The organism is Streptomyces sp. AHA2, from assembly GCF_036857595.1.
Taxonomy (GTDB): domain Bacteria; phylum Actinomycetota; class Actinomycetes; order Streptomycetales; family Streptomycetaceae; genus Streptomyces.
On sequence record NZ_JAUQWJ010000021.1, the window covers coordinates 1 to 108,697 of the forward strand.

Here is a 108,697-nt window from a genome sequence, read left to right on the forward strand (position 1 = left end):
CCATCGCTGCCACACCGCACTCGGCGGCCAGCCACCGATCAGCCGTGTGAACAACCCTGCGGGTCAATACACCTAGGGGGTGGCGCGGTGGACGGGGCCGGCCGGCCGGGAGACGGTGATGGCACCGACCGGGCAGGCGCGGGCGGCCTCCCGCACCAGAGGGCTGCCGCCGCCGTCCTCCCGTCCGGGCAGCAGCGTGCCGTAGCCCTCGTCGTCCTGGGTGAACACCTCCGGCGCGGTCAGGGCGCACTGGCCGGCGCCGATGCAGCGGTCCAGGTCGATGTCGATGTCGGTGTGCATGGGCGCGGCCCCCTACCAGGTCACGGGGAGCTCCAGCATCCCCTGGATCGTGTCGCCGGGCTTGAAGGGGATCTCCTCGGGCGGGGCGGCCAGGCGCAGGGAAGGAAGCCGCTCGAAGAGACTGCGCAGGGCGATCTCCAGCTCCGCGCGGGCGAGGTTCTGGCCGAGGCACTGGTGGACGCCGAAGCCGAAGGCGACGTGGTGCCGGGCGGAGCGGTTCCAGTCGAGGGTGTCCGGGTCGGGGTAGACGGACTCGTCACGGTTGATGACCGAGGTCGCGAAGACCACGCCGTCACCGCGGCGGATCGCCGTCCCGGCCACCTCGATGTCCTCGACGGCCACGCGCAGCATGCCGTCCGCGATCGACAGCATCCGCATCAGCTCCTCGACGGCGTCCGGCAGCAGCCCCGGGTCGGCGCGCAGTTCGGCGAGCCGCTCGGGGTGCCGGAGCAGGGTGAAGGTGCCGAGCGAGATCATGTTCGCGGTCGTCTCGTGGCCCGCGACCAGCAGGATCAGGGCCATGGCGATCAGGCCCTCGCGGTCCAGGGCGCCGTCGTGCAGTTGCCGCCGGACCAGGTCGTCGAGCAGGCCGGTGCCCGGCTCGCGCTGCTTGCGCTCGATCAGCTCGCCGAAGTAGGTCTCCAGCCGGTCGCGGGCGTCCAGCACGTCGGCGGTCTCGGGGCCGCGCAGCAGCCGGCGGGACTGGGTCTCGAAGAAGTCGTGGTCGGCGTACGGGACGCCGAGCAGGGCGCAGATCACCATGGACGGCACGGGCAGCGCGAAGGCGCCGACCAGGTCGGCGGGCGGGCCCTGGGCGATCATCGCGTCGAGCCGCTCGTCGACGATCTGCTGGATGCGCGGCCGCAGTTCCACGGCCTTCCTGTGGGTGAAGTCCCCGACGACCATGCGCCGCTGGGTGCGGTGCTCGGGGTCGTCGACGCCCACCAGTGCCGTGCGGCGGTCGCGGATCCCCGCGAAGCGCCGGGTGGTGGCGGGAAAGCCGGGGCGGTCGCGGTCAGAGGACAACCGGGGGTCGGCCAGCAGCGCGCGGGCGGTCGCGTGCCCGGTGACGACCCAGGCCTCGCGGCCGTCGTAGAGGGTGATCCGGGTCAGCGGCCGTTCGGCGCGCAGCGCGTCGTAGGCGGCGGGCGGGTGGTAGGGGCAGGTCCGGTTCTGGGGGAAGGCGACGGGTGCGGTCGTGTCCGTCATGAAGACCTCGCAGACGAGTAGTGCGTCGTGCCGCGTCTCATTAGATGCCTCAGGCACCTATGAGGCGACGGGAAGTTCGGCCAGATGACCGACGGCGGCAACATGGCCGGACATGGCCGTCCTTCCGTTCGAGTGCCCGGTGCGTGTGCGGTCGTGCGGGGTGTGTGCCGTGGTGTCCCGCGGGTGCGGTGGGGGCGTGCCGGGGTTCCCGCGCCCGGTGCGGGCCAGCACCGGGGCGAAAACCGGTTGTCGCGGGGGCGGGTCGGGGCCCAGGATCCAGCCATGTCTCCGTACGTTCCTGCGCTGACCCTGTCCGACGCCGCCCGTGCCGCGCGCCGACAGCAGCAGCCCGGCCACCGTGGAGGGCCGACCCCGCCGCGCTCGTGACCGCCGCGCTCGTCGCGGGGCTGCTCGCCGGATACGGCATCGCCGTCCCCGTGGGCGCCGTCGGGACCTACCTCGTCTCCCTCACCGCGCGGACGACCCTGCGCACCGGGGTGTGCGCCGCTCTCGGCGTCGCCACCGCCGACGGGCTGTACGCGCTCGTCGCCACGCTCGGGGGCACGGCCCTGGCCGCCGCGCTGCGGCCGGTGCTCGGTCCGCTGCGCTGGGTCTGCGTCCTGGTGCTGCTGGCACTGGCCGTGTGGGGCGCGGCCACCGCGCTGCGCGCGTACCGCGGTCACCGGCTCGCCACCCGGTCCGCTCCTCCTCCCCCCGGCCCGGCCCGTGCCTATTTCGGGCTGCTCGGCATCACCCTGCTCAACCCCACCACCGTCGTCTACTTCGCCGCCCTGGTGCTCGGCACCCGGTCCACCGGACCGGCCGGCCCGGTGGAGCAGGGCGTGTTCGTGCTGGCCGCGTTCGCCGCCTCGGCGAGCTGGCAGGTGACGCTGGCGGGCGGCGGCGCGTTGCTGGGGCGGGTGCTGACGGGCCGTCGGGGGCGGCTGGTGACGGCACTGGCGGCGAGCGGCGTGATGACGGCCCTGGCCCTGCGGATGGCCCTCGCGCCGGGGTGAGTGGCCCGGAGCGGGACACGCCCCCGTGGTTGCGGATGATTCGCGTCCGCGGTGGTGTTGTCTTCAGGAGCAACGACCCGGCACGCGACGATGGGACTCCATGCCATGCCTCTTGAGGGAGAGTACGAACCCAGTCCGACGGAGTGGGTGCGCAAGCAGGTGGAGCTGTACGAGAGCTCCGGCGGCACCGAGGGCACGACCCTGCAGGGGATGCCGGTCGTGGTCCTGACCACCCGGGGGGCCAGGAGCGGCAAGCTGCGCAAGACGCCCGTGATGCGCGTGGAGCACGAAGGGCGCTACGCCGCGGTCGCCTCCCTCGGCGGCGCTCCCAAGCACCCGGTCTGGTACTTCAACCTCAGGTCGGACCCGCACGTGGAGGTGCAGGACGGGCCGAGGAAGCAGGACATGACCGCCCGTGAGGTCACCGGGGCCGAGAAGGCCGAGTGGTGGGAGCGCGCCGTCGCGGCGTACCCCGCCTACGCCGACTACCAGAGGAAGACGGACCGGGAGATCCCGGTGTTCGTCCTGGAACCGGCCGACGCGGGCTGAGCCGCGGCCGGCCGAGGGCCGGCGCGCTCGACGGCTGAGAGCCCGTACGGGAAGTGACCGCGGCCCCGTACGCGCGGTCGTCGCGGGCCGGCACCAGGCGGCCGGCCGCGCCGTGCCGCACCGGCACGTCGGGGCTCATCGGCCTGACCCTCGCCTCGCGCGCCCGGTTCGAGGACGTTGCGCACCGGGGGCGTGAACCCTCGGCGGCGGGGCATGCGTCCGTCAGGCCCCGCCGCGCTCCCCCGTCGCGGCGGGGCTTTCCGCTGCCTCGCGAGCCGGCCGGTCGGTGACGTCCAGAAAGATCTGGTGGGCCTCGGGCACCGTGTTCGCGATCGAGCGTTTGATGCGCACGGCGACCTCTTCGACCCGCTCGCTGTCCAGGCCCGGCACCAGGTCGACGCGGGCGGCCACCAGCGCCGTGTCCAGTCCGGTCTTCATGGTGAACAGCGCCTCGACGCTGTCGATCTCCGGCTGGGCCTCGAGCAGCACCCGGATCCGCCCGCTGGCCTCCGGGTCGGCCGCCTCGCCGATCAGCTGGTCACGGGCCTCCCGGCCCAGCCGGTAGGCGACGTACACCAGCAGCGCGCCGATCGCCAGGGACGCGGACGCCTCCCAGATCACCTCGCCGGTGACCATGTGCAGGGCCATGCCGGCGATGGCCAGCGTCACGCCCAGCACCGCGGTGCCGTCCTCGGCGACGACCGTGCGCAGCGCCGGGTCGCGCATCCCGGCGGACGCCCCGCCCTGGCGGCGCACCTGGTACAGCGCCCGCAGCAGCGAACCGCCCTCCGCGAGCAGGGCGACGCCCAGCACGACCAAGCCCGCCACATACCCGCCGAGGTCCTCGTCCCCTTCGTTCAGCAGAGCCTCGATGCCCTGGAAGAAGGAGAAGCAGCCCCCCATCACGAAGATGCCGACGGCCGCCAGCAGCGACCAGAAGAACCGCTCCTTGCCGTAGCCGAAGGGATGGCGGCGGTCGGCGGGCCGGCGGCTGCGGCGCAATGCCGCCAGCAGGAAGACCTCGTTGAGGCTGTCGGCGACGGAGTGCGCCGCCTCCGACAGCAGTGCGGGTGAACCCGCGGCGAGGCCGCCGACGGCCTTGGCGGCCGCGATCACCAAGTTGGCCGCGAGCGCCACCAGCACGGTGACGCGTGTCCTGCGATCAGCTCCTTCTTCAGTCACCTCCGCCGATTGCCCCGGTCGGCGGTGCTCATACCGTGCCGTCCGCGGAAAACGGGGAACGCGTTCACCAGGATCCACACACGGCGAAGGAGGTCATCCCCATGAGCCGCGACGACGGCGACGACGGCAACAGTGCCTACGGGAGGAAGGCGTTCAAGCGGTCCAAGGCGCATTTCGCCGACCGGATCACGGCCGACGGCCGGGACGGCTGGCCGGTGGAGGCCGGTCGCTACCGTCTGGTCGTCAGCCTGGCCTGCCCGTGGGCGAGCCGGTCGCTGGTCTCGCGACGGCTGCTCGGCCTGGAGGACGCGCTGTCCCTCGCCGTGGCCGATCCGATCCAGGACGACCGCAGCTGGCGGTTCACCCTGGACGAGGGCGGCCGTGACCCGGTGCTCGGCATCCGCTACCTGAGTGAGGCCTACGACGCCCGCGAGACCGGCTTTCCGGGTGGTGTCAGCGTGCCCGCGATCGTGGACGTGCCCAGCGGCAAGCTGGTCACCAACGACTACCAGCAGCTCACGCTCGACCTCGCGACCGAGTGGACGGCCCTGCACCGGGAAGGCGCTCCGGATCTGTACCCGGACGCCCTGCGCGACGAGATCGACGCGGTGATGGCGGAGGTCTACGACGACGTCAACAACGGTGTCTACCGCGCCGGGTTCGCGCACACCCAGGAGGACTACGAGGCCGCCTGCGCGAGCGTGTTCCGGTGTCTGGAGCGGCTGGCCGAGCGGCTGCAACGGCAGCGGTACCTCGTCGGTGACACGATCACCGAGGCGGACATCCGGCTGTTCACCACGCTGGTCCGGTTCGACGCGGTGTACCACGGTCACTTCAAGTGCAACCGCTGGAAGCTGACGGAGAACCAGGTGCTCTGGGCGTACGCACGCGACCTCTACCAGACGCCCGGGTTCGGCGACACCGTCGACTTCGACCACATCAAGCGCCACTACTACCAGGTCCACACGGGCATCAACCCGACCCGCGTGGTACCGCTCGGGCCGGATCTGGCGGGGTGGCTGGCCCCGCATCACCGCGAGGAGCTCGGCGGCCGTCCCTTCGGCGACGGCACCGCGCCCGGGCCCGTCCGCGCCGAGGAGCGCGTCCCGGCGGCGCACACCCCCTGAACCGACTGTCCCCCATCCCCTTCATCGAACGACCAAGGAGACTGCATCATGGCCAAGAAGAAGAAGAAGCTGTCCCTCGCCTACCAGCCCCTGGGTTTCGTGCTCGGCTGGTCGGGCGGCTGGCTGGCCGGCCTCGCCTTCCGCAAGACCTGGATGGCGATCCGCCACGAGGAGGACGCGCCCGACGCGCTGGACAAGGACCGCGGCTGGGGCGAGGTCCTGCTGGCCGCCGCGATCCAGGGCGCCATCTTCGCCGTGGTGCGCAGCGCGGTGGACCGTGCGGGCGCGAAGGCGATCGAGCGCTCGACCGGCACCTGGCCGGTCGGTGAGAAGGGCGGCCGGGACTGAGGGCAGCTCGGCCCCGCCGGGCCTGACAGCGCCTCGGCCCCGCCCGGTACGGAACCGGGCGGGGCCGAGGTGTGTGCCGGGGGGCGGCGCCGGCCGGGGGCAGCCCCCGCCCGCCTGGTGGGACGGGCGCCGGCCGGCCGGAGTCAGCCCTGCTTGGGCGCGGTCGGCGGGGTGCGGCGCAGGATGAAGGAGTGGCCTGCCGGGTCGGAGTAGCCCCGCTCCTCCAGGGGCCCCGAGGCGTCCTTGGCCTCCAGGGGGCGCCCGCCGAGGCTGACGACGCGGCGCTCCACCGCGTCGAGGTCGTCCACGACGAACTCCAGGTGCGCCTGCAGGGAGTTCTCGGGGCGCGGCCAGCTGGGCGGGGTGGCGTTGACGTCCCGGCGCAGCGCGATCCGGAAACCGTCGGCCGTCTTGATCTCCACCCGGTTCGCCGTCGCGTCCGACTCCTCCCCTTCCAGCAGTTCCTTGTAGAACACGGCGAGCTTCTCGGGCTCGGCGCAGTCGAGCACGAGGACCCCCGCTTTCACCAGTGCCATGTCTCCTCCGCAGGATCCCGGCCGCGGAACGGTCGTGTTCCCGGCTCCTCCTGTGCGGATATCCCGGCCCGGCCGAATCAGTCGGTTCTCAACCGGCCTTAGGCGCAGGCGGGTTGCGGGTGCGCCCCGCACCCGCACCGGTCCGCCGCCCGGGTGGCGCGTGAGGTGGCCGGTACGGCGGCCCGGCCGTGCACGCCACCCGGACGGCCCGGCCGGACGGCTCAGCGGGCGGCTCAGCGGGCGGCGGTCTGGAACGTGCGCCGGTACGCCTGCGGGGACACGCCGATCGCCGCGTGCAGATGCTGGCGCAGCGACGCCCCGGTCGCGAAGCCGACCCGCCCGGCGATCTGGTCCACCGTGAGGTCGCTGGACTCCAGCAGGTGCCGGGCCCGGGACACGCGCTGCTGGATCAGCCAGCGGCCGGGGCTGAGGCCCACCTCGTCGTGGAAGCGGCGGGCGAAGGTGCGCAGGCTCATCCGGGCGTGGCCGGCGAGGTCGGCCAGGGTGAGCGGGTCGCCCAGCCGCTCCAGGGCCCAGGCGCGGGTGGCCGCGGTGCTCGCGGCGCCCTCCTCGGGGACGGGCTGCTCGATGTACTGGGCCTGGCCGCCGTCCCGGAACGGCGGGACGACGCAGCGCCGGGCGACCCTGTTGGCCAGTTCGCTGCCGTGGTCCTTGCGGACCAGATGCAGGCAGACGTCCACGCCGGAGGCGGCTCCGGCCGAGGTGAGGAACGGGTGGTCGTCGACGAACAGCACGTCCGGGTCGAGGTCGACGCGGGGGAAGGTGCGCCGGAAGTGGTCGGCGACCTGCCAGTGCGTGGTCGCCCGCCGGCCGTCGAGGAAACCGGCGGCGGCGAGGACGAAGGCACCCGTGCAGATGGAGACGATGCGCGTGCCCGGGCGGATGAGGGCGAGCGCGGCCAGGACGTCCGCGGGGACCTCGTCGCTCAGCCGGTCGGGGGTGACGGGCGCGATCACCACCGTGTCGGCGGTGGCCAGGGCCCGCGGGCCGTGCTCCACGGTCACCCCGAAGTCCGCGTTGGTGCGCACCGGCCCCCCGTCGACCGAGCAGGTCACGACCTCGTAGTGCCCGTCGGCCGCACCCAGGATCCGGCTGGGGATGCCCAGCTCGAAGGGATAGACCCCGTCCAGGGCCAGGACCACCACTCGCTCACGTCGCATGGCACGATTCTATCGAAGGTTGGCAATCTTGCCATTGGCGGACCGCGCGCGGACCGGCACGCTTGATCACCATGAGCACACAGAACACGATGCGAGCCATCAGCCAGGACGTCCTCGGCGGTCCCGAGGTCCTGAAGGAAGTGGAGATCGAGCGCCCGGCGCCCGGGCCGAACGAGGTACTGGTCCGGGTGCGGGCCGCCGGGGTCAACCCGACCGACTGGAAGCACCGCGCCACCGGCGGCTTCCTGGGCGAGCCGCCCTTCGTCCTCGGCTGGGACGTCTCCGGCGTGGTGGAGGCCGTCGGCATCGGCGTGGCGGCGTTCGTGCCCGGGGACGAGGTGTTCGGCATGCTGCCCTACCCGTTCGGGCACGGTTCGCACGCGGAGTACGCCATCGCCCCGGTGCGCGCTCTGACCCGCAAGCCGGCCGGCGTCGACCACGTCGAGGCGGGCGCGCTCCCGCTGGTGTCGCTGACCGCGTGGCAGGCACTGACCGAGCACGCCGGCCTCCAGCCGGGCCAGCGGGTGCTGATCCACGCCGCGGCGGGCGGGGTCGGGCACGTGGCGGTGCAGATCGCCAAGGCGCAGGGCGCGTACGTCATCGGTACGGCGAGCGCCGGCAAGCACGACTTCCTGCGCGAGATCGGCGTGGACGAGGCGGTGGACTACCGCGAGACGGACGTCACCGAGGTCGTGAAGGACGTCGACGTCGTCCTGGACACGATCGGCGGCGACAACGCCCTGCGCTCCCTGCGCGTGCTGCGCCCCGGCGGTGTCCTGGTGTCGATCCTCCCGGGCGGCTCGGACGAGCTGTACGAGGAGGCCGGGCGGCTCGGGGTGCGGGCCCTGCGCATGCTGGTGGACGCCGACCGCAGCGGCATGGAGGCGATCGCCGACCTGCTCCGGACGGGGAAGCTGCGCGCCACGATCGCCGGTACGTTCCCGCTGTCCGCGGCGGCGCAGGCGCACGAGCGGGGTGACACCGGCCGGACCACCGGGAAGCTGGTGCTGGTGAACGACTGAGCACGGCGGCGGGACGCGCACCGGCCGGGCGGATCAGCCCGGCCGGTGGCGTTTTCGGCCAGAGGCCGTTCGGGCGGCCATCGGAGACCGGGCGGGTCGCCGACCCGCGGTGCGGGCTGCCGGAGGGCCGTTGCGTACCGGGCGGCGATGGCCTCTGCGCTCAACCGCCACGCCCGCGTCCCCCGGTCCCTCCGGCCCCCGGCCCCTCCGGCTCTCTGGCCTGTCCGGCTCCGTGCACCTCTCCCCCACGTGTGCGCCCCTCCGCCCGCGCCCGCGCTCGCGCCCGCGTGCGTGCCGGTGTGAACTTCCGCCAACACGGCCTGAATTCAATGACATATGTCAATCGAACATGCTCAGATTCACTCGTTCGGGGGTAACTTGCAGGGCGGGGACCGGAAGTGATGCCGTAGCCCCCTCCCACGCACGGAGCAGGCTGGAGGCGATCTCGTCGTGCGGCAGGAACCTGCACCGCTCACCCGTCACTTGCGCGTCCGCCGGGAGCGGGGGCACACGGTGCTGGAGTTCTGCGGCGAGATCGACCTCGCCGCGGCCGCGGAGATCGCCCCGCATCTGGACCGGGAGACCGGCCGCCCCGGCGCCCGGGTCGTCGTCGACCTGAGCCGGATCGCGTTCTTCGACTGCTCGGGCCTGCGGCTGCTGTACCGGGCCCGTACCCGGGTCCTGGACCGGGACGGGTACCTGCTCCTGGTCTGCTCGCACCCGCTGACCCTGCGCATCCTGCGGATCACCGGCCTGTCCCGGCTGCTGCCGCCGCAGCCGACGCTGGACGCGGCCCTGGAACTGCCTGAAGCCACTTCGGGCCCGGTGTGAGCCGCCCCCTCCACCGGCACACGCCCGTCCCCAAGTCGGCGGTCTGACAAGGATCGTGGCGGGCATCAGGACCGTAGGAAGGAGGGCCGTCGCATGACGACTCCCGTCAAGCGCCCCGACAGGCGCATGCCCGGCTGGGCGAAAGTGGTGACCGCGCTCGTGCTGGTGCTCGTCGTGTTCTTCGCCGGGCTGCGGCTGAGCGTGCTGCCGGGACTGAAGGACCTGTTCGGCAGCGAGACCCACGACCGGTCCGGCCCCGCGCTGCTGAAGTCGATCCAGGACATCAGCCGCTACGACGCCGCCTCCGGCAACTTCCAGGTCGTCGTGGACCTGGAGAAGGACGCGAAGTTGCTGCCCGACGCGATCCGCGGCACCCGCACCCTGTACGTCGGGGCCGGCAGCGTCGACGCCTACGTCGACCTGGGCAAGGTCGGCGAGAACGACGTGCGGGTCGACGAGGACCGCACGTCCGCCACGCTCCGGCTGCCGCACGCGCAACTGGGCAAGCCGGCGCTCGACCCGGACCGGTCCTACGCCGTCTCCAAACAGCGCGGCCTCTTCGACCGGCTCGGTGATCTCTTCTCGGACAATCCCAACGGCGAGCAGGCCGTGCAGAAGCTCGCGGTGCGGCACATCGGCGACGCGGCGAAGGAGAGCGAGCTGACCGCACGCGCCGAGTCGAACACCACCGGCATGCTCGAGGGCCTGCTGCGCTCCCTGGGCTTCAAGGACGTACGCGTCACCTACGGGGACTGACCGCTTCCGCCGGGACCCGGGGGCCCGTCCGGTACGACCCGCGTGCCGGACGGCCCCCGCGCGTGCTCGCGCGGGCCCCACCGCCGGGCGGCCGGACGCGGAGTTCCTGGTGCAGCGGGCCTGCGGTCGGCCCGACGCGCGCGGGAGTGCCCGGCGCGAGGCGGGGCAACCGAGGGTGAGGACGGCCGCCGTTGGGCATCCCCCGCGTTTCCGTGGGTAACCGCCGTGCGACACAAGGAAGTTGACGACTGGAGGACGACCTCATGGCCGGTACCGCCTCACGCCCCCGGACCGCCGGGTCCGGGGCCGAGCGACGCCCGCTCCCCCTGCCCGTCCGGCTGCTGGCGATGCTGTGCGCCTTCGCGTTCATGGTGGCCTTCGCCGTGGTGCTTGCCCGGCTGACCCTCCAGCCCTCGCCCGCCTCGGAGGCCCTGACCCACACCAATCTCCGGCCGGGCGACTCCCTGAAGGCCTACCTGAACCAGCCCGAACTGCGGGACGCCGTCCGGCAGGTCGGCGGCAACATCCTGCTGGGCGTGCCCTTCGGCGTACTCGTCCCCGTCGTCGCCCCGCGCACCCGCGGCATCCTGCGCGTCCTGCTCCTGACCGCCGTCGTGATGCTCCTGGTGGAGTTCGCGCAGGGCGCCCTGGTCACCGGGCGGGCCTTCGACGTCGACGACGTCATCCTCAACACCACGGGCGCGCTGATCGGTTACCTGCTCCTGGGACGACGGCTCAGTCGCGCGGTCCACGCACGCAAGCCGCGCGGGGCCGCGGCGCGGAAGAAGGAAGCGGCCGAGAAGGTCTAGGACCGGCCGCCCGCGACCGGCCCCAGGGTCTGTCTGACGATTCCCGCCGTCGCCCGCAGGAGGGAATCGTCAGACAGGCCCTAGTGCAGGGTCCAGGTGAACTTGTCGCCGCCGACCCAGCGGACCACGTCCGGGTCGTCCAGGTCGTGGACCGTGATGCCGAACGCGGCGGCGGCCATCAGGACGTCGGTGACGGCCTTCGCCTCCCCGACGACCTGGCCGTCGATCTCCACGATCCGGAACGGCGGCGTGCCCGGCTGTACCCCGAGCACCATGATCCGGGGGTTCGCCATGTGCGGGCTCGAGATTTCGGTCATGCATCGAGCGTAGAGCGGAACCGGCTCCGGCGCGGTTCCGGATCAGCGGTCGAGCAGTTCCAGGACCGCACGCTCCACCGCTCCCTGGGTGGCGGGGCGCCCGAAGTCGCCGTGCTCGCCCAGCCGGGTGAGCGCGGGCGCGATGGTCTCCCCCTGTTCGTACAGCTCGAAGACGCGCGGGTCGATGTAGGAGGCGCGGCAGACGGCCGGGGTGTTGCCCAGATAGTGGCTGACCTCGCGCACCACCCGCGCCGTCTGCCGGCGGCGGGCCGCGGCCGTCTGCCGGACGGCCTCGGTGGTGACGGCCAGCGCGACGGCGGCGAGCACGGTGGCGTGCCAGGTCCGGAAGTCCTTGGCGGTGATGTCCACCCCGGACAGCCGGCGCAGCGCCTCGTTCAGATCGCTGCTGTGCAGCTCGTGCCAGGCGCGTCCCTCCCAGTACGCCAGCAGCCGCTCCCCGTCCCGCCGGCGGCGCAGCAGCGACCGCACGACGGCGTGGGCGTCGTCGTCGACGAGGGCCCTGACGAGGTCGATGCCGCCCTTGGCGGGGTAGCTGAAGGCGATCTCGCCGCGTCCGCACCTGACGTGCTCGCGCAGCATGGTCGTCAGGCCGTAGGTGCCGTTGCGGCGGGTGTGCCGGTCGCTGCCGATACGGAAGAAGCCCAGGTCCAGCAGGCGCACGGCGCAGGCCGTGACCCGGGCCCGGCTCAGCCCGCGCCCGGCGAGGTCCTCGGCCACCCGGGCGCGCAGGTCGGGCAGGGTGCGCGCGACCTGGCGGACGTGCTCGTGCTTGGCCTGCTCCTGCTGGGCGCGGAAACCCTCGTGGTAGAGGTACTGGCGGCGCCCGGCGTCGTCGGTGCCGACGGCCTGGAGGTGGCCGTTGGCACGCCGGCAGATCCACACGTCGCGCCAGGCGGGCGGGATGACCAGGGCCTTGATCCGGGCGAGCTGCTCGGCGTCGGTGAGCGGCTGACCCTCGGCGTCCAGGTAGCGGAAGCCGCGCCCGTGGCGCACGCGGCGGAACCCGGGCTCGTCGCAGGAGGTGGTGCGCAGTCTCACGGCGGCCCGCTCAGGGACGTCGCCAGTCGTGGCCCGGCAGGTGCGAGCCGGCCTGCGGGCCCATGCGGAGCATGCCGCCGTCCACGCTCCAGGAGGCGCCGGTGACGTACGACGCGTCGGGGCCGGCGAGGAAGGCGATGACGGCGGCGACCTCGCGGGCGTCACCGGGCCGGCCGAGCGGGATGCCCGGGCGGCTCTCGGTGTGCGGGTCGGTGTCCTCCTGCCCGGTCATGGGCGTGGAGATCTCGCCGGGTGCGACGGCGTTGACGGTGATGCGGTGCTCGGCGAGTTCGAGCGCCATCACCTGGGTGAGCAGTCCCAGCCCGCCCTTGGCGGCGCAGTAGGGGGCCGCACCCACGCGCGGCTGGTGCTCGTGCACGGACGTGACGTTCACGATCCGGCCGCCGTCGCCCTGCCGGATCATGTGCCGGGCGGCCTTCTGCCCGCACAGGAACGGCCCCACGAGGTCGACGTCCAGCACCTCGCGCACGTCGGACAGCTCCAGGTCGAGGAACGGGGTCATGGTGCCGGTGCCCGCGTTGTTGACCAGGACGTCGATGCGGCCCAGCCGCTCGCACAGGTCGTCGACGGCGTCGGCCGCCTCGGGCAGCCGCGTGAGGTCCATCCGGGCGACCTCGGCGCGCCGTCCGTGCGACCGGACCTCCTCGGCCGTCTCCTGCGCGCCCCTGTCGTCGCTGTGAAAGGTGATGCCGATGTCCAGGCCCGCCTGGGCCAGCCGTACGGCCGTCGCGCGGCCGATGCCGGAGTCGGCGCCGGTGATCACGGCGACCTGGGTGGGAGGCGCGGTGGGGGCGGACATGGCAGGTCTCCTGTCGACGCGGTCGTGGCGAGGGGGTTGCAGTACCCGGGGGTGATCGCCGCAAACCGCGGGACCCGTCGTGCGGGCCGCCGGACGCTGGGGAACCCTTGAGGAGGAGGTGACGATGGACCCCGTCGAAGCACTGGAGCGGATCGCCTTCCTGCTGGAGCGGTCCCTGGCACCGACCTACCGCGTGCGCGCCTTCCGCACGGCCGCACGGGTGCTGAAGGATCTGGGCGGGGACGAGGTGGCCCGCCGTGCGGCGGACGGTTCGCTGGAGCGGCTGAAGGGCGTGGGCCCGAAAACGGCGCAGGTGGCCCGGGAGGCACTGGCCGGGCAGGTGCCGGGCTACCTGGAGAAGCTGGAGGGCGAGGCGCACGAGCCGCCCGCCGTGCGGGGCGGGCAGCGGCTGCGGGCCCTGCTGCGCGGGGACTGTCATCTGCACTCGGACTGGTCCGACGGCGGCAGCACCGTCGAGGAGATGGGCCGTGCGGCGGCGGCGCTGGGCCACGAGTGGGCGGCGCTCACCGACCACTCGCCCCGGCTGACCGTCGCGCGTGGGCTGTCGCCGGAGCGGCTGCGCGAGCAACTGGACCTGGTGGCGGAACTGAACGGGCAGTGGGCGCCGTTCCGGCTGCTGACCGGCATCGAGTGCGACATCCTCGAGGACGGCTCCCTCGACCAGGAGCCGGAGCTGCTGGAGCGGCTCGACGTGGTGGTGGTGTCGGTCCACTCCAAGCTGCGCATGGACGCCCGGGCGATGACCCGGCGGATGGTGGCCGCCGTGCGCAATCCCCACGCCGACGTCCTGGGGCACTGCACGGGCCGGCTGGTGACCGGGCGGGGGCGGCCGGAGTCGGAGTTCGACGCGGACGAGGTGTTCGCGGCCCTCGCGGAGACCGGCACGGCCCTGGAGATCAACAGCAGGCCGGAGCGGCTCGACCCGCCCCGGCGGCTGCTGCGCCGGGCCGTGGACGCGGGGGTGCTGTTCTCCATCGACACCGACGCTCACGCGCCCGGGCAGCTGGACTGGCAGATCAACGGATGCGCCCGCGCGGAGGAGTGCGGGGTGCCGCCCGAGCGGGTGGTGACGGCCTGGTCCCTGGACGACCTGCTGGCCTGGACGGGCGAGCGGCGAGTGCCGGCGGCCTGACGTGGTACCCGCGGGGCCACAGAGGAAGGAACCGCATCCATGGAACGCGCTGCTGTGTTCGACGTCGACGGCACCCTGGTCGACACCAATCATCTGCACGTCGTCGCCTGGTGGGAGGCTTTCCGGCAGGCGGGCCACGACGTGCCGATGCACGCCGTCCACCGGGCCGTGGGCCTGCCGTCCACCGATCTCGTCGCCCACCTGCTGGGCGACGACCGGGACGAGGACCAGGACGCGGACATCAGCGCCGGCCACAAGGCGCTCTACGGGCAGTACTTCGACCGGCTGCCCGCGCTGCCCCGGGCCGGGGAGCTGCTGCGGCGTCTGCACCGCGACGGCTGGACGGTGGTGCTGACCACGTCGGCGGGCGGCGCCGAGCTGAGCGCGCTGCGCCGGGCGATCGACGCGGACGACGCCATCGCCGCCACCGCGAGCGCCGACGACGTCCGGGAGGGCAAGCCGGCCCCCGAGCCCGTCGAGCACGCGCTGGAGCTGGCCGGGGTGCCGGCCGAGCGGGCCGTGTTCGTCGGCGACACCGTCTGGGACATGCGCGCGGGCAGCCGCGCCGGGGTCCGCTGCCTGGGTGTCCTGTGCGGCGGCATCCCCCGCGCGGACCTGGAGGAGGCCGGCGCGGACGCCGTCTACGCCGATCCCGCCCATCTGCTGTCCGTCCTCGACGGCAGTCCGCTCGCATGAGCCGGGGTGACACGCGCGGTCGGGCGGATACCCGCAGCGCATGACGCGTGTGAGGAGTGCGCTCAGGCGGACGGCGGGGGCCGTCCGCCTGAGCAGGGGCAACGGAACGGCGGACGGCACGGCACGGGCGGTGGTGCGGGACGGATCGGTGCGCGCCCCGGAGCGCGGCGCGGGTGCCCTGCGGCCGGTGGACGCGGTACGGCGGGAGACCCGCGGCGCCCGGGACGCGGCCCGCGCGGCCTGGCGGGGACCCGGGCGGGAACGGGACTTGGTCGTCCAGTCGCTCAAGGCCGCCCTCGCGGCGGTGATCGCCTGGCTGGTCGGCGGGGTCTGGATGGACGATCCGCTGGCGCTGATGGCGCCGTGGGTGGCGCTGGTGCTCGTGCAGGCCACTGTCTACAGCTCCCTGGTGCAGGGCGCCCGGCAGTTCGGCGCGATCTGCGTGGGCACCGTGCTGGCCTCGGCGGCGCAGGCGGTCACCGGCGACACCACGGCCGCGATCGCCCTGTCCGTCCCGGTGCTGATGCTGCTGGCGAACTGGCCGCGCTTCGGGGACCAGGGCATCTACGCGGCGACGACGGCCCTGTTCACCATCGCCGCGGGCACGGTGAGCCTGGCCGGGGTCGGCCATCGGGTGGGCCAGGCCGCCATCGGCGCCGTCATCGGCGTGGCCGTGAACGCGCTGATCCTGCCGCCGATCCATCTGCGCGACGTACGCGAGAACCTGGCGGCGCTCGCCCGTGAGGTGGGGGACGTGCTGCACACGGTCGCCGCCGATCTGCGCGAGGGCGAGTGGGACGGGCAGACCGCCGCCGGCTGGGTCAGCGCCTCGGCGGGGCTGGACCACCGGCTGCGGACCCTGCACTCCGCGCGCCGCTGGAGCCAGGAGAGCCTGCGCCTGACCTCGGGGCCGCTGCGCGCCCTGCACCGCGTGCCGAACGCCGCCGCGCTGCCGCCGGTCGAGGAGGACGAGCGGCTCGGCCGCATCACCGGGCACGTCACCGCGCTGACCCGGGCGCTGGCCGTCTCCGTGGACGACAACCGGACGCCGGTCCCGCCGCAGGGGGAGGCGCTGCGTTCCTACGCGCGGCTGCTCGAGCTGATCGGGGACGCATGCCGGGCGCAGGCGGACAGGCTGTGCGAGGGCTCTCTGGTGGGCCGCCCGGACGACGACACCGAGAAGGCGATGCGCGAACTGCACGAGGAACTGCAGGACCGGCTGCGCCGGCACGCCGAGGAGGGCGCCGAGCAGACGGCGGTCCTGGGGACCCTGCTGCTGCAGGCGGAGAACCTGTGGGCGGAGACCGTTCCGGTCGCCGAGGAGGCGTGACGCAGCTCACGGGAGGGAGGGCCCGCACGCGGAACACCCGGAGGTGGTTCGCCGTTGAACGACACGTGGGTGCGGATGGGACAGTGTCCCCGGGCCTCACCATTCGCCCACAGGGACGATCGTTCGGCTGAAGCCCTGTGGAGCCTTTCGCCGAGAGGCGACCGCCATCCGTGCCCACCTCCGTACCGCCCCGGCCGTGATTCCCCCGTCGCGGCCGGGGCTTCCTTTCGCCCACGTGCAATCCCGCCCACCCGGGTACTCGGTCGGCTCCCGCGGACCGCGCGGCCGAGAGGAGCCAGAGGTGAGCAGTACAACGGGCATGAGGGTGGTCGTCACGGGTGCCACGGGCAACGTGGGCACGAGCGTGGTGCGTCTTCTCTCCGAGGATCCGGAGGTCGGCTCCGTCCTGGGGCTGGCCCGGCGGCTGCCCGACTGGTCGCCGCCGAAGACGGACTGGGACGCGGTCGACCTGGCCTCCGAGGGGTCCGACCTGGTCGAGCGGTTCCGGGGCGCCGACGCGGTGGTCCATCTGGCCTGGGCGTTCCAGCCCACGCACGATCCGGCCACGACCTGGCGCACCAACGTGCTCGGCAGCATGCGCGTGTTCGAGGCGGTGGCCCGGGCCGGGGTGCCGGCGCTGGTGCACGCCTCGTCGGTGGGCGCCTACTCCCCCGGCCCGAAGGACCGGGCGGTGGACGAGTCCTGGCCGACGCACGGCTGGCCGGACGCCGCGTACTGCCGGGAGAAGGCGTATCTGGAGCGGGCGCTGGACATCTTCGAGCGCGACCACCCCGGCACGCGGGTGGTGCGGATGCGGCCCGCCTTCCTGTTCAAGTGGGAGTCGGCGAGCGAGCAGCGCCGGATCTTCGGCGGCAAGTTCCTGCCCGGGCCGCTGGCCCGCCCGGACCTGCTGCCCTTCCTGCCCGACGTGCCGGGGCTCAGGATGCAGGCCCTGCACACCGACGACGCGGCGCACGCCTACCGGCTGGCCGTGCGTCAGGAGGTCCGGGGCGCCTTCAACCTGGCGGCCGAGCCCGCGGTCGACGCACGGCTGCTGGGCGAGATGCTCGGCGCGCGCCCGGTGCGGCTGCCGCGCACGGCCGCCCGCTCGGCGATCGCCGCCGCCTGGGGCCTGCATCTGCTGCCCGCCTCCCCGCACCTGTTCGACGCGGTACTGCGACTGCCCCTGATGGACTCCGCCCGCGCACGCACGGAACTCGGCTGGGAGCCGCAGCGCACCGCGACGGAGGTCCTGGAGGAGTTCCTGCGCGGGATGCAGCAGGGCGGCGGCGCGAGGACGGAACCGCTGAGGGGACGCAAGGTGGGGTGAGGGTGGTTCCCTCCGGACGGGTGATTCCGGGCGGGGTCTCCGGCCCCGCCCGGCTGCACCGGCGCCGGGAACACGGCCGAGGGCCGCAGCCGACCCCCACAGTCGGCCGCGGCCCTCGGGTTCGCCCTGCGTGGCCTCAGCCGGAGGGCTCGTCGGGCACCGGGTTCTCGGTCTGCTCCGTTCCCGCGCTGGGTGCCCCTTGCCGGCCCGTCCCCGCCTCGTCCGTGTCGGGGAGGTCGCCGGCCGGTTCGCGGGCCTCGTCGGCCGCGCCCTCGTCGTCCGCGTCCTCGTCCGTGTCGGCGTCGGCGTCGGCCGAGAAGCGCGGTGCGACCTCCCAGGGGTCCTCGCCCGCGTCGGCCTGCTGGTCCGGCATGTCCCGCGGAACGGGCTCACCGTTCTCGCCGGGTGCGTCGAGGCGGTGGTCGGTCACGGCGTACTCCCTTCGGTGGTCCGGCGTCACGCGGGTACCCCGCGCCGAGCTGGGCAACCTCGGCGCGGGGTACCGGCTTCCGCGGTGCCACGGGTCCTCCCGCGCTGCCGTACGTCTCAGCGCGGGACGCGTTCCTGCAGGGCCGTGCGCCAGGCCGGGAGCGGGTTCTCCGGTTCGGGGTCGGGGCGCCGGCCGCCGCGGGCGAAGAAGTCCGCGAGCGGCAGGATGGCCGCGCCGACCGTGACGGCGTCGGGCCCGAGCCGGCCGAGGTCGACGGTCACCTTCGCGGCCGGGTGGCGCAGCGCGTAGGACACGGCGTGGCGGCGTACGGCCGGCAGGAAGCGGGAGCCCAGCGCGAGGCCCGCCCAGCCGCCGATGAGGATGCGCTCGGGCTGGAAGAGGTTGATCAGGTCCGACAGGCCGGCGCCCAGGTACTCGGCGGTCTCCTCCAGCACGGCCAGGGCGACCGGGTCCGGCTCCTCGCCCGAGGGCGGGTAGGCCGCGGCGAGCATCGCCGTGAGGGCGGTCTCCTCGTCGGTGCCGACCGGGGCCGGGCCGCCCTCCTCCCGCCAGCGGGCAAGCAGCGACTCGGCGCCCGCGTAGGCCTCCAGGCAGCCGAGCGCCCCACAGCGGCAGCGGCGGCCCCGCACCCGTACGGTCAGGTGCCCCCACTCCACGGCCCGGCCCTGCTCCACGTCCGGGGTGACGAGGCTGGCACCGACGCCTGAGCCGAACAGCACCACGACGGCGTTGCGGGCGCCGCGTCCCGCGCCGAACCACATCTCGGCCTGACCGAGGGTCTTGGCGCCGTTGTCGATGAAGTACGGGACGGTGTCCGGCAGCGGGGAGCCGGCGCGCAGCAGTGCCTCCAGCTCGACGGCGTCCCAGCCGATGGTCTGCCCGTGCACGACCGCGCCGCGCTCGGGGGTGCGTTCGACGATGCCGGGGACCCCGATACCGACGCCGAGGAGCCGCTCGGGCGCGAGCCCGGCCGTGTCGAGCACCTCGGCGATGCCGTGGCGGACGTGGTCGACGATGTCCTCGACCTCGTAGCGCTGCGGGCTCAGGGGGCGTTCGGCGCGGGCCAGTTCGGTGAGCGTGAGGTCGAACAGCTCGACGCGGACCCGGGTCTCCCCGACGTCCACGCCGATCATGTGGCCGCTGCCGGGGGCGACGCGCAGCAGGGTGCGGGGGCGGCCGCCGTCGGAGTCGACGCTGCCGGCCTCCTCGACCAGCCCGTCGGCGACCAGGTCCGCGACGACGTTGCTGACGGAGCCGGAGCTCAGCCCGGTCGCCGGACCGAGTTCGAAGCGGCTGAGCGGTCCGTCGAAGTAGAGCCGCTGCAGCACGGCCGTGCGGTTGGCCCGCCTGAGATCGCGCACCGTGCGCCCGTTCCGCCCCGCCATGCGGTTCCTCCACATCCCCGGTCCGGCCTGCAACATACCGTCGGCACGGGCGCGGCGCGATATTCGTCCAACCCTTATTTCACGATGTGAGCTAACCGACGCGGTGTCCCGGGCCGCCTGGTGCGGCTCCGGGACGGCACGGCGCCCGGTCCGGCGGCCTCCGGCCCGGTCCGGCCGGGGGCCGCCGGGTGGGCGGTCAGCCTGCCGCGTACACGTCCTCGACGTACCGCCCGTCCGCGATCAGCCCGTCCAGCCACCGCGCCGCGGCCGCCTCGTCGGCACCCGGGGTGTGCTCGCGGAACAGCGTACGGAACGCCTCGCGCACGCCGGGCGCCATGCGGGAGCCGTCCCCGCAGACGTACACCCGCGCCCCTGCGCCCAGCAAGGCCCAGGCCTCTTCCGCCTCGGCGGCGATCCGGTGCTGCACGAAGCGCACTTCGCCCTCGGGTTCCTCGCTGAAGGCGGGGCGCAGCGAGACGGCGCCGGCGGCGTCCGCGGCGCGCAGTTCCCCGGCGTGCAGGAAGTCGGCGCCGGGGGCGTCGCAGCCGAAGTAGCACAGGGCGGGGGCGAGCCGGGCTCCCGACGCGAGGGCCGCGGTCCGGTCGGCGATGGCACCGCGGAACGGGGCGAGGCCCGTGCCCGCGGCGACCATGACGACCGGTTCGTCCGCGGTGGCGTCGATGCGGAAGGCCTCGCGGCACGGCTGCACGCGCGCGTGCACCGTGTCACCCGGCCGGAGCGCGGCCAGGTGGCCCGAGCCGGGGCCCCGGTGAACGCCCCGGCCGGAGCGGGCGGGTGCCTCCACCAGCGAGACCATCAGGTCGACGTGGCCCGGGTCGGTGGTGGACGAGGAGGAGATGGAGTAGTGGCGTGGGCGCAGCGGGGTCAGGAGGTCCAGCAGCACCGGCCAGTCCAGGGCGCCGCGCAGGGCCGGGTGGTCCTCCAGGATCTCCACGAGCGTGCGGGGGTCGTCGGCGAGGGCGGCCAGGGCCGCACGCTCGGGCGGGCACGGGTCGGCCGCGGCGAGCGCGGCCAGTTGCGGCGCGCTCGGGCGGTCCTGCAGTTCGACGTGGTGGGTCAGGAGCCGGCGCACCGTCACGGGCCGGTCGACGGCGATGCCGTCGCGCCGCGGGCGGGCGGGGCGGATGTCGAGGAGGGTGTCGGGATCGGCGCCGAGGGCGACCGCGGCGCGCTCGACGAGGTCCGGGGCGTTGGCGGGCAGCACGGTGAGGTGGTCGCCCGTGCGGTAGGTGACCCCCTCGGGCAGCGCGAGGCGGACGAAGCGCTTGCGTCGCGGGTGGCCGGGCGCGGTGAGGTCGTACGCCTCGGTGACGCGCAGGGGCTGGAGTCCGTGCCGTTCGGCCAGGGCGTCCAGGGGGCCGCCGGTGAGGGTGCGGACCCGGTAGCCGGTGGCGGGCTCGCCGGGGCGGGGCGGCGTGGCGTCCGGGTCGCCGTGGCGTTGCAGCAGGGCGGTGCGCAGGGACGCCGCGAACGCGCGGACGGTTCCCGCGAGGTCGCCCGAGGCGTCGGCGGCGGCGCGCTGCAGCAGCCGCGTCGCGCCCGACCGCGCCAGTCGTTCGTCGATCCGGGCGGGGACGTGCTGGTAGGTGGCGGCCCAGGTGCGGTCGCCGACGCCGAGGACGGCGTACGTGACCCCGGACAGGTCGCGGTCCTCCTCCAGCCGGGCCGCGAAGGCCGCGGCGTCGTCGGTGGGGCGGCCGTTGTAGGAGGCGGCCGTGATGACGACGGGCCGGTCGGTGGGCAGGCCGTCCGCGTAGGCGTCCAGCGGTGCGACCTCGGTGGCGCAGCCGATGGCGGCGGCCTCGTCGGCGAGGTGGGCGGCGAAGTCCCGGCAGGTGCCGTAGTTGCTGCCGTGCAGGAACAGCGCGGCGGCGCCGGGGCGGACCCGCGCGGGCAGGTGCTGCGGCCGGCCGGTTTCCGCCGGGAGGGCCGGGGAGGCTCCGGGCAGCGGCGTGTGGACGCGGTCGGCGGGTGTGCGCGGGGTGAGGGCCAGGGTGAAGCCCTCGGGCTTGAGGGTGAGGGTCTCCTTGACGGTGAGCCGGTATCCGGCGTGGTCGTGCAGCCGGTAGCGGTGGACGAGCATGGCCAGCAGCATGGTCGCCTCGTGCAGTGCGAACTGCCGCCCGATGCAGGCGCGTTCGCCGGTGCCGAACGGCTTGAAGGCGTGCACCGGCCGCCGTGCCTCAGCCTCGGGTGTGAAGCGGGAGGGGTCGAACAGCTCGGGGTTGTCACCCCAGACGGGCCGGCGGTGCAGCATCGGCGTGAGCACCAGGGCGGCCTGCCCGGCGCGCAGCGGGATGCGGCCGCCGAGCAGGGTGTCCTCGCGCGCCTCGCGGCCGAAGACGGCGGCCGTGGGCCACAGCCGCAGCGCCTCGTTGAGGACCTGCCGGGTGTAGGTCAGCCTGCCGACCTCGTCGTAGGTCGGCTCGGGGTCCGTCCGGTCGCCCCAGAGCGCGTCGGCCTCGCGCTGCACGAGCTGCAGCGCGGTGGGGTGCTTGGCGAGGTGGTACAGCGCGAAGGACATGGCGCCGGAGGTGGTCTCGTGCCCGGCGATCAGGAAGGTGATGACCTGGTTGCGGATGTTGGCGCTGTCCAGCGTGGTGCCGTCGGCGGGGTGCTCGGCGGTGAGCATCAGGCCGAGGAGGTCGTCGGTGCCGCCCGGGCCGCCGCGGGTGCGTGCGGCGATGACGTCGTCGACGACCCGGGCGAGGTGGGCGGCGTCGTCGCGGAAGGCCGCGTCCTCGGCCGCGTGGTCTTCGCCGGGCCTGCGGGCGAGGCGGGTCATGCTCCACTCCAGGCAGCGCACCATCGACGCGACGAAGGGGTGCGGCTCGGCCCGTTCGAAGGAACCGAAGTCGTAGCCGAAACCGGCCAGGCCGATGGTGTCGAGCGTCATGCGGGTCATGTCGTCGGACACGTTCACCGGCCGCCCGTCGCGGGCGTCGCGGTCCCAGGAGGCGATGAGCCGGCGGGCCACCTCCAGCATCGCGGGGTGGTAGGTGCGCATCGAGCCGAGCGCGAAGGCGGGCATGAGGATGTCGTGCGCCTTGGCCCAGTTGGGTTCGTCGTCGTACGCGGTGAACAGGCCGTCGGCGGCGAACTCGCGCACGTTCTCCAGACCGGGCCCCACGTGCTTGGCGAAGCGCTGCTCGTCGGCGAGTTCGGCCACGAGGTCCACGTCCCCCACGAACAGCGTGTCGCGTCCGTGCAGGCGCCGCACGAACACGGGCCCGTGCGCACGCATCAGGTCCATGGCCTGCTGGACGGGCGCGGCGCCGGGTCCGGTGGCGGAGATGTCGGCGACGGGGACGCCGGGGAACCGGCCGGTGGTGGGAGAGGTCGGTGCGGTGGGGCGCATGACGCGGCAACTGCCTTTCGCGGTACGGAAGTACTGCCGTCCAGCGTGGTGCACGGGACCCGGCGGGCGCGGAGGCGGCACTGCATGATTCCGTAGTGGCCGGCGAAGGTGCCGCTCTTGCGCGGAGCGGCCCGGCATGGCAGGAGAGGCGTGTGGACCCGGCCCGGCTGGAGACCGTGACGTGGCGCAACCGTGCGCTGGTGCTGTTCGACCGGATCGCGATGCCCGTGGCGGTGTGCGACGTGTACGGGGCGGTCCTGCTGGCGAACCCGGCGATGGCCGCGGAGTGCGGGACGACGCCGGGGCGGCTGCGCGGCCGTGCCGTGCTGGAGCTGTTCAGCCCGCGTCGGGCCACCCAGGTGGAGCGGATCGCCGAGGCGCTGCGGCTGCGGCACCGCTCGCGCTACCGGGTGGCGGTGTGCTGGCGGGCCCCGGACGGGGCGGAGCGGTACGGCGAGCTGACGGCGGACCCGGTGAGCGACACGGTGGAGGACACCCCGGCCCTGCTGGTGATGCTGCGGCCCGACGGCCGGCGCGAGCAGCCCACGCGGCCCGGCGGCCGGCGCGAGCACTCCCCGGCCGCCGCGGGAGAGGCCCGGGTCTCCCCCACGGAGGCGCGGGTGCTGGAACTCCTGGCGGGCGGTGCCACCACCGCCCGGGCGGCCCGGGAGACGGGTCTCACCACGGACGGGGTGACGTACCACCTGCGCCGCCTGTCGTCCCGCTGGAACGCGGCCAACCGCACCGAGCTGGTGGCCCGGGCCTATGCGCTGGGGGTGCTCAGGCCGGGGGTGTGGCCGCCCGAGGCAGCGGGAGCGGAGCAGGGCCCGTAGGGGAAAACCGTTGGCCCCCGCACGGAGCCGGTGCCTACCCTGATCCGGAACGAAACCTAGGACCCCTAGGTTTACCGGCAGACCCTCAGGAGCCCTCCGTGCGACCACTCACCGAGCAGGACATCCGCACCTCGTTCGTCAACTGCTCGAAGGGCGAGGCGAAGCGGCTCGCCGTGCCCCGGGACCTCGCCGAGCGCCCCTGGGAGGACCTCGACTTCCTCGGCTGGCGGGATCCGGGGGCGCCCGACCGGAGTTATCTGGTCACCGAACGCGGGGGGCGGCTCGTCGGGGTGGCGATGCGGTTCCAGCCCGCGCAGCGGGGGTTCCTGCACCGCAGCATGTGCTCGCTGTGCCTGACGACCCACCCGCGGGGCGGGGTGGCGCTGATGACCGCGCGCAAGGCGGGTACGGCGGGCCGCGAGGGGAACTCCGTCGGGGCCTACATGTGCACCGACCTGGCGTGTTCCCTCTACTTGCGGGGCAGGAAGGTGCCGGAGACCGGGGCGCGGTTCGAGGAGAGCCTCACCCTCGAGGAGCAGATCGAGCGGACCATGGGTCATCTCGCCGCCTTCCTCGACAAGGTCCACGGCTGACCCTTCTCGGTCGCCCACGGTTTCCCCCGGCACTAACGTCCTAGTGGACGAGTTCAGGACACCAGGGGAAGGGGAGCAGCCCGAGCATGCGAGAGGCAGTACGTGAGTGGACGGCACGCGCCACACGGATCGTGAAGAAGCGCCGCGACCCGGTGGTGGTCCAGACGCTGCGGTCCGCGACCGCGGCGACGATCGCGTACGTCATCGCACTGCGGCTGAGCCCCGAGGCGGCGCCGCTCACCGCTCCCCTGACGGCCCTGCTGGTCGTGCAGGTGACGCTCTACGCCACCATCACCAACGGCTTCCGGCGGGTGAACGCCGTGGTGACCGGCGTGCTCGTGGCCATCGCCTTCAGCCTCCTGGTGGGCCTGACCTGGTGGAGCCTGGCCCTGCTCCTCATCGCCTCGCTGGCCGTGGGACGGCTGGTCCGGGTGGAGGAGTACGTCCCCGAGGTGGCGATCAGCGCCATGCTCGTCCTCGGTGTCACCACCGTCGGCGACACCGCCTGGGCGCGGGTGCTGGAGACCCTGATCGGCGCGGGTGTCGGACTCGCCTGCAACCTGCTGCTGGCCCCGCCCGTGTGGGTGGAGGAGGCCGGTGAGTCGATCGACGACCTCGCCCGCCGGCTGCGGCAGCTGATGCTCCGCATGGGCGAGGAGGCCGCGGGCGGCACGCCCGTGGACCGGGCGGAGGAGCGGCTGTACGAGGCACGCCGGCTGGACCACGACATCTCGGAGGTCGACGCGGCGCTGCGGCAGGCGGAGGACAGCCTGCGGCTGAACCCGCGGGTCCGGGAGGGCACGCTGCACCGGGTGGTGCTGCGCACCGGCCTGGACACCCTGGAGATCTGCACGGTCGTCCTGCGGGTGCTCGCCCGTTCCCTCACCGACCTGGCGAAGGTGCGGCAGCCGACGCCGCTGTCCGAGACCGGCACGGGAGCCGTGCTGCAGCAGTTGCTCTCCGAGATCGCCGACGCGGTGGTCAGTTTCTCGGTGCTGGTGACCACGCACCTCAGCTCGAGCGCCGAGTCGGCGGAGGAACGTCTCGCCGCCGAGCTGCGCACCGCGGCGGGCACCCGCGACAAGCTGGCCGAGCTGCTGCGCCAGGACGCCGACCGCGACGCGGGACACTGGCAGTTGCTCGGGGCCGTGCTCACGGAGGTCGACCGGATCCTCGACGAACTGGACACCGAGCACCGGACCCGGCGCCTGTTCGAGGAGCTGGACCGGGTGTCGGCGGAGCAGCGCGCCCGGATGCCCCGGCTGACACGGCTGCGGGAACGTCTGGGTGTGACGGAGCAGATGTGGCGGAACCGCGCCGGGTTCCAGGAGCGTTCTCGCTGACGAGATGCCGGCCCGACGCCGGCACCGGGAGAATAGGGGGCGGGCCGATGGCCGACACGAGCGTGCGGATCGACGGGAACACGCTGCACCTGCCGGGAGGTGCTCTCGTGCGGTTCATCCGCACCCTGCGCCTGCCGGAGACCGGCACGCATCCGCTGCCGCCGGGACTGGGCGAGTTCCCGGTCCGGCGTGTGGCGGACTACGGCGACCGGGTGCCCGAGACGATGCGGGCGCGCGGCGGTGTGATGCTGCCGGTGTACCTGCGCGAGGCGATGTGGCTGAGCTTCGCCGGCACCCCGGAGCCGGCCGCGCTCCAGGTCGGCGTCGGCAAGGTGTGCGCGGTGTCGGGGCGGCCCTGGAGCGACGAGCTGGCCCGTGACCCGCAGAATTACGTGGTGCTGCCCCGGCAGCCCTGGCTGGACGGCATCAACTCCGGCACGGGCACGGTGCGCCAGTTCGTGGCCGTCCCTCTCGGCCTGGGCGCCACGGTCGAGGGGCAGGTCACGGGCGAGGAGGTGTGGGGCGGGGTGCAGCTGCAGTCCTTCCCGCTGAACGACGCGCAGCTGGCGCGCTGGCGTGCGGACGAGCGGCGCCGGCGGGAGCAGCTGCCTCCGCCGCCTCCGCTCCCGTACGGCGCCCCGATGCCCGCGGCACCACCGCCCGGCGGCGGCTTCGGTGCCGCCATGCCGGTGTCGGCACCGCCCGCCGCAGGCGGCTTCGCTCCCCCGATGCCCATGGCGGCACCGCCCGCACCGGGTGCGGCCCGCGCGGCCGGCGCCCCGGCGGCTCCGCCGCGCGGGGCCGCCATGGGGCTGGGCGTCGGGGGTTCCATGCGGCAGGAGGTCTACCGCGACGAGCGGCCGTTGTCGGACTGGGCGGAGCGGCCCGCGGGCCGGGTGTTCGTGCACCTGGTGACGCCACCGGAGTGGCGCCGCATCACCGGCGAGGCGGCGCCCCCGTCCCCCGTCGACCGGGCCGCGTACACCCGGGCGGGCCTGCCGTGGTTCGACCACTACGACGAGGACGCGCAGGACCTGGCCCCCTCGGACAAGCTCCAGGCGGTCAAGCCGGTCGGCGACTGGCTGGGCGACGACCACGAGCCGTGGCAGCAGCCGGCGCCGGGCCAGACCCGTCCCCTCAAGGACGCCCCCGGCAAGCCGGTGTCCGACGGCGACTGGTGACGGTCCGGCGGGCCGCTGTTGCGCCCGGCGGGCGATCCGCGCGAGGGTGACGGTCGCGACGGCGGCGAGGGACGAGTCGAGGGGTGACATGGACAGTGGTGGCTGGAGCAGGCGCCGGTTCGCCGGGGCACTGGCGGGTGCGGGCGCCGCGGTGCTGTTGCCCTCCTGTGACGACGCGCCGGAGTCCCCGGCGGCTCCGGCCGGGGACCCGCAGGAGAGCGCGAGTCCGTCCCGGGAGGTCCGGCGTCCTTCCGGGCCCCGCCCGCTCCTCCTCGGCACGTACACCTCCGCCGAGGGCGGCGGCAAGGGCATCGGCCTGGCCGAGTACGACCCTTCGACGGGCCGGATCACCGCAACCGGGACCGTCACCGGCGTGGGCGACCCTTCCTACCTGGCGCTCCATCCCGACCGGCGCACGCTGTACGCGGTGGACGAGCGGGAGGACGGTGCCGTGACCGCCGTCCGGCTGGCCGACCGCAAGGTCCTGGGCGGCCGCAGCACCGGCGGCGCGGCCCCCTGCCATCTGTCGGTGCACCCCTCGGGGCGCTGGCTGCTGAGCGCCAACTACGGCTCGGGGAGCGTGGCCGTCCACCCGATCGAACGCTCGGGTGCCCTCGGGGAGCGCACCGACCTGGTCACCCACTCCAGCCCGCCGCCGGGCCCGGGCCAGGACGGTCCGCACGCCCACCAGATCGTCACGAGCCCGGACGGCGGTCACGTCCTCGCCGTCGACCTCGGCACGGACACCGTGTACACCTACCGGCTCGACGAGCAGGCCGGCACGCTCACCGAGGTGGCGCGGGCCCGGACCCGGCCGGGCGCCGGCCCGCGCCATCTGACGTTCCACCCCGGCGGCCGGTACGCCTACCTCGCCGACGAGGTGGACAACACCGTGGCGGTCTGCGCGTACGACCCGGTCACCGGCCGGCTGCGCGTCGGCTCGGCGCAGTCCACCGGCACCGGCCCGGGCACCAGCTACCCGGCGCAGTTCCTGGTCACGCCCGACGGCCGGTACGCCTACCTCGCCAACCGCGGCGACGACAGCATCACGCGGTACGCGGTCGAGGGGGACGGAGCCCGGCTGAGGTTGCTGGACACGGTGCCGGTGGGCGGGCGGTTCCCGCGGCAGATCGCCTTCTCCCCCGAGGGCACGCTGCTGTTCGCGGCGAACCAGAGGTCGTCCACCGTGACCGTCTTCCGGGTGTCGGACAGGGACGGCGGACTGCGGCGGGCCGGAGAACCGTTCCCCTCACCGGTCGCCGTCTGCGCGCTGCCGCTGTAGGGGACGCGGGCAGGACACGGCGGCCGCCTGGCCGAGCAGGACGTGCATCCGCTCGGTGAGCTGCGCGACGTCGTCGGCGGGCGCGTGGAAGGCCAGGCGTACGTCGCCGTGGGTGCGGGCGCGTTCGATGCGCAGGGTCAGCCCGTGCCGGTCGACGGCGAGCGGCTGGACGCGGACCGCCCCGTGCAGGCTGTCGGGTTCGACGAGGCGCGTGAGGCGCTCCACCGCGTCGGCGTGGCAGTCGGCGAGGTGGGTCAGCAGCCGGGCCTCGGCCGTGGTGAGCGGGTCGGGCGCGGCGGCGGCGAAGTCGCCGGGGTCCACGACCACCGTGCCGGAGGTGCGGCGCAGCACCACCCGCGTCGGCGTGAAGGCCAACCTGCTCTCCTCCACGGCGAACCAGCCCGCGAGCCACAGCCGGGCGCGGATCCGTGTGCGTACGGGGGCGGGGGCGACGTCGGCGAACTCCAGCACCGCGGACGGCTCGCCGCGCGGCGCGCAGATCGCGGCGGTGAGCAGGGCGCTGTCCTCCGGCACCGCCACGAGCACCCGGCCGTCGTGCGTCACCGTGTGCGCGCCGACCAGCTCCTCGCGCGTGCTCTCGGCGGTCACCGAGCAGGACCACGCGGCGGCGAGCACCGAGCGGGCCCGCTCCGCGGCCGTGGGGGCCGCCGTCCGGCTGTGGCTGTCGTCACCCATTCCAGACCTCCTTAGGTAAGGCTCACCTAACTTATCGGAGATCAAGGCGTGAGCCAACCAGGCCACCCGCCCGTGACCGATCTTCAGGGTGAGAGAACGCCCAGCAGAGCGCGGGCGCACAACTCGCGCACCTGCTCACGGCTCAGCCCCGTGCCGCACAGCCACTCCAGGCAGACGGCCGTGGTGAAGGCCAGCCAGCCGCGCACGGCGAGACGGACCTCGGGCCGCACACCGAAGTCCGGCCCGAACTCCGGATCGGCGGCGAGCGCGGCGAGGATCTGCCGCTCCTGCGCGGCCAGCGCCCGTCGGTAGACCCGCCGCACGGCCTGGTCGCCCGCGGCGTCGGCGCGGTGGAAGGCGCGGTAGCCGTGGGCGTGCGCCCGCACGTACTCCAGGAACGTGTCGAGCCCGTCCGCCAGCTGGTCGCGCACCGGCCGGCCCGGGACCGCCGCGGTCAGCCGCAGCATGCGCTCGCTCTCGCGCTCGACGACCGCCGCGAAGAAGTCCCGCTTGGTCGGGAAGTAGTGGTACAGCAGCCCGCGCGAGACCCCGGCGATCTCGGCGACCTGCTCGATCCACACGTCGTCGTACGGGCTCTCCGAGAACAGCCGCGCCCCCACCGCCAGAAGCTGCTCCCGGCGCTCCTGCGTGCTGAGCCGGCGGCGCGTGCGCCCGCCCTGGTTCGCGGCCATGCCCGCACTTTACTTGACGCCGGTTCAACAACGGCACCAGACTGAGGCGCGCTGTTGAACTCGCGTACAACACGGGCGAACACGCCGCTGGATCAAGGGAGATCGCGTCATGCCTGAGGCGCCGGAACGGGCCGGGCGGCCCAAGGGTTTCCGCAGTGCCGAGCTGGGCTGGCCGCAGCTGGAGCGCATCCCGCACCCGCCGCACCGCGTCCCGCTGCTCGGTGACGTGCTGGGCGTGAACCGGAGCACGCCGCTGCAGGACTCGATGCGCTACGCCCGCCGGCTCGGGCCGGTCTTCCGGCGCCGGGCGTTCGGCAAGGAGTTCGTGTTCGTCTGGGGCGGCCGCCACGCGGCCGACCTCGCCGACGAGTCGCGGTTCGCCAAGCACGTGGGGCTCGGGGTCGCCAATCTGCGGCCGGTCGCCGGGGACGGACTGTTCACCGCGTACAACCACGAGCCGAACTGGCAGCTGGCCCACGACGTGCTCGCCCCGGGGTTCTCCCGCGAGGCGATGGCGGGCTACCACCCGATGATGCTGGCCGTCGCGCGGCGGCTGACGGAGCACTGGGACCGGGCGGCCGCGGCGGGCCATGCCGTGGACGTGCCCGGCGACATGACCAAGCTGACCCTGGAGACGATCGCCCGCACCGGCTTCGGCCACGACTTCGGCTCCTTCGAGCGCTCCCGGCCACACCCCTTCGTCACCGCCATGGTCGGCACCCTCACGTACGCGCAGCGGCTCAACACCGTGCCCTTCCCGCTGGCCCCCCTGCTGCTGCGCGGCGCGAGCCGCCGCAACGCGGCCGACATCGCCCACCTCGACCGCACGGTGGACGAGCTGGTCCGGGCCCGGCGGGCGAACGGCCCGGGGGACGGGGACCTCCTCGACCGGATGCTGGAGACGTCCCACCCGCGGACCGGCGAACGGCTCTCGCCGGAGAACGTCCGCCGGCAGGTGATCACCTTCCTGGTCGCCGGGCACGAGACGACCTCCGGTGCGCTCTCCTTCGCCCTGCACTACCTCTCCCGCCATCCCGGGGCCGCGGCCCGGGCCCGTGCCGAGGTGGACCGGGTGTGGGGCGGCGCCGCGGAGCCCGCCTACGACCAGGTGGCACGTCTGCGCTACGTGCGCCGGGTGCTGGACGAATCGCTGCGGTTGTGGCCCACCGCGCCCGCCTTCGCGCGGGAGGCCCGCGAGGACACCGTGCTGGCCGGGGAGCACCCGATGCGGCGCGGGGCGTGGGCGCTGGTGCTGACGCCCATGCTGCACCGCGACCCCGAGGTGTGGGGCGCGGACGCCGAGCGCTTCGACCCGGACCGGTTCGAGGCGGCGGCGGTACGGTCCCGGGCGCCGCACACCTTCAAGCCGTTCGGGACGGGCGCGCGGGCGTGCATAGGCCGCCAGTTCGCCCTGCACGAGGCCACGCTGGTGCTGGGCCTGCTGCTGCGCCGCTACGAGCTGCGGCCGGAGCCGGACTACCGGCTGCGGGTGGCGGAACGGCTGACGCTGATGCCGGAGGGCCTGCGGCTGCACCCCGAACGTCGCACGGCGGTGGCGGAGCCGGCCTCAGAGCTGCGCTGTCCAGTGCCCGGGGCGGGCGACTGAGCCGGGCAGCCGGGTCCCGGCGCTCCCCCGGGCCGCGTTGAGCTGCGGTTGGGTGAGGAAGAACGCCCCGGTCAGATCGGCGTCGGTCAGGTCCGCGTCACGCAGGTCGGCCCCGATCAGGTCCGCACCCCTGAGGTCGGCCCCGGTGAGATCGGCGGCGATGAGGCAGGCGCCCCGCAGGCTCGTCCCGCGCAGATCGGCGCCCTTGAGACGGGCCCCCATGAGATCCGCGCCCCGGCGGTCCTTCCTGCGGCCCCTGACTCCGGCCCGGGCCAGCTCGCTCGTCCGCAGCAGCAGGACGTTGACCTCCTGGCGGTGCGCCGCCACGTCCAGCGCGGCGAGCTGCTCCGGGGTCCCGCCGGCCAGTTCGCGGGTCCTGCCCAGCGCCCGGCGCAGCCCGGCGTGGACCGGGCGGGCCGCGGGCAGGGTCAGCGCCTCGGTGAGGTACCAGAGCAGTTCGTGCAGCTGCCGCACGACCGGGAACACCTCGAACATGCGGCGGGCGTGCTCGGGCGGCCCGGCACGCCAGCCCTTCCCGCCGAAGGTGACCTGCGAGACCTGCTGCCCGGCACCGAAGCAGTCGTAGACCGTGCAGCCGGTGAATCCCTGCTGCCTCAGCCGGGCGTGGATGCCGCAGCGGTGGTCCTCGCCGAGGTTGCGGCAGGGGGTCCCGGCGGCCTTGCCGACGGCGAAGTCGGCCGAGGCGGCGAAGGGCAGGGCGACGCAGCACAGTCCGAAGCACCGCTCGCAGTCGCCGCGCAGTTCCGCTCGCGCGGCGTGGTGATCTCGCATGGCGTTCAGCATACGAAACGACCGGATGCCGACCGGCTCCCCGGCCTGCCGGACCCGCTTCCCGGCGGCCTCGCGCCGCCGGGGGCTTCGAGGCCGCTCCCGCCCGGTCAGGTCATCTGCTGAACAGTTCGAACGCCACGGCCGGCCTGCCCCCGAAGCGCTCTCCCATGGTCTCGGCGTGCTGCGTCAGGAACCCGCGCACGTACGTCTCCGGGTCCTCGTCGGTCAGCACCTCGATGTAGCTGCGGTGCTCCAGCAGGGAGGCCACCGCCCGCTCCATGCCCGGCGACGCGTCCACGGCGTGCGTGGGGTTGGGGGAGCCCGCGACCGCGACCCAGCGCACCCCGTCCCAGGGGGCGAGTCCCTGCGCGGCAAGTTCCGGGAAGATCCACCGGTTGCCGGCGTCGCCGGCCGCGTCGAGCGTGGCCCGGCCGACGGCCACGTGGTCCGGGGTGTTCCAGGCGACCCCGCCCCAGGTGTCCCGGTGGTTGAGGGTGACGACCAGTTCGGGGCGGTGGCGGCGGATCGCGGCGGCGATGTCGCGGCGCAGGGCGGTGCCGTACTCGATCACGCCGTCCCGGTGGTCGAGGAACTCCACCTCCGAGACGCCGACCACCGCGGCGCTCGCCCGCTGCTCCCGTTCCCGCAGCGGACCGCACCGCTCGGGCTCGATCGTGTCGATGCCGGCCTCGCCCCGGGTCGCGAGGACGTAGGCGACCTCGCGGCCCTCGTCGGTCCAGGCCGCGACGGCCGCCGAGCAGCCGTACTCGAGGTCGTCCGGGTGGGCGACGACCGCGAGGGCGCGCCGCCAGTCGCCCGGCATGGGCTGGAGTTGATCGGTCGTCATGTCGGCAGACTAGTCCGAGTCGCTGCCGGCGCGCGGTGTCCCGCGCGTTGTCACGCCTCGTCCCGGGCCAGGGCCAGCAGCCGGTCCAGCACGCGCGGTCCGCCGGCACGGACGCCGTCGTGCTCGAACTCGTCCGTGACCCAGGTGCGCAGGCCCCGCACGGCCCGGGCGGTGCGCAGCGAGTGGGCGGTGTCGACGTACATGTCGTCGTGGTAGACGGCCGCGGCGATCGGCACCTCGTTGGCGGCGAGGCGGGCCGGGTCGTACAGGGGCGTCCAGTCGGTGCGGGCGGCCAGCAGGTCCGCGGTCTCACGCAACGGGCGCAGGGCCGGGTCGCACTCGAACATCCAGGGGTGAATCGATTCTCCGGTGAACAGCAGCGGTTCGTCGCCCGCGAGCGCCTTGGCGGCGTCGAACTGCGGGAACTCGGCGCGGACCCGCTCGGCCGACCAGTCGGTGGGCCGGCTGTCCTGGCCGTAGATCGACTCGTGGACCAGGGCGTACAGCGGGTGGCGGGCGAAGGACAGTTGGGTCTGCACCTGCTCCAGGAACGCGTCGGACAGGGCCGCGCCCTGCGGGGTGCGGACGAAGGCGTCCTCCAGCAGGTGGTGCAGGCGGTGGGTGCCGTCGCCGGTGCCGAGGACGATGCCGAGCGACTGGAAGGCCTCGACCGTGAACCGGTACCCGTTCGGCAGGACCACGTCGTGCGTCAGCAGGTGGTCGGCGATCCGGCGGGCCCGTTCCACGTCCTGCGGGTAACGGGCGTAGTGGGCGGCGACCTTGCGCTCGATGCGCGGGTAGGCGGCCCGGTAGACGTCGTCGGCGTGGGCGTCGAGGGAGGGCAGCCCGCCGGTGACGAGGGCGGTGGCCAGCCCCTCGGGGGCCAGGGAGAGATAGCTGGTCACGCAGAACCCGCCGAAGCTCTGCCCGAGGACGGTCCAGGGCCTGCCGCCCGTGACGCCGGCGCGGACGGCCTCGCAGTCGCGGACGATGGAGTCGGCCCGGAAGTGCGTCAGGTAGTCGGCCTGTTCCGCGGGGCCGCCGCGCAGCGGGAGCGTCTGGCGGTTGGCCGGCGTGGAGTGGCCGGTGCCGCGCTGGTCGAGGAGCAGGACCCGGTACTCCTTCAGGGCCCGGCCGAGCCACCCGGGCCGGCCGACGGAGCGGTCCGCACCGAAGCCGGGTCCGCCCTGGAGGTAGAGCAGCCACGGCAGGTCCTGGCCGGCCTTGTCGCTCGCGACGGCCTCGCGGGCGTACAGCTCGATCGTCTCGCCGTCGGGTCGGCCGTGGTCGAGGGGGACGGTGAAGCGGCGGTCGGTGAGGACGACTCCGGGCTGGCGGTAGCTGAGGGTCAACAGGGCTCCCGGGACGGACGGATTTTCGGGCCGCGTCCCAGTTCATCACAGGCGACGTCCGGGCGGAGGCCCTTCGATCATGAAATCCTGCTGAACGGCCGTTCAGGCCGGGCGTGCGGGCAGGCTGGAGCGGCGGACCACCAGTTCGGGCCGGAGCACGACCCTGCGGTGCTCGTGCGGACGGGCCGCGACCGCCCCCTCGGTCTCCTCCAGGAGCAGGTCGGCCGCCATGGCTCCCATGGTGACGGCGGGCTGCCGGACCGAGGTCAGCGGGACGGCCGCGGCGGCCGCGAACTCGATGTCGTCGTACCCGACGATGGCCAGCTCGTCGGGCACGCCGACCCCGGCCGCGTACATGGCCTGCAGGACGCCCAGGGCGAGCAGGTCGTTGGCGCAGAACACGGCCGTCGGACGAGCGGCGAGGCCGAGCAGCCGGGCTCCGGCGTCCCGCCCGGCGGCGACGTCCAGCCGTTCGGTGGGCAGTTCGCGCAGCGCCTCGGGTCCGAGCCCGGCCTCGGCGAGCGCGTGGAGGGCGCCGGTGCGCCGGTCACGGACCTGGTTCAGGCCGGGCGGGCCGCTGACGTAGGCGAGGCAGCGGTGCCCCGCGTCGACGAGGTGGCGCACGGCCAGGGCGCCGCCGGCCACGTCGTCGACGGAGACCGAGCACTCGGTGGCGCCTTCGGCGACCCGGTCGACCAGGACGAACGGGATGCCGTGCCGCCGGAACGCCTCGATGTTGCGGCCGGTGGCGTCGGCGGGAGTGAGCAGCACGCCGCGCACGCGCTGCTCGGCGAAGAGCGAGAGGTACTCGGCCTCCTCGCCCGGGTCCTGGGCGCTGTTGCAGACCATGACGCCCAGTCCGGCCCGGCGGGCGGCGCGCTCGGCGCCGCGCGCGACGTCGACGAAGAACGGGTTGCCCATGTCCAGGACGAGCAGTCCCATGATGCGGCTGCGGCCGGCGCGCAGCTGGCGGGCGGACTCGCTGCGGACGTAACCGAGCCGGTCGATCGCGGACAGCACGCGGGCCCGGGTCTCGGTGGCGACCGTGTCCGGGCGGTTGATCACGTTCGAGACCGTGCCGACGGACACTCCGGCGGCGCGGGCGACGTCCTTGATACCCACCGACTGGGCCATCGGGCGGGGACCTCCAGGGGGAGACGAGAGGCGGCGGCCGGGGCGGCTTCACACTACCGACCGTCCACCGCCGGGACCGGGTGCGGTCAGGCGGGCAGCGGGAAGTCGGACCGGCCGGTGCACTCCGGCGGGCCTGTTGATCAGGGCCACTTGTGCCGGCGGGGCCGGACCCGTGGTGGTGGGTGGGTCATGAGGGCTCCTCGACGACGCCGCCGCGACGGCCTCGCGGCGTCACAGGCGTCGTGAAAGGTTTCAACCGAGCCGCGATCCGGGGTTTTTCCCTTCGCCGAGGCGTCACCGTTCGCGATCAAGGGTCCGTGCGGGAGGGGTTGACACCCTTGCGGAGGGTCCCTAGCTTCACGTTCTGAATCGTTTCACGCAGCGTCGTCATGACGTCATGTCACAGGAGCCTGTCGTGACCGAGCTCGCCGCGGCCAAGGCCGCCTTGAGGATGCAGGCCGTCGAGACGCCGTCGTGGGCGTACGGCAACTCGGGCACGCGGTTCAAGGTGTTCGCGCAACAGGGCGTGCCGCGCACGCCGCAGGAGAAGCTGGACGACGCGGCGAAGGTGCACGAGTTCACCGGGGTCGCGCCGACGGTGGCCCTGCACATCCCCTGGGACAGGGTCGACGACTACCCCGCCCTGGCCGAACACGCCGAGCAGCGCGGGGTGCGGCTGGGGGCGGTCAACTCCAACACCTTCCAGGACGACGACTACCGCCTCGGGAGCATCTGCCATCCCGAGGCGTCCGTGCGCCGCAAGGCGGTGGACCACCTGCTGGAGTGCGTCGACATCATGGACGCCACCGGCTCCACGGACCTGAAGCTGTGGTTCGCCGACGGCACGAACTACCCGGGGCAGGACGACATCCGGAGCCGGCAGGACCGGCTGGCCGAAGGGCTGGCGGAGGTCTGCGGGCGGCTCGGGGACGGGCAGCGGATGCTGCTGGAGTACAAGCTGTTCGAGCCGGCGTTCTACACCACGGACGTGCCCGACTGGGGCACCGCGTACGCCCATTGCCTGAAGCTCGGGCCGAAGGCGCAGGTCGTCGTCGACACGGGGCACCACGCGCCGGGGACCAACATCGAGTTCATCGTGGCGACGCTGCTGCGGGAGGGGAAACTCGGCGGGTTCGACTTCAACTCCCGGTTCTACGCGGACGACGACCTCATGGTCGGCGCGGCGGACCCCTTCCAGCTGTTCCGGATCATGTACGAGGTGGTGCGGGGCGGCGGGCTCTGCGACGGGGTGGCGTTCATGCTCGACCAGTGCCACAACATCGAGGCGAAGATCCCGGCGGTCATCCGCTCCGTGATGAACGTGCAGGAGGCGACGGCGAAGGCGCTGCTGGTCGACACGGACGCGCTGGCCGCGGCGCAGCGGGCGGGGGACGTGCTGGAGGCGAACGCCGTGCTGATGGACGCGTACGACACGGATGTGCGGCCGTTGCTGCGGGAGGTGCGGGAGGAGATGGGGCTGGACCCCGAGCCGCTCGCCGCGTACCGGCGGTCCGGGTGGGCCGAGCGGATCGTCGCCGAGCGGGTGGGCGGGCAGCAGGCGGGGTGGGGTGCGTAGGCGTCTGCCGAGTTCTGTGATGTGCGGAGTGCGGGTCGTGTGCGGTTGGTCGCACCGTTCCCCGCGCTCCTGAGAAGAAGGCACCCCATCCCCTCCGACCGGAAAGGGACGTGTTCATGGATGTTCCTCCCGAAGCCGACGCTCTGCTCGCCCGGTCGCACCGGCTCGGGGCCGATCCCCGGAACACGAACTACGCGGGCGGCAACGCCTCCGCCAAGGGCACCGGTACCGATCCCGTCACCGGCGGGGACGTCGAGTTGATGTGGGTCAAGGGGTCCGGGGGCGACCTCGGGACGCTGACCGAGGCCGGGCTGGCCGTGCTGCGGCTGGACCGGGTGCGGGCACTCGCCGACGTGTACCCGGGGGTGGAGCGCGAGGACGAGATGGTCGCCGCGTTCGACTACTGCCTGCACGGCAAGGGCGGGGCCGCCCCCTCCATCGACACCGCCATGCACGCCCTGGTGGAGGCCGCCCACGTCGACCACCTCCACCCGGACTCCGGGATCGCGCTCGCCTGCGCCGCCGACGGGGAGAGGCTGACCGCCGAGTGCTTCGGGGACAGCGTGGTGTGGGTGCCGTGGCGGCGGCCCGGGTTCCAGCTCGGACTGGACGTCGCCGCGGTGAAGCGGGCCAACCCGCAGGCCGTCGGCTGCATCCTGGGCGGGCACGGGATCACGGCCTGGGGCGACACCTCCGCGCAGTGCGAGCGCAACTCACTGCACATCGTCCGCACCGCCGAGCGGTTCCTCGCCGGGCGCGGCAAGGCCGAGCCGTTCGGCCCGGTGATCGAGGGGTACGCGCCGCTCGGCGCAGGCGAGCGGCGCGCACGGGCCGCCGCGCTCGCGCCGTACGTGCGTGCCCTGGCCTCCCGGGACCGGCCCCAGATCGGGCACTTCACCGACTCCCACGTCGTCCTCGGCTTCCTGGCGCGCGCCGAGCACCCGCGGCTCGCCGCCCTCGGCACCTCCTGCCCCGACCACTTCCTGCGGACCAAGGTCCGTCCGCTCGTGCTGGACCTGCCGCCCACCGCCCCGTTCGACGAGGCGATCGCCAGGCTGAAGGACCTGCACGCGGAGTACCGCGCGGAGTACGCCGCCTACTACGAGCGGCACGCCGGGCCCGGCTCACCGGCGATGCGCGGCGCCGACCCGGCCATCGTGCTGATCCCGGGGGTCGGCATGTTCTCCTACGGCAGGGACGAGCAGACGGCCCGCGTGGCCGGGGAGTTCTACGTCAACGCGATCAACGTGATGCGCGGCGCCGAGGCGGTGTCCGCGTACGCGCCGATCGAGGAGTCGGAGAAGTTCCGCATCGAGTACTGGGCGCTGGAGGAGGCCAAGCTCCGGCGGATGCCGAGGCCCGGGGCGCTCGCGACGCGGGTGGCTCTGGTGACCGGCGCCGGCAGCGGGATCGGCAAGGCCGTCGCGCACCGGCTCGTGGCCGAGGGCGCGTGCGTGGTCGTCGCCGATCGGAACACGGGGAACGCCGAGGCGGTCGCCGAGGAGCTGGGCGGGCCCGACAAGGCCGTCGCCGTCACGGTGGACGTCACGTCCGAGGAGCAGATCGCCGAGGCCTTCCGCGCGGCCGTACTGGCCTTCGGCGGCGTGGACCTGGTGGTCAACAACGCGGGCGTGTCGATCTCCAAGCCGCTGCTGGAGACCTCCGCGGAGGACTGGGACCTGCAGCACGACATCATGGCCCGCGGGTCGTTCCTGGTGTCGCGGGAGGCGGCCCGGCTGATGATCGCCCAGGAGCTGGGCGGCGACATCGTCTACATCACCTCGAAGAACGCCGTGGTCGCCGGGCCGAACAACATCGCCTACTCGGCCACCAAGGCCGACCAGGCCCACCAGGTGCGGCTGCTCGCCGCCGAACTGGGCGAGCACGGCATCCGCGTCAACGGGATCAATCCCGACGGCGTCGTGCGCGGTTCGGGCATCTTCGCGGGCGGTTGGGGCGCCCAGCGGGCCGCCGTGTACGGGGTCGAGGAGGAGGAGCTCGGCGCGTTCTACGCCCGGCGCACCCTCCTCAAGCGCGAGGTGCTCCCGGAGCACGTGGCCAACGCGGTGTTCGCGCTGACCGGTGGGGAGCTCACCCACACGACCGGGCTGCACGTCCCGGTCGACGCCGGCGTCGCGGCCGCCTTCCTGCGGTGAGCGCGGCCGTGACGTCGCACGCGGCCGTCGACCTCGGGGCGTCCAGCGGTCGCGTCATGGCCGGCCGCGTCGGCCCCGGCACCCTGGAGCTGACGGAGATCCACCGCTTCCCCAACCGTCCGGTGCGGGTGCCGGAGGGCCTGCGCTGGGACGTGCTCGGGCTGTACACCGGCGTGCTGGACGGGTTGCGGGCGGCCGGGCGGGTCGACTCCGTCGGCATCGACGGCTGGGCCGTGGACTACGGGCTGCTCGACGCGGACGGGGCGCTGCTCGGCAACCCCGTGCACTACCGGGACACCCGGACCGAGGGTGTGGCGGAGCGGGTGTGGGCGACCGTGCCCCCGCAGGAGCTGTACTCCGCGACCGGGGTGCAGTACGCCCCGTTCAACACCCTCTACCAGCTCGTCGCGGCCCGCCCCACGGCCCAGTTCGAGCGGGCGCGGCGGCTGCTGCTGGTCCCGGACCTGCTGACCTACTGGCTGACCGGGGAGCAGGGCACCGAGCTCACCAACGCCTCCACGACCCAGTTGATCGACCCCCGGACGCGTGAGTGGTCCCACGGCGTGGCCTCCCGGCTGGGCATCGACCTGGACCTGTTCGCGCCGCTGAGGGAACCCGGCGACCCGGCGGGGCTGCTGCGCGCGGAGGTGCTGGAGCGGACCGGGCTCAGCGGTCCGGTGCCGGTGACGGCCGTGGCGTCGCACGACACCGCGTCGGCGGTCGCCGCAGTCCCGGCGATGGGCGGCCGGTTCGCCTACGTCTGCACCGGCACCTGGTCGCTGGCCGGTCTGGAGCTCAACGAGCCGGTGCTGACCGAGGAGAGCCGGGCCGCCAACTTCACCAACGAGCTGGGGCTGGACGGCACGGTCCGCTACCTGCGCAACATCACGGGCCTGTGGCTGCTCCAGGAGTGCGTACGCGACTGGGGTGAGCCGGACCTGGACGCGTTGCTCGTCCGGGCGTCCCGGATGGAGGGGCTGCGGTCGGTGGTGGACGCGGGCGACGCCCGGTTCCTCGCTCCGGGGCGGATGCCGGAGCGGATCGCCGAGGCCTGCCGGGCCTCGGGGCAGCTTGTGCCCGGGTCGCCGGCCGAGGTGACGCGCTGCATCCTCGACTCACTCGCCCTGGCCCACCGGGAGGCGGTGCTGGACGCGCAGCGGCTGGCCGGGCACGCGGTGGACGTGGTCCACGTGGTGGGCGGCGGCACGCGCAACGCGCTGCTGTGCCAGCTGACCGCCGACGCCTGCGGACTGCCGGTGGTGGCCGGCCCGGCCGAGGCGGCGGCCCTCGGCAACGTGCTCGTGCAGGCCCGGGCGCACGGCGGTACCGGTGACCTGGCCGCCATGCGCGACCTGCTCGTGCGCACCCAGGCGCTGGGGCGGTACGCACCACGGGGCACGACCGCGCGGTGGCGTGCCGCGCGGGCCCGGCTCGCCAGGATCTGACGGGGTCTCCCCCGGGCCCGTCGCCCGCAACTACGCTGCACTCGTCCGGTGATCGACCCCTGGGAGCGCGATGCGTGTCGCCCTGTTCCTGACCTGCGTGAACGACACGCTCTTTCCGGACACCGGACGTGCCGTGGTGAAACTGCTGACCAGGCTGGGCGTCGAGGTCGACTTCCCGCCGGGGCAGACCTGCTGCGGGCAGGCGCACTACAACACCGGCTACCGGCACGAGGCCGAGCCCCTCGCCCGGAACTTCTCCGAGGTCTTCGGCGGGTACGAGGCGATCGTGACCCCGTCCGGGTCGTGCGGGGCGATGGTGCGGGAGCTGTACCCGCGGATGGGCGAGCGGGCCCGGGCTGAGGGGCGGGGCGGCACCCTCGCGGCCGCGCTGGCGCCGGTGGTGCCGAAGACGTACGAACTCACCGAGTTCCTGGTGGACGTGCTGGGCGTGACCGACGTCGGGGCGTACTACCCGCACACGGTCACCTACCACCCGACCTGTCACGGGCTGCGCGCGCTCGGGCTCGGCGAGCGTCCGAAGCGGCTGCTGCGGGCGGTCAAGGGGCTGGAACTGGTCGAGCTGCCGGGCGCCGAGGAGTGCTGCGGCTTCGGCGGCACCTTCGCCCTGAAGAACCCCGACGTCTCGGCCGCGATGGGCGCGGACAAGGTGCGCAACGCCGAGTCGACGGGCGCCGAGGTGCTGTGCGCGGCCGACAACTCCTGCCTGATGCACATCGGCGGGACGATGACCCGGCTGCGGACCGGGATGCGGCCGGTGCACCTCGCGGAGATCCTGGCGAGCACGGAGGAGGAGCCAGTCGTATGAGCGGAACGTTCGTCGGGATGCCTGGGTTTCGCCCGCCCGCCCACCCTGCGTTTCCCCCGCCCGCCCACCCTGCGTTTCCCCCGCCCGACCACCTCGCGTTTCCCGCCTTCCCGGACGCCGCGCGGGAGGCAGCCGGGAACGAGACCCTGCGCGGCAATCTGCGGCACGCCACCCACACCATCCGCGCCAAGCGGGCCAAGGCCGTGGCGGAGCTGCCCGACTGGGCCGAGCTGCGCGAGGCGGGCAAGCGGATCAAGGACCACACCCTGCGTCATCTCGACCGCTACCTGGTGCAGTTGGAGGAGTCGGTCACGGCGGCGGGGGGTGTCGTGCACTGGGCCGCCGACGCGGCCGAGGCCAACGACATCGTCGTGCGGCTGGTGCGGGAGACCGGCGAGACGGAGGTCGTGAAGGTCAAGTCGATGGCCACGCAGGAGATCGGGCTGAACGAGGCGCTTCAGGCCGCGGGCGTCCGCGCCTACGAGACCGATCTCGCCGAGCTGATCGTGCAGTTGGGCAAGGACCGCCCGTCGCACATCCTGGTGCCGGCCATCCACCGCAACCGGGGCGAGATCCGCGACGTCTTCGCCCGGGAGATGAGCGAGTGGGGCCGCCCCGCCCCCGACGGCCTGACCGACACGCCCGCCGAACTCGCCGAAGCGGCCCGGCTGCACCTGCGCGAGAAGTTCCTGCGGGCCGAGGTCGGCATCTCCGGCGCCAACTTCATGGTCGCCGAGACGGGCACGCTCGTGGTCGTGGAGTCCGAGGGGAACGGGCGGATGTGCCTGACCCTGCCCGAGACGCTGATCTCCGTCGTCGGCATCGAGAAGATCGTGCCGACCTGGCGGGACCTGGAGGTGTTCCTGCAGACCCTCCCCCGCTCCTCGACGGCCGAACGCATGAACCCGTACACCTCGACCTGGACCGGCACGACCGACGGCGACGGGCCGGGCACCTTCCACCTGGTACTGCTGGACAACGGCCGCACCGACACCCTCGCCGACGAGGTCGGCCGGCAGGCCCTGCGCTGCATCCGCTGCTCGGCGTGCCTCAACGTGTGCCCGGTGTACGAGCGGGCCGGCGGCCACGCCTACGGATCGGTGTACCCGGGCCCGATCGGCGCGATCCTCAGCCCTCAACTACGGGGCACCGGCAGCGAGATCGACGCCTCGCTGCCGTACGCGTCCTCGCTGTGCGGGGCGTGCTACGACGTGTGCCCGGTCGCCATCGACATCCCGGAGGTGCTGGTGCACCTCCGGGAGCGCGTCGTGCAGGGGGGTGAGGCGGTCCGCGGGGGCAACAAGGTGGTGCTGCGGCCGACGAAGGGACACGCGGCGGAGCGGGCGGCGATGCGCGCGGCCCGCTGGGCGTTCACGCACCCGGGCGCGCTGCGCGCCGGCCAGCGCGCCGCCTCCCGGACCCGGCGCTTCCACCCCCGGACCCTGCCGGGCCCGGGCCGGGCCTGGAGCGGGACACGGGATCTGCCGCGGGTGCCCGCCGAGCCGTTCCGGGACTGGTGGCGGCGGACGAACGGCGGGAAGGACGGCGTGGCATGAGCAGCAGGGAACGGATCCTCGGGCGGGTGCGGCGCGCACTGGCGGACCTGCCGGCCGGCGAGACACCGCTCACGCGGGACTACCTGCGTGAGCACGGGCGGCGCAGCGTCGCGGAGACGGTGGAACTGCTGGCCGGGAACCTGGCGGACTACCGGGCGGTGGTGCACCGCACGGACGGCGAAGGGCTGGCCGGGCTGATCGCCGCGCTGCTTCGGCGGCGCGGATCGGCCTCCGTACTGGTGCCGCCCGGGCTGGACCCTGGGTGGCTGACGGCGACCGGCGTGCCGCGGGTGGCGGACCGGGCGGAGTGCACGCCGCACGAACTCGACCGGGTGGACAGCGTGGTGACCGGCTGCGCGGTCGCCGTCGCCGAGACCGGCACCATCGTGCTGGACGGCTCCCCCGACCAGGGCCGCCGGCGGATCACCCTCGTCCCGGACCACCACATCTGCGTGGTGCGCGTGCCCGCCCAGGTCGTCTCCTCCGTGCCGCAGGCACTGGAACGCCTCGACCCGGCACGTCCGCTGACGTGGATCTCCGGGCCGTCGGCGACCAGTGACATCGAGCTGGACCGGGTCGAGGGTGTGCACGGCCCGCGCACCCTGGAAGTGGTGCTGACCAGCGGGGACTGACCCGGGGTCAGGGCAGGATCGAGTCGATGTAGCCGCCGTCGACCCGCAGGGCGCCTCCGGTGGTCGCCGAGGCCTGGTCGGAGGCGAGGTAGACGACCATGTTGGCGATCTCCTCCGGCTCGATCAGCCGCTGCAGCAGGGACTGGGGCCGGTGCTGCTTCATGAAGACGCGCTGCGCCTCGTCCCACGGCAGGTCGCGGTCGACGAGCTGGTAGACGAAGTCCTCGACGCCGCCGGTGTGGGTGGGGCCCGCGATGACGGAGTTCACCGTCACACCGGTGCCGGCGGCCTGCTTGGCGAAGCCGCGGCCGACCGCGAGCAGGGCCGTCTTGGACATGCCGTAGTGGATCATCTCGGCGGGGATGACGACCGCCGAGTCGCTGGCGACGTTCTGGACGCGTCCCCAGCCGCGCTCGGTCATGCCGGGCAGCACGAGCCGGGTCAGGCGCACGGCGGACAGGACGTTCACGTCGAAGTAGCGGCGCCACTCGTCGTCGCTGATCTCCAGCGGATCGGCGGACCCGAAGATGCCGAGGTTGTTGACGAGGATGTCCACCTGCCCGAGCGTGTCCACCGCCTGCCGGGCGCCCTCGTCACCGGTGACGTCGGCGGCCACGGGCACCAGTTCGGCACCGGGCACCTCGCCGCGCATCCGTTCCACCGCCTGCTCCACCCGGTCGGGCGAGCGGCCGTTGACACCCACCCGGGCGCCCGCCCGGGCCAGGCCCGTGGCGATGGCGGCGCCGATGCCCTGCGTGGAGCCGGTCACCAGAGCGGTGCGGCCCTTCAGATCGATCTGCATGCCGTTCCAACCCTTTCCGTAGGGGAGTGATCAGGTACCCCGGGGGGTGTCGCTGAGTACACCCCGCGATACGGGTTCTGCGGCCAGTGTGGTCACGTCCCGTTGTCCGTAGCGTCGAGGCGAGACACAGGGCGTGTCGGACGAAGGGGGACGAGGGGATGTTCCGCACCGGGGCACGACAGGACCAGGACCGGGACCAGGGACCCGCCGCCGAAGCGCTGCGGCTGGTCGAGGTCACCAGGACGTACGGCAGCGGCGACAGCGCCGTGACCGCGCTGGACGGGGTGACGCTCGGGCTGGGGCGCGGCACGTTCACGGCGGTGATGGGGCCCTCGGGTTCGGGCAAGTCGACCCTGCTGCAGTGCGCGGCGGGCCTGGACCGGCCCGACAGCGGGATCGTGCGGGTCGACGGCACCGAACTGACGGGCGGCGGCGAGGCGGAGCTGACGAGGTTCCGCCGCGGCCGGATCGGGTTCGTGTTCCAGCAGTACAACCTGCTGGAGACGCTGACGGTCGCGCAGAACACGGTGCTGCCGCTGAAGCTGGCCGGGCGGCGCGTGGACCGGCGGCACGTGCGGGAGGTGCTGGCGGCCGTGGGGCTCGGCGACCGCCTCGGGCACCGGCCGGACCAGCTCTCCGGCGGTCAGCGCCAGCGGGTGGCGATCGCCCGCGCGCTGGTCACCGAGCCGCGGGTGATCTTCGCGGACGAGCCGACGGGCGCGCTGGACTCGCACAGCGCGCGGGACGTGCTGCGGCTGCTGCAGCAGGCGGTGCGGGTGCACGGCCGGACGGTGGTGATGGTGACGCACGACCCGGTCGCCGCCTCCTGGGCCGACACCGTGCTGTTCCTCGCGGACGGCCGGCTGGCGGGGCGGCTTCCGGCACCGACGGCGGACGCGGTCGCCGAGCGGCTGGCGCACCTGGGCGACGACGCGACGGCGGGGGTGTGAGCGATGTTGGTACTGGCGATGCGGTCGGTGCGGCAACGGCCCGGGCGGTTCCTCGCGACGCTGCTGTCCGCGTTCCTGGGCGCCGCGATCATCATGACGTTCAACGCGCTGCACGACACCGCCGGGCAGCCCGGAGTGGACCCGGTCAGCTCCGGGACGCTGTCCACGGCGGCGGGCGTGGTCGGCGGTTACGGCACCCTGCTGGTCTTCTTCGCGATCGCCTCGACGCTGACGGTGAACGTGCGTCAGCGGGCCGCGGAGAGGGAACTGCTGCGCTGCTCCGGGGCGACTCCGGGGCAGATCAGGCGGATGGTCGTGGGTGAGGCGGTGGCCGTGGCGCTGGTGGGCGCCGCGCTGGCCGTCGGGCCGGCGGTGCTCGGCGGCCGGGCGCTGCTGGAGGTGTTCCGGGACAGCGGCCAGGTCGCGCGGTCGGTGGAGTTCTCCTTCGGGCCGGTGGCGTTGCTGACGGGTGTCGGCGTCACCCCGCTCGCCGCGGCGGGGGCCGCGTCCCTCGCCGTGCGGCGGGCGACGGGCAGCGGCCGGGAGCGCGGCCGGGCGAGGTCGGTGCTTGCGTACGCGGCCCTGGCGGTCGGAGCCGCGTCGGCGGGTTCGACGTTCGCGCTCTCGGCGACGGACGCCGCGCTGATGGCGCCGCCGGCCTACGGGGCGATCCTGCTGTCGGTCGGCTGCGCGCTCAAGGCGCCGAGGCTGCTGGCGGCGGTCCTGGACCGGTTGCCGCTTCGCGGGGCGAGCGGGTGGCTGGCGGTGCGCAACCTGCGCGAGCGGGCCGGGCAGCTCGCCGGGATCCTGGTGTCGCTGATCCTGTTCACGGCCGTCGCCACGGCGACGCTGACGATGCAGGCGGTGGAGAGCGACGCCGTCGCCGCTTCGGGGGCGGTGAAGTCGGTCGACGCGAGGAACCTGGAGACGCTCAACCTCACCGTCGTCGGCATCGTCGTGGTCTTCGTCTGCGTCATGCTGGTCAACTCCCTGTACGCGGCGACCTCCTACCGTTCGCGCGAGTTCGGGCAGCAGCGGCTGGCCGGGGCGACTCCGCGGCAGGTGCTGGGCGTGGTGGGCGCCGAGGGGCTGGTGCTGACGGTGACGGGCGTGTGCTGCGGCACGCTGGCCGCCCTGGCGGGGATCGTGCCCTTCACGGTGGTCCGCACGGACGGGGTGCTGCCGGGCCAGGTTTTCGGTGTGTGGCTCGCGGTGGTGGGGGTGGCCGCGGCGGTGACGCTGGGGACCGGTCTGGCGACGGCCCGGCGGGTGCTGCGCACGGACGCGGTGCGGGCGGTGGCGGCCGCCGCGTGAGCGGGGGGATGCGGGGAGGGCGGCCGCCTTCAGCGTGTTCCGGCAGCGTCCAGCAGTGCGGTGACGGTCGCGGTGGTGAGCCCGTCCAGCCTCTCGATCCCGGCGCCGGCCCGGGCGCTGGCCCCGTCGAAGACGAGCATCAGCTGGCGGGCCAGCAGCTCCGGATCGCGGGCTCCCCCTTCGGCGGCCCGGGTCCGGAAGAAGCTCTGCAGCCGTTCCTTCGCCCCGCGGGCGACCGCGCTCGCCGGGTGGGCGGGGTCCTTCAGCTCGACGAGCGCCGCGAGGTAGGGGCAGCCCAGGTAGGCGGGCTCGGCAGCGGCCTTCTCCAGCCGTTCGAAGACCCCCAGGATGCTCTCGCGCGGCGTGCCGGCGGGCTCCTCCTGCGGTCCGGGGGCGAGCCGCGCCTCGTACTGCGGGAGCAGCCGGTCGAGGCTGGCGGCCAGGACCTCGTCCTTGCTCTGGAAGAGCTGGTACATGGACCGCTTCGAGACCCCGGCGCTGCGGCACAGCGTCTCGACACCGATGGAGACGCCCTCGCGGTAGAAGAGGTCGGCCGCCGCGTCGAGCAGCCGGTCGCGGGTGGACGCCTTGTCAGTCGTGGCCATGGGGTGAGGGTACCGCGCCGCCGCCCCCGGTGAAACCGATCGGTTTTGACCCCGGCCCGATACGGGCGGCCCCGTGACAGCGACTGTGACCAAGCGCTTAGATAGTGCCGTTCGCCGCTGCCGTCGCCCGGAGGTCCTCAGGTGTTCACGTCCGTCGACGAGGTCTCCGCCCGTCTGGCCGAGGCCGGCTACCTCGCCTCCCCCGCCGTCGCCACGACCGTCTTCCTCGCCGACCGTCTGGGCAAGCCGCTGCTGGTGGAGGGACCGGCCGGTGTGGGCAAGACCGAACTCGCCAAGGCCGTCGCCCAGGCGTCGAGGGCCCGGCTGGTGCGCCTGCAGTGCTACGAGGGCGTGGACGAGTCCCGCGCGCTGTACGAGTGGAACCACGCCAAACAGCTCCTGCGCATCAGCGCGGGCCGCGACGAGACGTGGGACGAGACGCGTACGGACATCTTCAGCGAGGAGTTCCTGCTCACCAGGCCGCTGCTGACCGCCATCCGCGGCGACGACCCGAAGGTGCTGCTGATCGACGAGACCGACAAGGCGGACGTCGAGGTGGAGGGCCTGCTCCTGGAGGTGCTCGGCGACTTCCAGGTGACCGTCCCGGAGCTGGGCACCATCACCGCGACGCGCCGCCCCTTCGTCGTCCTCACCTCCAACGCCACCCGTGAGCTGTCCGAGGCGCTGCGCCGCCGCTGCCTGTTCCTGCACATCGGCTTCCCGGACGAGGAGCTGGAGCGCCGGATCGTACGGCTGCGGGTGCCGGGGCTGGACGAGGCGCTGGCCCGGTCGGTCGTCCGGGTCGCGGGGGCGCTGCGCGCGATGGACCTGCGCAAGGCGCCGTCGGTCGCCGAGACCGTCGACTGGGCGCGCACCCTGCTGGAACTGGGCGCCGGCACTCTGGACGAGACCGTCGTGCGGGCGACGCTCGGCGTGCTCCTCAAGCACCAGGACGACGTGCTGAAGGCGTCCGCCAAGCTCGACCTGGACGCCCTGTGACCCCTGCGGTCGGTGTCGCGGAGCGGCTGACGTCGCTGGTGGGGGCCCTGCGCGCGCACGGCGTCCGGATCGGCACCGGGGAGACGGTGGACGCCGCACGGGCGGTGGAGGAACTCGGCCTCGCCGATCGGGAGCTGCTGCGCGAAGGGCTCGCGGCGACGCTGCTGCACGGGCCCGGACAGCGGCAGGTGTTCGACGCGGTCTTCGACCTGTACTTCCCGCGCGGGGTCGGCGCCCCCGCCGAGGAGCCGGCCGGACGCGAGCAACTGCGCGACCGGCTGGCCGACGCGCTGGCCGCCGACGATCGGGCCCTGCTGGGCCGGCTGGCGATCGAGGCGGTCGACGGTTTCGGCGGCTACGGTTCCTCACCCGAGTCGGACGGCTGGTCGTCGTACCAGGCCTTGGAACGGCTGCGGCCGCAGACTTTGCTGGCCCGCGTGCGGGACCAAGTGCGTGGCGCGGGCGGGAGCCAGGGCTTCGCGGACCGGCTGCTGGAGGACGAGATCCGGCGGCGGATCGAGACGTTCCGCGCGCTGGTGACCGCGGAGGCCCGGCGCCGCGTCGCCGAGCGGCGGGGACGGGACGAGATCGCCCGGCGGGCGGTCGCCCCGACCGCCGACCGGGTCGACTTCCTCTTCGCCGGCAGGGACCGGTTGGCCGAGCTGCGCCGCACGGTCCAGCCGCTCGCCCGCAAGCTCGCGACCCGGCTCGCGGCCCGGCGCCGCCGCGCCTCCCGCGGTGCGATCGACCTGCGCCGGACCCTGCGCGGTTCGCTGTCCACGGGCGGGGTGCCGATGAGTCCGGTGTTGCGCCGGCGCCGGCCCGCCCGCCCCGAACTGGTGCTGCTGTGCGACGTGTCCGGGTCGGTGTCGGGTTTCTCCGACTTCACGATGCTCCTGGTGCAGGCGCTGCACGACCAGTTCAGCAAGGTGCGGGTGTTCGCCTTCGTCAACCGGATCGACGAGGTGACGGGCCTGCTCCGGCACGGCGCCGCCGACCCGGAGGGACTCGGCGGCCGCATCCAGGCGGAGGCGTTGGTCACGGGCCACCACGGCAGCAGCGACTACGGCATGGCCCTGGGCGAGTTCACCGAGCGCTGCGCCGACGCGGTCGGGTCGCGCACGACCGTGTTCGTCCTGGGCGACGCCCGCACCAACCGCGGCGACCCGAACCTGCCCGCTCTCGCCCGGATCGGCGAACGGGCCCGCCGCGTCTACTGGCTGAACCCCGAACAGCGCGACCGCTGGGGCACCGGCGACTCGGCCGCGCCGGCCTACGCGGAGCTGGTGGAGATGCACGAGTGCCGCAACGTCCGGCAACTGAGCGCGCTGGTGGCACGGCTGCTGCCGGTGTGATCAGGCGGCGAGCTGCGGGTACAGGACGGCGGGGTCGGCCGCCAGCCCGGCCTTGACCTGCCGCGTGAGGTCGTCGGCCAGGACCTCGTGGGCGCCGGATGCGATGCCGTCGAGCGCCTGGGCGGCGACGCTCTCGGCCGTGGACTTGGGAGCGTCGACCCCGGCGGCCATGTCGGTGTCCACGTAGCCGACGTGCAGGCCCGTCACGTCGATGCCGCGCGGCCTGAGGTCGAGGCGCAGCGAGTTGGTCTGCGACCACAGGGCGGCCTTGGAGGCGCTGTAGGAGCCGGCGAGCCCGATCCAGGACAGCACGGAGTGCACGTTGAGGATGTGGCCGCCTCCGTTGCGCTCGATGACCGGGACGAAGGCGCGGGTGACCAGGAGCGGGCCGTAGAAATTGGTCTCGAACTCGCGCCGGACGTCCTCGACGGGCGAGTCGAGGAAGTTCGCGCTCACCGCTGCGCCCGCGTTGTTGATCAGCAGGGTGACGTCCTGGGCCTGCTCGGCCGCGGCCGCCACGGAAGCGGGGTCGGTGACCTCCAGGGCGAGCGGTACGGCGCCGGGGTGGGTGACGGTCCGCGGATCGCGGGCGGTGGCGTACACCTTCTTCGCGCCGCGCTCGTACAGGGCGGCGACCAGGGCGCGGCCGATGCCGCGGCTGCCGCCGGTGACCAGAGCGACGGAACCTTCGATGGCGGTCATGGGTGTCTCCCTCACGGTGCACACAACGGGAAACCGATCGGTTTCCTCTGTCGAGAAGGGTAAACCGATCGGTTTCCGAAGGGCAAGCGCTGATACCGCGCCGGGAGAACGAGGAACCGGGGTTCCCGCCGCCCGGCGGGCGACCGTGAAGGGCGGTGAGTGCTAGCTCTTCTTGGCGTACGCCTTGGCCATGTCGCCCGCGAAGTCGTACACCACGCACTGCTCGTCGCCGACGACCCAGGCGTCGTGACCGGGCGAGCAGACGAACACGTCGCCGGGGCCGACCTCGCCCTCGGTGCCGTCGTCCATGCGGATGTGCATGCGGCCGGAGACCACGTAGCCGTTGTGGTGGATCCGGCAGCTGTCGGTCCCGGCCAGCGGGGCCACGGACTCCGACCAGCGCCAGCCCGGTTCGAACGTGGCCACGGCGAAGTCGAGTCCCTGCATGTGGACGGCTTCCAGGTGGCCTCGGGGGTAATCGCGCCGCTCGTCCGGCTTGTCGAGCGTCTTCATCTCCAGCATGACGCTCCTCCTCGATGAGGCTGTGCCTCCATCGTCCACCCGCCGGACGGGCGACGCCAGGTCAGGCGGCCCCGCACAGTTCCGCGAAGCGGCGCGCGTCCACGTTGCCTCCGGAGACGATCACTCCGACGCGGGACGGGAGCGGGCCCGCGCGCCCGGTGAGCAACGCGGCCAGCGGGGTGGCGCCGCTCGGTTCGACGACGATCTTCAGGTGCTCGAAGGCGAACCGCATCGCCTCCCGGATCTCGTCGTCACCCACCAGCTCGATCGCGTCGACGAGACGGCGGTTGACGGAGAAGGTGAGTTCCCCGGGCGTGTGCAGCGCCTGGCCGTCGGCGATGGTGCGCGGCACGGGGACGGCGACCCGCCGTCCCGCCTCCAGGGAGCGCCTCGTGTCGTCCCCGGCCTCCGGTTCGATGCCGATCATCCGGATGCCCGGGTACAGCGCCTTGGCCACGGTGGCGCTGCCGGCCATCAGCCCGCCGCCCCCGACCGGTGCCAGCAGGGCACCCAACTCCCCCGCCTCCTCCAGCAGTTCGAGTGCGGCGGTGCCCTGGCCGGCCATGACGTGCGGGTGCTCGTAGGGCGGGATGAGCGTCAGTCCCCGCTCGGCGGCGAGGGCCTCGGCGAGCGCGACCCGGTCGCCGGTGTAGCGGTCGTAGGTGACGACCTCGGCGCCGTAACCCTCGGTGGCGGCGCGCTTGGAGGGCGGGGCGTCCTCGGGCATGACGATGACGGCGGTGGTGCCCAGCTCGCGGGCGGCGAGGGCGACGGCCTGGGCGTGGTTGCCGGAGGAGTAGGTGGCGATGCCGCGGGACAGCCGCTCGGGGGTGAGCCGCGAGGCGGCGTTGTAGGCGCCCCGGAACTTGAAGGCGCCCACCCGCTGGAAGTTCTCACACTTGAGGTGCACCTCGGCACCGACGAGCGCGTCGAGGGTGCGGGAGCGCAGTACGGGCGTGCGGTGGGCGACGCCCTTGAGCCGGACTGCGGCGTCCCGGACGTCGTCGGGGGTGACCGGCGGGGTGGTGGTCGTCACGCGGATCCTCCGGGGGAAGTGTCGTGGGCGGCCCTGGCCTGGGAGAGGTAGCTGTAGGCGGAGGCGCGGGAGATGCCGAGCCGTCCGGCGACCTGCTCGACGGCTCCGCGCACGGCGAAGACACCGCGGGCGTCCAGGCCGCCGAACAGCTCCAGGCGCTCCGCGCGGTCGAGTTCGGCCCAGCTGCCCCGCTGTCTGGACCGGTGGGCGTCGACGAGGGCGTCGACCACGGAGTCGATGTCGTTGCCGAAGGTGGTGGTCGGCAGCTCCGCGGGGGCGGTGTCCGCTCCGGCGAGGGCGCCGAGCAGCCGGTGCGCCGCACCGACGGCGCCGATGTCGAGGTTGACGCAGAGGGCCCCGAAGACGGCACCCGTCGAGTCCCGCAGCACCATCGTGGAGGACTTCACCAGTGCGCCGCCGCGGGTGCGGGTGACGTAGTTGAGTTCGTCGGCCGCCTCGTCACCGCCGGCGAGGACGCGCATGCCGATCTCGCTCATGGCACCGCCCACGGCCCGTCCGGTCACGGAACCGGCCACGGCCACCACCGACTCCTGCGGGTTGCGGTAGTCGTGCAGCACCACTTCGCAGACCGGGCCGAAGGTCGCGGCGATCCCGCCCACGACGGGCGTCATCGCCGCCAGGATCGCGTCCCGTTCGGCGTCCAGCGCGACGTCCATGTCGCCTCCTCTCACCAGCACCCAGCTTAGACCGCCAGTCCAGGTCTTGGATAGAGCGTCCAGACCCTCGGCAGCGGGCGCCCTCCGACGCGCCACCCTCCGGCGAGGGACGACCGGTGCCCGCCGGACGGGGCCGGCGGGCACCGGTGGTGCGGGAGCCGTCAGGCGGCCAGGGCGGGTTCGGACGGTGGCGCGGCTTCGTCCGTGTCGGCCAGCAGGGCCACGAGTGCGGCGCGGGCGCGGGCCACACGGGAGCGGACCGTGCCGACCGGGCATCGGCTCAGCTCGGCGGCCTCCGCGTACGGCAGGCCCAGCAACTGCGTGAGGACGAACGCCTCGCGGCGCTCCGCGGGCAGCCCGTCGAGCAGTGCGAGCAGCACCACGCCGTCGTCGAAGCCGGGCAGGCCGTGCGGCTGGGCGAGTTCGGCCGCCACCTCCCAGTCCGCCAGGTCGGCCCGGCGGGGACGTACGGCGGTGGAGCGGATGCTGTCGGCGACCGCGCGCCGGGCGATGGCCAGCAGCCAGGTCCGCGCCGAGGAGCGGCCCTCGAACCGGTGCAGGCTGCCGAGCGCCCGGAGGAACGTGTCCTGCGTCAGATCGTCCACCGCCTGCGGATCGGCGCACAGGTGCGCGACGTACCGGATGACGTCGCGGTGCAGGGCGCGGACGAAGCGGTCGACGGCGGCGGCGTCACCGCCGCGGGCGGCCAGCGCCCATGCGGTTATCGACTCGTCGGCGCAGGCCGATCTGTCGCGGGGCAGGGCAGGAGTGATCACCTGGTGTCCTTCTCGGGTTCCGGGACCACGGGGCACGCGGGCACGCCGCGTCGGCGGGCGGGCGCACGGGCGCGTGGTCCGGTGAGTGGGGGCGCGGCTCGCCCCGTACGGCGCCCCGGCAGCCGTGACGGCGGACGGGGTGCACAGGGGGTACGGGCGCGGGGCCGCGGCCGGGGCGGCACGGAAGGGCTGCCCCGGGATGGCGCCGGCTGCCGTCAGGCGGCAGCGGTCCCCACGGGTGGACCTCGGGAGGTGATCGCGTGGACGAGCAGGAGCAGGCGCGGCAGCCGGTGCGAGGACCGGCGGCGCACGCGCACCGGCGGGGGCGGCGGCGGCGCGGGCCGGGCGAACAGGAGCCGCAGCGGCGCGGCGAGCCGGGCGCCCACGGCGCGCAGCAGACGGAAGACGGCCCGTTCGCCGTGGGCCAGCCACAGGCCGCACAGCAGCGCGGCGAGCAGGTGGGCGGCGAGCATCCCGAGGGACGAGTCACCGCCGGCGCCGTGACCGGCGTGCCCCATGCCGCCCATGTCGTGACGCATCCCGCTCATGCCCGCACCGGCACCCGTGTCCATGCGCATGTGCACGGCGTGGGCGTCCACGGGGTGCGCTCCCCCGGCCGTCCCCCGGGCTCCTTGCGGGGCGAGGGAGAACGCCGAGTGCAGCGCGGTCTGCACGGCGACCGCGACGGCGACGACCACACCGGGTCCGCGTTCACGACCGGCCAGGCACCAGCCCGCCACGCCGGTGACGGCCCAGCCGGCCGCCAGCACGGACGGGGGCACGTGGTCGCCGGACATCATGACGTGACCCAGGGCGGCGAGCACGACACAGACGGCCGCGAACACCGCGGCCCGTACCGTGCGAGCACACCACCCAGTCGTCATGGCGCCTCATCCTCGCATCCGGCCCCGGTTCTGCACCCATGGGTACGCACATCACCCGGCCCGTGCACTCAATCCCGGACATGTGATCCAGGCCACGATCGCCCTACGGGTCGGAGACGTCCCCGTGTGTGGGCCGTCCACGTCGAGACGCACTTCGGCATCACCGGCCGAGCCGGCTTCCTACTTCCCGGCCGTGCCGCGATCAGGACCGATGGACTCCTGGTAGAGGTCCGCGTAGGTGCGGCAGTCCTTGACGAGGTCGTCGCAGAAGGCGGCGACATCGGGACCGATGAGTTCCAGCACGCCCTTGCCGGCGGCGACGCCTTCTTCGAAGAAGTCGACGATTCCGGGGAGCAGGGACCCGTCGAGCAGGTCGACCGGCCCGACCTTGAACAGGTACTTCTGCATCTCCTTGTAGACGATCCGGTAGTCCGGCGGGAGTGCCTTGACGCGGGCCATGTGCGCCCGCCACTGCTTCTTGCCCTCGATGATGTCCTGGATGCCCACGTCAGCCTCCCAGCCGGTTCAGTTTCCGGGCGACATTGCCGTTCAGCTGCTCGCGCCACCGGTCGCGGTACGTTCGAGCGCCTTCTCCGCCGGCCAGCGCCCTGCAGAAGCCCGGGATGTCCTCGCCCAGCACCTCACGGGCGCTCTGCCCCTCGGCCGCCGTCTCCTCGAGCAACGCGAGCGCGCCGTCGAGGATCGGCATGAGGCTGCGGCCGGTGAAGTCGCCATGGGGAAGCAGGTGCATCCTGATCTGGTCCCACGCCGCCCGGTGATCGTCCGGAAGGGCCTGCGCCCGGGCGTCGAACGCCTTCCATTCCCGGGTGAGATCGCTGCCGGTGATCTTCTCCCAGAAGTTCATTCCCCGCCCTCCTTGAGCTTGTCGATCCGCGATGAGAGGTACTGCCACTTCGTCCAGAACCTCGCGAGCTCCGCCCGCCCGGCGTCGTTGAGCGAGTAGAACTTGCGCGGCGGACCCATCCCCGACGGCCGCTTCACCACCTGGACGAGCTTGTTGCGCTCAAGCCGCAGCAAGATGGTGTACACCGTCCCCTCGACGACATCGGTGAAGCCGAGCTCGTTCAACTGTCGAGTGATGGCGTACCCGTAGGTCTCCTCCCTGCCGATGATCTCGAGCACGCATCCTTCGAGCGTGCCCTTCAGCATCTCCGTCAGATCGTCCATCGCGGCCCCTTTCGCGCCACAGCAGTACTTCGTGATACCGAGTACCACTATACGGTATCACTGAGTAGCTGGAGAATGGCCCGACGCCGGGCTCGCTCCACCTGTTGAGGACCGGTGGCGACGTCACCGTGACACCCCCGGCCGCTTCGCCGGACTCGCCTCGCACCGCGCTCGCCCTCCCCGGCACGAGCAGGCACGCCGTGCACGCCGCCGTCGCACGACACGCGGGCCTGGCGCCGCCCGCCATGGAGGACTCCGACCTGCAGGCCGAGCGGCCCTGTTCGAGCCGTGGTCAGCGCGGCGCGGTACGCTCCGGCGTATGGCGAGCGCCGGCCCGAGTGAGGCCCAGCTGAACCGGCTGTGGGGAGCCGTCTGCGCCTGCGCCGGGACCTTCTTCCTTCTGTGGGGCCTGTCCTGGATCAACGCGAGCGTGGTCAATGAGGACTTGCAGAACTCCTGCGAGGACCTGCACACGGCCCGCTTCCCCTTCGAGAAGTCGTGTACGCATGGCGATGGCACCGTTGAGGGTGCGAACAGCCTGCTCTTCGAAGGGGTCTTCTTCGGCTCGCTGTCGGCCGGAGTGGTGTGCCTGGGAGCCGCGTTCGTGATCGAGGGCGTCCGGAGGAAGTAAGGGAGCCCGTGCACGGCACAGGGCTGCGGCGAGCCGACGCCGGCGCGTCGGTGTCGGAACGGGGCGTTGCCGCCGGTCCGGTCGAGCCATGGGCCGGCCGTCCGGTTGGTCGCGCCGCCGGCGAACGCCAGCGCCGGCTCCCGGGGGGCCGGGCCGCCCCCGCCCCGTCAGTGGTGGGAGTGGACCACCGCGTGCCCCAGGCCGCGGCCGATCATCCACTTGTTGACCGGCGTGGTGATCAGGAAGGCCACCACGAAGCCGCCCAGGAGGGCGGACCAGAACAACGCGTCCGCCAGGTGGGCGTCCATCGCCCCGGGGGTGAGGGCGATGATCGCGTTGTCGACCAGTTCCATCACGGCGATCGACACCGTGTCCGCCGCCAGGGCGACCCGGACGGCGGCCCTGAGACCGAGACCGGTGCGCAGCACGGCGATCAGGGTGAAGGAGTAGCCGAAGAGGAAGGCGAGCGTGACCGCCAGGACCATGGTGGGCACATTGCCCCACCCCAGCGCCGTGCCGATCACCATGCCGAGGATCTCGCCGAGCGCGCACCCGGCCAGGCAGTGCAGCGTGGCCTTGACCGCCGTACCCCAGGAGGCCGGCCCGCCGGGGTGCCGCCCGGGTCCGTGCGCCTCGTGACCGTGCCTGCCGGGGCCGTGCCCCTCGGAGTCGCGAAAGGTGGGGTCCATGGATCGACCATATACCCCCAGGGGGTATATGCGCCAGATTTCGCCCGATCGTCGGCCGCGCCCTGCGCACCCTTCGGCCCGGGCCCTCCGCCACCTCGCTCCCCCACCTAGAGTGGGCCGGTATGACGAACCAGCCGACGCAGAGCACCCCGACGCCGCACGCCTACCTCGCCGAGCTGTTCTCCCTGCAAGGGCGCGTCGCCCTGGTCACCGGCGGCAGCTCCGGCATCGGGCGGGCCATCGCCACCTCGCTGGCCCGCGCCGGGGCGAGCGTCGTGATCGTGGCCCGCAAGGAGGCGGAACTCGCCGCCACGGTCACGGAGTTGACGGACCTCGGCTGCCGGGCCGCCTGGGTCGCGGCGGACCTGAGTACGCGCGAGGGCGTGCGGGCGGCCGCCGACGGCGCGGTCGAGGCGTTCGGCGAACCCGACATCCTCGTCAACAGCGCCGGGATCAACCTGCGTCCGCCGATGGACGAACTCACCGAGGACGTCTGGGACGTCACGATGGCCGTCAACCTGGAGGCGCCCTTCCTGCTGGGCCAGCGCTTCGGCCCCGGCATGGCGGAGCGGGGGTACGGGCGGATCATCCACATCAGCTCCCAGCAGGCGCATCGCGCGTTCGTCCAGAGCGGGGCCTACGGCGCCTCCAAGGGCGGCCTGGAGGCGCTGGCCCGCTCCCAGGCCGAGGCCTGGTCGCCGCGCGGCGTCACCTGCAACCTGCTCGTGCCGGGCTTCGTCATGACACCGCTCAACGCGCGCCTGCAGTCCGACACCGAGACGGTGGCGGCCCTGGCCGCCCGCACGATGATCGGACGCAACGGCCTGCCCGGGGACTTCGCGGGCGCGGCCGTCTTCCTGGCGAGCCCGGCCTCCGCGTACGTCACCGGCCAGTCGGTGTTCGTGGACGGCGGCCTGTCCGTCCACTGACGTCACGCCCGAGTCCGTCGGACCACTCCCGCCCGCCCCGTGCCCCGGGCCCGGCGTCCCCCGGGTGGAGAGCGGCGGCGCGCGCCCCGCGGTGCCCGGTGTCACGCTGGGCGCAGGACTCGCTGAAGGGAAGCACCGCCATGATCACCACGGAGTACGCCCCCGGTTCCCCCTGCTGGCTCGACCTCGGCGCTCCGGACGTCCGGGCCGCCGCCTCCTTCTACGGCGCCGTGCTCGGGTGGGACTACGAGTCCATGGGCGCAAGCGAGGCAGGCGAGGACTTCGAAGGCGGCGTGTTCAAGAAGGACGGCAAGGTCGTCGGCGGTCTCGGCAAGCTGACCGAGGAGGGAGCGCGCCCGGCCTGGATGCTCTACTACAGCGTCACCGACGCGGACGCCACGACCGAGGCCGTGCGGCGGGCCGGCGGCACGGTGCGGGTCGAGCCGATGGACCTCGACGAGTGGGGCCGCATGGCCCAGTACAGCGATCCCCTGGGCGGCCAGTTCGCCGTCTGGCAGCCGGGGACGACCGCGGGCCTGGACCTGGTGGACGAGCCGGGCTCACTGGCCTGGGTCGAACTGTTCACGACCGACGGCGCGGCGGCCAGGGAGTTCTACGGCGGCCTGTTCGACTGGCAGTTCAGCGACATGCCGCTGCCCGGCGGGGCGGGCACCTACACCCTCATCACCCCGGCGGGCCTGTCCGAGGACCGGATGCACGGCGGGCTGATGGAGATGGGAGCGCAGGACCTCACACTGACCGACGGGCGGCCGTACTGGCATCCGGTCTTCGCGGTCGAGGACTGCGACGCCGCGGCGGCCCGGGTCACGGAGAAGGGCGGCGAGGTGCAGATGGGGCCGCAGGACATGGAGGGCGTCGGACGGCTGGCCGTCTGCCTGGACCCGGCGGGAGCGGAGTTCGTGCTGCTGGCCCCGTCGGAGGCCTGAACGGGCCGACGAGTGGGCCTACCTGCGGCCCTACACCAGCAACACCGAACGCACCGCGGCCCTGGCGGACTTCCTGCACACCTACAACCACCACCGCTGCCACACCGCACTCGGCGGCCAGCCACCCATCAGCCGCGTGAACAACCCTGCGGGTCAATACAGCTAGGTCCCGCCGTAGCCGCTGCCGATCAGGGCGAGGATCCCGACCGGGAGCAACAGCATCCACTGCGGGAGCCGGAGCAGCGGACGGGGCCAGTCGGCGGCCGAAGTCACGATCAGGAACACAGCGGCGTAGGCGACGTACTGGACGGCGATGAACAGCACGAGTGCCGTGCTGGGTGCAGTCATGAACGCGCAGGCCAGCAGCGCGAGGGAGCTGAGCAGCAGGTCGACGGTGACCATGTGCCAGACGACGTGCAGGGTGCGCTTGGGCTCGGCGGCCACCGCACTGCCCAGGAGCGGGCGGACGACCGACCGGCCGCCGGCCGTGGCGTGGACGCAGGTGGTCATGGCCGCGATGCCGCCCGCAGTGAGCAGCCAGCCGTTCACCTGGCCTCGATTCCCTTGGTGACGATCGCGGCGATACGGCGTGCCAGATCCGGGGCGGGGTGCTCACCGATGACGCCCAGATGGAAGAAGACGGCTCCGGCCAGGGTGTCCAGTACGAGGTCGACCGGCAGATCGGCGCCGGTCTCGCCGCGCTGCTCGGCCCGGTCGAACACCGTGACGAGCCGTTCCTTGGCCGGCTGGAGGAACCGGGAGCGGATCGTGGCGCGCAGTTCCCGTGTGGCGGCGAAGTCGGCGAGCAGCCCGGGCAGGGCCGACGCGGCCGCCGGTGTGGAGAACTCCTCGACCAGCGACTGCACCACGACGGCCAGGTCGCCTTCCAGCGTCCCCGTGTCCGGCAGGTCCGCCGTGTCCGATGCGGTGAACACCGCCTCGTAGACCAGTTCCGGCTTGCCGGACCAGCGGCGGTAGACGGTGTCCTTGCCGACGCCCGCGCGGGCGGCGATCGCGCCGATGGACGTCGCCGCGTAACCGTTCTCGACGACCAGTTCGGTGGCCGCCTGGATGATCGCGGCACCGGACCGCTCGTCCCGGGGGCGCCCTCGTGCAGGGGAGGAAGTCATACCGCCCTGTTTACCATACGAGTCGACCCGTATGGTAAACGGCAAGTACACCTGAGGGAGCCGCGTGCGGCGGGGGACGCCGGACCGGCCCACCGACCGCCAGGCTCCTCCCCCACTCGCGCATCACGGGTGAGACGTCGGATGACCGCGGCTAAGGGTGGGTGTCGGTGATGGCGATGATCTCGTCGAGGCGGGCCCGCGCGGCCTGCAGTTCGTCGATCTTGGCCTGGATGCGCTCGCGCTCGACGCGCAGCATGGCGCGTTGCTCGGCGTCGGTGTGTCCGGTGTCCCAGCACGGAAGCAGTTCGGTGATCCTTCGGCTGGACAGGCCGGCGGCGAACATCTGCTGGAAGAAGCGGACCCGCACGATGGCGTCCTGGCGGTACAGACGCTGACCGGACGGGCTGCGTTCCGCGGCGAGCAGTCCCTGCTGCTCGTAGTAGCGCACGGCGCGCACCGAGACGCCGGCGCCGCGTGCCACCTCGCCGATGCGGATCAACCGCTCGGCCGCATCCACTGTGACGGTCATGGTGACTCCCCGCGGTCTCGAAGTTCAGTGCTTGCCTCTGACGTCAGCGTCAGGTTTTAGCGTAACGGCCATGGACATCAACAACTCCGTAGCCCTCGTCACAGGAGCCAACCGCGGCCTGGGCCGCGCCTTCGCCCAGCGTCTGCTCGAACGAGGCGCCCGCAAGGTCTACGCGACCGCCCGTCGACCGGAGACCGTGGATCTGCCCGGGGTCGAGGTGCTGCCCCTCGACATCGCCGACCCCGCATCCGTGCGGGCCGCCGCCGACGCCGCCCCGGACGTCTCGCTGCTCGTCAACAACGCGGGGATCAGTACGGGGACCGACCTGGTGACCGGTTCGCTGGACGCGGTGCGGCACGAACTGGAGACCAACCTGTTCGGCCACCTGGCCATGATCCGGGACTTCGCGCCGACGCTCGCGAGGAACGGCGGGGGCGCGATCGTCAACGTCCTCTCCGCCATGTCGTGGTTCGGGGGCAAGGGTGCCAACGCCTACCACCTGACCAAGGCAGCCGCCTGGGCGATGACCAACGGTGTCCGCCTGGAGCTCGCCGAGCAGGGCACGCTCGTCACGGCGGTGCACCTCGGTCTGGCCGACACCGACATGGCCGCGGGCTGGCAGGTGGACAAGATCGCACCGTCCGACCTGGCCGACACGGCCCTCGACGGGGTCGAGGCGGGCTCCGCCGAAGTCCTCGCCGACCAGTGGAGTCGAGACGTGAAGTCCCGTCTGCCGCTGGCGCCGGAGGAGTTCAACGCCGAGATGGACCGCGCCTTGGCGGCGCTGATGGCGGCCTGAGGGCGCCGCCGGCCGCGCGCCGAGTTCGGTCGGCGGCTTTCCGGTCCCCGGGGACCGGAGTTGCCGAGCTGCAAGGACGGGACTCTCAGGCGCGGGCGAGTTCGGCAGCGCCGAAGGAGACGTCGAAGCGGTCGCACCAGATGCTGACGCTGGTGTAGAGGGCGAGGTCGACGCGGTCGGGCAGGACGTAGTTCTGGCTGCCCTTGTTGCCCTTGAGCTTGCCCAGGCTGACGTGCTTGCCGTCGTCGAAGACGTGCCAGCCGGCCTTGCCCTCCTTCACGGGTGCGTCGGTCAGCCACACGCGCAGATCCGGTCCATTGCTGGTGTCGAGGTTCTCCAGCCGGACGACGTGGGAGCCATCGGGCAGCCGCACGAGTTCCACCGTGCCCGAGGTCGCGTGTTCGTGGCTGATCAGGGCGCCGCTCGCCAGCGTCCGCGGCCCGGCCGGTGAGGGCGGCGTCCCGGCCGGTCCCGTGGGCGGGGCAGGGGTGGCCACGGCTTCGGGCAGGGCCTCCTGGACGGTTTCGTCCTGCCACAGCCTCCACGGCTGGAACCAGTACATCCCGAACCCGCCCCCGGCAACGGCCACCGCCAGCACCGCCATGACCAACGGCCTGGTCGGCGAAGCCTTTCCCGCGCGCCTCATCATCGCCTGCCCCCTGTGGAAGTCCCGTACGACCTCACCCATTCAACGCGGACCGACCGGCGGGTCACAGCCCGCAGAGATGACGGAACTCTTACGGCCGTGCGCTCCGGGGTGGGTGAGCCGGGCAGCGGCAGGGATCGAACCGCCGCTCCCCGCGAACCGTCCGGCCGATGAGTTCGCGGCTCCCGGCCGGTCCAAGCTCGTGACACCTCAGGAAGGGGAACCACCATGTCCGAGCTTCTCATCGACTTCATCACCTCCCTCGACGGTTGTGCGTCGGGAGAGGGATGGCCCGGGTTCTGGGGCCTGGAGGGCCCGGAGTACCTCGCATGGCTCGGCGAGCAGCCCGAGGCCACCTACCTGATGGGAGCGAACACCTACCGCCTGATGTCGGGCTTCGCCGCAGGCGAGGTCCCGGACGGCCAGGAGGACTTCAGGCCCGAGGAGGAGGCGTCCGTCGACGAGCTCACGCGAGCGCCCAAGGTGGTGTTCTCCTCCTCCCTCGAGGAGCCGCTGGCATGGGCCAACTCCACGCTCGTCCGCGACGACGCCGTCGAGGCGGTCCGCGCCATGAAGTCGACTGGCTCGGGGCTCCTCAGCACGATCGGCAGCCTCAGCCTGTGCCGGTCCCTGCTGCGAGCCGGACTCGTCGACCGCTTCCGGGTCGTGATGTTCCCGGTGATCACCGGGGCCACGGGCGCAGAACGCATCTACGACGGGTATCCGGACGTCGCACTCGAGATGACCGAGCACCGCACGTTCGACGGCCGCATCCAGCTGGTCGAGTACAAGCCCCGTGTACTCGAGCACCCACCGCTCGGCGCCCCTGCGTGACCTCGGCCGCCCGCCGGCCTGGGACGGCTGCCGGACCGGCTCCGGCCTCGTTGCCCTGGTCGCTCCGTGCCGCGGAGGGCCGTTGCGGAACAGGAGTGTGCGGCGGGGCCCTGGTGGCGTCGGTGCGCGTTGTGTTCGTCACCGTGACCACCATCGCTTCTGCCGACCGGGGGGTCGCGTGCCGCCGCTTGGTCGGTCACGTCGGCCAGGCTCTGCCGCCACCCGTCCACGACCGCTGAGGGCTGGGTGATCGCGCTGCCTCGCCCGCGAATTGCCCTGTCGGGCCCGGCTGGTGCTGGACGGCAGTCGCTCAGGCGCGGCCTGGTCGGTCGCCGGGCGTCCCGGCCCGGTCGACACGGAGGCGCCGGGTGCACGTCGGCCTTCTGCAACCGGCCTTCACCCATGCGCCGACGACCGTGCCGGCGACGGTGCCGAGCTTCTCCGTCCGGTTCCCGCAGACCGTGGTGGCTCCGGGCGACGGACCGGGTGCCGACGGTGCTGACGGGCTGGCGCCGGTGGCCCCCGGGAGCCGTGATCTTGCTCACGGCGGGGCGGAGGCTGGTCGTGCCGGTCGCCCGCGCCCGGGTGCCCGACCTCGCCGAGGAGGGCGGCTCGGCCTCTGCGCGGGTGCGTCGTCGCCCGTCCCCGGACCGATCGTCCCGGGGGCAGCACGGTCACCGGATCCCTGCGCTCGGCACGCGCCTCCCGGCCGGCGTGTCGTGGCCGGCTCCGGCCGCCGTCCCGTGGGCGGCGGTGGCGGCCGTCCCGTGGGCGCGGTGGCGGCCGTCCCGGCCGGGGCGGTGGTCAGGTTGCCGCGCCCGGAGGGGCGCGCCGGGACGGTGACCGGCCCGGCGGACGGGCGGGACGGCACCGGGGCGGCTGCGGTGGCGCCCGCGGGTGCGCACGTGCACCATGACGCGGGCCCGTCTCCGTCGGCGGCGGAGGGCCCCGACGCCCGGGACAACGGGGGCGCGCCGCGCCAGTATCCTGGGGCGGCTGCGGCAGCCCCTACCAATCCCCGCGCCTGTGCGGGGAGTTCGGCCTGCGGCGACGGACCTTCCCCTGAGCGTGAGACGAGGACGAGTGCTGCTAGCGGGCCGCTACCGGCTGGATGTGGAGATCGGGCGCGGTGGAATGGGAGAGGTCTGGCGTGCGTACGACGAGACGCTCGCCAGAGCGGTGGCCCTCAAGCTGCTGCTGCCCCAGGACACCGACGCCACGGCGACCTCGCGGTTCCGGCTGGAGGCCCAGACCGCCGGGCGCCTGAACCACCCCCACGTGGTGGGCGTGCTGGACTTCGGCGAGTTCGACAACCGGCTCTACCTGGTGATGGAACTGGTCGACGGCGACAGCCTCTCCCAGGTGCTCACGAAGTCGGGTCCGCTGCCGGCGGAGCGGGTCGCCGTCCTGGCCGCTCAGGCGTCGGCCGGGCTCGCCGCCGCGCACGCCCAGGGCATCGTCCACCGGGACGTCAAACCCGCCAACCTGCTGCTCGACGCCCGCGGCAACCTGAAGATCGGCGACTTCGGCATCGCGCGCTTCATGGACGACCCCGGCGCCGCGCTCACCGCCACCGGCCAGATCGTCGGCACCGGCATGTATCTCGCGCCCGAACGCGCCCTGGGCAAACCGGCGGGTACCGCCTCCGACATGTACTCGCTGGGCTGTGTGCTGTACCAGCTCCTCAGCGGCCGGCCGCCGTTCGAGGCGGACAGCGCCGTCGCCCTGCTGCACCAGCACCTCGACGCCGTTCCCGTGCCGCCGCGCGAGCTGGGGGTCGCCGGTCTGCCGCCGGCGTTCGAGAACTACCTGCTCGGCCTGCTCGCCAAGCAGCCCGAGGACCGGCCCACCGCGCAGCAGGCGGCCGAGTGGTTCGCGGGCGGTGCCTGGCGGGGGCTGCCCGAACCGCTGCCGGAGGTGTCGCCGCCCCCGCGACCGCAGCCCCGGCCCGCGTCCTCCGGTCAAGCCCCGTATCCGGGTGCGGAGACCAGCAGCCCGACCACCTACGCCCTGCCCGCCGCACCCGGGCCCCGCGGCGCGGCCCGCGCGGCGCAGGCAGGGCGTCCCGGGCGGGGCGGACGGCGGGGCGGCGGCGGGAGCGGGAACCGTCCGAAGGCCGTCGCGGCGGTCGCGGCCGCGGCGCTCTTCGTCGCCGCGATGCTCATCGGCATGCAGTGGTTCTCGCCGGACGACACCGCCACGGAGGGCACGGACCCGGGCCCCTCCCCCACCGCGAGCACCCCCGCCGCCGGGGCGACCCCCGGCCCGGCGTCCGGATCGCGGCCGGACTCCGGTCCGGCGGCTGCCACCACGCCGGCCACCGGGACGGTGGCCGACGTCACGCCGGCCGGCACCCCGCCCACCGACCAGCCCCCCACGCCGTCGGCTCCCGGCATGACTCCCGCGCAGGACACGGGTACCGAGGGGCCGGCGGAGGCGGAGCAGCCGGAGCAGGAGCAAGCGCCGGCCCCGCAGGGGGACGGCGAGGGCGAGGACGGCGGGGACGAGGGCGACGACTGACCCCACGGGATGCTCACCCGGCGGCGTCCCGGATGCGCCGGTGTGCGAGGGGGCGCCCCCTCGCGCGCCCCCGGTGCGGGTTGTGCTCGTCCTGATCCGGGCCTTATTGTCACCTGGCCTTGGTGAACGGGAAATCCGGTGTGATGCCGGTGCGGCCCTCGCCACTGTGAATCGGGAAGTCCGGCTCCGGCCCTCGCGGGCAGCCACTGGGTCCTCGTGACCCGGGAAGGCGGAGTCCGGGCGGTGGTACCCGTCAGCCAGGAGACCGGCCAAGGCGCGTCAACCATCCACGAGGTGCTGGAGAGGGTCTGCTGAGCCATGCACATAGCCGAGGGTTTCCTGCCTCCGGCGCACGCGGTCGCCTGGGGCGTCGCGTCGGCGCCGTTCGTCGTCCACGGGGTCCGGTCACTCACCCGTGAGGTGCGCGAGCACCCCGAGAGCACCCTGCTGCTCGGTGCCTCCGGTGCCTTCACGTTCGTCCTGTCCGCGCTGAAACTCCCCTCCGTCACGGGCAGTTGCTCCCACCCGACCGGCACGGGCCTGGGAGCCATCCTGTTCCGGCCGCCCGTCATGGCGGTGCTCGGCACCATCACCCTGCTCTTCCAGGCGCTGTTGCTCGCCCACGGCGGTCTGACCACGCTCGGGGCCAACGTCTTCTCCATGGCGATCGTCGGACCCTGGGCCGGGTACGCGGTGTACCGGCTGCTGCGGCGGTTCGAGGTGCCGTTGATGGTGACGGTGTTCTGCGGCGCGTTCGTCGCCGACCTGTCGACCTACTGCGTCACCAGCGTGCAGCTGGCACTCGCCTTCCCCGACCCGGGCAGCGGTTTCCTGGGCGCGCTCGGCAAGTTCGGCACCATCTTCGCCGTCACGCAGATTCCGCTCGCGGTGAGCGAGGGACTGCTGACCGTCCTCGTGATGCGGCTGCTGGTGCAGTCCAGCAAGGGCGAGCTGAACCGGCTGGGCGTGCTGCCGCCCCGCGAGCGGACGCGGACCGAGACCGAGGCGGTGGCCCGATGAGCCGGAACACGAAGATCAACCTGGTGCTGCTGCTCGCCGTCGCCGCGCTCGCGGTGCTGCCGCTCGCGCTCGGCCTCGGCGACCACAAGGAGGAGCCCTTCACAGGCGCCGACGCCGAGGCCGAGACGGCCATCACCGAGATCGAGCCGGACTACGAGCCGTGGTTCTCCCCGCTGTACGAACCGCCGTCCGGTGAGATCGAGTCGGCCCTGTTCGCCCTGCAGGCCGCGCTCGGCGCCGGAGTCCTCGCCTACTACTTCGGGCTGCGCCGGGGGCGCCGGCAGGGCGAGCAGCGGGCGCTGGAGCGGGAGGCGGCGGCCGTGCCCCCGGGTGTCGCCGGAGAGTCCGTCACCGCGAAGGACTGAGTCCGGGTGCTGCCGATCGACGCGGCGGCGCACAGCAGCCGCTGGCGCCGCCGACATCCCCTGGACAAGGCCGTGCTCGGGCTCGGCCTCACCGCACTGGCCGTCTGCCTGCCGCCCTGGCCGGGCGCGGCCCTGGTGCTCGCCACCGCCGTCGTGGTGCTGCTCGGTCCGGCCGGTGTGCCCGCACGGCGTCTGTGGCGGGCCTACCGGGTGCCGCTGGGCTTCTGCGCCACCGGCGCGCTGACCTTGCTGGTCCAGGTCGGCGGGCCGGGCGGGTTCGTCTCGCTCTCCGCCGACGGGCCGGCGCGGGCAGCGGAGTTGATGCTGCGCACCTCCGCGGCCTCGCTGGGCGTGCTGTTGTTCGCCTTCACCACGCCCATGTCCGATCTGCTGCCGCGGCTGGTGCGGGCCGGCGTCCCGGCGCCCGTCGTGGACGTGGCGCTGGTGACGTACCGGATGAGCTTCCTGCTGCTGGACTCCGTGCGCCGCGTCCGTCAGGCGCAGGCGGCGCGGCTCGGCCACACGGGCCGCCGCGCCGAGTGGCGTTCCCTGGCCGGCCTCGGCGCCACGGCGTTCGTGCGGGCCTTCGACCGGGCCTCCCGCCTCCAGGCCGGGCTGGCCGGGCGCGGCTACGACGGCACGCTGCGCGTCCTGGTGCCCGAGGCGCGCGTCTCCCTCCGCTTCACGGCCGCCAGTTGCCTGCTGCTCGCGGCACTGGCCCTCCTCACCGTCCTCCTGGAAAGGCCGCCGCTGTGAGCGAGCCCGCCCTCGTCGCCCTGCGCGGCGCCTCCTTCGCCTACGAGGACGGCCCGGCCGTGCTCAGCGGCCTCGACTTCACGGTCCGCGAGGGACGCGCGCTCGCGCTGCTCGGCCGCAACGGCAGCGGCAAGACGACCCTGATGCGGATGCTCAGCGGCGGACTGCGCCCGAGCGAGGGCGAGTTGACCGTCGCAGGTCGGCCGGTGACGTACGACCGCAAGGGTCTGACGCGACTGCGTACGACGGTGCAGCTGGTGGTGCAGGACCCGGACGACCAGCTGTTCGCGGCCTCCGTGGAACAGGACGTGTCGTTCGGGCCGCTGAACCTCGGCCTGCCGGACGGGCAGGTGCGCGAGCGCGTGACGGAGGCGCTCGCGGCGCTGGACATCACCGCCCTGGCCGGCCGGCCCACGCACCTGCTGTCCTACGGCCAGCGCAAGCGGACCGCCATCGCGGGCGCCGTGGCGATGCGGCCGCGTGTGCTGATCCTGGACGAGCCGACGGCCGGACTGGACCCGGACGGCCAGGAACGGCTGCTCACCACCCTGGACGGGCTGCGTGCGAACGGCACCACGGTGGTGATGGCCACCCACGACGTGGACCTCGCGCTGCGCTGGGCCGACGACGCGGCGCTGCTCACCCCGTCCGGGGTCCGCACCGGGCCCGCCGAGGTGGCCCTGGCCCGCACCGACCTGCTGCACGCGGCGGGGCTGCGGCTGCCGTGGGGGGCCGCGGCGGCGCACCTGCTGCGCGCCCATGGCCTGGTGACCGGATCGCAGGCCTGCCCCCGGACGCCGGAGGAGCTCGCGGCCCTGGTGGACGGAGGCACGGGCGCCGCGACGCCGAACGGCGCGTAGTGCGGCAGGTCGCAATGACCCCTTCCCGTGCGGGCAGGACGCGCTCACCTGCGGTGCCGGAACCCCGTCGGCGGCCTGCGCGGCGATGGCTGCCTCCGGCCGCTCACGGCCCCCGGCACCGGCCCTGCCTGCCTCATCGACACGGGACGTCCGGCCCCCGGCTCGCGAGCCGCTGAAGAGCTTCGGCGGAAGCCGTTCCTGGCTTCGCATGGTGCGTGATCAGGACCTGTTGACTGCCGTCGGGCACGCCGAAGGTCTCGGCGCGGAGAGTGAGCTCGCCGACGACGGGATGCCGTATCCGTTCGGCGCCTCGGCTCTGTCTCCGGGTGTCACCGGCGGCCCACAGCCGCCGGAACTCCACACTCGCACCGAGACCTCGCCGACCAGAGCGGACAGCTGCGGATCGTCCGGATGCCGGCTCGCGTTCCTGCGCAAGCAGCCGACCACCTCCGACGCCCTGACTTCCCAGTCCACATACAGCTCGCGGTACTCCGGCTTCAGGAACACCAGCCGCGCCCAGTTCCGCTCCGCCGCCGGCAGTTGCGCCCAGTCGCCGAAGACGGCCGCCGCCATCCGGTTCCAGGCGAGGATGTCCGTTCGCTGCCCCAGGACGTACACCGGGACGCTGTCGATGGCATGCAGCAGATGCAGCAAGGCCGGCCGCACCTGCCGGACCGGCGCTGCCGCCTCTCTCCGGCGCGGTTCCGGGTTCCCCAGACGCATGAGGTGGGCGTGCTCGGCGGCGGACAGCTGCAGAGCGCGTGCGAGGGCGTCGAGGATGTCAGCCGACACCCTGCGCCCGCCTCCCTGCTCCAGCCGCGTGTAGTACGCCACGGACACCCCGGCGAGCTGTGCCAGCTCCTCGCGGCGCAGCCCGGGCACGCGGCGATGCCGTCCACACTCCGGCAGACCCGCGTCCTGAGGTGTGAGCCGGGCCCGCCGGACACGCAGGAACTCGCCCAGCTCGGCACGCCGGCCCAAGCCGCCGGCGGCTGCCCGATCGAGCTCTGGATTCGTGGTCACAGCCCGCAAGCCTGCCTCGCGACGGTAAGAGCCGCGGGCCTGCGCGTAAGAACGGGCCGAGTGATCCCCGCGTCGGCACGCTGAGCCTGCGCCCCGACGGGTCGCTGCCCCAACCACCGGCCCACGTGCGGGCGGCCGCGTGGGTGTGTCGCCGGCCGCCGTACCGCAGTCCGGCCTCCTCGAACCGCAAGATCATGCAGTTATGTTGTACAGTCTAGTTGTATACCTCGTCGGTTCCAGGAAGGACCTCCCATGCGATTCACCAAGTACGCCCACGCCTGCGTCGCGCTGGAGAAGGACGGCACCCGTCTCGTCATCGACCCCGGCACCTTCACACCCGAAGCGGCCGAGGCCATGTCCGGGGCCCACGCCGTGCTGATCACCCACGAGCATTTCGATCACTTCGACGAGGAGGTCGTGTCCTCGGCCCTGCAGACCCGGCCCGACCTGCACGTCTACGCGCCGACCCCGGTGGTGGCCAGGCTCGGCTCCCACGACGGCCGCGTCCGGGCCGTCGCCGCCGGTGACAGCTTCGCCTTCGGTCCGTTCACCATCACCGTGCACGGCCATCGGCACGCGCTGATCCACGAGGACATCCCGTGCCCCGACAACGTCGGCTACCTCGTCGACGACGGAGTCCTCTACCACCCGGGTGACGCCTACTTCGTGCCCGACGCCTCGGTGCACACGCTCCTGCTGCCGACGAGCGGGCCCTGGACCAAGCTCGGCGAAGCCGCCGACTACGTGCGCGCCGTCGAGCCCGAGCAGATCATCCAGATCCACGAGCTCATGCTCAGCGACCTCGGCCAGCAGTCCACCGCCACCCTCCTCGGCGAGAACGGCCTGACCGGCACCCCCATCACCCGCCTGACCCCCGGCACCACGATCCAGCTGTGAAACCCGGCCACGCAAGGAGCAGCCGTGCGCTTCGCCACCCTCCGCATCGACGACACCCTCACCGCGGCCCGCATCGAAGGTGACCGCGCCGTCCTCGTCGACGCCTCCCACGCCGTCGACGCCTACCTGCGCCGCGAGCACCTGACGGAAACCGGGGAGGTCGACGCGCGGACCGCTCACTACGCCCGCGTCTCCCCCTCCCCGGCGCACATTCTGTGCATCGGCCTGAACTACCGCAGCCACATCCAGCAGCTGGAACGCCCCACCCCCGCCTACCCGACGTTCTTCGCCAAGTTCCCCTCCACACTCACCGGCCCTCGCGACGACATCACACTGCCGCGGATCAGCGACCACGTCGACGGTGAGGCGGAACTGGCCGTCATCGTCGGACGGCGCCTGAGCCGTGCCGGCGTGAAGGAGGCGGACGAGGCCATCGCCGGCTACACCGTGGCCAACGACATGTCCTTGCGGGACTGGCAGCACCGCACCACCGAAGCGCTCCAGGGCAAGGTGTTCGACCGCTCGACCCCGCTCGGACCCGTACTGGTGACACCCGACGAACTCGACAACGCCCGCGACCTGACCGTCACCTTCACCGTCGACGGCGTCGAATGGCAGCGCGGGTCCACCAGCGATCTGCTGTTCACCCCTGCCGAACTGCTGGCCTACTGCAGCACCTTCCTCACCCTGGAACCCGGCGACGTCATCCTCACCGGCACGCCCGGCCGGACGTCCGCGGCCGGCACCACCCTCTCCCCCGGCCGGACGCTGGTCACGGCGGTGGAAGGCATCGGAGCGGCGGTCAATCCCACCACCGCCGATCCCCTGCCCGACACCCGCGCCCTGTGGCAGGAGTGCGGACCGCGATGACCTCACCTCCACATCAAGCACCCGCTGATCAACACATGCGGGACCGGGACGAACCGCGCCTGGCCAGTCCGGACACGCTCGGTCTGTGGGCCTTCGCCCTGGGCACCTTCATGGGCAACCTCCCCGACACCGGACAGGTGGAACGGGCGGGTCTCGGCACAGGTGTCGCCGTCTTCCTGGGCGGTGGAGCTCAACTCCTGGCGGGGCTGCAGGAGTACCGGACCCGCAACGTCTTCGGGGCGACCTCGTTCACCGCCTTCGGCCTGTTCTGGATCACCATCGGCGTGACCGACTGGCTGACCGGCGTGCACCTGCTTGCCCCCACCGACCACGTCACCCTCGGCTGCTACCTCGCCTGCTGGACGGTGTTCGCCTTCATCCTCCTCGGTGCCACCCCCGCCCTGAACCGCGCACTCGAGATCACGGTGTTCCTGTCCGGCGTCGGCCTGCTGGCCAAGACCGTCGGCGCCTTGGGCAGCCTCGCCGTCCTCACCCGCGCCGGCGCCTGGCTCCTGATCGCGTGCGCGACCGCCGCCGCCTACACGGCAGCGGCACAGTTCTGGAACACCGTCCATCGGCGCAACGTGCTGCCCCTCGGTGAACCCGCCCGGCCAGACGTCGGCAGTCACAGCCGACCACCCCGCCCGTCACACTGAAGCCTCACCCAGAAATACAACCCGGTTGTACACGCTGATTGCGCGACGCACATAGGATGCACCCCATGAACGAGGAGGACACCCTGGCAGAAGACCTGCGGCAGGTGATCGGAGAACTGGTCCGCACCGTACGAACCGTGGACACCATGCCCTCCGGCGAAGCCGCGGTCCTCGGCCACCTCGACCGCACCGGCCCGCAGACAACGGCCGAACTGGCCCAACGCCGGGGGGTCACGCACCAATCGTCCGCCAAGACCGTCAAGGACCTGCGCGCCGGTGGGCTCGTGCGCACCGAACCCCATCCGACCGACCGGCGCAAGCTCCTCGTCCACATCACCGAAACCGGACGAGCCCGCCTGCGCAGCGAGCGAAGCCAGCGCTCGGACCGGCTCGGCACCGCCATCAGTGAGACACTCAGCGCAGCGGAACAGCAGCAACTACGCGACTGCGTCTCCCTGTTGGCCCGCCTGACCGCCCGCCTGCGGGGCTGATCGGCCGCGTCCGTGCCGGGACCGGCCGAACCCGGCCATGAGCGGACCGACGCGTTGCGATGCACTCGGCCCGGCGGCCAGGCGTCGGCCTGCTCACCGCCTTCGGCGACCTGCCCCCTCCGACACCGGTGTACAGCCCCGCGGTACGCGCACCGTCGCGTCGTGGTCCGCCTGCGTGGTCACACATCCAAGCGGCCGGACAGGTCGAGGCCGACCACGCTGGCGCTCAGTCCGGCCCAGGTGCGTGCATCGAACCCGGTGAGCTGCTGCCAGCGGTCCAGCCGGTACCTGACGGTGTTGGAGTGGATGTGCAGGGCGCGACCTGTGTCGGTCAGGGAGAAGCCGTGCCGGGCGAAGGCCCGGATGGTCTCCGCCAGATCGGGGTGCTCCCGGCCCACTCGTACACACGGGCCGAGCAGGGCGCTCAGCCTGTCCGACCGGGGCCGGACGGTCGCCGTCAGCCAGTCGTCCGCGAAACGACCCACACCGCTGCCGGAAACGGGCAGCACCTCCATCGCGTCCATGAGACTCACCCCTGCCCCGGCCAGTCCCTTCCGAGCCAGACCGACCCCCGCCGGGGCCCGAGGGTTGACGGCGCTCAGGGCGTCGAGGAATACGTCAGCGGACATCCCTTGGAAGACGGCCATCAGCACGTTGTCCCGGCCGGCGCACAGCATCACGCCCCGCGAACGGCGCAGCCGGTGACGCAGTTCCGCGATGTCCTGCTCGGCCCACGCCTCGCCCGGCGAGCACACGGCCTGGAACAGGCCGCCGGGGTCGAACCCGAGCATGTGCGCCATGTGGGCGTGCTCCGTCACGAGCGGGCCGCCCGCCATCAGTGCTCCGAGGAAGCGGTGCGTGAGGGAAAGCCGAGCGGCGTCCTCGGCACGCACGGTCTCGCCGTACGCGTCGGCCGCCGCGCTGCTCGCCCGCTCGATCCACATCCACACCGTGCCTACCAGGCCTGCCAGTTCCGAGCGCATGGCCGGGTCGTCGGGGCCGGCCCTGTGCAGCAGGATGTTCCACATCTCGCGGTAGCCGACGTGGTAGGCGCTGACCACGGACTCCAACGCCAGTCCCTGCCGAGCCCGGCTGCGCCCCAGTTCCCGGGCTCGCTCGTTCTCCTCGCGGGTGGGAGGCCGACGTGTGATCAGGCCGGTGAGCAACCCCTGGTACTGCACGGTCACGGCATGCTCGTGCTCGGCGCGTTCCACCACCGCGTAGCCGCGGACTTCCCGGCGAATGAGGTCGACGATGCCGGGAACCAGGTCGTCCAGGTCGTCGCTCACCGCGCGGCACAGCGCGACGATCGCCTCCTGGCCCTCTCGCGTGGAACCTGCCGAGTGGTCCGGAGACGAAGGCTCCCCGGAGGACTTGCCCGCCATTCCACCGCGCCCCTTCCTCCGGCCGGCAGCCGGGCCGCACACGTCAGCCGGGCCGCACACGTCAGCCGGGTTCTGTGGTTTCCACAGTTCTCCCGTCGCCTCGTTCTCGCAATCCTCTCTGGTGAGGGCCGGGTCCGCGCGACGAGGCTGAGGCGCATGAATACGACTGAACCATCCCCGACGGTCACGGTCGGAGACTACCTGCTGCACCGTCTCGCGTCCCTCGGCGTGAACCACTTGTTCGGCGTGCCAGGTGACTACAACCTGGCATTCTTGGACACCGTCCTCGCCTCCCCCCACATCTCGTGGGTGGGAACCGCCAACGAACTGGGTGCCGCCTACGCGGCCGACGGCTACGCCCGCACACGCTCCTTCGGAGCCTTGCTGACCACGTTCGGTGTCGGTGAGCTGAGCGCCGTCAACGGCATCGCCGGCAGCTACGCCGAGCGCGTGCCCCTTGTGCATGTCACAGTCGGCCCCTCCCAGGCAGCCGAGCGAGCCGGGGCCGTCGTCCACCACACGGCCGCGGACGGTGACTACGACCGCTTCGCCCGGGCCCACGCCCCCGTGGTCTGCGCGTCGGCCGTGCTGCGGCCGGACAACGCCGCCCGCGAGATCGACCGGGTGCTCTCCGCCGCGCTGCACGAGAGCCGACCCGGCTACCTGCGCCTGCCCTCGGACGTGGCGCTCGCCCAGGTCCGAAGCCCCGCCGGCACGCTGCGCCGGCCACGCGAGGTGAGTGCGAAGGACCTCGCCGCCTTCCGGACCGCCGCCGAGGAGCGGATCGACTCGGCCCGGAGCGCCGCCGTACTGGCGGACTTCCTGGTCGACCGGTTCCAGGCACGGAGTGCCCTCGCCGGCCTGCTCGACGCGGGGTCGCTGCCCTGGGCCGTCCTGTCCTCAGGGAAAACGGTGCTGCCTGCGGACACTCCGGGCTTCACGGGCGTGTACTCGGGCGAGCTCGCCGCTCCCGCGGCACGCGCGGCCGTCGAGGGCGCCGACCTGCTGATCCGGGCCGGTGTCGTCCTGGCGGACACCACGACCGGCGGCTTCACCCACCGTTTCGACACGGAGGCGGGCATCGATCTGGGTCCGCACTCCGCGAGCGTGGACGGTAAGCGCTTCGACGGGGTGCCCCTGGTGGCGGGGCTCGGCGTCCTCGCCGAACTCGTCGGACGCCGCTTCGCCGGCCCGAAGCGAGCACCCCTGCCAGTGGCGGCCCCGCCCGACCCGGTCGATTCGGCCGGACCGCTGACCCAGGACCACCTCTGGAGGGCGGTGGCCTCCTGGACCACTTCGGACACCACCGTGATCGCCGAGCAGGGAACCTCGTTCTTCGGCATGTGCACCGAACCCTTGTCCGGCGGAGCACGATTCATCGCACAACCACTGTGGGGTTCGATCGGTTACACACTGCCCGCGCTGCTGGGCGCCCAGCTCGCGGATCGCACGCGGCGCGGACTGCTGCTGATCGGTGACGGCTCCGCCCAGATGACCATCCAGGAACTCGGCACCCTCGCCCGGCAGCACCTGAACCCCGTCATCGTCCTCGTGAACAACGACGGCTACACCGTCGAGCGGGCGATCCACGGCCCGCGTGCCGCCTACAACGACATCGCTGTCTGGAACTGGCAGGCGGTGCCGGCCGCACTCGGTGCCGCCGACGCCCTGGTGCTGAGTGCGGTCACGCCCGCCCAACTGGACGCGGCCCTGCACACGGCCGCACACACCACCGACCGCATGGTCTTCATCGAGGTCCGCACCGGCATGGACGACGTGCCGGAGCTGCTGCACCGGCTGGCCGGGAACGTGCGGGCCCGCAACGGAGGAGAAGCATGAACGAGACCTGTGCATCCGTCGTCGAGCGGCTCGTCATCGTCGTCGACCAGGACCTGCCCCCCGGCGTCTTGCCAATGCGGTGAGCGTCACCGGCCTCATCGTCGGCGCGTCGATGCCCCACCTGCTGGGCACTCCCCGCGAAGACGCCGACGGCACAGCGCATAGCGGAACGTATACGACGGGCCTGCCGGTGCTCCGTGCCGACCGCGCGGAGCTCTCCCGCATCTGTGACCTCGCCGTCCAACGGGGCGTCGGCCTCTGCGAGTTCCCGGCGGTGGCGCAGACGACCGACAGCTGTGCCGAACTCACCGAACTGGTCGCCTCCACCCCCACAAAAGGCTCGAGCGGGCGGCCATCGCCCTCTACGGCACCCGCAAGGCGGTCGACCGTCTCACCGGCAGCCTCCCCCTGCTGCGCTGAGCGGGCCCGAGCCGAACCGCCGACGGAGGGGAGCCGCTTACGGAGCAGAGCCACCGACGGAGAACAGCATGCCTGCCGGACCGCTTCAGGGACAGGAGACCTTCATGGACTTTCGTGACACCGCGCCGGGACAGGGCGACACAGACCCGGCCGACCCGCCTTTCTCGCCTCTGCGACTGGGAACATGGCCCACGCCGTTGGAACCGGCTCCCCGGCTCGCCACGGCCCTCGGGCTGCGCGCGGAGGACCTGTGGATCAAACGCGACGACCTCACCGGCCTCGCCGGAGGCGGCAACAAGATCCGCAAACTCGAATGGACGGTGGCGGGAGCCCTGGCCGGGCACGCGGACACCCTGATCACCACCGGCGCCGCCCAGAGCAACCACGCCCGCCTGACCGCGGCAACCGCAGCCCGCCTCGGCCTGGACGCAGTACTCGTCCTCCCGGGCAAACCGCCGGCCGCGGCGTCCGGCAACCTCCTGCTCGACAGCCTGCTCGGCGCCCGCCTGGTCTGGGCCGGCGACGCCGACGGCGAGGGTCTCGAGACCCGGGCCCGCCAGACCGCCGAGGAACTGCGCGGAGCGGGCGCGGCCCCCGCCGTGATCCCCTTCGGCGGCTCCAGCGTCCTCGGTGCGCGAGGCTACCGGGACGCCGGCAGGGAACTGCTCGAGCAGTGCCCCGGCGTCCGGCACATCGTCGTGGCCCTCGGCTCGGGCGGCACCATGGCCGGGCTGGTGGCCGCCGCCGGAGCCCGGCGCGTCCTCGGAGTGGACACCGGAGCCCGGCCCGAAGCGGTGGCGGCCGTCCACGAGTACGCGGCGGCCCTCACACCGACTCCCCTCGCAGTCGAGGAACTGCGGGTGCGTACCGACCAGATCGGCGCCGGCTACGGAACACTGACCCCGCAGACGGCCGACGCCCTGTCGCTGGCCGCCCGGTGCGAAGGCGTGGTCCTGGACCCCGTCTACACAGGCCGGGCCCTCGCCGGACTGCGTGCCGCCGTCCGCGACGGGGACATCCGCCCCGGTGAGACGACCGTCCTGATGCACACCGGCGGGCTTCCCGGATTCTTCGGCCACTCCGGGATCCAGGCCCTGCTCGGCTGACGGACCATGGCCGCTGTACCCGCAGCGGCCGGTCCGCACCGACACGGGAACCGGTGGACGCTCATCGAGGGGTGTACAGCGTGACCGTGGCCGTGCGGCGCAGGAACTCCTCAGCGCGGTCCCAGGGCCAGCCGTTGTCGACCACGAGGGTGCGCCAGCCGGACGGGCCGAACCAGTACCACAGAGCGTCTGCCGTCTCCTGCGGGGTGCACGAGGGCGGGGCGGTCAGTGAATGCAGATGGTGCGCGGCCGTGACCAGGGCCTCCCGGTACGCCGCTGTGGCGCGCTGCCACAGTGCCCCTCCGTTCTCGTGCACCGGCAGCGCCTTGTGGATCGCCTCGTGCACGCGGAAATGCTCCTCGTTGCCGGCTCTGGTGCCGCGCGCCAGTGCCTCCAGAACGGCCTCGGGCCGGTCCAGGCCGAGGAGCTGCCGTACGGCCTGCTCGTGGCCGGACGCAGCGACGCCCTGGTCCACGATCCGGTCCAGGATGTCGCTCTTGCTGCCGACGCTCGCGAACACCGTCTTGGAGGAGACACCGGCTGCGGATGCGATGTCCGCGACGGTCACCAGTCCGTAGCCGCGCTCGGCGAACAACTCGGTGGCCTGCTGGAGGATCTGCTCCCGCGTTCGCGCGGCGGCCTGCGCGCGCAGGGGGGAGACGTAGGAGCGCTTCGGGGGCACCGCCCCATCCTATGCACTTCCTTGGTGCACTATTGATTAGGTCACCTGTTACCTTAATTGAGGGCCACACCCACGGCCCCCATCGGACGAGAGGCATGACCGATCATGGCAATGACCAGCACCGAGCTCGCACACGGACTGTTCGGCGTTCTGGAGACCGGAGACGCGAAGCTGGCCGCCGAGGTGGTCGCGGCCGACTTCCGCAACCGTGAGGCAGCCGTGGCGCCCTCCGCCTGCTCCCTACCGGGTCCCGCCGGCGTCCTCGCCTCGGGGGCCTGGATGCGGGCCGCCTTCAGCGAGCTGCGCTTCCCGATCACGGACATCACCGGCGACGAGGGACAGGTCTGGGTCCGCCTGCGCATGCAAGGGCACCACACGGGCCCCTTCGTGCGTTTCCGCGACGGCTCTCCGGACCAGGCCGTCCCCGCCACCGGACGAGAGATCGACTTCGAGCAGATCCACGTTCTCGCCCTGCGCGACGGCAAGGTGATCACCCACCAGGCGGTACGCGACGACATCACCATGCTCGGGCAACTCGGCGTCTTCCCGCCCGCTCCGGCGACCGCCCTGCGCATGATCACCTGGAAGCTCACCGGGAAGGCCGCACACGCCGCAGCCGAGGTGAGCTCACAGGCAGAGGCAGCAGCCCTCACCGCGGCACGTCGCTGAGCCTCAGCCTCCACCGGTCTCCCACGTCCGCACGGCCGGCCGGCTCCCGGGCATCGCCTCCCTGTCCCGCGTGTCAGCCCGGCGCGTCCATCAGGGCCGTGACATAGGCGTCCAGCCGCTGCTCGACAACTCGCGTCGTCAGCTCCGTCCTCCCGGCCTCCCGCCACGGTCGCGACACCGACCGCACCTCCTCCGATGCGGCCAGCGCGTCCCGCACGCGCCAGTACAGGCGCTCGGTCACGCCGGCAGCCGGGACGCCGCCGGCCTCCTCGTACGCCTGGGCGAACCGCAGACCCCAAGCCGGGCCGTGCAGCAGGGCGAGATTGACCGAGCAGTGCGCCACATCGAGGTCGGCCGGGCCCCAGGAGGCTGCCGCCCAGTCCACGACGCCGGCGAGCCGGACGCCGCCCGGGCACGCGGGCGACGCCTCGAACAGCACATTGCCGGGCTGGAAGTCCCGGTGCAGGAAGCGCCCCTCGTAGCGCGGCACGGGCCTGCGGATCACCTCGACCGCCGCCGCCCATGCGGCCGCGTCGGCGTCCTCGGGAACCACGACGCTGCCGCAGGTCGTCAGCGCCTGGTACTCCCGGGGTCGCTCAGCGGGGCGCACGGCGTGGATCGCCACGAGTTGACGGGCCAGCAGGCGAACGCGCGCCTCCACTCCCTCGTCCCGGAGGACCGGCCGGCCCTCCAGATGGGTCATCAGAAGCGACGGATACGCGCACTGCGCGGCGGTCGGATCGACCGCCACCAGTGCGGGAGCCGGCACGCCGGTTCCCGCCAGCACGGTGAGAGCACCGGCCTCCCTCAACAGCCCGTCCTCGGCGCGCTCCATGGAGCACGGGTCGACGTAGCTGCGCAGCACCAGGTCACGGGTGCGGCCGTCCCGCGTACCGATGCTCAGTTTCCACACGTCGGCGGTGATACCGCCGGGGAGCGCCTCGGCCTCGACCACCCGTTCGCCGGCCCTCAGGTGCCGGCTCACCCAGGCCGACGTCGACGGTCGGACGGTCGCGGCCTCATCCTGGTTCGCCATCGTGCAACCTCATCATCCGGAGAGCGACACGGGCCACGACTTCCACCGACCCGGATGCTCGACGAGGTGGGGCAGCCAGACGTGGTCGGGGCGAGACGGAGGAGCGCAGGCCACCTCATGGCCGGCCAAGCGGCCAGGGAGGTGGTAGCGCCTGCCGCCGTGACCGGCGGAGTCGGGCTCGTCGCCGCCCGGTGTCCGCCCGGCCGCGTCAGTGCGTCGGGGCGGGCGGCGCGGTCAGGTGCCGATACAGCTCCCAGCTGGAGCGTTCCACCCAGTTGTGCAGGAGCTTGCCGTCCTCGCGCACCGCCCAGACCGCGGTTCCCGTGAAGGAGATCGGCCGCCCGTCGGGCTCGGTGCCCAGCACGCCGTTGTTCCGTCCGTGCACGCGCCAGCGCGAGGCGACCCGGCTCCCGTCCTGGCTCTGGAAGGTCTCCACCACTTCCAGGCGCAGGTCGTGGACCTGGTCGAGGAAGCCCTTGATCCAGGTCTTGAAGTTCTCACGCCCCTCGATGCGCACGCCTCCGCTGGTGATGACGAAGTCCTCCGCCACGAAGTCGTCGACCTTCTCCGCATCGTGGGCGTTCCACACCTGGGCCCAGAACGCTTCCACGATCTCTACGGCGTTCGCGTGTGCCATGGGGTCCTCCCTCGTCGGTTCGTCCGGCCGCCCGGAGCGCGCCTGCTGCTGCCTGACGGGCGGCGTGGTGCGGGGCGCTCGGCCGTTCCCGGCCCACCATACATACCTGTATGTATGGTGGAGGCATGGACCGACCCTCCCCGACCCCGTCCGCGGCCCCTCCCCCCGCCAAGGAACGTCTGATCGAGACCACCCGGCAACTGCTGTGGGACCGGGGGTATCTCGGCACGAGCCCGACCGCGATCCAGCGCCGGTCAGGGGTCGGCCAGGGCAGCATGTACCACCACTTCAGCGGCAAGCCCGAACTCGCTCTGGCCGCCGAGCAGCGCAGTGCGCAGCTCATGCAGTCCCAGATCCGCGAGGTCTTCTCCGGCAGCGGCTCCGCGCTGGAGAAGATCGTCGCCTACCTCCTGCTGGAGCGGGACGTGCTCCGGGGATGCAGTGTGGGGCGGCTGGCGGGCGATCCGGACGTCATCGCCGACGACGCCCTGCGCACACCCGTCCAGGAGACGTTCGAGGTCCTGCTCCACTGCCTGACCGAAGCCGTGAGCGAAGCCCAGGCAGCCGGGGAACTGGGCACGCACCTGCGGCCGGAGCAGACCGCCGCCGCCCTGGCCGCCGTCGTCCAGGGCGGCTACGCCCTCGCACGCGCCGAACAGTCCGAGGCGCCCTTCGACCGCGCCGTCCAGGGCGCCCTGGACCTGCTCGGCATCGTCAGGGACGACGACACGCTCCCCGACCGCACCCTCTCCTGACGTCCCCACCCCGCACCGAGCGGGCGGACGGCCGACCCGCCGCCGGCCGTGGCGTGACCACCGGCTCACGGACGCCCAGGCGGAAGGCAACCGCCTCCGCCAGGGGTCGCCGAGTCAACGGTGGGCCCGGTCGACGAGAGCCTTCCAGGCGGTCCTGGGCAGCGCACTGACCGGCACCTGTTCCGGTACGTACTGGTCGCAGTGCGAGTTGTGGCAAGGGCCTGCGGTCCAGCGGGGCACGTAGACGCCCATCGTCTTGTGCCGTTCCAGCACGGTGTCGACCGGCTGCCTGCAGGAGCGGCAGACGCTCGCGGACCGGCGGACCGCCTCGGTTGTGCGTTCAGCGTCCATAACGCCACTTTACGTCCGCTTTGCCTGAACTTGGTAGGACCTTGGTGCATTCACTTCAGCGGGCTCGGGACTTCGGGTCGGCCGAGGGGCCTGGCGTCCTTGCCCGCGTGCCGGGTCTCAGGAGTTCGGAGGGCGGTGTGCGGAATCGGGCTGTTCCGGCTCGCCGCCGTCCGGAAGGCGGTCGGCGGGGAGATCGCCGGCGGGACCGGCGCCGTCCGTGTCGGACCGTCCTTCGTCGTCGCGGGCAGGCGGGGGGCGCAGCATGCTGAGTGCGATGGAGACGGTCAGCACGGCGGCGATGACCACGAGGCTCACGGGTGAGGGGATCTCGGGAACGGCGGTGCTGATCGTCTTGTGGGACGCCTGGAGGATGAGCTTGACGGCGATGAAGGCCAGGATCAGTGCCAGGCCCTTGCTGAGGTAGTGGAAGCGGTCGAGCAGACCGGCGAGCATGAAGTACAGCGCGCGCAGGCCGAGGATGGCGAAGGCGTTGCTGGTGTAGACGATGAAGGCGTCGCTGCTGACGGCCAGGACGGCGGGGACGCTGTCGACGGCGAAGACGAGGTCGGCGGCCTCGATCGCGGCGACGACGGCGAGCAGCGGGGTGGCGACCCGTTTCCCGGCCTCCTTGACGAAGAAGTGAGGGCCCGCGTAGTCGTCCCGGACCGGGATGATCTTGCGGAGCAGTTTGACGGCGACGCTCTTACCGGGGTCGAAGCTGTCGTCCTCTCCCTTGAGGATCTTGTAGGTGCTCCAGAAGAGGATGGCGGCGAAGACGAACAGGACGGCCGTGAAGCGGCTGACCACGGCCACGCCGGCGGCGAGGAAGACGCCGCGGAACACCAGAGCGCCCAGGACGCCGAGGAACAGTACGCGGTGCTGGTAAGCGCGCGGCACCTGGAAGTACCCGAAGATCAATGCGAAGACGAAGAGGTTGTCGACGGACAGGCTCTTCTCGAGCAGCCAGGCGGTGGTGTACTCGACGCCCGCGTCGGTGCCGACCACCCAGAAGACGACGACACCGAAGACGACCGCGAGTCCCACCCACACCCCGCTCCACGCAGCGGCCTCGCGGAAGCCGATCACGTGGGCCTGCCGGTGCGCCAGGAGATCGACCGCGAGCGAGACCAGCACGGTCACGGCGAACGCCATCCACAGCCACAGCGGCACGTCATGCATCGGTCCGGCCCCTCAAGCGATCGACCAGCCCCCTACCTCGAGTCTGAGACATCCGACGGGACCTGTCGCCCCGCGGCCGGGGCGTGCCAGGCACGACCGGCCGTACCCCAGGCCGGTCGACATGACCTGTTCGCCCGCGAGCCGATCGCGGGGCGGGGACCGTGCGCCGCCGGTTCAGTCGAAGTAGGACTGCAGCGGGCCGCGGCGCCGGACGTCGAGGGTCGCGCAGTGGAACGAGCCGCCGAACGGCGCGTAGTGCAGCAGGTCGCAGGGGATGGGCTCGAAACCCCACTTCTCCAGGGCGCGCAGCATGCCGGTGTGGTGCCGCTCGGCGATCACGCGCTTCTCGTCGAGCATGAGGACGTTCATGCTGAGCCACTTGCCGCACAGCGAGGTCACCTTGAGCAGCCGGTCCCTGATCGGGTCGGGCTCGGGCGCCACCAGGACGTCCCAGGAGTCCAGGACGGCGGGCAGGTCGTCGACGTCGATGTACTCGGGGTTGACGAGCACCTTTCCCGGGGCGAGCAGCACGAAGGTGGTGTCGATGTGCATGGGTGTGTGGCAGCGGCTGGGGATCTCGTGGACGCGGTAGCCCGGCCCGAGGTGGCGGCGCAGCCAGTCCACGCCCATGCGGTTGGTGACGTTGCTGCGGGTGACGAACAGATCCCGGCCCGCCCGGACGAAGTCCGCGGCGTCGAAGACGGGTTCGAACTCGGTGAGTATGTACCGCATCGGCTCGCCGGGTCCGGGGACCGTGAAGTCGGGGTCGAACAGCTCGTCCGTCAGCTGGGGCTTGGGCGCCGCGGTCCAGCGCGCTCCGCGGCGGAAGTAGTCCTTGAGGATCGGACGGTAGGAGTGCGTCTCGAAGTACCGGCACGGCCAGGCCATCGGGGTCTCGATGATCTCGTCGCCGATCACCAGCATGCTGTCGCGGGGGCAGGTGTTGCAAAAGCCCCGGGAGGTCCAGTCGGGGGTGCCGAAGCGGCGCCGGTGGTCGACAGCGTCGGGGCGCCGGACGGTGACGCCGAGGGACTCCAGCAGGTCGACGAAGGCGTCGATCTCCGCCTGCGCCTTCTCCACCAGCAGCCGCGGATAGCGCAAACCCGCCGCGAGGCCCTGCAGCCGCCCGGCCCACGGCGGCACGTTGCAGGTGACCACGTCGTGGTCGGAGGGGATCGTGGCGCCCTCCAGGCGGCCGACGATGATCTCCTCCAGCGGATCCCACTCGGTGTGCGAGGACACGGGCGAGGAGAGCCGCTCCTGCGGCTCTCCGGGGGTGGCCGGGCGTTCGGCGTCCTCACCGGCCACGGTCGGTACTGCGGGTTCCATGACGGCCATTGCTCACCACTTTCCGTCTGCGTGGGTCCCGCGGAGGCGCACGCGTGCACCGGCCGCGGGACGGTCGCCGGGGACGGCGGTCCGCTCCTGCCTTGGTACCTCCTCGAATGCCCCGAAACGCACTTGTTCACCCCCACGGCACCGCACTACGTTCCCGAGGGTGGATCTCTTCTCACAGTCCTGGACGGCGTTGCGTGCGGCGGTCGCCGCCCTCGGTGACGAGGATTTCGGGCGTCCTTCCGGCTGCACCGGCTGGCTGGTGCGGGACCTGGTGTGCCATCTGGTCATCGACGCCCAGGACGTCCTCATCACGCTGGCGACCCCGTCCGACCGTGAGCCGACCCGCGACGCGCTGACGTACTGGGAGGTCTCCGGTACGCCGCCGGCCGGTGACGACCCGCTGGACGCGCTGACGGTCCGGCTCGCCGCCGCGTACGAGGATCCGCACCTGCTGACGTTCCACCTGGACGACGTCGGCTCCGCGGCGGGCCGCGCCGCCCTGCTCGCGGACCCGGCCGGACGGGTGGGCACCCGTGACGAGGTCCTGACCGTGGCGGACTACCTCTCGGCGTACGTGCTGGAGTGGACGCTGCACCACCTCGACCTGATCGCCCACCTCCCCCGCGCCCAGCAGCCTCCCGCGGCCGGACTGCGCCGGTCGCGGGAGATGCTGGAGGGCATCGCCGGCGAGGCGTTCCCGGCGTCCCTGACCGACGTGGACGCGCTGCTGGTGGGCACGGGCAGACGCTCCCCCACCGGCGCGGAGCAGGCCGCACTCGGGGGGCGGACGACCCGTTTCCCGCTCTACCTGGGCTGACCCGCTCCCCTGAGGCCGCCCGGCGTCGTGGCGGATCCGGCGGGATGGGACCATGGCCGGTATGGACATCCGCCGCAGGAACAACGTGAACGTCATCGGCCAGGACGACGCCCCCGTGCTGCTCCTCGCACACGGGTTCGGCTGCGACCAGAACATGTGGCGTCTGGTGGTGCCCGCCCTGGCCCGGCGGTACCGGGTCGTGCTGTTCGACTACGTCGGTTCCGGCGGGTCGGACCTGTCGGCGTGGAGCGAGGAGCGCTACTCGTCGCTGGACGGCTACGCGCAGGACGTCGTGGACGTCTGCGAGGAGCTGGACCTGCGGCAGGCGGTGTTCGTCGGGCACTCGGTCAGCTCCATGGTCGGCGTGCTGGCCGCGCGGTCCGCACCGGAGCGCATCGGGGCCCTGGTGATGGTGACGCCCTCCCCCTGCTACATCGACGACGAGAGCTACCGCGGCGGCTTCAGCGCCGAGGACATCGAGGAACTCCTCGGCTCCCTGGAGGCCAACTACCTCGGCTGGTCGTCCGCCATGGCTCCGGTGATCATGGGCAACCCGGACCGGCCCGAGCTGGGGCAGGAGCTGACCAACAGCTTCTGCGCCACCGACCCGGACATCGCCCGCGTCTTCGCCCGGACGACCTTCCTGACCGACAGCCGCGAGGACCTCAAGAGCGTGTCCGTGCCGACCCTCGTCCTGGAGTGCGACCAGGACGCGATCGCACCCCGCGAGGTCGGGGCGTACGTGCACGCCACGATCCCCTCCTCACGCCTGGTCACCCTCGACGCCACGGGGCACTGCCCGCAGCTGAGCGCGCCCGAGGCGACCACCGCTGCCATCCTCGACTTCATGGAGTCCCTGCGGTGATGTGCCGTACGAGCGGCGTGCCGGAGCCCGCCGGAACCGGGGACGAGCCCCACACCGACGCGGTCTTCACCGCATTGCTGGAGGACAGCGCGGAAGATCTCTACGAGTCCGCCCCGTGCGGCTATCTGTCCACGATGATGGACGGCACCATCGCCAAGATCAACAGCACGCTGCTGGACTGGCTCGGCCTGGACCGCGCGGAGGTCGTGGGGCGCAAGCGTTTCCCCGACCTGCTGACCGTGGGCGGCAAGCTGTACCACGAGACGCACTTCGCGCCGCTGCTGCGCATGCAGGGCGAGCTGCGGGGCATCGCCCTGGAGATGCGCCGCGCGGGCGGCGGACGGCTGCCGGTGCTCGTGTCGGCCGTGCTCAAGCGCGGGAGCGAGGGCGAGCCCCTGCTCACCCGCATCACCGTCTTCGACGCCTCCGACCGCCGCGCCTACGAAGAGGAACTGCTGCGCCGCCGCCAGGAGGCCGAACGCGCACGCAAGGAGGCCGAACGCGCACGCGCCGAAGCGGACGAGGCACGGCGCCAGGCCGAGGCCGACCGAGCCCGCCTCGCCGACGCGCTGGCCGTGCTGCAGAAGTCCCTGGTGCCGGACTCGCTGCCCGTCGTCCCCGGTCTGGAATCGGCCGTCCACTACCACACGGCCTCCCCGGACCAGCTCGGCGGCGACTTCTACGACCTGTTCCCGGTCGACGGCGGCCGGTGGGCGTTCTTCCTGGGCGACGTGTGCGGCAAGGGCCCCGAGGCCGCCTCTCTCACGTCGCTGACCCGCTACACGCTCCGGGCCGCGGCGCACCACGACCCGGAACCGGTCTCGGCCCTGGCCACGCTGAACGCCGTGCTGCACGAGCGGTACACGGCCGGCGGCGACCCCCGGTACTGCACCTGCATCTTCGGGATCGCCGAGCCCGGCGGTGCCGACGGCGCGGTGACCGTGCGCATCGCCTCCGGCGGTCACCCCTCGGCGCTCGTCCTGCGGTCCGGGGGCGGCGCCGAGTTCCTGCCCACCCCCGGTGGCCTCCTCGTCGGCGTCATCCCCCGCGCACCGATCGCCACCGCCGAGACGGTGCTGGCCCCCGGCGACACGATGGTGCTCTACACCGACGGTCTCACCGAGGCCCGCCTCGGGCCCGACCGCGACGACCTGTACGGCGAGGACGCCCTGCGCGCCTTCGCCGCCGAGCAGGCGCCCGCCTCGCCCCGCGAGCTGATCTCCGCGCTGACCGAGCTGCTGAGCAGCTTCGGCGACGGCCTGGACGACGACACCGCCCTGCTCGCCCTCGGCGCCCCCGCCGCCGACGGCCCCGCCCGGATACGCCCCGCCACGAAGCCCGCCTCATGAACACGCTCACCATCAGTCACCGCGACACCGCGACCGGCCCCGCCGTGCGCGTGACCGGCGACCTGGACTACGACCGGGCCCCGGAGCTGCGCCGCCGCATCGAGGAGCTTCCCCTCGCCGCCGGACAGCGCCTCACCCTGGAGCTGTCCGGCCTCGACTTCTGCGACTCCTCCGGCATCACCGCCCTGCTGGCGGCCCGCCAGCAGGCCCTGGCCGCCGGGGCCGACATCGTTCTGACCGGCGTACCGGCCAACCTCCTGCGCGTGCTCACCCTGGTCGGCCTGGACCGGGTCTTCACCCTGCAACCGGGGGCCGGGGCACCGTCCTGACCCGGCCGCCGGCAGGCGCGGGCAGCGGCGGCCGCGACACCGGTCCCCGCCGACGCGCGCCCCGGTGCTCCCCGGACACCACCGCCCGGCCGGAAAACACTTGGACTCGGTGACCGCCCGCGCGGGACACTTCCGGCTTCGACCCGTAAATCCACACATCCGTTGCGGTGACGGCCCCTGCCCGCACACGCGTGGCGGGCGGCCGCGGAACGACACAGGGGTGGGATGGAAACGCCGGAGACACACAGGGTTTTACCGGGCAGGCGTTCGGTGCTCCTCGCACTGCGCCACTACGGACGGGAGCTGGCCCGGCTGCGCCGGTGGACGGCTCCCGCGATGCTGCTCATGGCGCTGGGCAACATCGGCATCAACTACATCGCGCCGCTGATCGTCGCCAAGCTCGTCGGCGACCTCGCCGGTGACCGGGACGTGCCGGTCGACTCGACGCTCCCGTACGTCCTCGGCTTCGCCGGTGTCCTGCTGGTCGCCGAGGCGCTGTGGCGGGTGGCGCTGCACTGCCTCAACCGGCTCGACGCGCTCGGCATCGAGCGGCTGTACGTGGTGGGGATGGACGAGCTGTTCGCCAAGGACGCCGCGTTCTTCCACGACAACTTCGCCGGGTCGCTGACCAAGCGCGTCCTGAGCTTCGCCGCGCGCTTCGAGCAGTTCGTCGACACGCTGGCGTTCCAGATCGTGGGCAGCTTCGTGCCGCTGCTGTTCGGGGCGGTGGTGCTCTGGCGTTACGAGCCACTGCTCGTCGTCGGCCTGCTGGTGATGATCACGCTGACGGGGGCGCTGGTCGCGCCGCTCGTCCGGCGCCGACAGGCCCTCGTGGACCAGCGCGAGGAGGCGATCGCCCGGGTGTCGGGCCACGTCGCCGACAGCCTGATGAACATGGACACCGTGCGTGCCTTCGCCGCGGAGCGGCGCGAGGCCGCCGAGCACCGTTCGCGGGTCGCGCGCTCGCGCCGGCTCACCCTGCGCTCCTGGGACTACGGCAACCTGCGCATCGACACCCTGGTCGCGCCGATGTCGGTGCTCACCAACGCGATGGGGCTGCTGCTCGCGGTCGCGCTCGGCAGGGGCGAGCACGGGGTCGAGGCGATCGTGGTCGCCTTCGCCTACTACAACAACGCCACGCGGATCATGTTCGAGTTCAACCAGATCTACCGGCGGCTGGAGAGCTCGATGACGGAGGCCGCCCAGTTCACCGAGCTGCTCCTGACACCGCCGACCGTGCTGGACCCGCCGGCTCCCGAACCGCTGCGGCCCCGGGGCGCCGACGTCCGCTTCGAGAAGGTCACCTTCGCGCACCGCGGCGGCCGGCCCCTGTTCGAGGGACTGGACCTGACGGTGCCCGGCGGGAGCAGGATCGGCCTGGTCGGGCGGTCCGGCGGCGGCAAGACGACCCTGACGCGGCTGCTGCTGCGGATGACCGACATCGACGACGGGCGCATCCTGGTCGGCGGCCAGGACATCAGCCGGCTGCGCCAGGCCGACCTGCGCGCACAGATCGCCTACGTGCCGCAGGACCCGGCGATGTTCCACCGCACCCTGCGCGACAACATCGCCTTCGCACGGCCGGACGCCACCGAAGCGGAGGTCCGCCGCGCCGCCGAGGCGGCTCACGTGACGGAGTTCGCCGACACCCTGCCGGACGGCTTCGACACCATGGTGGGCGAGCGGGGTGTCAAGCTGTCCGGCGGCCAGCGCCAGCGGGTCGCACTCGCCCGGGCGATCCTGCGCGACGCGCCGATCCTGCTGCTCGACGAGGCGACCAGCGCCCTGGACTCCGAGAGCGAACTGCTCGTCCAGGAGGCACTGTGGCGGCTGATGGAGGGGAGGACGGCGCTGGTGGTGGCGCACCGGCTGAGCACGGTCGCCGGCATGGACCAGCTGGTCGTCCTCGACCGCGGGCGGATCGTCGAGCAGGGCACGCACGAGGAGCTGCTGGCGGCGGGCGGTGCGTACGCGAAGCTGTGGCAGCACCAGTCGGGCGGCTTCCTCGACGACACGGCGGGCCGGGCGGAGGTGGTGTAGCGGCGCGGCCTCCGGCGGCCGGGTGAGCCGGGGACCCGGCTCACCCGCCGTCCGGGGGTCAGGGCCGGCGGGCGTGCACCGGGCTGTCGGCGTCGTCGTCGGGGCGGGTGCGGTGCGGATCCCGCGCGCGACGGTCGCGCCGCCAGTCGAAGGCGGCCAGGGCCAGCGACGCCGCCATCCCGAGGATGGCGGCGCCCAGGGCGAGGAAGAGGGCGCCGCGGTAGTCGTCACCGTGACGGGCGAGCACCAGGTGGAACAGGCCCGGCAGGGCCGCGGTGCCGACGGCCGCCCCGAGGCGCTGCCCGGTCTGCAGCGCGCCGCCCGCCGCTCCCGCCATGCGCACCGGCACGTCCCGCAGCGTCATGGTGATGTTGGGTGAGATCACGCAGCCGGCGCCGAGGCCGCCGACGAACAGGGCCGGGGCGGTCAGCCAGGGGGCGATGTCCACGGGGGCGAAGCGCAGCAGCAGCGCGGTCCCGCCCAGCCCGGCGATGACAGCGGTGAGTCCGCCCACGGTGAGCAGCCGGCCGAGCCGGTCCACCAGCCGCCCGGACACCGCGGCGGCGCAGGCGGAACCGACGGCGAAGGGCGTCACCGCCAGGGCGGACCGCAGCGGGGAGTACCCGAGACCGTGCTGGTAGAAGAGCGCGAAGACCAGCCAGATGCCGCTGAAGCCGATGAAGTAGAGGGTGCCGACGCCCGCGCCGACGGCGTAGCCGCGCACGGTGGTGAACAGCCGGGGGTCCAGCAGCGGCTGGGTGCCGCGGGCCAGCAGCCGGTGCTGCCGGCGGGTGAAGCACAGCAGGAGCACGGCCCCGGCGGGAAACAGCCACCACAGTCCGGTCAGGCCGCCTGCCTCCGCCTGCACCAGCGGGTACATCAGCGCCAGGACACCGAGGCCGAGGAGCACGACACCCGGCAGATCCACGTGGCCGCGGCCGGACCTGGGGGTGCGGGGCAGCAGGCGGCGGCCGAGGAGCACGGCGAGGACGCCGATGGGGACGTTGACGTAGAAGATCCACCGCCAGCCGTCGGGGCCGTCGGCCAGGGCGAGGATCAGCCCGCCCGCGAGGGGGCCCACCGCGGAGGAGATGCCGACGGTGGCGCCGAAGAAGCCGAAGGCGCGGCCGCGCTCGGCGCCCCGGAACATCTGCTGGATCAGCGCGGAGTTCTGCGGTGCCATGAAGCCGGCCGCCAGGCCCTGGGCGAGCCGGGCCACGATCAGCAGCGTGATGTCGGGGGCCGCTCCGCAGGCGGCGCTGAAGAGCACGAAGCCGCTCAGGGCGATCAGGAAGATGCGCCGCCGGTCCAGGGCGTCGCCGAGCCGGCCGGCGCACACCAGGGCGAGGGCGAAGGTCAGGGCGTAGCCGGAGACCACCCACTGCACCTGGGCGGCCGAGGCGTGCAACTCGTGCTGGACGGTCGGCAGGGCGACCGCGACGATCGACACGTCCAGCAGGCTCATGAAGCCGGCCACCAGGGTGACCCACAGGGCCCGCCAGCGGTTCGGGTCCGGCTCGTACCCCGTTTCCCGGCCCCCTTCGTCCCGCGCCGGCGCTGTCACTCGGGCTCCTCTCACCGGGTCCGCACGGGCGGGGCGGGTTCCCCGGCCGCGGCGGGGGCACACACCCGGCCCGGAGATCCTCCGCGTCCGCCGGCGCCGGCCGGTCCCACCGACGCCTCCGCGCGCACTGGCGCGCGATCGACCGTACGCCGCGCGAACGGGTTCGTTTGAGAGCGCTGGATCCGTGCAGGCGCTGTGGTTGGAAAGACGTACGGCGAAAGGAAGCAACGATGGCGGCGACCGGCAGGGACGAGTCGGCGGACCCGGCGGCGGTGCGGCGGCACCGGGTGCTGTTCCGGGCGATCGACCAGCGCCGGCACCCGAAGCTGCGGCGCAGCGACATCACCGTGACCGACGAGGCGGCGGTCAAGCGCGCCACGAAGGCGGCCGCGCTGGGCAACGCCATGGAATGGTACGACTTCGGCATCTACAGCTATCTGGCGTCGACCATCGGGAGGGTCTTCTTCCCGTCGGGCAACGACACCGCCCAGTTGCTCAGCTCCTTCGCGACGTTCGCCGTGGCGTTCCTGGTGCGACCGCTCGGCGGCATGGTCTTCGGGCCGCTCGGCGACAAGCTCGGCCGCAAGCGCATCCTGTCACTGACCATGATCATGATGGCGGTGGGGACGTTCGCCATCGGCCTGATCCCCTCGCACGCCGCCATCGGCCTGTGGGCCCCGGCCCTGCTGATCTTCTTCCGCATGGTGCAGGGCTTCTCCACCGGCGGCGAGTACGGGGGCGCCTCGACCTTCATCGCGGAGTACGCGCCCGACAAGCGGCGCGGCTTCTTCGGCAGCTTCCTGGAGCTGGGCACGCTCGCCGGTTACGTCGGGGCCTCCGGTCTCGTCGTCCTGCTGCAGAGCCTGCTGAGCGACGACCAGATGCTGTCCTGGGGCTGGCGCGTGCCCTTCCTGGTCGCTGCACCGCTCGGCTTCATCGGCCTCTACCTGCGGCTGAAGCTGGACGAGACGCCCGCGTTCCGGAAGCTGGCGGACGGCCGGGGGAAGAGCGCCGAGGCGGCCGACGGGCCGGAGACCTCGGCCACCGCCGATCTGGGCCGGATCTTCACCCGGCACTGGCGGCCGCTGCTGCTGTGCCTCGCGCTGGTCGCGGCGTACAACATCACCGACTACATGCTGCTGTCGTACATGCCCACCTACCTGTCCGACGAACTGGGCTACGCGACCAGCCACGGGTTGCTCATCCTGCTCGTGGTGATGGTGCTGCAGATGTGCGTCATCAACCGGGTGGGGCGGCTGTCGGACCGCTTCGGGCGCAAGCCGCTGCTGATGACCGGCATGCTCGGCTTCCTGCTGCTGTCCGTGCCGTCGTTCCTGCTCATCCGGCAGGGCGGCGTCGTCCTGATCACCCTGGGGCTGCTGCTGATGGGCCTGTCGCTGGTGACGATGCTCGGAACGATGTCGGCGGCGCTCCCGGCGATCTTCCCCACCCACGTGCGCTACGGGTCCCTGTCCGTCGCCTACAACCTGGCCACCTCGGTGTTCGGCGGCACGACACCGCTGGTGATCACCGCGCTGATCAGCACGTTCGACTCGACCCTGATGCCGGCGTACTACGCCACCGGCGCCGCGGTCGTCGGTGTCGTCGCCGTGCTGTGCATGCGGGAGACCGCCAACAGGCCGCTGGCGGGCTCGCCGCCCTCGGTCGAGACGGAGGAGGAGGCGGCGCAGCTCGTTCATGCGCAGTCGCCCCGGCCCCGGTTCTGACCCGCTGCCGCCCCCCGGTCCCCTCCCGGCGGGCCCCGCGGACGGTTGGACCGCGGCGCGCAGGGAACGCGGGGTGCCGTACGCCGAACGAAACGAGGCCGGTGAGGCGATGTCCGAGTACGAACGCTCCCGCACGATGCCCGCACAGCCCGAGCACGTCTTCGACCAGGCCGCCAACGTCGACCGGCTCGACACGTGGCTCCCCGGGGCCCTGCACGTGCGGGCCGGGGACCTGCCGGCCGTCACCGTGCACGAGGACCGCACCGACGAGGACACCGCCGCGCTGCTGCGCGCACGGCCCGACCAGATGCGCCTGGAGTGGGGCACCCGCGAGCAGGGCTCCTACGCGGGCTGGCTCCAGGTCGCCGGCATCGGCAGCGGTGCCAGCGAGGTGACGGTGCACCTGTCGTTCTTCGACGACGGCCACGACCCCGGTGAGCGGGCCGTCGGCGAGGCCCTGGACTCCAGCCTGCGGCGGCTGGAGGAGCAGGTGCGGCTGCGCGCCGAGCACGAGGGGGGCTGAGGACCGTGGCACGCACCAAGCAGTACTCCGTGGCGGCGTCCGGGCAGTGGACCGACGAGGAGGAGGGCCGGCGGCGGCTGCCCTCCGGGGAGGTCCACGCCTGGGAGCCGGGCCGCAACGAGACCGTGTGCGGCCTCTCCCTCAGCCGCTCCCGGCTGATGCGCTTCCCCCACGTGAACTGGGTCGACACCTTCCCCGAGTCCGGCGGCGCGGCGGACCGGGTGCGGCGGCAGTGTCCGCGGTGCGCCTCGGTGGCGGGCCGACGGGGGCTCGACGCCCGCCCGCGGTGGGAGCGCACCAACCCCCGGCCCTGACAACACGGGAGGCTCAGCGGGCGGGACGCCCGTCGGCGGGACCGGTCGTCGCGACCGCCGCGTCGGGGCCGCCGCACGGCCCGGACGCGGCGCACCCGGTGGTCCGGGGCCGCATCGGCACACCGTTGGCGCGCAGCACCGCGCGGACGTCCAGGATGAGCGAGAACACCTCGTGGTTCAGGTCCTCGCCCTGCTCGTCCCAGGCCCGCTGCTCGGCCTCGACGGCCATGCGGTCCTCGGTGAACACGCGCTCGGTGAAGCGCCGGATGAACGGCCACGCCAGACGCAGCGCGCCGGGGACCCTCGGTTTCTCGATCATCAGCAGGCCGTAGGTGTGACAGCGGCGCTGCTCGGCGTCCTCGGGGACGTAGGCGGCCCACAGCCGGAAGGCCGGCCGCCGCGCGTGCTCCGGGACCAGGTCGAGGGTCTGGTACGGGTACTCGGTGCGGATCGTCATGACGTCACTTGAGTCGCCGCCGCCCAGCCCTTCGGCGGCGAGCAGGCTGGCGCCGCGGTTCCGCTTGCCACCGGTGTGCGTGAACAGGTACCGGGCCTCGACCGACCGCGCGTCGGCCCGGTGATCGAGCAGTTCGGGGCGGAGCCGGCCGACGACGCCGCGGTGGAGGAACTGGTGGTTCATGTCGAGCAGGTTCTCGTGCATGAACGAGTAGTGGCAGTGCACGGTCCGGGAGTACGTCATCGTCGCGTACCGCGGTGAGCCGTGGGCCGGCAGGTGGGGCAGCGGGGTGCGGTCCGCCTTGTCCGGGTCGCCCGGGAACACGAACACCAGGCCGTACGCCTCGCGGACGGGATAGCCCCGCACCCCGCGCGGCGGCCGTCCGTCGCCCTTGGACAGGTAGGGGATCTGCGAGATGCGGCCGTCGCCGCGGTAGGCCCAGGCGTGGTAGCAGCAGCGCAGGGTCTCGCCCTCGACGACCCCCATGCTCAGCGGCACCTGCCGGTGGGCGCACCGGTCCTCCAGCGCGTAGACGGTGCCGCTGGAGCCTCGGTAGAGCGCGATCCGCTCCCCGGCGAACGCGGTCGCGACCGCCCGCCCCTTGCGTACCCTCCGGGACACGGCGACCGGATACCAGTGGTCCGGGTGGATCCCGACCCGCCGCAGGTCGGCGACGCCCGGACCGGCGTCGCGGTGCGGCGCGGGCCGGCGGCTCCCGGCCGTGGCCGGGGCGGCCTGGGCCTCGTCCGTCTCGGTCATACGTCTCCCTCGCAGGTCCCGGTCGTCGGACATGGGCGGCGCAGGCCGCGGCTCCCCGCCGGCCGGCCCTGCGGGGCACGGTCCGCCCGGGCGGGCACGCCCATCCTGACGCCCGCCCTGCACCGGCGCCCTGCCCGGCGCGTGCGGACGGGTGAGGGCCGTGCCCCGGCCGCCGGGGGTTTCGGCGCGTGCAGCCGGCTGCGGCGGCCGTGCGCTCCCCCACGCCGTCCGCCCCGTCCGGAGCTCCGGGAGAACGCGTCGGTTCGAGGGCCCGCGGTGCCGGAGGTGGTTCACGGTCGGCACCGCGGGCGGCGGGGTCGGGTCTCGTCGCGGAGCCGGGCCGCGAGGCCGCGTGCGTGGTCTGCGGGCGCAGCTCCGGCGCGGTGACGCGCAGGCGCAGCATCGGGCCTCCAGGTGGGGCGCGAACCGGGGGGTGTCCTGCTGCAGGCGGCCGGCGGACGCGTGCGCGGAGGTCAGAGAGGCGGCCTCGGCCTGCGGCCCGTCGTCCGCGCCGTGCGCGGAGATCCCGGCCGCGGCGATCAGGGCGCGGGCGGTGCCGCCTGGTCGGGTCCGACAGGTACTCCACCGGGTTCTCACGGTGGTTTCACGGTTCCCACCTCGGCGGTCGGCCGGGTGGGGTCCGAACGGGTGCGCTACATTTTGCTCCGCCTTGACCGCGATCACTCACGATCCCCCGACCATCGGAGCAGCCTTCCCATGAGCGACATCGTCAACGGACTCGGCCGGGCCACCGCTTACGGCGGTCTCGGTCTGGTCCTGCTGGTCCTCGGCATCGTCCTGGTCGACGTCCTGACGCCCGGGAAGCTCGGCCGGCAGATATGGGAGCAGCGCAACCGCAACGCCGCCGTGGTGCTGAGTTCGGCCCTGCTGGGCATCGGGGGCATCGTCTTCACGTCCATCTGGACGACCTACGACGACTTCGGCAAGGGTCTGCTGTCGACCGCGGTGTTCGGTGTGCTGGGCCTGGTGATGATGGCGGTGGCGTTCCTGGTGGTGGACCTGATCACTCCGGGGCGGCTGGGTGAGGTGCTGGTCCAGGAGGAGCCCCACCCCGCGGTCTGGGTCACGGCGTCCTGCAACCTCGCCGTGGCGGCGATCCTGTCGGCGTCCATCGCCTGACGCGACGTCCCGCCGCCCGGGCGCACGTCGGCTCCGGCTCCGCCCGCGGGCCCCGGACTCCGGCCCGGGCGCCCCGGCCGCGTCGCGGTCCGGTCAGCGCACCCTGCCCCGCGCCTTCAAGGGGGTCGCCGGCAGCTCGGGGGCGGGCGGCGGATCCCCCTCGCAGCCCTTCACCCCGCCGAACCGGGTGCCCTCCGTCCGGTCCCCGCGGGCCTGTTCGATCTCCTCTCGCGGGCCTCGCCGGACAGTGACAGGACCGCGTACTCGCCATCCGGCTCCAGCGGCAGCCGTACGTCCGCGCCCCCCCAGCCGTACCCGGGCTTCCCGGTGTGGCGGCTGTCCATGAAGTGGCGGGGGGCGGTCGACCGTGCCGTCGCCCCGCTCGGGCCGACCCACGCGCAGCACTCGGTGCTCGCCTCCCTGTACGGCACGCAGCGCGGCGGGGGCGGCCCAGCCGGCGCCGCCTCGCCGACCACACGGGCGGGAGCCGCTGCAGGGGTGCTGACCCTGATCACCCGACGGGCCGAGGCCGGGCCGGCCGCGCTGTCCGGATGACCCCGAAGGGCCCGGCGAGCAGTGGAATACCGGACCGGCAGCGCGGGTTGACGGCCTCGAAGGAGGCACGAGTGAACACGACCCACGACGCCGCGTACTACGCGCACGGCACTCCGGCGGAGCGCTGGGAGCGCGCGCAGCTGTTCTTCGACGCCAAGGACTACACCGCCGCCGCGCGGGTCCTGACCGGCCTGGTCGAAGAGGTGCCGCAGCAGACCGGACCCCGGCTGCTGCTGGCGCGCTCGTACTACCACTCGGCCCAGCTGCGCCGCGCCGAGGCCGAGTTGCGCACGATCGTCGAGCGGGATCCGGTGGAGCACTACGCCCGGCTGATGCTCGGCCGTACGCTCCAGCGGCAGAACCGGCACGAGGAGGCCGAGTCCCACCTGCGGATCGCCTCCGCGCTCGCGGGTGACTTCCCGCGGGACTGACCCCGTGCGACGCCGGATGCCCGGCTCCCCTGTGGAGCCGGGCATCCGCATGCAGGGGGCGGAGTCCGCACGGCGGGCGCGCGGCGTCCTCCCGCCCCGTTCGCTACCGGGCCGGCGTGCCGGTGCCGTACGAGCGCCGTCCGCGCCGGTGGGCGATCTCGCCCAGCAGGATGTCGACGGCGAGGAACACCGCCAGCGGAATGCCGAACAGGGGCAGGAAGTAGCCGAGTACGGCCACCCCGGCCAGCAGCGGTACCAGGATCTGGGGCGGCACGTCCTGCCAGGCGCCCCGCGGGATCGGCCGGCCGAAGGCGCTGCCCCGGCCGCGCTGCCACCACATGCGGTAGCCCCACACGATCAGCAAGATCAGGGAGAGCGTCAGCGCCATCAGCAGGATCTGGTTGGCGAGGCCGAACAGGATGCCGGTGTGCAAGTCGATGCCCCAGCGGGTGAGCTTCGCGAGCACCGGGTAGTCGGCGAACCGCAGGACGTCCGTGACCTGCCCGCTCGCCGGGTCGACGGCGACGGAGTCCTGCTTGGTCGGCCAGCCGCGGCCCACCTGCTTGACGACGTACGCCGAGTTCGCGTCGGCGGGCGGAACGATCTCCACGGGGTCGGTGAGCCGTTCGGCCCGCGCGGCCGCCAGGACCTTGTCCAGACCCACGCCGTGGGAGGCGTCTCCCGCCTGCCCGGCTGCGGCCCCGTGACCGGAGTGCTCACCGCCCGTGCCCGCCGACACCGAAGGGGTCGCGTGCCCGAGCGAGGTGCGCAACTCGTCGATGTTGGCCCCGGCGTAGGCCGACCAGGTCAGGCCGGTAGCCGAGAGGAACACGAAGCCGGCCGCCGCCCACACGCCGACACCGCCGTGCAGCCCGAGGGTGCGGCGCCGCCCCTTGGTCCCGCGCACCTTGCGCAGGGCCCGGCGGCGGGAGAACCACAGCACCAGCCCGCCGGCCGAGATCACCCACAGCCAGCTGGCCGCCAGTTCGCTGTACAGCCGTCCGCTCTCCCCCAGGTGCAGGTCCCGGTGGAACTCGTCGATCCAGGTGCGCAGCGGCAAGGCGCCGGTCGAACCGTACTGTTCGAGGGCGCCGCGCACCTGCGCGGTGTAGGGGTCGACGAAGACGGCCATGGTGTGGCCCTCGTCGACACCGGGGACGCCGGAGAGCATGACCCGGGTCGTCGCGCCGGGCTCGGGCGAGGGGCGCACGGCCGAGACCGTGCCTTCCGGGTGGGCCTTGCGGGCGGCGGCCACCTGCTCGCTGACCGGCAGCTTCCGCTCGCCCACGGGGACGGTCAGTTCGTGCTCGTAGACGATCTTCTCGACCTGGAACGAGGCGGCGTACAGCAGGCCGGTGACGGCGGCGACGAGGAGGAAGGGAGCCACCAGCACGCCGGCGTAGAAGTGCAGCCGGAGGATCAGCGGGCGCAGGGGTGCCCAGCTGCTCCGGGCCGGCGCGGGGGCGGCTGGTTGCGGGGCCTCGTCCGTGGTGGTCGAGGGAGCGGTGGTCATCGGCGGGCTTCTCCGGGGGACGTCTTCTGGGCCGTTGCGGTGCAGGAGTCGGGGCGCGGGGCCGTCCGGTTCCCGGAGCAGGTGTGTGATGTGCACCACACTGGGGTGAGGGGTGCCGTGTCATCCTGGCGCGATGGGAACTCCGAGCGATCACGCACCCCTGGCCGAACGGGTGGCGGAACTCCTCGCCGGCGGCGGCCCGTTGCCCATCGTCGCCGCGGGTGATCCGGTGCTGCGGCGCGGTGCCGAGCCCTATGACGGGCAGCTGGGCCCCGCGCTGTTCGCCCGGTTCGTCGAGGCGCTGCGGGTGACCATGCGCGCGGCGCCCGGGGTCGGGCTGGCCGCGCCGCAGGTGGGCGTGGGGCTCAGGATCGCGGTGATCGAGGACCCGGCGCCGGTGCCCGAGGAGGTGCGGCTCGCGCGGGGGCGGGTGCCGCAGCCCTTCCGGGTGCTGGTCAATCCCGCGTACGAGCCGGCCGGTGACGCCCGGGCGGCGTTCTTCGAGGGGTGCCTGAGCGTGCCGGGCTACCAGGCGGTGGTGGCGCGGCCCGCGGCGGTGCGGCTGACCGGTCGGGACGAGGACGGGCGCGCTCTCGACGAGGTGGTCACCGGCTGGCCCGCCCGGATCGTGCAGCACGAGACGGACCACCTGGACGGGGTCCTCTACCTGGACCGCGCCGAGACGCGGTCGCTGTCGTCGAACCGGGCGGCGGCGGAACGCTGGGCGCAGCCGACCCCGGAGACGGCCGCCCGGGCTCTCGGTTTCGACCTGCCGTAGGACACGGCGGCGGGGCTCCGTCCCCGGCCGCCGGGCCGGGGAACGGCCGCCGGGCCGGGGAACGGCCGCCGGACCGGGGAACGGCCGCCGGACCGGGGAACGGCCGCCGGACCGGGGAACGGCCGCCGGACCGGGGAACGGCCGCCGGGCCGGGGACTCGCCGCCCCGGCCGGAGCCCGGGGGCCGCCCGGTCAGGAGTCCCGGTAGGCCTCCAGCAGCCGCAGCCACACCTCGCTGATCGTCGGGTAGGACGGGACGGCGTGCCACAGGCGGCCGACCGGGACCTGCCCGGCGACGGCGACGGTCGCGGAGTGGATCAGCTCGCCCACGCCGGGGCCGACGAGGGTGACACCGCGCAGGATCTCGTCCTCCAGGTCCACCACCATGCGGGCGCGGCCCTTGTAGCCGTCGGCGTACAGGCCCGCTCCCGCGACGGAGGCCAGGTCCACGTCGACGGCCTGCACGCGGTACCCGGCCTGCTCGGCCTCGGCGAGCGACAGCCCGACGGCCGCCGCCTCGGGATCGGTGAACACGACCTGGGGGACGGCGCCGTGGTCGGCGGTCGCCGCGTGCGCTCCCCAGGGTTCGGCCGCCGCTTCCTCCCCGGTGGCCCGGGCGGCGATGACCGCGCCCGCGATGCGGGCCTGGTACTTGCCCTGGTGGGTGAGCAGGGCGCGCCGGTTGACGTCGCCGACCGCGTACAGCCAGTCGTGGCCGGTGACGCGGAGGCTGTCGTCGACCTGCAGCCAGCTGCCGGGATCGAGGCCGATGGTGTCCAGTCCGATGTCGTCGGTGCGCGGGGCGCGGCCGGTGGCGAAGAGGATCTCGTCGGCCTCGATGCGCTCGCCCTGGTCGGTGACGGCCACGACGGTCCCGTTCTCGCGCGTCACCGACTCCACCGCGACGCCCGTGCGGACGTCGGCGCCGGCCTCGGTGAGCGCCTCGGCGACCAGTTCCCCGGCGAAGGGTTCCATGCGGGGCAGCAGGCCCTTGCCGCGGACCAGCATCGTCACCGCGGAGCCGAGGGCCTGCCAGACGGTGGCCATCTCGGTGGCGACCACACCGCCGCCGACGACGATCAGGCGGCCGGGCACGGTCTGGGAGCCGGTGGCCTCCCGGCTGGTCCACGGCTCGACGGCGTCGAGGCCGGGCAGGTCGGGCAGGGCCGCGCGGGTACCGGTGCAGACGGCCACGGCGTGCCGGGCGGTCAGGACGTGCTCGGTGCCGTCGGGGCCGGTGACCCTGACGGTGCGGGGGCCGGCGAGCCTGCCGTGACCGCGGTAGAGGTCCGCGCCGGTGGAGTCGAGCCACCGGACCTGTCCGTCGTCGTGCCAGTCGGAGGTGTAGTCGTTCCGGTGGGCGAGGACCGCCGCGGCGTCGAGGGGTCCCTGCACCGCCTGGCGGAGCCCGGGCACGCGGCGGGCGTCCGCGCGGGCGATGACCGGCCGCAGCAGGGCCTTGCTGGGCATGCACGCCCAGTACGAACACTCGCCGCCGACCAGCTCGCTCTCCACGACCGCGGTGGTCAGCCCGGCGGCGCGAGTGCGGTCGGCGACGTTCTCCCCCACGGGCCCGGCCCCGAGGACCACGACGTCGTACGCGTTGGTTTCCGTTTCCGTCATGGGGTCAGTCTGGTGGGTGGTGTGCGCCCCGGCCACATGGGTAGGGGCGCGGAATACGTGCCCGGCCGGCCGTGTTGTGCCGACGGCTTGACCCCACACCAGGAAGAGGGATGAACGCCATGAGCACCGTGGAGCTCACCAAGGAGAACTTCGACCAGACGGTCACCGACAACGAGTTCGTCCTGATCGACTTCTGGGCGTCCTGGTGCGGGCCGTGCCGGCAGTTCGCGCCGGTCTACGAGAAGGCGGCGGAGGAGAACCCCGACCTGGTGTTCGGCAAGGTGGACACCGAGGCGCAGCCGGAGCTGGCCGAGGCCTTCGGCATCCAGTCGATCCCCACGCTGATGATCGTGCGCGACCAGGTGGCCGTGTTCGCCCAGCCGGGGGCCCTGCCCGAGGCCGCCCTGACGGACGTCATCGGGCAGGCCCGGAACCTGGACATGGACGAGGTCCGCAAGGCGATCGCCCAGCAGCAGGCCCAGCAGCCGGGCGAGTGACCCGCCGGGGAGCCCGGGCTCCCGGGTGGGACCCGGTCGAGGGCATCGCACTCCTCGGCGCCGAGGAGCTCGTCGCCGCGTCGCACGAGCGCGTCCACCGCTCGCGCCGGTCCCAGGGGACCCGGGCCGGTGCGCGGGTCAGCTCGACTCGCGGTGCAGGACCGTCGCACCGAGCACCTTGTGGGTCTCCGGTTCCGCCCCCGGCCGGCGGACCGCGCGGTCGACCAGTTCGGCCAGTTCCCGGCCCGACGGCAGTTCCAGCCGGACCGTGCTCAGCCGCGGGCGCAGCAGCCGCCCCAGCATGAGGTCGTCGGCGCCGATCACGGCCGTCTCCTCGGGGATGCGCACGCCTTCGTCCTGCAGGGCCCGCATCAGCAGCATCGCGTACTCGTCGTTGTAGGTGAACACCGCGTCCAGCGCCAGGTCGCGCCAGCGGGCGGCCAGCCGCGCGGCCGCCCGCTCGTCGTGGTCCAGGGGCAGTTCGGTCACCGTGGCGCCGGTGCCGCGCACGGACTGGCGCACCCCGTCGAGCCGGGGCGCGGAGAACGCCTCGAGGCCCGGTTCCTGCGGGACCACGACGCCGATCCGGCGCCGGCCGCGGTCGTACAGGTGGGCGCCCGCGCTGTGGCCGACCACGTCGTGGTCCATGAGCAGGGCGTGTGCGCCCTCGATGGTCTCGGGGCCGAGCGTGACCACCGCCCGGGCGCCGGAGCGCTTGAGCACGGCCACACCGCGCGGTCCGAGTCCGGAGCCGGGCACGAGCACGGCCACGGGCCGCAACTCGGCCCAGGCCCGGGCGGCTTCGTCGCCGTGCGGGCCGCCGGTGCCGTACTGCACGACCGTGTAGTCCAGGGCGCCCAGCGCTCCCTGCAGGTCGGTGAGGAAGCGGCTGTAGAGCGGGCCGACGGGGAAGGTCGGCGCGGGGATCAGCACCATGCGGCTGTGCCCGGCGCGCAGAGTGCGGGCCGCCGCGTGCGGGACGTACCCGAGTTCCCTGGCGGCGTCGTGCACGCGGCGCCGGGTGGGCTCGCTGATCCGTACGGCGCCGGTGTTGTTGAGGACGTAGGAGACGGTCGCGCGCGAGACGCCGGCCAGGCGGGCCACGTCGGCGCTCGTGGGCACCGAGCGCGACGGGGTCGGGGGCGCGGGCGTTTTCGGTATCTGCACCATGACGTACGGCATCTTGGCAGAAGCCCCAATGCGCCTTTCCGGCGGGGGAGTTGTGCGGATGCCGTGAGCGCTCAGGACCCGGCGGGCGCGCTCAGCCCGTGGTGCCCGTCCGCGTCACGCGGTCCACCAGGTCGCTCCAGGCCGCCTCCAGCCGGGACAGGGGCAGGCCGCACTGCCTGGTCAGGTGGTGGATCAGGGCCGGGTCGAGCTGGCCCATGAGGGTGTGGGCGAGCAGCTCGCAGTCGGCCTCGGGAACCGCCTGCCGCAGCAGCATCGCCACGTGGTGCCGCAGGACGCGGCGGGGCGGGGCGACGAAACGGCGTGCGGCGTCCGGCTCCGCCGCCAGTTGCAGCTCCAGTTCGTCGGCCGACCGGCGCAGCGAGGCCCGGCCGAAGGCCCGCAGCCGCTCCACCGGTGGCGCTCCGGGCCCGAGCGGGGGCGGCCCGGCGAGGAACGCGGCCTGGAACTTCTTCTCGGAGTGGTCCAGCAGCGCCGTCAGCAGGCCCGTCCGGTCGCCGAAGCGGCGGAAGACGGTGCCCTTGCCGACGCAGGCAGCCGCGGCCACCGCCTCCATCGTGACGGCCTCCGCGCCGCGCTCCGCCACCAGCCGGGCGGCGGCCTCCAGCAGCCGGGCGCGGTTGCGGGCGGCGTCGGCGCGCAGGCAGGGCTCGTCCGCCTCCAGGGCGGAGCCGAGCTGGAGCAGCTCGGGGTGGTCGACGGGCTCCTGGGGCGTCGGGCCGGGCGGCGGAACGGCGGACATGAAGCCAGCGTAAAGCATCGGGAACAAAACTGGACCGCGGTCCGGTTAGGATGCTACAAACGAAAACGGACCCCGGTCCGGATCGTGACCTCCGCTCGAGAGCACCCTTTCCTTACGTAGGAGTCAGCATGTCTGTTCGTATCCTCGCCCTCGTCGGCAGCCTGCGCGCCGGTTCGCACAACCGCCAGCTCGCCGAGGCGGCCGTCAAGCTCGCGCCCGAGGGGGCCGAGGTGGAACTGTTCGAGGGCCTCGCCGAGATCCCCTTCTACAACGAGGACATCGACGTGGAGGGCGGTGTCCCGGCCGCCGCCGCGAAGCTGCGCGAGGCCGCCGGCGCCGCCGACGCCCTGATCCTGTTCACGCCCGAGTACAACGGCACCATCCCGGCCGTGCTGAAGAACGCCATCGACTGGCTGTCCCGCCCGTACGGCGCCGGTGCCCTCAGCGCCAAGCCGGTCGCCGTCATCGGCACCGCCTTCGGCCAGTACGGCGGTGTCTGGGCGCACGACGAGACCCGCAAGGCCGTGGGCATCGCCGGCGGCAAGGTGCTGGAGGACGTCAAGCTGTCCATCCCCGGCTCGGTGACCCGCTTCGCCGAGACGCACCCGGCCGACGACGCCGAGGTCGCCGGCCAGCTGACGCAGGTCATCAGCCACCTGCAGGGCTTCGTCAACGAGCCGGCCGCGGCCTGACCGCGCCCCCACCCCGCGCCCGCAGGGGCCGAGGCCGACGACGGCCCCGGCCCCTGCGCCGTGTCCGCTCCCGCCCGTGACAGCCGCTTCCCGGCGGGCCGGGAGGGGGTCCCGGCCCGCCGGGAACGCTCGGGCGAGCGGTCCCGGCCCGCCGGGAACGCTCGGGCGAGCGGAGGGGCCGCGGCGCCCGTGCCTGCCCGGCCCGGACGGACTGCCGCCCCCGTCCTCGTCCGTGCGGACGGGCTGCGGCTTCCGTCACCGTCTCCGCGCACCGCTCAGACCGGCTGGGGTTCTCTGTCCGGCCGGTGGATCGGGGTGGTGGAGCCGGTGAGCGGGGTGCCCGTGCCGCCGTTGCGCTGCGCGATGATCTCCGCCGCGATGGACACGGCGGTCTCCTCGGGCGTGCGGGCGCCCAGATCCAGCCCGATCGGGGACCTCAGCCGGGCCAGCTCCGGTGCGCCGACGCCCGCCTCCCGCAGCCGCCGCTCCCGGTCCTCGTGGGTGCGGCGCGAGCCCATCGCGCCGATGTACGCGGCCGGCCGGCGCAGCGCCTCCCGCAGCAGGGGCACGTCGAACTTCGCGTCGTGGGTCAGCACGCACAACACCGTCCGCGCGTCGGTGGCCGTGCCCCGCAGATACCGGTCGGGCCAGTCGACGACGATCTCGTCGGCGTCCGGGAAGCGGGCCCGGGTGGCGAAGACCGGCCGGGCGTCGCACACCGTGACGTGGTAGCCGAGGAACCGGCCCGCCCGCACGAGCGCCGCCGCGAAGTCGATCGCACCGAAGACGATCATGCGGGGCGGTGGCACGGCCGACTCCACGAGCAGGGTGACACCACCCGGACAGTGGGTGCCGTCCTCGGAGAGCTCCACCGTGCCGGTCCGGCCCGCGTCCAGCAGGGCGCGGGCCTCGGCGCGCGCGGTGCGGTCCAGCTCCGGGCCGCCGCCGAGCCCGCCCTCGGACGAGCCGTCGGGTCGGACGAGCAGGGCCCGGCCGAGCAGCCCGGCGGGGCCGCGGGCGACACGGGCCAGGGCCACCGGCTCACCGTCCGCCACGGCGGACAGCGCCGCGTCGTGCACCGCCCGCCCGGCGGAGAACGGGACGACCAGCACGTCGATCGTCCCGCCGCAGGTCAGTCCCACCGCGAAGGCGTCCTCGTCGCTGTAGCCGAACCGCTCGGTCAGCGGCTCGCCGTCGCGCAGGGCCTGACGGCACAGCTCGTACACGGCGCCCTCGACACAGCCCCCGGACACCGAGCCCATCGCCGTGCCGTCGGTGTCGACCGCGAGCGCCGCCCCGGGCGGGCGCGGGGCGCTGCCGCCGACGGCGACCACCGTGGCGACGGCGAAGTCCCGGCCCTCCTCGGCCCACGTGCGCAGGGCCCCGGCGAGATCAAGCATCGCCGCCCGCCGACAGGACGCGGTCGGGCCGGATCGGCAGGTCACGGTGGCGCACGCCGGTCGCGTGCCAGACGGCGTTGGCGATCGCGGCGGCCGCGCCCACGATGCCGACCTCGCCGATGCCCTTGATGCCGACCGGGTCGTCGGGGTCGGGGTCGTCGACCCAGTCGGCCTCGACGTGCGGGACGTCCGCGTGCGCGGCCACGTGGTAGCCGGCCAGATCGGCGCCGTAGACCCCGCCGCTCGCCGGGTCACGGACGGCTTCCTCGTGCAGGGCCATGGACAGGCCCCAGATCATGCCGCCGACGAGCTGGTTGCGGGCGGTGAGCGGGTTGACGATCCGGCCGGCCGCGAAGACGCCCAGCATGCGGCGCACCCGCACCTCACCGGTGGCCGGGTCGACGGCGACCTCGGCGAACTGGGCCCCGAAGGAGTGCCGTTCCTTCTGTGCGAGCGCGCCGACGGCCTCGGTCGTGTCCGACCGTACGGTGATGCCCTGCGGCGGTATGTCCGCGCCGGGGTCGAGGCCGCGGCGCAGCTCCTCCGCCGCGGCCGTGACGGCCCAGGCCCACGAGCGGGTCCCCGCGGAGCCGCCGGCGATCATCGCGGGGCCGAGGTCGCTGTCGCCGATCCGCACCCGTACGCGGTCGGTGGGCACGTCCAGGACGTCGGCGGCGACCAGCGTGAGTGCGGTGCGGGCGCCGGTGCCGATGTCGGCGGCGTTGATCCGGACCGTGAAGGTGCCGTCGGCCTGGGCGGTCACGGAGGCCGTGGAGGGCATGGCCATCGCCGGGAAGGAGGCGGCCGCGGTGCCCGTGCCGAGCAGCCAGCGTCCCTCGCGGCGCACTCCCGGGCGCGGGTCCCGCCGGGCCCAGCCGAACCTGCGGGCGCCCTCCCGGAAGCAGGCGGCGAGGTTCCGCCCGGCGAACGGCAGCCCGGAGACCGGGCCCACCGCCGGTTCGTTGCGCAGGCGCAACTCGATCGGGTCGACGCCGCACTTCTCGGCGAGTTCGTCGAGCGCGGACTCCAGCGCGAACGAACCCGGTGCCTCCCCCGGCGCGCGCATCCAGGTCGGCGTGGGCACGTCGAGCCGCACCAGCCGGCTGACCGTGTGGTGGGCGTCGGCGGCGTACATCGACCGGCCGGCCGCGGCGCTCGGCTCGACGAACTCGTACACGGTCGAGGTCTGGTTCACGGAGCGGTGCTCCAGGGCGCGCAACCGCCCGTCCGCATCGGCGCCGAGGCGGACGCGCTGCGCGGTGGGACTGCGGTGGCCGGCGAGCGAGAACATCTGCCGGCGGGTCATGACGACCCGGACGGGCCGGTGCAGCACGGTCGCGGCCATCACGGCGGCCACCTGGTGGGCCCGTACGCCCTTGCTGCCGAAGCCGCCGCCGACGTGCTCGGAGCGCACGCGCACGGAGCCCGGGTCGAGGGAGAACAGGTTCGCCAGCTCCCCGGCGACCCAGTTGGTGCCCTGGTTGGAGTCGACGACCTCCAGCCGGCCGCCCTCCCAGCGGGCGGTCGCCGCGTGCGGCTCCATCGGGTTGTGGTGTTCCTCCGGGGTGGTGTACGCCGCGTCCACCACGACGGCGGACGCGGCCAGTTCCCGCTCCAGGTCGCCCTTCTCGACCACGGCCGGCATGTGCCCGTCGACCGGGTACGCCTCGGCCTCGCGCGCTGCCGAGAACGCCACGTCGTGCGGCTCCACGTCGTAGTGCACGACGAGCGTCTCGGCGGCCTCCCTGGCCTGTTCGGAGGTCTCGGCGACGACCAGGGCCACCGGCCAGCCCAGGTGGGGCACCCGGTCGTGCTGGAAGAGGGCAGTGCTCGGGTCCGGCGGGACGCCCATCATGCCGACGAAGCCGGTGTCGACGCGTGGGGCGTTGTGGTGGTGGAGCACGGTGAGGACGCCGGGCATCCCGAGGACGGCGTCGGTGTCCAGGGCGCGGACGCGGCCGCGGGCGACGGTGGACAGCACCAGCCAGCCGTGGGCGAGGTCGGCGAAGGGGATCTCGCCGGCGTAGCGGGCGGCGCCGGTGACCTTGTCGTGTCCCTCCACCCGGGTGTGGGCGGTGCCGGTCACGCGCCCGGTGGCGGACCGGCCGGTGGTGGCGGTCGTCATCGGGCGGCCTCCTCGGCGAGTTCGCTGAGCACGGCCACGACGAGATTGCGCATCAAGGTCACCTTGTATCCGTTGCGGGGCAGGGGCCGGGCGGCCGCCAGTTCGGCGTCCGCGGCGGCCGCGAAGGTCTCGGCGCCGGCCCGGGCGCCGGTCAGCACGCGTTCGGCCGTCCGGGCCCGCCAGGGGCGGGAGGCGACGGCCCCGAAGGCCAGGCGCACGTCGTGCACGACACCGTCCCTGAGGTCGAGGGCGGCGGCGACCGAGCCGATCGCGAAGGCGTACGAGGCCCGCTCGCGGACCTTGCGGTAGCGGGAGTTGGCCGCCGTGGCGGCGGGCGGCAGGGTGACAGCGGTGATCAGGGCGCCGCGCGGCAGGGCGGTCTCCCGGTGCGGTGTCTCCCCCACGGGCAGGTAGAGGTCGGCCAGCGGCAGTTCGCCGGGCCCGCCGGCCGTCTCGTAGGAGACGCGGGCGTCGAACGCGGTCAGGGCCACGCCCATGTCGGAGGGGTGGGTGGCGACGCAGTGAGCGGAGGCGCCGAGGATGGCGTGATTGTGGTGCTCCCCGGTGAGGGCGGGGCATCCGCTGCCCGGATCGCGCTTGTTGCAGGGCGAGTCGACGTCGGTGAAGTAGCCGCAGCGGGTGCGCTGCAGCAGGTTGCCGCCGACGGTGGCCATGTTGCGCAGCTGCCCGGAGGCGCCGGCCAGTACCGCCTGGGCCAGGGCCGGGTAGCGGCGCCGGACCTCGGGGTGGGCGGCCAGGTCGCTGTTGGTGACGGTCGCGCCGATGCGCAGTCCGCCCTCCGGCGTCGACTCCACCCGGTCGAGGGGCAGTTCGCGTACGTCGACGAGCCGGGTGGGCCGTTCGACGCCGGTCTTCATCAGGTCGACCAGGTTGGTGCCGCCGCCCAGGAAGCGCGCGTCCGTGTCGCCGTCGAGCAACGCGACGGCGCCGGGGACGTCGTAGGCGCGGTGGTAGCCGAACTCCCTCATGCCGCCGCTCCGTTCGCCTCGGCGGCGCGCGCCACGGCCTGCACGATGGACACGTACGCGCCGCAGCGGCACAGGTTGCCGCTCATCCGCTCGCGGATCTCCTCGGGTGTCAGGGGCGGCGGTCCCGCCTCGGGCCGCAGGTCGGCGGTGGCGGCGCTCGGCCAGCCCGCGGCGTGTTCCTCGATGACGGCGACGGCGGAGCAGATCTGGCCGGGCGTGCAGTAGCCGCACTGGAAGCCGTCGAGGTCGAGGAACGCCTGCTGCACCGGGTGCAGCCGGTCGCCGTCGGCCACTCCCTCGACGGTGGTGATCTCGCGTCCTTCGGCCGCGACCGCGAGCTGCAGGCAGGCCACGCTGCGGCGGCCGTCGACCAGGACGGTGCAGGCGCCGCACTGACCCTGGTCGCAGCCCTTCTTGGTGCCGGTCAGGTCGAGCCTTTCCCGCAGGGCGTCGAGCAGGGTGGTGCGGTGGTCGACGGTCAGCGTGTACTTCTCGCCGTTGACGGACAGGGTGAGGTCGCTGGACGTCGATGAGGCCATGGAAGCCTTCTCTCTCACGTGGTGAGGCGGTCGGGGTCGGGCGTGGGCGCTGCGGCTGGCGGCGCCGGTGCGCGACCGTGCAGGATGCGGGGCAGGTGGGCCGCTCCCGGCCGCCCCGGGCTGTCCCGCACGGACGGCACGCCGATACGATGGAGACAAGCGGACAGTTGTCCGTTACCCGGAAACGTAACGGACAACTGTCCGCTTAACAAGGGCCGGGTTTCGGCCACCACCGCGAGGAGGGCCCGTGGGCCAGAACAAGCAAGCGCCCCTGCGCTCGGACGCGCAGCGCAACCGCGCGCGCATCCTGGAGGTGGCGCTGGCCGAACTGACCCGCTCCGCGGACACCCCGCTGAGCACGATCGCCAAGAAGGCGGGCGTCGGGCAGGGGACGTTCTACCGCCACTTCCCCACCCGCGAGGCCCTGGTCCTGGAGATCTACCGCCACGAGATGCAGCAGGTCGCCGACACCGCAGCCCGGCTGCTGTGCAGCCGGGAGCCCGACCGGGCGCTGCGCGAGTGGATGGACGGGCTCGCCCGGTTCGCCATGACGAAGGCGGGGCTGGCCGACGCGATCCGCCAGGCGGCCGGCGCACCGGGCGCGCAGAAGCCGGG

Annotated in this window: 111 protein-coding genes, 3 pseudogenes and 1 riboswitch (1 of these 115 cut by a window edge); of the genes and pseudogenes, 63 read left to right on the forward strand and 51 right to left on the reverse strand. The window is 73.4% G+C overall.

Going from position 1 to position 108,697, the window contains the following annotated elements:
• Window positions 1-72 precede the first annotated feature (72 nt).
• Window positions 73-300 (reverse strand): ferredoxin, encoded by a 228-nt coding sequence (locus Q5694_RS29115; protein ID WP_333936420.1) that lies wholly within the window; start codon window positions 298-300, stop codon window positions 73-75.
• Between the two features lie 12 nt (window positions 301-312).
• Complete coding sequence (locus tag Q5694_RS29120; protein ID WP_333936421.1) at window positions 313-1,509, reverse strand: cytochrome P450; 1,197 nt, start codon at window positions 1,507-1,509, stop codon at window positions 313-315.
• Window positions 1,510-1,892: 383 nt separating this feature from the next.
• Here Q5694_RS29120 and Q5694_RS29125 point away from each other — a divergent pair, with 383 nt between their 5' ends.
• Both Q5694_RS29125 and Q5694_RS29130 read left to right on the forward strand, forming a co-directional pair.
• Complete coding sequence (locus Q5694_RS29125; protein ID WP_333936422.1) at window positions 1,893-2,525, forward strand: LysE/ArgO family amino acid transporter; 633 nt, start codon at window positions 1,893-1,895, stop codon at window positions 2,523-2,525.
• Window positions 2,526-2,630: 105 nt separating this feature from the next.
• Window positions 2,631-3,074: a nitroreductase family deazaflavin-dependent oxidoreductase gene (locus tag Q5694_RS29130; RefSeq protein ID WP_333936423.1), complete on the forward strand. Its 444-nt coding sequence runs from the start codon at window positions 2,631-2,633 to the stop codon at window positions 3,072-3,074.
• Between the two features lie 222 nt (window positions 3,075-3,296).
• Here the strand turns inward: Q5694_RS29130 and Q5694_RS29135 are convergent, their stop codons facing one another.
• On the reverse strand, window positions 3,297-4,217 hold the full coding sequence (locus Q5694_RS29135; protein WP_443040964.1) for a cation diffusion facilitator family transporter: 921 nt from the start codon (window positions 4,215-4,217) through the stop codon (window positions 3,297-3,299).
• 140 nt (window positions 4,218-4,357) lie between these two features.
• Here Q5694_RS29135 and Q5694_RS29140 point away from each other — a divergent pair, with 140 nt between their 5' ends.
• Both Q5694_RS29140 and Q5694_RS29145 read left to right on the forward strand, forming a co-directional pair.
• Window positions 4,358-5,383, forward strand: a complete 1,026-nt coding sequence (locus Q5694_RS29140) for a glutathione S-transferase family protein (protein WP_333936425.1) — start codon at window positions 4,358-4,360, stop codon at window positions 5,381-5,383.
• 48 nt (window positions 5,384-5,431) lie between these two features.
• Window positions 5,432-5,731 carry a DUF4235 domain-containing protein gene (locus Q5694_RS29145; protein ID WP_333936426.1) on the forward strand — a complete coding sequence of 100 codons (300 nt, stop codon included), beginning with the start codon at window positions 5,432-5,434 and terminating at the stop codon, window positions 5,729-5,731.
• A gap of 143 nt (window positions 5,732-5,874) precedes the next feature.
• Here Q5694_RS29145 and Q5694_RS29150 read toward each other — a convergent pair whose 3' ends face one another.
• Together Q5694_RS29150 and Q5694_RS29155 are read right to left on the reverse strand one after the other, a co-directional pair.
• Window positions 5,875-6,267 carry a VOC family protein gene (locus Q5694_RS29150; protein ID WP_333936427.1) on the reverse strand — a complete coding sequence of 131 codons (393 nt, stop codon included), beginning with the start codon at window positions 6,265-6,267 and terminating at the stop codon, window positions 5,875-5,877.
• A 233-nt stretch (window positions 6,268-6,500) separates the two neighbouring features.
• Entirely contained in the window at window positions 6,501-7,448 is a 948-nt protein-coding gene (locus Q5694_RS29155) for a GlxA family transcriptional regulator (RefSeq protein WP_333936428.1), read from the reverse strand.
• A 71-nt stretch (window positions 7,449-7,519) separates the two neighbouring features.
• Between Q5694_RS29155 and Q5694_RS29160 the strand changes: the two genes are divergently transcribed.
• The 4 genes from Q5694_RS29160 to Q5694_RS29175 all read left to right on the forward strand — a co-directional run bounded on the left by Q5694_RS29160 (window position 7,520) and on the right by Q5694_RS29175 (window position 10,866).
• Window positions 7,520-8,470, forward strand: a complete 951-nt coding sequence (locus Q5694_RS29160; protein WP_333936429.1) for an NADP-dependent oxidoreductase — start codon at window positions 7,520-7,522, stop codon at window positions 8,468-8,470.
• A 450-nt stretch (window positions 8,471-8,920) separates the two neighbouring features.
• The gene (locus Q5694_RS29165) at window positions 8,921-9,301 is read left to right on the forward strand and encodes an anti-sigma factor antagonist (protein ID WP_333936430.1); all 381 of its coding nucleotides are present in this window, start codon (window positions 8,921-8,923) and stop codon (window positions 9,299-9,301) included.
• Between the two features lie 93 nt (window positions 9,302-9,394).
• Window positions 9,395-10,057: a DUF4230 domain-containing protein gene (locus Q5694_RS29170; protein ID WP_333936431.1), complete on the forward strand. Its 663-nt coding sequence runs from the start codon at window positions 9,395-9,397 to the stop codon at window positions 10,055-10,057.
• A 263-nt stretch (window positions 10,058-10,320) separates the two neighbouring features.
• Window positions 10,321-10,866 (forward strand): VanZ family protein, encoded by a 546-nt coding sequence (locus Q5694_RS29175; RefSeq protein ID WP_333936432.1) that lies wholly within the window; start codon window positions 10,321-10,323, stop codon window positions 10,864-10,866.
• An 80-nt stretch (window positions 10,867-10,946) separates the two neighbouring features.
• Here Q5694_RS29175 and Q5694_RS29180 read toward each other — a convergent pair whose 3' ends face one another.
• From Q5694_RS29180 to Q5694_RS29190, 3 genes are read right to left on the reverse strand one after another with little or no spacing between them, the layout of a single operon-like run.
• Window positions 10,947-11,183: a hypothetical protein gene (locus Q5694_RS29180; RefSeq protein WP_333936433.1), complete on the reverse strand. Its 237-nt coding sequence runs from the start codon at window positions 11,181-11,183 to the stop codon at window positions 10,947-10,949.
• 42 nt (window positions 11,184-11,225) lie between these two features.
• Window positions 11,226-12,242, reverse strand: a complete 1,017-nt coding sequence (locus Q5694_RS29185; RefSeq protein ID WP_333936434.1) for a DNA topoisomerase IB — start codon at window positions 12,240-12,242, stop codon at window positions 11,226-11,228.
• A 10-nt stretch (window positions 12,243-12,252) separates the two neighbouring features.
• On the reverse strand, window positions 12,253-13,062 hold the full coding sequence (locus Q5694_RS29190) for an SDR family oxidoreductase (RefSeq protein ID WP_333936435.1): 810 nt from the start codon (window positions 13,060-13,062) through the stop codon (window positions 12,253-12,255).
• A gap of 124 nt (window positions 13,063-13,186) precedes the next feature.
• Between Q5694_RS29190 and Q5694_RS29195 the strand changes: the two genes are divergently transcribed.
• From Q5694_RS29195 to Q5694_RS29210, 4 genes are all read left to right on the forward strand, one after another.
• Complete coding sequence (locus Q5694_RS29195) at window positions 13,187-14,215, forward strand: PHP domain-containing protein (RefSeq protein ID WP_333936436.1); 1,029 nt, start codon at window positions 13,187-13,189, stop codon at window positions 14,213-14,215.
• 39 nt (window positions 14,216-14,254) lie between these two features.
• Entirely contained in the window at window positions 14,255-14,911 is a 657-nt protein-coding gene (locus tag Q5694_RS29200; RefSeq protein WP_333936437.1) for an HAD family hydrolase, read from the forward strand.
• Between the two features lie 40 nt (window positions 14,912-14,951).
• Window positions 14,952-16,241, forward strand: a complete 1,290-nt coding sequence (locus tag Q5694_RS29205; RefSeq protein WP_333936438.1) for an FUSC family protein — start codon at window positions 14,952-14,954, stop codon at window positions 16,239-16,241.
• Window positions 16,242-16,542: 301 nt separating this feature from the next.
• Window positions 16,543-17,571 carry an SDR family oxidoreductase gene (locus tag Q5694_RS29210; RefSeq protein WP_333936439.1) on the forward strand — a complete coding sequence of 343 codons (1,029 nt, stop codon included), beginning with the start codon at window positions 16,543-16,545 and terminating at the stop codon, window positions 17,569-17,571.
• Window positions 17,572-17,707: 136 nt separating this feature from the next.
• On the opposite strand, the gene Q5694_RS29215 is transcribed toward Q5694_RS29210, so the two are convergent.
• The 3 genes from Q5694_RS29215 to Q5694_RS29225 form a co-directional block, all read right to left on the reverse strand.
• Complete coding sequence (locus tag Q5694_RS29215; protein WP_333936440.1) at window positions 17,708-18,001, reverse strand: hypothetical protein; 294 nt, start codon at window positions 17,999-18,001, stop codon at window positions 17,708-17,710.
• Between the two features lie 116 nt (window positions 18,002-18,117).
• Window positions 18,118-19,407 (reverse strand): ROK family transcriptional regulator, encoded by a 1,290-nt coding sequence (locus Q5694_RS29220; protein WP_333936441.1) that lies wholly within the window; start codon window positions 19,405-19,407, stop codon window positions 18,118-18,120.
• Window positions 19,408-19,603: 196 nt separating this feature from the next.
• Window positions 19,604-22,786: a cytochrome P450 gene (locus tag Q5694_RS29225; protein WP_333936442.1), complete on the reverse strand. Its 3,183-nt coding sequence runs from the start codon at window positions 22,784-22,786 to the stop codon at window positions 19,604-19,606.
• A 152-nt stretch (window positions 22,787-22,938) separates the two neighbouring features.
• On the opposite strand from Q5694_RS29225, the gene Q5694_RS29230 reads away from it, so the two are divergent.
• From Q5694_RS29230 to Q5694_RS29250, 5 genes are all read left to right on the forward strand, one after another.
• Window positions 22,939-23,619 (forward strand): PAS domain-containing protein, encoded by a 681-nt coding sequence (locus tag Q5694_RS29230; protein WP_333936443.1) that lies wholly within the window; start codon window positions 22,939-22,941, stop codon window positions 23,617-23,619.
• A 98-nt stretch (window positions 23,620-23,717) separates the two neighbouring features.
• Complete coding sequence (locus Q5694_RS29235; protein ID WP_333936444.1) at window positions 23,718-24,212, forward strand: FBP domain-containing protein; 495 nt, start codon at window positions 23,718-23,720, stop codon at window positions 24,210-24,212.
• 86 nt (window positions 24,213-24,298) lie between these two features.
• A complete protein-coding gene (locus Q5694_RS29240) occupies window positions 24,299-25,555 on the forward strand; it encodes an aromatic acid exporter family protein (RefSeq protein ID WP_333936445.1) in 1,257 nt (418 codons plus the stop codon).
• 47 nt (window positions 25,556-25,602) lie between these two features.
• Window positions 25,603-26,736: a hypothetical protein gene (locus Q5694_RS29245; RefSeq protein WP_333936446.1), complete on the forward strand. Its 1,134-nt coding sequence runs from the start codon at window positions 25,603-25,605 to the stop codon at window positions 26,734-26,736.
• A gap of 88 nt (window positions 26,737-26,824) precedes the next feature.
• On the forward strand, window positions 26,825-28,018 hold the full coding sequence (locus Q5694_RS29250) for a lactonase family protein (RefSeq protein ID WP_333936447.1): 1,194 nt from the start codon (window positions 26,825-26,827) through the stop codon (window positions 28,016-28,018).
• Here the strand turns inward: Q5694_RS29250 and Q5694_RS29255 are convergent.
• On the reverse strand, window positions 27,986-28,714 hold the full coding sequence (locus Q5694_RS29255; RefSeq protein WP_333936448.1) for a DUF2470 domain-containing protein: 729 nt from the start codon (window positions 28,712-28,714) through the stop codon (window positions 27,986-27,988). The genes Q5694_RS29250 and Q5694_RS29255 overlap by 33 nt on opposite strands.
• An 83-nt stretch (window positions 28,715-28,797) precedes the next feature.
• Window positions 28,798-29,406, reverse strand: coding sequence for a TetR/AcrR family transcriptional regulator (locus Q5694_RS29260; protein ID WP_333936450.1), 609 nt, complete (start codon window positions 29,404-29,406; stop codon window positions 28,798-28,800).
• 109 nt (window positions 29,407-29,515) lie between these two features.
• On the opposite strand from Q5694_RS29260, the gene Q5694_RS29265 reads away from it, so the two are divergent.
• Window positions 29,516-31,012, forward strand: coding sequence for a cytochrome P450 (locus Q5694_RS29265; RefSeq protein ID WP_333936451.1), 1,497 nt, complete (start codon window positions 29,516-29,518; stop codon window positions 31,010-31,012).
• On the opposite strand, the gene Q5694_RS29270 is transcribed toward Q5694_RS29265, so the two are convergent.
• The 4 genes from Q5694_RS29270 to Q5694_RS29285 all read right to left on the reverse strand — a co-directional run bounded on the left by Q5694_RS29270 (window position 30,974) and on the right by Q5694_RS29285 (window position 35,137).
• Window positions 30,974-31,816 (reverse strand): pentapeptide repeat-containing protein, encoded by an 843-nt coding sequence (locus Q5694_RS29270; protein WP_333936452.1) that lies wholly within the window; start codon window positions 31,814-31,816, stop codon window positions 30,974-30,976. The genes Q5694_RS29265 and Q5694_RS29270 overlap by 39 nt on opposite strands.
• A gap of 100 nt (window positions 31,817-31,916) precedes the next feature.
• Window positions 31,917-32,651 (reverse strand): PIG-L deacetylase family protein, encoded by a 735-nt coding sequence (locus Q5694_RS29275; RefSeq protein ID WP_333936453.1) that lies wholly within the window; start codon window positions 32,649-32,651, stop codon window positions 31,917-31,919.
• A 50-nt stretch (window positions 32,652-32,701) separates the two neighbouring features.
• Window positions 32,702-34,003, reverse strand: a complete 1,302-nt coding sequence (locus Q5694_RS29280) for an alpha/beta fold hydrolase (protein ID WP_333936454.1) — start codon at window positions 34,001-34,003, stop codon at window positions 32,702-32,704.
• Window positions 34,004-34,105: 102 nt separating this feature from the next.
• The gene (locus Q5694_RS29285) at window positions 34,106-35,137 is read right to left on the reverse strand and encodes a LacI family DNA-binding transcriptional regulator (protein WP_333936455.1); all 1,032 of its coding nucleotides are present in this window, start codon (window positions 35,135-35,137) and stop codon (window positions 34,106-34,108) included.
• 415 nt (window positions 35,138-35,552) lie between these two features.
• On the opposite strand from Q5694_RS29285, the gene rhaI reads away from it, so the two are divergent.
• The 6 genes from rhaI to Q5694_RS29315 all read left to right on the forward strand — a co-directional run bounded on the left by rhaI (window position 35,553) and on the right by Q5694_RS29315 (window position 43,328).
• Window positions 35,553-36,713, forward strand: a complete 1,161-nt coding sequence (rhaI, locus tag Q5694_RS29290; RefSeq protein ID WP_333936456.1) for an L-rhamnose isomerase — start codon at window positions 35,553-35,555, stop codon at window positions 36,711-36,713.
• 116 nt (window positions 36,714-36,829) lie between these two features.
• Window positions 36,830-38,869 carry a bifunctional aldolase/short-chain dehydrogenase gene (locus tag Q5694_RS29295; RefSeq protein ID WP_333936457.1) on the forward strand — a complete coding sequence of 680 codons (2,040 nt, stop codon included), beginning with the start codon at window positions 36,830-36,832 and terminating at the stop codon, window positions 38,867-38,869.
• Window positions 38,866-40,314, forward strand: a complete 1,449-nt coding sequence (locus Q5694_RS29300) for a rhamnulokinase (protein ID WP_333936458.1) — start codon at window positions 38,866-38,868, stop codon at window positions 40,312-40,314. Before Q5694_RS29295 ends, Q5694_RS29300 begins: the two co-directional genes overlap by 4 nt.
• 70 nt (window positions 40,315-40,384) lie before the next feature.
• A complete protein-coding gene (locus Q5694_RS29305) occupies window positions 40,385-41,140 on the forward strand; it encodes a (Fe-S)-binding protein (protein WP_333936459.1) in 756 nt (251 codons plus the stop codon).
• On the forward strand, window positions 41,137-42,696 hold the full coding sequence (locus Q5694_RS29310) for a lactate utilization protein B (RefSeq protein WP_333936460.1): 1,560 nt from the start codon (window positions 41,137-41,139) through the stop codon (window positions 42,694-42,696). Before Q5694_RS29305 ends, Q5694_RS29310 begins: the two co-directional genes overlap by 4 nt.
• Window positions 42,693-43,328: a LutC/YkgG family protein gene (locus Q5694_RS29315; RefSeq protein ID WP_333936461.1), complete on the forward strand. Its 636-nt coding sequence runs from the start codon at window positions 42,693-42,695 to the stop codon at window positions 43,326-43,328. Before Q5694_RS29310 ends, Q5694_RS29315 begins: the two co-directional genes overlap by 4 nt.
• A 7-nt stretch (window positions 43,329-43,335) precedes the next feature.
• On the opposite strand, the gene Q5694_RS29320 is transcribed toward Q5694_RS29315, so the two are convergent.
• A complete protein-coding gene (locus Q5694_RS29320) occupies window positions 43,336-44,130 on the reverse strand; it encodes an SDR family NAD(P)-dependent oxidoreductase (RefSeq protein WP_333936462.1) in 795 nt (264 codons plus the stop codon).
• A gap of 158 nt (window positions 44,131-44,288) precedes the next feature.
• On the opposite strand from Q5694_RS29320, the gene Q5694_RS29325 reads away from it, so the two are divergent.
• The gene (locus tag Q5694_RS29325; RefSeq protein ID WP_333936463.1) at window positions 44,289-45,080 is read left to right on the forward strand and encodes an ABC transporter ATP-binding protein; all 792 of its coding nucleotides are present in this window, start codon (window positions 44,289-44,291) and stop codon (window positions 45,078-45,080) included.
• A 3-nt stretch (window positions 45,081-45,083) separates the two neighbouring features.
• A complete protein-coding gene (locus Q5694_RS29330; RefSeq protein WP_333936464.1) occupies window positions 45,084-46,394 on the forward strand; it encodes an FtsX-like permease family protein in 1,311 nt (436 codons plus the stop codon).
• 29 nt (window positions 46,395-46,423) lie between these two features.
• Here Q5694_RS29330 and Q5694_RS29335 read toward each other — a convergent pair whose 3' ends face one another.
• Window positions 46,424-46,999 carry a TetR/AcrR family transcriptional regulator gene (locus tag Q5694_RS29335; RefSeq protein ID WP_333936465.1) on the reverse strand — a complete coding sequence of 192 codons (576 nt, stop codon included), beginning with the start codon at window positions 46,997-46,999 and terminating at the stop codon, window positions 46,424-46,426.
• A 141-nt stretch (window positions 47,000-47,140) separates the two neighbouring features.
• Here Q5694_RS29335 and Q5694_RS29340 point away from each other — a divergent pair, with 141 nt between their 5' ends.
• Window positions 47,141-47,998 carry an AAA family ATPase gene (locus Q5694_RS29340; RefSeq protein ID WP_333936466.1) on the forward strand — a complete coding sequence of 286 codons (858 nt, stop codon included), beginning with the start codon at window positions 47,141-47,143 and terminating at the stop codon, window positions 47,996-47,998.
• Window positions 47,995-49,353 (forward strand): vWA domain-containing protein, encoded by a 1,359-nt coding sequence (locus Q5694_RS29345; protein ID WP_333936467.1) that lies wholly within the window; start codon window positions 47,995-47,997, stop codon window positions 49,351-49,353. Before Q5694_RS29340 ends, Q5694_RS29345 begins: the two co-directional genes overlap by 4 nt.
• Here Q5694_RS29345 and Q5694_RS29350 read toward each other — a convergent pair whose 3' ends face one another.
• From Q5694_RS29350 to Q5694_RS29390, 9 genes are all read right to left on the reverse strand, one after another.
• The gene (locus Q5694_RS29350) at window positions 49,354-50,055 is read right to left on the reverse strand and encodes an SDR family oxidoreductase (protein ID WP_333936468.1); all 702 of its coding nucleotides are present in this window, start codon (window positions 50,053-50,055) and stop codon (window positions 49,354-49,356) included.
• A 162-nt stretch (window positions 50,056-50,217) separates the two neighbouring features.
• On the reverse strand, window positions 50,218-50,577 hold the full coding sequence (locus tag Q5694_RS29355; RefSeq protein WP_333936469.1) for a cupin domain-containing protein: 360 nt from the start codon (window positions 50,575-50,577) through the stop codon (window positions 50,218-50,220).
• A gap of 61 nt (window positions 50,578-50,638) precedes the next feature.
• Entirely contained in the window at window positions 50,639-51,613 is a 975-nt protein-coding gene (locus Q5694_RS29360) for a pyridoxal-phosphate dependent enzyme (RefSeq protein WP_333936470.1), read from the reverse strand.
• Complete coding sequence (locus Q5694_RS29365; RefSeq protein ID WP_333936471.1) at window positions 51,610-52,290, reverse strand: helix-turn-helix transcriptional regulator; 681 nt, start codon at window positions 52,288-52,290, stop codon at window positions 51,610-51,612. The genes Q5694_RS29360 and Q5694_RS29365 overlap by 4 nt, the downstream gene beginning before the upstream one ends.
• Window positions 52,291-52,451: 161 nt before the next feature.
• Window positions 52,452-53,066 (reverse strand): sigma-70 family RNA polymerase sigma factor, encoded by a 615-nt coding sequence (locus tag Q5694_RS29370; protein WP_333936472.1) that lies wholly within the window; start codon window positions 53,064-53,066, stop codon window positions 52,452-52,454.
• 215 nt (window positions 53,067-53,281) lie between these two features.
• A complete protein-coding gene (locus tag Q5694_RS29375) occupies window positions 53,282-53,950 on the reverse strand; it encodes a hypothetical protein (protein WP_333936473.1) in 669 nt (222 codons plus the stop codon).
• A 180-nt stretch (window positions 53,951-54,130) separates the two neighbouring features.
• Complete coding sequence (locus Q5694_RS29380) at window positions 54,131-54,457, reverse strand: DUF1048 domain-containing protein (protein ID WP_333936474.1); 327 nt, start codon at window positions 54,455-54,457, stop codon at window positions 54,131-54,133.
• Between the two features lies 1 nt (window position 54,458).
• Window positions 54,459-54,815 carry a DUF1048 domain-containing protein gene (locus Q5694_RS29385; protein WP_333936475.1) on the reverse strand — a complete coding sequence of 119 codons (357 nt, stop codon included), beginning with the start codon at window positions 54,813-54,815 and terminating at the stop codon, window positions 54,459-54,461.
• The gene (locus Q5694_RS29390) at window positions 54,812-55,138 is read right to left on the reverse strand and encodes a PadR family transcriptional regulator (RefSeq protein ID WP_333936476.1); all 327 of its coding nucleotides are present in this window, start codon (window positions 55,136-55,138) and stop codon (window positions 54,812-54,814) included. The genes Q5694_RS29385 and Q5694_RS29390 overlap by 4 nt, the downstream gene beginning before the upstream one ends.
• A 319-nt stretch (window positions 55,139-55,457) precedes the next feature.
• On the opposite strand from Q5694_RS29390, the gene Q5694_RS29395 reads away from it, so the two are divergent.
• On the forward strand, window positions 55,458-55,769 hold the full coding sequence (locus tag Q5694_RS29395) for a hypothetical protein (protein ID WP_333936477.1): 312 nt from the start codon (window positions 55,458-55,460) through the stop codon (window positions 55,767-55,769).
• A gap of 167 nt (window positions 55,770-55,936) precedes the next feature.
• Here Q5694_RS29395 and Q5694_RS29400 read toward each other — a convergent pair whose 3' ends face one another.
• The gene (locus Q5694_RS29400; RefSeq protein ID WP_333936478.1) at window positions 55,937-56,458 is read right to left on the reverse strand and encodes a DUF4396 domain-containing protein; all 522 of its coding nucleotides are present in this window, start codon (window positions 56,456-56,458) and stop codon (window positions 55,937-55,939) included.
• A 122-nt stretch (window positions 56,459-56,580) separates the two neighbouring features.
• Here Q5694_RS29400 and Q5694_RS29405 point away from each other — a divergent pair, with 122 nt between their 5' ends.
• The 3 genes and pseudogenes from Q5694_RS29405 to Q5694_RS29415 form a co-directional block, all read left to right on the forward strand.
• Window positions 56,581-57,387 (forward strand): SDR family NAD(P)-dependent oxidoreductase, encoded by an 807-nt coding sequence (locus Q5694_RS29405; RefSeq protein ID WP_333936479.1) that lies wholly within the window; start codon window positions 56,581-56,583, stop codon window positions 57,385-57,387.
• A 140-nt stretch (window positions 57,388-57,527) separates the two neighbouring features.
• Window positions 57,528-58,334 carry a VOC family protein gene (locus tag Q5694_RS29410; RefSeq protein ID WP_333936480.1) on the forward strand — a complete coding sequence of 269 codons (807 nt, stop codon included), beginning with the start codon at window positions 57,528-57,530 and terminating at the stop codon, window positions 58,332-58,334.
• 4 nt (window positions 58,335-58,338) lie between these two features.
• A pseudogene (locus Q5694_RS29415) lies at window positions 58,339-58,500 on the forward strand (integrase core domain-containing protein); the annotation flags it as partial.
• On the opposite strand, the gene Q5694_RS29420 reads toward Q5694_RS29415, so the two are convergent.
• The 3 genes from Q5694_RS29420 to Q5694_RS29430 form a co-directional block, all read right to left on the reverse strand.
• Complete coding sequence (locus Q5694_RS29420; protein ID WP_333936481.1) at window positions 58,497-58,883, reverse strand: hypothetical protein; 387 nt, start codon at window positions 58,881-58,883, stop codon at window positions 58,497-58,499. The pseudogene Q5694_RS29415 and the gene Q5694_RS29420 overlap by 4 nt on opposite strands.
• Complete coding sequence (locus Q5694_RS29425) at window positions 58,880-59,464, reverse strand: TetR/AcrR family transcriptional regulator (protein ID WP_333936482.1); 585 nt, start codon at window positions 59,462-59,464, stop codon at window positions 58,880-58,882. Before Q5694_RS29425 ends, Q5694_RS29420 begins: the two co-directional genes overlap by 4 nt.
• Window positions 59,465-59,615: 151 nt before the next feature.
• Window positions 59,616-59,993: a MerR family transcriptional regulator gene (locus Q5694_RS29430; protein WP_333936484.1), complete on the reverse strand. Its 378-nt coding sequence runs from the start codon at window positions 59,991-59,993 to the stop codon at window positions 59,616-59,618.
• Between the two features lie 70 nt (window positions 59,994-60,063).
• Between Q5694_RS29430 and Q5694_RS29435 the strand changes: the two genes are divergently transcribed.
• Window positions 60,064-60,792, forward strand: a complete 729-nt coding sequence (locus tag Q5694_RS29435) for an SDR family oxidoreductase (protein WP_333936485.1) — start codon at window positions 60,064-60,066, stop codon at window positions 60,790-60,792.
• 85 nt (window positions 60,793-60,877) lie between these two features.
• On the opposite strand, the gene Q5694_RS29440 is transcribed toward Q5694_RS29435, so the two are convergent.
• Window positions 60,878-61,396, reverse strand: a complete 519-nt coding sequence (locus tag Q5694_RS29440) for a DM13 domain-containing protein (protein WP_443040960.1) — start codon at window positions 61,394-61,396, stop codon at window positions 60,878-60,880.
• A gap of 270 nt (window positions 61,397-61,666) precedes the next feature.
• On the opposite strand from Q5694_RS29440, the gene Q5694_RS29445 reads away from it, so the two are divergent.
• The 6 genes from Q5694_RS29445 to Q5694_RS29470 all read left to right on the forward strand — a co-directional run bounded on the left by Q5694_RS29445 (window position 61,667) and on the right by Q5694_RS29470 (window position 67,793).
• Window positions 61,667-62,272: a dihydrofolate reductase family protein gene (locus Q5694_RS29445; protein WP_333936486.1), complete on the forward strand. Its 606-nt coding sequence runs from the start codon at window positions 61,667-61,669 to the stop codon at window positions 62,270-62,272.
• A 1,068-nt stretch (window positions 62,273-63,340) separates the two neighbouring features.
• A complete protein-coding gene (locus Q5694_RS29450) occupies window positions 63,341-64,792 on the forward strand; it encodes a serine/threonine-protein kinase (RefSeq protein WP_333936487.1) in 1,452 nt (483 codons plus the stop codon).
• Between the two features lie 103 nt (window positions 64,793-64,895).
• Window positions 64,896-65,080: riboswitch (cobalamin riboswitch) on the forward strand.
• A gap of 30 nt (window positions 65,081-65,110) precedes the next feature.
• Window positions 65,111-65,812, forward strand: coding sequence for an energy-coupling factor ABC transporter permease (locus Q5694_RS29455; RefSeq protein WP_333936488.1), 702 nt, complete (start codon window positions 65,111-65,113; stop codon window positions 65,810-65,812).
• A complete protein-coding gene (locus tag Q5694_RS29460) occupies window positions 65,809-66,177 on the forward strand; it encodes an energy-coupling factor ABC transporter substrate-binding protein (RefSeq protein ID WP_333936489.1) in 369 nt (122 codons plus the stop codon). Before Q5694_RS29455 ends, Q5694_RS29460 begins: the two co-directional genes overlap by 4 nt.
• Window positions 66,178-66,183: 6 nt before the next feature.
• The gene (gene cbiQ / locus Q5694_RS29465) at window positions 66,184-66,933 is read left to right on the forward strand and encodes a cobalt ECF transporter T component CbiQ (RefSeq protein ID WP_333936490.1); all 750 of its coding nucleotides are present in this window, start codon (window positions 66,184-66,186) and stop codon (window positions 66,931-66,933) included.
• Window positions 66,930-67,793 (forward strand): energy-coupling factor ABC transporter ATP-binding protein, encoded by an 864-nt coding sequence (locus Q5694_RS29470; RefSeq protein ID WP_333936492.1) that lies wholly within the window; start codon window positions 66,930-66,932, stop codon window positions 67,791-67,793. Before cbiQ ends, Q5694_RS29470 begins: the two co-directional genes overlap by 4 nt.
• A 133-nt stretch (window positions 67,794-67,926) precedes the next feature.
• Here Q5694_RS29470 and Q5694_RS29475 read toward each other — a convergent pair.
• Window positions 67,927-68,816, reverse strand: a pseudogene (locus Q5694_RS29475) (helix-turn-helix domain-containing protein).
• A 252-nt stretch (window positions 68,817-69,068) separates the two neighbouring features.
• Between Q5694_RS29475 and Q5694_RS29480 the strand changes: the two are divergent.
• The 4 genes from Q5694_RS29480 (at window position 69,069) to Q5694_RS29495 (ending at window position 71,730) form a co-directional block, all read left to right on the forward strand.
• The gene (locus tag Q5694_RS29480) at window positions 69,069-69,713 is read left to right on the forward strand and encodes an MBL fold metallo-hydrolase (RefSeq protein WP_333936493.1); all 645 of its coding nucleotides are present in this window, start codon (window positions 69,069-69,071) and stop codon (window positions 69,711-69,713) included.
• Between the two features lie 24 nt (window positions 69,714-69,737).
• The gene (locus Q5694_RS29485; protein ID WP_333936494.1) at window positions 69,738-70,583 is read left to right on the forward strand and encodes a fumarylacetoacetate hydrolase family protein; all 846 of its coding nucleotides are present in this window, start codon (window positions 69,738-69,740) and stop codon (window positions 70,581-70,583) included.
• 35 nt (window positions 70,584-70,618) lie between these two features.
• Complete coding sequence (locus tag Q5694_RS29490; RefSeq protein WP_333936495.1) at window positions 70,619-71,239, forward strand: acetate uptake transporter; 621 nt, start codon at window positions 70,619-70,621, stop codon at window positions 71,237-71,239.
• A gap of 65 nt (window positions 71,240-71,304) precedes the next feature.
• On the forward strand, window positions 71,305-71,730 hold the full coding sequence (locus Q5694_RS29495) for a MarR family winged helix-turn-helix transcriptional regulator (RefSeq protein ID WP_333936496.1): 426 nt from the start codon (window positions 71,305-71,307) through the stop codon (window positions 71,728-71,730).
• A 179-nt stretch (window positions 71,731-71,909) separates the two neighbouring features.
• On the opposite strand, the gene Q5694_RS29500 is transcribed toward Q5694_RS29495, so the two are convergent.
• Entirely contained in the window at window positions 71,910-73,115 is a 1,206-nt protein-coding gene (locus Q5694_RS29500) for a PucR family transcriptional regulator (RefSeq protein ID WP_333936497.1), read from the reverse strand.
• Between the two features lie 156 nt (window positions 73,116-73,271).
• Between Q5694_RS29500 and Q5694_RS29505 the strand changes: the two genes are divergently transcribed.
• From Q5694_RS29505 to Q5694_RS29510, 3 genes are read left to right on the forward strand one after another with little or no spacing between them, the layout of a single operon-like run.
• Window positions 73,272-74,954: an alpha-keto acid decarboxylase family protein gene (locus Q5694_RS29505; protein WP_333936498.1), complete on the forward strand. Its 1,683-nt coding sequence runs from the start codon at window positions 73,272-73,274 to the stop codon at window positions 74,952-74,954.
• 13 nt (window positions 74,955-74,967) lie between these two features.
• A complete protein-coding gene (locus tag Q5694_RS34935) occupies window positions 74,968-75,492 on the forward strand; it encodes a DUF2000 family protein (RefSeq protein ID WP_443040965.1) in 525 nt (174 codons plus the stop codon).
• Window positions 75,479-76,480 (forward strand): D-cysteine desulfhydrase family protein, encoded by a 1,002-nt coding sequence (locus Q5694_RS29510; RefSeq protein WP_333936499.1) that lies wholly within the window; start codon window positions 75,479-75,481, stop codon window positions 76,478-76,480. Before Q5694_RS34935 ends, Q5694_RS29510 begins: the two co-directional genes overlap by 14 nt.
• Window positions 76,481-76,541: 61 nt before the next feature.
• Here Q5694_RS29510 and Q5694_RS29515 read toward each other — a convergent pair whose 3' ends face one another.
• Window positions 76,542-77,162 carry a TetR/AcrR family transcriptional regulator gene (locus Q5694_RS29515; RefSeq protein ID WP_333936500.1) on the reverse strand — a complete coding sequence of 207 codons (621 nt, stop codon included), beginning with the start codon at window positions 77,160-77,162 and terminating at the stop codon, window positions 76,542-76,544.
• Between the two features lie 111 nt (window positions 77,163-77,273).
• On the opposite strand from Q5694_RS29515, the gene Q5694_RS29520 reads away from it, so the two are divergent.
• A complete protein-coding gene (locus Q5694_RS29520) occupies window positions 77,274-77,831 on the forward strand; it encodes an ester cyclase (protein ID WP_333936501.1) in 558 nt (185 codons plus the stop codon).
• Window positions 77,832-77,904: 73 nt separating this feature from the next.
• Here the strand turns inward: Q5694_RS29520 and Q5694_RS29525 are convergent, their stop codons facing one another.
• Complete coding sequence (locus Q5694_RS29525; RefSeq protein WP_333936502.1) at window positions 77,905-78,867, reverse strand: phosphotransferase family protein; 963 nt, start codon at window positions 78,865-78,867, stop codon at window positions 77,905-77,907.
• 208 nt (window positions 78,868-79,075) lie between these two features.
• A complete protein-coding gene (locus Q5694_RS29530; RefSeq protein WP_333936503.1) occupies window positions 79,076-79,504 on the reverse strand; it encodes an ester cyclase in 429 nt (142 codons plus the stop codon).
• A gap of 125 nt (window positions 79,505-79,629) precedes the next feature.
• On the opposite strand from Q5694_RS29530, the gene Q5694_RS29535 reads away from it, so the two are divergent.
• Window positions 79,630-80,259, forward strand: coding sequence for a TetR/AcrR family transcriptional regulator (locus Q5694_RS29535; RefSeq protein ID WP_333936504.1), 630 nt, complete (start codon window positions 79,630-79,632; stop codon window positions 80,257-80,259).
• A 114-nt stretch (window positions 80,260-80,373) separates the two neighbouring features.
• Here Q5694_RS29535 and Q5694_RS29540 read toward each other — a convergent pair whose 3' ends face one another.
• The 3 genes from Q5694_RS29540 to Q5694_RS29550 form a co-directional block, all read right to left on the reverse strand.
• Window positions 80,374-80,610, reverse strand: coding sequence for a hypothetical protein (locus Q5694_RS29540; RefSeq protein ID WP_333936505.1), 237 nt, complete (start codon window positions 80,608-80,610; stop codon window positions 80,374-80,376).
• Window positions 80,611-80,727: 117 nt separating this feature from the next.
• Window positions 80,728-81,789, reverse strand: a complete 1,062-nt coding sequence (locus Q5694_RS29545) for a TerC family protein (RefSeq protein ID WP_333936506.1) — start codon at window positions 81,787-81,789, stop codon at window positions 80,728-80,730.
• Window positions 81,790-81,963: 174 nt separating this feature from the next.
• A complete protein-coding gene (locus Q5694_RS29550; protein WP_333936507.1) occupies window positions 81,964-83,118 on the reverse strand; it encodes an amidinotransferase in 1,155 nt (384 codons plus the stop codon).
• A gap of 169 nt (window positions 83,119-83,287) precedes the next feature.
• On the opposite strand from Q5694_RS29550, the gene Q5694_RS29555 reads away from it, so the two are divergent.
• The 5 genes from Q5694_RS29555 (at window position 83,288) to Q5694_RS29575 (ending at window position 88,527) form a co-directional block, all read left to right on the forward strand.
• A complete protein-coding gene (locus Q5694_RS29555; protein ID WP_333936508.1) occupies window positions 83,288-83,944 on the forward strand; it encodes a maleylpyruvate isomerase N-terminal domain-containing protein in 657 nt (218 codons plus the stop codon).
• 61 nt (window positions 83,945-84,005) lie between these two features.
• A complete protein-coding gene (locus Q5694_RS29560) occupies window positions 84,006-84,809 on the forward strand; it encodes an alpha/beta fold hydrolase (RefSeq protein ID WP_333936532.1) in 804 nt (267 codons plus the stop codon).
• Window positions 84,809-86,158, forward strand: coding sequence for a PP2C family protein-serine/threonine phosphatase (locus tag Q5694_RS29565; RefSeq protein WP_333936509.1), 1,350 nt, complete (start codon window positions 84,809-84,811; stop codon window positions 86,156-86,158). The genes Q5694_RS29560 and Q5694_RS29565 overlap by 1 nt, the downstream gene beginning before the upstream one ends.
• Window positions 86,155-86,487 carry an STAS domain-containing protein gene (locus tag Q5694_RS29570; protein WP_333936510.1) on the forward strand — a complete coding sequence of 111 codons (333 nt, stop codon included), beginning with the start codon at window positions 86,155-86,157 and terminating at the stop codon, window positions 86,485-86,487. Before Q5694_RS29565 ends, Q5694_RS29570 begins: the two co-directional genes overlap by 4 nt.
• Window positions 86,488-86,712: 225 nt before the next feature.
• Window positions 86,713-88,527 (forward strand): ABC transporter ATP-binding protein, encoded by a 1,815-nt coding sequence (locus Q5694_RS29575; RefSeq protein ID WP_443040961.1) that lies wholly within the window; start codon window positions 86,713-86,715, stop codon window positions 88,525-88,527.
• Between the two features lie 58 nt (window positions 88,528-88,585).
• On the opposite strand, the gene Q5694_RS29580 is transcribed toward Q5694_RS29575, so the two are convergent.
• Window positions 88,586-90,091 carry an MFS transporter gene (locus Q5694_RS29580; protein ID WP_333936512.1) on the reverse strand — a complete coding sequence of 502 codons (1,506 nt, stop codon included), beginning with the start codon at window positions 90,089-90,091 and terminating at the stop codon, window positions 88,586-88,588.
• Between the two features lie 230 nt (window positions 90,092-90,321).
• Here Q5694_RS29580 and proP point away from each other — a divergent pair, with 230 nt between their 5' ends.
• The 3 genes from proP to Q5694_RS29595 all read left to right on the forward strand — a co-directional run bounded on the left by proP (window position 90,322) and on the right by Q5694_RS29595 (window position 92,655).
• Window positions 90,322-91,818, forward strand: coding sequence for a glycine betaine/L-proline transporter ProP (proP, locus tag Q5694_RS29585; protein WP_333936513.1), 1,497 nt, complete (start codon window positions 90,322-90,324; stop codon window positions 91,816-91,818).
• A gap of 109 nt (window positions 91,819-91,927) precedes the next feature.
• Window positions 91,928-92,341, forward strand: a complete 414-nt coding sequence (locus Q5694_RS29590; protein WP_333936533.1) for an SRPBCC family protein — start codon at window positions 91,928-91,930, stop codon at window positions 92,339-92,341.
• A gap of 5 nt (window positions 92,342-92,346) precedes the next feature.
• Window positions 92,347-92,655, forward strand: a complete 309-nt coding sequence (locus tag Q5694_RS29595) for a hypothetical protein (RefSeq protein ID WP_333936514.1) — start codon at window positions 92,347-92,349, stop codon at window positions 92,653-92,655.
• 13 nt (window positions 92,656-92,668) lie between these two features.
• Here Q5694_RS29595 and Q5694_RS29600 read toward each other — a convergent pair whose 3' ends face one another.
• The gene (locus Q5694_RS29600) at window positions 92,669-93,871 is read right to left on the reverse strand and encodes an aromatic ring-hydroxylating dioxygenase subunit alpha (protein WP_333936515.1); all 1,203 of its coding nucleotides are present in this window, start codon (window positions 93,869-93,871) and stop codon (window positions 92,669-92,671) included.
• 717 nt (window positions 93,872-94,588) lie between these two features.
• On the opposite strand from Q5694_RS29600, the gene Q5694_RS29605 reads away from it, so the two are divergent.
• From Q5694_RS29605 to Q5694_RS29620, 3 genes and pseudogenes are all read left to right on the forward strand, one after another.
• The gene (locus Q5694_RS29605; protein WP_333936516.1) at window positions 94,589-95,011 is read left to right on the forward strand and encodes a DUF350 domain-containing protein; all 423 of its coding nucleotides are present in this window, start codon (window positions 94,589-94,591) and stop codon (window positions 95,009-95,011) included.
• A 342-nt stretch (window positions 95,012-95,353) separates the two neighbouring features.
• Window positions 95,354-95,493, forward strand: a pseudogene (locus Q5694_RS29615) (MarR family transcriptional regulator); the annotation flags it as partial.
• A 144-nt stretch (window positions 95,494-95,637) separates the two neighbouring features.
• Window positions 95,638-95,997 (forward strand): tetratricopeptide repeat protein, encoded by a 360-nt coding sequence (locus Q5694_RS29620; protein WP_333936534.1) that lies wholly within the window; start codon window positions 95,638-95,640, stop codon window positions 95,995-95,997.
• 103 nt (window positions 95,998-96,100) lie between these two features.
• On the opposite strand, the gene Q5694_RS29625 is transcribed toward Q5694_RS29620, so the two are convergent.
• Window positions 96,101-97,510, reverse strand: coding sequence for a PepSY-associated TM helix domain-containing protein (locus Q5694_RS29625; RefSeq protein WP_333936517.1), 1,410 nt, complete (start codon window positions 97,508-97,510; stop codon window positions 96,101-96,103).
• A gap of 133 nt (window positions 97,511-97,643) precedes the next feature.
• Between Q5694_RS29625 and Q5694_RS29630 the strand changes: the two genes are divergently transcribed.
• The gene (locus tag Q5694_RS29630; RefSeq protein ID WP_333936518.1) at window positions 97,644-98,288 is read left to right on the forward strand and encodes a peptide deformylase; all 645 of its coding nucleotides are present in this window, start codon (window positions 97,644-97,646) and stop codon (window positions 98,286-98,288) included.
• Between the two features lie 191 nt (window positions 98,289-98,479).
• Here the strand turns inward: Q5694_RS29630 and Q5694_RS29635 are convergent, their stop codons facing one another.
• Window positions 98,480-99,910 (reverse strand): dihydrolipoyl dehydrogenase family protein, encoded by a 1,431-nt coding sequence (locus Q5694_RS29635; protein ID WP_333936519.1) that lies wholly within the window; start codon window positions 99,908-99,910, stop codon window positions 98,480-98,482.
• Window positions 99,911-100,020: 110 nt separating this feature from the next.
• Here Q5694_RS29635 and trxA point away from each other — a divergent pair, with 110 nt between their 5' ends.
• A complete protein-coding gene (trxA, locus tag Q5694_RS29640) occupies window positions 100,021-100,407 on the forward strand; it encodes a thioredoxin (RefSeq protein ID WP_333936520.1) in 387 nt (128 codons plus the stop codon).
• Between the two features lie 138 nt (window positions 100,408-100,545).
• Here trxA and Q5694_RS29645 read toward each other — a convergent pair whose 3' ends face one another.
• Together Q5694_RS29645 and Q5694_RS29650 are read right to left on the reverse strand one after the other, a co-directional pair.
• Window positions 100,546-101,589, reverse strand: a complete 1,044-nt coding sequence (locus Q5694_RS29645) for a LacI family DNA-binding transcriptional regulator (RefSeq protein WP_443040962.1) — start codon at window positions 101,587-101,589, stop codon at window positions 100,546-100,548.
• Between the two features lie 79 nt (window positions 101,590-101,668).
• The gene (locus Q5694_RS29650; protein WP_333936522.1) at window positions 101,669-102,337 is read right to left on the reverse strand and encodes a TetR/AcrR family transcriptional regulator; all 669 of its coding nucleotides are present in this window, start codon (window positions 102,335-102,337) and stop codon (window positions 101,669-101,671) included.
• Window positions 102,338-102,465: 128 nt separating this feature from the next.
• Between Q5694_RS29650 and Q5694_RS29655 the strand changes: the two genes are divergently transcribed.
• Complete coding sequence (locus tag Q5694_RS29655; RefSeq protein WP_333936523.1) at window positions 102,466-103,029, forward strand: NAD(P)H-dependent oxidoreductase; 564 nt, start codon at window positions 102,466-102,468, stop codon at window positions 103,027-103,029.
• A gap of 275 nt (window positions 103,030-103,304) precedes the next feature.
• Here Q5694_RS29655 and Q5694_RS29660 read toward each other — a convergent pair whose 3' ends face one another.
• From Q5694_RS29660 to Q5694_RS29675, 4 genes are read right to left on the reverse strand one after another with little or no spacing between them, the layout of a single operon-like run.
• Window positions 103,305-104,429: an XdhC family protein gene (locus tag Q5694_RS29660; RefSeq protein ID WP_333936524.1), complete on the reverse strand. Its 1,125-nt coding sequence runs from the start codon at window positions 104,427-104,429 to the stop codon at window positions 103,305-103,307.
• Window positions 104,422-106,554 carry a xanthine dehydrogenase family protein molybdopterin-binding subunit gene (locus Q5694_RS29665; protein WP_333936525.1) on the reverse strand — a complete coding sequence of 711 codons (2,133 nt, stop codon included), beginning with the start codon at window positions 106,552-106,554 and terminating at the stop codon, window positions 104,422-104,424. Before Q5694_RS29665 ends, Q5694_RS29660 begins: the two co-directional genes overlap by 8 nt.
• A complete protein-coding gene (locus Q5694_RS29670) occupies window positions 106,551-107,543 on the reverse strand; it encodes an FAD binding domain-containing protein (RefSeq protein ID WP_333936526.1) in 993 nt (330 codons plus the stop codon). The genes Q5694_RS29665 and Q5694_RS29670 overlap by 4 nt, the downstream gene beginning before the upstream one ends.
• Complete coding sequence (locus Q5694_RS29675) at window positions 107,540-108,082, reverse strand: 2Fe-2S iron-sulfur cluster-binding protein (protein ID WP_333936527.1); 543 nt, start codon at window positions 108,080-108,082, stop codon at window positions 107,540-107,542. The genes Q5694_RS29670 and Q5694_RS29675 overlap by 4 nt, the downstream gene beginning before the upstream one ends.
• A 247-nt stretch (window positions 108,083-108,329) precedes the next feature.
• Here Q5694_RS29675 and Q5694_RS29680 point away from each other — a divergent pair, with 247 nt between their 5' ends.
• Window positions 108,330-108,697, forward strand: partial view of a TetR/AcrR family transcriptional regulator gene (locus Q5694_RS29680; RefSeq protein ID WP_333936528.1) — the 5' portion only. 208 nt of this gene lie beyond the right edge of the window; only the first 368 of its 576 coding nucleotides appear in the window; the start codon lies at window positions 108,330-108,332; the stop codon falls past the right edge of the window.

Excerpts from the sequence above, each read along its gene's own strand:
- Q5694_RS29660 (WP_333936524.1), bottom strand. The coding sequence starts at position 104,429 with ATGCTTGATCTCGCCGGGGCCCTGCGCACGTGGGCCGAGGAGGGCCGG.
- Q5694_RS29265 (WP_333936451.1), top strand. The coding sequence starts at position 29,516 with ATGCCTGAGGCGCCGGAACGGGCCGGGCGGCCCAAGGGTTTCCGCAGT.
- Q5694_RS29630 (WP_333936518.1), top strand. The coding sequence starts at position 97,644 with ATGGGAACTCCGAGCGATCACGCACCCCTGGCCGAACGGGTGGCGGAA.
- Q5694_RS29505 (WP_333936498.1), top strand. The coding sequence starts at position 73,272 with ATGAATACGACTGAACCATCCCCGACGGTCACGGTCGGAGACTACCTG.
- Q5694_RS29600 (WP_333936515.1), bottom strand. The coding sequence starts at position 93,871 with ATGACCGAGACGGACGAGGCCCAGGCCGCCCCGGCCACGGCCGGGAGC.
- Q5694_RS29625 (WP_333936517.1), bottom strand. The coding sequence starts at position 97,510 with ATGACCACCGCTCCCTCGACCACCACGGACGAGGCCCCGCAACCAGCC.
- Q5694_RS29120 (WP_333936421.1), bottom strand. The coding sequence starts at position 1,509 with ATGACGGACACGACCGCACCCGTCGCCTTCCCCCAGAACCGGACCTGC.
- Q5694_RS29115 (WP_333936420.1), bottom strand. The coding sequence starts at position 300 with ATGCACACCGACATCGACATCGACCTGGACCGCTGCATCGGCGCCGGC.
- Q5694_RS29395 (WP_333936477.1), top strand. The coding sequence starts at position 55,458 with ATGGCGAGCGCCGGCCCGAGTGAGGCCCAGCTGAACCGGCTGTGGGGA.
- Q5694_RS29315 (WP_333936461.1), top strand. The coding sequence starts at position 42,693 with ATGAGCAGCAGGGAACGGATCCTCGGGCGGGTGCGGCGCGCACTGGCG.
- Q5694_RS29565 (WP_333936509.1), top strand. The coding sequence starts at position 84,809 with ATGTGCCGTACGAGCGGCGTGCCGGAGCCCGCCGGAACCGGGGACGAG.
- Q5694_RS29220 (WP_333936441.1), bottom strand. The coding sequence starts at position 19,407 with ATGGCGGGGCGGAACGGGCGCACGGTGCGCGATCTCAGGCGGGCCAAC.
- Q5694_RS29305 (WP_333936459.1), top strand. The coding sequence starts at position 40,385 with ATGCGTGTCGCCCTGTTCCTGACCTGCGTGAACGACACGCTCTTTCCG.
- Q5694_RS29385 (WP_333936475.1), bottom strand. The coding sequence starts at position 54,815 with ATGAACTTCTGGGAGAAGATCACCGGCAGCGATCTCACCCGGGAATGG.
- Q5694_RS29645 (WP_443040962.1), bottom strand. The coding sequence starts at position 101,589 with ATGCCGTACGTCATGGTGCAGATACCGAAAACGCCCGCGCCCCCGACC.
- Q5694_RS29170 (WP_333936431.1), top strand. The coding sequence starts at position 9,395 with ATGACGACTCCCGTCAAGCGCCCCGACAGGCGCATGCCCGGCTGGGCG.
- Q5694_RS29250 (WP_333936447.1), top strand. The coding sequence starts at position 26,825 with ATGGACAGTGGTGGCTGGAGCAGGCGCCGGTTCGCCGGGGCACTGGCG.
- Q5694_RS29430 (WP_333936484.1), bottom strand. The coding sequence starts at position 59,993 with ATGACCGTCACAGTGGATGCGGCCGAGCGGTTGATCCGCATCGGCGAG.
- Q5694_RS29145 (WP_333936426.1), top strand. The coding sequence starts at position 5,432 with ATGGCCAAGAAGAAGAAGAAGCTGTCCCTCGCCTACCAGCCCCTGGGT.
- Q5694_RS29320 (WP_333936462.1), bottom strand. The coding sequence starts at position 44,130 with ATGCAGATCGATCTGAAGGGCCGCACCGCTCTGGTGACCGGCTCCACG.
- Q5694_RS29175 (WP_333936432.1), top strand. The coding sequence starts at position 10,321 with ATGGCCGGTACCGCCTCACGCCCCCGGACCGCCGGGTCCGGGGCCGAG.
- Q5694_RS29460 (WP_333936489.1), top strand. The coding sequence starts at position 65,809 with ATGAGCCGGAACACGAAGATCAACCTGGTGCTGCTGCTCGCCGTCGCC.
- Q5694_RS29400 (WP_333936478.1), bottom strand. The coding sequence starts at position 56,458 with ATGGACCCCACCTTTCGCGACTCCGAGGGGCACGGCCCCGGCAGGCAC.
- Q5694_RS29480 (WP_333936493.1), top strand. The coding sequence starts at position 69,069 with ATGCGATTCACCAAGTACGCCCACGCCTGCGTCGCGCTGGAGAAGGAC.
- Q5694_RS29285 (WP_333936455.1), bottom strand. The coding sequence starts at position 35,137 with ATGGCCCAGTCGGTGGGTATCAAGGACGTCGCCCGCGCCGCCGGAGTG.
- Q5694_RS29655 (WP_333936523.1), top strand. The coding sequence starts at position 102,466 with ATGTCTGTTCGTATCCTCGCCCTCGTCGGCAGCCTGCGCGCCGGTTCG.
- Q5694_RS29440 (WP_443040960.1), bottom strand. The coding sequence starts at position 61,396 with ATGGCGGTGCTGGCGGTGGCCGTTGCCGGGGGCGGGTTCGGGATGTAC.
- Q5694_RS29205 (WP_333936438.1), top strand. The coding sequence starts at position 14,952 with ATGACGCGTGTGAGGAGTGCGCTCAGGCGGACGGCGGGGGCCGTCCGC.
- Q5694_RS29295 (WP_333936457.1), top strand. The coding sequence starts at position 36,830 with ATGGATGTTCCTCCCGAAGCCGACGCTCTGCTCGCCCGGTCGCACCGG.
- Q5694_RS29560 (WP_333936532.1), top strand. The coding sequence starts at position 84,006 with ATGGACATCCGCCGCAGGAACAACGTGAACGTCATCGGCCAGGACGAC.
- Q5694_RS29495 (WP_333936496.1), top strand. The coding sequence starts at position 71,305 with ATGAACGAGGAGGACACCCTGGCAGAAGACCTGCGGCAGGTGATCGGA.
- Q5694_RS29245 (WP_333936446.1), top strand. The coding sequence starts at position 25,603 with ATGGCCGACACGAGCGTGCGGATCGACGGGAACACGCTGCACCTGCCG.
- Q5694_RS29500 (WP_333936497.1), bottom strand. The coding sequence starts at position 73,115 with ATGGCGGGCAAGTCCTCCGGGGAGCCTTCGTCTCCGGACCACTCGGCA.
- Q5694_RS29530 (WP_333936503.1), bottom strand. The coding sequence starts at position 79,504 with ATGGCACACGCGAACGCCGTAGAGATCGTGGAAGCGTTCTGGGCCCAG.
- trxA (WP_333936520.1), top strand. The coding sequence starts at position 100,021 with ATGAACGCCATGAGCACCGTGGAGCTCACCAAGGAGAACTTCGACCAG.
- Q5694_RS29670 (WP_333936526.1), bottom strand. The coding sequence starts at position 107,543 with ATGAGGGAGTTCGGCTACCACCGCGCCTACGACGTCCCCGGCGCCGTC.
- Q5694_RS29155 (WP_333936428.1), bottom strand. The coding sequence starts at position 7,448 with ATGCGACGTGAGCGAGTGGTGGTCCTGGCCCTGGACGGGGTCTATCCC.
- Q5694_RS29445 (WP_333936486.1), top strand. The coding sequence starts at position 61,667 with ATGTCCGAGCTTCTCATCGACTTCATCACCTCCCTCGACGGTTGTGCG.
- Q5694_RS29365 (WP_333936471.1), bottom strand. The coding sequence starts at position 52,290 with ATGGACGTCGCGCTGGACGCCGAACGGGACGCGATCCTGGCGGCGATG.
- Q5694_RS29540 (WP_333936505.1), bottom strand. The coding sequence starts at position 80,610 with ATGGACGCTGAACGCACAACCGAGGCGGTCCGCCGGTCCGCGAGCGTC.
- Q5694_RS29330 (WP_333936464.1), top strand. The coding sequence starts at position 45,084 with ATGTTGGTACTGGCGATGCGGTCGGTGCGGCAACGGCCCGGGCGGTTC.
- Q5694_RS29605 (WP_333936516.1), top strand. The coding sequence starts at position 94,589 with ATGAGCGACATCGTCAACGGACTCGGCCGGGCCACCGCTTACGGCGGT.
- Q5694_RS29575 (WP_443040961.1), top strand. The coding sequence starts at position 86,713 with ATGGAAACGCCGGAGACACACAGGGTTTTACCGGGCAGGCGTTCGGTG.
- Q5694_RS29335 (WP_333936465.1), bottom strand. The coding sequence starts at position 46,999 with ATGGCCACGACTGACAAGGCGTCCACCCGCGACCGGCTGCTCGACGCG.
- Q5694_RS29665 (WP_333936525.1), bottom strand. The coding sequence starts at position 106,554 with ATGACGACCGCCACCACCGGCCGGTCCGCCACCGGGCGCGTGACCGGC.
- Q5694_RS29410 (WP_333936480.1), top strand. The coding sequence starts at position 57,528 with ATGATCACCACGGAGTACGCCCCCGGTTCCCCCTGCTGGCTCGACCTC.
- Q5694_RS29255 (WP_333936448.1), bottom strand. The coding sequence starts at position 28,714 with ATGGGTGACGACAGCCACAGCCGGACGGCGGCCCCCACGGCCGCGGAG.
- Q5694_RS29180 (WP_333936433.1), bottom strand. The coding sequence starts at position 11,183 with ATGACCGAAATCTCGAGCCCGCACATGGCGAACCCCCGGATCATGGTG.
- Q5694_RS29325 (WP_333936463.1), top strand. The coding sequence starts at position 44,289 with ATGTTCCGCACCGGGGCACGACAGGACCAGGACCGGGACCAGGGACCC.
- Q5694_RS29130 (WP_333936423.1), top strand. The coding sequence starts at position 2,631 with ATGCCTCTTGAGGGAGAGTACGAACCCAGTCCGACGGAGTGGGTGCGC.
- Q5694_RS29545 (WP_333936506.1), bottom strand. The coding sequence starts at position 81,789 with ATGCATGACGTGCCGCTGTGGCTGTGGATGGCGTTCGCCGTGACCGTG.
- Q5694_RS29525 (WP_333936502.1), bottom strand. The coding sequence starts at position 78,867 with ATGGCGAACCAGGATGAGGCCGCGACCGTCCGACCGTCGACGTCGGCC.
- Q5694_RS29195 (WP_333936436.1), top strand. The coding sequence starts at position 13,187 with ATGGACCCCGTCGAAGCACTGGAGCGGATCGCCTTCCTGCTGGAGCGG.
- Q5694_RS29225 (WP_333936442.1), bottom strand. The coding sequence starts at position 22,786 with ATGCGCCCCACCGCACCGACCTCTCCCACCACCGGCCGGTTCCCCGGC.
- Q5694_RS29140 (WP_333936425.1), top strand. The coding sequence starts at position 4,358 with ATGAGCCGCGACGACGGCGACGACGGCAACAGTGCCTACGGGAGGAAG.
- Q5694_RS29590 (WP_333936533.1), top strand. The coding sequence starts at position 91,928 with ATGTCCGAGTACGAACGCTCCCGCACGATGCCCGCACAGCCCGAGCAC.
- Q5694_RS29650 (WP_333936522.1), bottom strand. The coding sequence starts at position 102,337 with ATGTCCGCCGTTCCGCCGCCCGGCCCGACGCCCCAGGAGCCCGTCGAC.
- Q5694_RS29455 (WP_333936488.1), top strand. The coding sequence starts at position 65,111 with ATGCACATAGCCGAGGGTTTCCTGCCTCCGGCGCACGCGGTCGCCTGG.
- Q5694_RS29550 (WP_333936507.1), bottom strand. The coding sequence starts at position 83,118 with ATGGAACCCGCAGTACCGACCGTGGCCGGTGAGGACGCCGAACGCCCG.
- Q5694_RS29275 (WP_333936453.1), bottom strand. The coding sequence starts at position 32,651 with ATGACGACCGATCAACTCCAGCCCATGCCGGGCGACTGGCGGCGCGCC.
- Q5694_RS29520 (WP_333936501.1), top strand. The coding sequence starts at position 77,274 with ATGACCAGCACCGAGCTCGCACACGGACTGTTCGGCGTTCTGGAGACC.
- Q5694_RS29405 (WP_333936479.1), top strand. The coding sequence starts at position 56,581 with ATGACGAACCAGCCGACGCAGAGCACCCCGACGCCGCACGCCTACCTC.
- proP (WP_333936513.1), top strand. The coding sequence starts at position 90,322 with ATGGCGGCGACCGGCAGGGACGAGTCGGCGGACCCGGCGGCGGTGCGG.
- Q5694_RS29635 (WP_333936519.1), bottom strand. The coding sequence starts at position 99,910 with ATGACGGAAACGGAAACCAACGCGTACGACGTCGTGGTCCTCGGGGCC.
- Q5694_RS29150 (WP_333936427.1), bottom strand. The coding sequence starts at position 6,267 with ATGGCACTGGTGAAAGCGGGGGTCCTCGTGCTCGACTGCGCCGAGCCC.
- Q5694_RS29425 (WP_333936482.1), bottom strand. The coding sequence starts at position 59,464 with ATGACTTCCTCCCCTGCACGAGGGCGCCCCCGGGACGAGCGGTCCGGT.
- Q5694_RS29310 (WP_333936460.1), top strand. The coding sequence starts at position 41,137 with ATGAGCGGAACGTTCGTCGGGATGCCTGGGTTTCGCCCGCCCGCCCAC.
- Q5694_RS29240 (WP_333936445.1), top strand. The coding sequence starts at position 24,299 with ATGCGAGAGGCAGTACGTGAGTGGACGGCACGCGCCACACGGATCGTG.
- Q5694_RS29350 (WP_333936468.1), bottom strand. The coding sequence starts at position 50,055 with ATGACCGCCATCGAAGGTTCCGTCGCTCTGGTCACCGGCGGCAGCCGC.
- Q5694_RS29570 (WP_333936510.1), top strand. The coding sequence starts at position 86,155 with ATGAACACGCTCACCATCAGTCACCGCGACACCGCGACCGGCCCCGCC.
- Q5694_RS29200 (WP_333936437.1), top strand. The coding sequence starts at position 14,255 with ATGGAACGCGCTGCTGTGTTCGACGTCGACGGCACCCTGGTCGACACC.
- Q5694_RS29390 (WP_333936476.1), bottom strand. The coding sequence starts at position 55,138 with ATGGACGATCTGACGGAGATGCTGAAGGGCACGCTCGAAGGATGCGTG.
- Q5694_RS29355 (WP_333936469.1), bottom strand. The coding sequence starts at position 50,577 with ATGCTGGAGATGAAGACGCTCGACAAGCCGGACGAGCGGCGCGATTAC.
- Q5694_RS29375 (WP_333936473.1), bottom strand. The coding sequence starts at position 53,950 with ATGACGACTGGGTGGTGTGCTCGCACGGTACGGGCCGCGGTGTTCGCG.
- Q5694_RS29190 (WP_333936435.1), bottom strand. The coding sequence starts at position 13,062 with ATGTCCGCCCCCACCGCGCCTCCCACCCAGGTCGCCGTGATCACCGGC.
- Q5694_RS29490 (WP_333936495.1), top strand. The coding sequence starts at position 70,619 with ATGCGGGACCGGGACGAACCGCGCCTGGCCAGTCCGGACACGCTCGGT.
- Q5694_RS29510 (WP_333936499.1), top strand. The coding sequence starts at position 75,479 with ATGGACTTTCGTGACACCGCGCCGGGACAGGGCGACACAGACCCGGCC.
- Q5694_RS29675 (WP_333936527.1), bottom strand. The coding sequence starts at position 108,082 with ATGGCCTCATCGACGTCCAGCGACCTCACCCTGTCCGTCAACGGCGAG.
- Q5694_RS29260 (WP_333936450.1), bottom strand. The coding sequence starts at position 29,406 with ATGGCCGCGAACCAGGGCGGGCGCACGCGCCGCCGGCTCAGCACGCAG.
- Q5694_RS29270 (WP_333936452.1), bottom strand. The coding sequence starts at position 31,816 with ATGCTGAACGCCATGCGAGATCACCACGCCGCGCGAGCGGAACTGCGC.
- Q5694_RS29535 (WP_333936504.1), top strand. The coding sequence starts at position 79,630 with ATGGACCGACCCTCCCCGACCCCGTCCGCGGCCCCTCCCCCCGCCAAG.
- Q5694_RS29435 (WP_333936485.1), top strand. The coding sequence starts at position 60,064 with ATGGACATCAACAACTCCGTAGCCCTCGTCACAGGAGCCAACCGCGGC.
- Q5694_RS29160 (WP_333936429.1), top strand. The coding sequence starts at position 7,520 with ATGAGCACACAGAACACGATGCGAGCCATCAGCCAGGACGTCCTCGGC.